101 protein-coding genes, 3 tRNA genes and 4 pseudogenes (2 of these 108 running past the window's edge) are annotated in these 114,911 nt (G+C 65.9%); 69 read left to right on the top strand and 39 right to left on the bottom strand.

The features are described 5' to 3' along the window. Positions 1-905 carry the 3' portion of an MFS transporter gene (locus MUN23_RS06490; protein WP_248763066.1) on the top strand. It extends 478 nt beyond the left edge of the window, so only the last 905 of its 1,383 coding nucleotides appear in the window; the start codon falls outside the window, past its left edge; the stop codon is at positions 903-905. Between the two features lie 61 nt (positions 906-966). Further along, positions 967-1,716, top strand: coding sequence for a 3-hydroxybutyrate dehydrogenase (locus MUN23_RS06485; RefSeq protein ID WP_248763065.1), 750 nt, complete (start codon positions 967-969; stop codon positions 1,714-1,716). 86 nt (positions 1,717-1,802) lie between these two features. On the opposite strand, the gene MUN23_RS06480 is transcribed toward MUN23_RS06485, so the two are convergent. Further along, entirely contained in the window at positions 1,803-2,066 is a 264-nt protein-coding gene (locus MUN23_RS06480; protein ID WP_248763064.1) for a hypothetical protein, read from the bottom strand. A 236-nt stretch (positions 2,067-2,302) separates the two neighbouring features. Continuing rightward, a complete protein-coding gene (locus MUN23_RS06475) occupies positions 2,303-2,704 on the bottom strand; it encodes a helix-turn-helix domain-containing protein (RefSeq protein WP_248763063.1) in 402 nt (133 codons plus the stop codon). A gap of 123 nt (positions 2,705-2,827) precedes the next feature. On the opposite strand from MUN23_RS06475, the gene MUN23_RS06470 reads away from it, so the two are divergent. Next, the gene (locus tag MUN23_RS06470; protein ID WP_248763062.1) at positions 2,828-3,691 is read left to right on the top strand and encodes an SDR family oxidoreductase; all 864 of its coding nucleotides are present in this window, start codon (positions 2,828-2,830) and stop codon (positions 3,689-3,691) included. Between the two features lie 127 nt (positions 3,692-3,818). On the opposite strand, the gene MUN23_RS06465 is transcribed toward MUN23_RS06470, so the two are convergent. From MUN23_RS06465 to MUN23_RS06450, 4 genes are all read right to left on the bottom strand, one after another. Next, entirely contained in the window at positions 3,819-7,568 is a 3,750-nt protein-coding gene (locus MUN23_RS06465; RefSeq protein ID WP_248763061.1) for a PQQ-binding-like beta-propeller repeat protein, read from the bottom strand. A gap of 137 nt (positions 7,569-7,705) precedes the next feature. After that, positions 7,706-8,968 carry a HupE/UreJ family protein gene (locus tag MUN23_RS06460; protein WP_248763060.1) on the bottom strand — a complete coding sequence of 421 codons (1,263 nt, stop codon included), beginning with the start codon at positions 8,966-8,968 and terminating at the stop codon, positions 7,706-7,708. Positions 8,969-9,117: 149 nt separating this feature from the next. Further along, positions 9,118-9,753, bottom strand: a complete 636-nt coding sequence (locus MUN23_RS06455) for a LysE family translocator (protein WP_248763059.1) — start codon at positions 9,751-9,753, stop codon at positions 9,118-9,120. A gap of 8 nt (positions 9,754-9,761) precedes the next feature. After that, a complete protein-coding gene (locus MUN23_RS06450) occupies positions 9,762-11,261 on the bottom strand; it encodes an amino acid permease (RefSeq protein ID WP_248763058.1) in 1,500 nt (499 codons plus the stop codon). A gap of 225 nt (positions 11,262-11,486) precedes the next feature. On the opposite strand from MUN23_RS06450, the gene MUN23_RS06445 reads away from it, so the two are divergent. From MUN23_RS06445 to MUN23_RS06430, 4 genes and pseudogenes are all read left to right on the top strand, one after another. Continuing rightward, a complete protein-coding gene (locus tag MUN23_RS06445; RefSeq protein WP_248763057.1) occupies positions 11,487-11,915 on the top strand; it encodes a hypothetical protein in 429 nt (142 codons plus the stop codon). Continuing rightward, entirely contained in the window at positions 11,909-12,142 is a 234-nt protein-coding gene (locus tag MUN23_RS06440; protein ID WP_058930270.1) for a helix-turn-helix transcriptional regulator, read from the top strand. The genes MUN23_RS06445 and MUN23_RS06440 overlap by 7 nt, the downstream gene beginning before the upstream one ends. Next, the gene (locus MUN23_RS06435) at positions 12,139-13,113 is read left to right on the top strand and encodes an NAD(P)-dependent alcohol dehydrogenase (RefSeq protein ID WP_248763056.1); all 975 of its coding nucleotides are present in this window, start codon (positions 12,139-12,141) and stop codon (positions 13,111-13,113) included. The genes MUN23_RS06440 and MUN23_RS06435 overlap by 4 nt, the downstream gene beginning before the upstream one ends. Before the next feature lie 185 nt (positions 13,114-13,298). Continuing rightward, a pseudogene (locus MUN23_RS06430) lies at positions 13,299-14,869 on the top strand (DUF222 domain-containing protein). A 13-nt stretch (positions 14,870-14,882) separates the two neighbouring features. Here the strand turns inward: MUN23_RS06430 and MUN23_RS06425 are convergent. Next, positions 14,883-15,683 (bottom strand): GNAT family N-acetyltransferase, encoded by an 801-nt coding sequence (locus tag MUN23_RS06425; RefSeq protein ID WP_248763055.1) that lies wholly within the window; start codon positions 15,681-15,683, stop codon positions 14,883-14,885. 271 nt (positions 15,684-15,954) lie between these two features. Between MUN23_RS06425 and MUN23_RS06420 the strand changes: the two genes are divergently transcribed. The 4 genes from MUN23_RS06420 (at position 15,955) to MUN23_RS06405 (ending at position 20,654) form a co-directional block, all read left to right on the top strand. Beyond that, positions 15,955-16,776, top strand: coding sequence for an IclR family transcriptional regulator (locus MUN23_RS06420; protein ID WP_248764014.1), 822 nt, complete (start codon positions 15,955-15,957; stop codon positions 16,774-16,776). Positions 16,777-16,963: 187 nt separating this feature from the next. Further along, complete coding sequence (locus MUN23_RS06415) at positions 16,964-18,667, top strand: urocanate hydratase (RefSeq protein ID WP_248763054.1); 1,704 nt, start codon at positions 16,964-16,966, stop codon at positions 18,665-18,667. Continuing rightward, positions 18,664-20,256 (top strand): histidine ammonia-lyase, encoded by a 1,593-nt coding sequence (gene hutH / locus MUN23_RS06410; protein WP_248763053.1) that lies wholly within the window; start codon positions 18,664-18,666, stop codon positions 20,254-20,256. The genes MUN23_RS06415 and hutH overlap by 4 nt, the downstream gene beginning before the upstream one ends. A gap of 161 nt (positions 20,257-20,417) precedes the next feature. Next, the gene (locus MUN23_RS06405) at positions 20,418-20,654 is read left to right on the top strand and encodes a hypothetical protein (RefSeq protein ID WP_056348863.1); all 237 of its coding nucleotides are present in this window, start codon (positions 20,418-20,420) and stop codon (positions 20,652-20,654) included. Between the two features lie 120 nt (positions 20,655-20,774). Here MUN23_RS06405 and MUN23_RS06400 read toward each other — a convergent pair whose 3' ends face one another. The 5 genes from MUN23_RS06400 to MUN23_RS06380 form a co-directional block, all read right to left on the bottom strand. Continuing rightward, a complete protein-coding gene (locus tag MUN23_RS06400; protein WP_248763052.1) occupies positions 20,775-21,032 on the bottom strand; it encodes a hypothetical protein in 258 nt (85 codons plus the stop codon). Between the two features lie 182 nt (positions 21,033-21,214). Next, positions 21,215-21,616 (bottom strand): universal stress protein, encoded by a 402-nt coding sequence (locus MUN23_RS06395; protein ID WP_248763051.1) that lies wholly within the window; start codon positions 21,614-21,616, stop codon positions 21,215-21,217. A 114-nt stretch (positions 21,617-21,730) separates the two neighbouring features. After that, positions 21,731-23,344 carry a tripartite tricarboxylate transporter permease gene (locus tag MUN23_RS06390; RefSeq protein ID WP_248763050.1) on the bottom strand — a complete coding sequence of 538 codons (1,614 nt, stop codon included), beginning with the start codon at positions 23,342-23,344 and terminating at the stop codon, positions 21,731-21,733. Then, complete coding sequence (locus MUN23_RS06385; protein WP_248763049.1) at positions 23,344-23,856, bottom strand: tripartite tricarboxylate transporter TctB family protein; 513 nt, start codon at positions 23,854-23,856, stop codon at positions 23,344-23,346. Before MUN23_RS06385 ends, MUN23_RS06390 begins: the two co-directional genes overlap by 1 nt. Next, positions 23,853-24,863 (bottom strand): tripartite tricarboxylate transporter substrate binding protein, encoded by a 1,011-nt coding sequence (locus MUN23_RS06380; RefSeq protein WP_248763048.1) that lies wholly within the window; start codon positions 24,861-24,863, stop codon positions 23,853-23,855. The genes MUN23_RS06385 and MUN23_RS06380 overlap by 4 nt, the downstream gene beginning before the upstream one ends. Positions 24,864-25,102: 239 nt before the next feature. Here MUN23_RS06380 and MUN23_RS06375 point away from each other — a divergent pair, with 239 nt between their 5' ends. After that, a complete protein-coding gene (locus MUN23_RS06375) occupies positions 25,103-26,680 on the top strand; it encodes a sensor histidine kinase (RefSeq protein ID WP_248764013.1) in 1,578 nt (525 codons plus the stop codon). Next, on the top strand, positions 26,677-27,342 hold the full coding sequence (locus MUN23_RS06370) for a response regulator (protein WP_058930259.1): 666 nt from the start codon (positions 26,677-26,679) through the stop codon (positions 27,340-27,342). Before MUN23_RS06375 ends, MUN23_RS06370 begins: the two co-directional genes overlap by 4 nt. Positions 27,343-27,446: 104 nt before the next feature. Here MUN23_RS06370 and MUN23_RS06365 read toward each other — a convergent pair whose 3' ends face one another. Continuing rightward, positions 27,447-28,889 (bottom strand): NCS2 family permease, encoded by a 1,443-nt coding sequence (locus tag MUN23_RS06365; RefSeq protein WP_248763047.1) that lies wholly within the window; start codon positions 28,887-28,889, stop codon positions 27,447-27,449. Positions 28,890-29,010: 121 nt separating this feature from the next. Between MUN23_RS06365 and MUN23_RS06360 the strand changes: the two genes are divergently transcribed. Next, positions 29,011-31,404: an excinuclease ABC subunit UvrA gene (locus tag MUN23_RS06360; protein ID WP_248763046.1), complete on the top strand. Its 2,394-nt coding sequence runs from the start codon at positions 29,011-29,013 to the stop codon at positions 31,402-31,404. A 108-nt stretch (positions 31,405-31,512) separates the two neighbouring features. Continuing rightward, on the top strand, positions 31,513-32,142 hold the full coding sequence (locus MUN23_RS06355; protein ID WP_248763045.1) for a copper resistance CopC family protein: 630 nt from the start codon (positions 31,513-31,515) through the stop codon (positions 32,140-32,142). On the opposite strand, the gene MUN23_RS06350 is transcribed toward MUN23_RS06355, so the two are convergent. Continuing rightward, the gene (locus MUN23_RS06350) at positions 32,139-32,771 is read right to left on the bottom strand and encodes an FAD-dependent oxidoreductase (protein WP_248764012.1); all 633 of its coding nucleotides are present in this window, start codon (positions 32,769-32,771) and stop codon (positions 32,139-32,141) included. The two genes, MUN23_RS06355 and MUN23_RS06350, sit on opposite strands and share 4 nt — an antisense overlap. A 418-nt stretch (positions 32,772-33,189) precedes the next feature. Between MUN23_RS06350 and MUN23_RS06345 the strand changes: the two genes are divergently transcribed. From MUN23_RS06345 to MUN23_RS06325, 5 genes are all read left to right on the top strand, one after another. Continuing rightward, positions 33,190-34,227: a universal stress protein gene (locus MUN23_RS06345; RefSeq protein ID WP_248763044.1), complete on the top strand. Its 1,038-nt coding sequence runs from the start codon at positions 33,190-33,192 to the stop codon at positions 34,225-34,227. 39 nt (positions 34,228-34,266) lie between these two features. Beyond that, the gene (locus tag MUN23_RS06340) at positions 34,267-37,026 is read left to right on the top strand and encodes a PEP/pyruvate-binding domain-containing protein (protein WP_248763043.1); all 2,760 of its coding nucleotides are present in this window, start codon (positions 34,267-34,269) and stop codon (positions 37,024-37,026) included. Between the two features lie 99 nt (positions 37,027-37,125). Beyond that, positions 37,126-38,577, top strand: a complete 1,452-nt coding sequence (locus MUN23_RS06335) for a hypothetical protein (RefSeq protein WP_248763042.1) — start codon at positions 37,126-37,128, stop codon at positions 38,575-38,577. A 74-nt stretch (positions 38,578-38,651) separates the two neighbouring features. Continuing rightward, positions 38,652-39,608 (top strand): ABC transporter ATP-binding protein, encoded by a 957-nt coding sequence (locus tag MUN23_RS06330; RefSeq protein ID WP_248764011.1) that lies wholly within the window; start codon positions 38,652-38,654, stop codon positions 39,606-39,608. Positions 39,609-39,756: 148 nt separating this feature from the next. Further along, positions 39,757-40,563 carry an ABC transporter permease gene (locus MUN23_RS06325; protein ID WP_248764010.1) on the top strand — a complete coding sequence of 269 codons (807 nt, stop codon included), beginning with the start codon at positions 39,757-39,759 and terminating at the stop codon, positions 40,561-40,563. A 117-nt stretch (positions 40,564-40,680) separates the two neighbouring features. Here MUN23_RS06325 and MUN23_RS06320 read toward each other — a convergent pair whose 3' ends face one another. The 3 genes from MUN23_RS06320 to MUN23_RS06310 all read right to left on the bottom strand — a co-directional run bounded on the left by MUN23_RS06320 (position 40,681) and on the right by MUN23_RS06310 (position 43,779). Beyond that, positions 40,681-42,081, bottom strand: coding sequence for a C40 family peptidase (locus tag MUN23_RS06320; protein ID WP_248763041.1), 1,401 nt, complete (start codon positions 42,079-42,081; stop codon positions 40,681-40,683). Between the two features lie 338 nt (positions 42,082-42,419). After that, positions 42,420-43,340, bottom strand: a complete 921-nt coding sequence (locus MUN23_RS06315) for a cation diffusion facilitator family transporter (protein ID WP_248763040.1) — start codon at positions 43,338-43,340, stop codon at positions 42,420-42,422. A gap of 10 nt (positions 43,341-43,350) precedes the next feature. Beyond that, positions 43,351-43,779, bottom strand: coding sequence for a metallopeptidase family protein (locus MUN23_RS06310; RefSeq protein WP_056348808.1), 429 nt, complete (start codon positions 43,777-43,779; stop codon positions 43,351-43,353). 72 nt (positions 43,780-43,851) lie between these two features. On the opposite strand from MUN23_RS06310, the gene MUN23_RS06305 reads away from it, so the two are divergent. Beyond that, positions 43,852-44,478, top strand: a complete 627-nt coding sequence (locus MUN23_RS06305) for a class I SAM-dependent methyltransferase (RefSeq protein ID WP_248763039.1) — start codon at positions 43,852-43,854, stop codon at positions 44,476-44,478. A 6-nt stretch (positions 44,479-44,484) separates the two neighbouring features. Here MUN23_RS06305 and MUN23_RS06300 read toward each other — a convergent pair whose 3' ends face one another. Both MUN23_RS06300 and MUN23_RS06295 read right to left on the bottom strand, forming a co-directional pair. Continuing rightward, positions 44,485-45,429: a DMT family transporter gene (locus tag MUN23_RS06300; protein WP_248763038.1), complete on the bottom strand. Its 945-nt coding sequence runs from the start codon at positions 45,427-45,429 to the stop codon at positions 44,485-44,487. A 53-nt stretch (positions 45,430-45,482) separates the two neighbouring features. Next, the gene (locus tag MUN23_RS06295; protein ID WP_248763037.1) at positions 45,483-46,532 is read right to left on the bottom strand and encodes a PHP domain-containing protein; all 1,050 of its coding nucleotides are present in this window, start codon (positions 46,530-46,532) and stop codon (positions 45,483-45,485) included. Between the two features lie 167 nt (positions 46,533-46,699). On the opposite strand from MUN23_RS06295, the gene MUN23_RS06290 reads away from it, so the two are divergent. From MUN23_RS06290 to MUN23_RS06235, 12 genes are all read left to right on the top strand, one after another. Further along, a tRNA-Glu gene (locus MUN23_RS06290) sits at positions 46,700-46,772 on the top strand. 90 nt (positions 46,773-46,862) lie between these two features. Next, a tRNA-Asp gene (locus MUN23_RS06285) sits at positions 46,863-46,936 on the top strand. Positions 46,937-46,984: 48 nt separating this feature from the next. Continuing rightward, positions 46,985-47,060 (top strand) — tRNA-Phe (locus MUN23_RS06280). A 385-nt stretch (positions 47,061-47,445) separates the two neighbouring features. After that, complete coding sequence (locus MUN23_RS06275) at positions 47,446-47,607, top strand: GH32 C-terminal domain-containing protein (protein ID WP_248763036.1); 162 nt, start codon at positions 47,446-47,448, stop codon at positions 47,605-47,607. A 419-nt stretch (positions 47,608-48,026) separates the two neighbouring features. Then, the gene (locus MUN23_RS06270) at positions 48,027-49,622 is read left to right on the top strand and encodes a glycoside hydrolase family 68 protein (protein ID WP_248763035.1); all 1,596 of its coding nucleotides are present in this window, start codon (positions 48,027-48,029) and stop codon (positions 49,620-49,622) included. Positions 49,623-49,742: 120 nt separating this feature from the next. After that, positions 49,743-51,425 carry a glycoside hydrolase family 32 protein gene (locus tag MUN23_RS06265; RefSeq protein ID WP_248763034.1) on the top strand — a complete coding sequence of 561 codons (1,683 nt, stop codon included), beginning with the start codon at positions 49,743-49,745 and terminating at the stop codon, positions 51,423-51,425. A 71-nt stretch (positions 51,426-51,496) separates the two neighbouring features. Continuing rightward, positions 51,497-51,994 carry an Asp23/Gls24 family envelope stress response protein gene (locus MUN23_RS06260; RefSeq protein WP_248763033.1) on the top strand — a complete coding sequence of 166 codons (498 nt, stop codon included), beginning with the start codon at positions 51,497-51,499 and terminating at the stop codon, positions 51,992-51,994. After that, the gene (locus MUN23_RS06255; protein ID WP_248763032.1) at positions 51,991-52,182 is read left to right on the top strand and encodes a hypothetical protein; all 192 of its coding nucleotides are present in this window, start codon (positions 51,991-51,993) and stop codon (positions 52,180-52,182) included. The genes MUN23_RS06260 and MUN23_RS06255 overlap by 4 nt, the downstream gene beginning before the upstream one ends. Then, entirely contained in the window at positions 52,179-52,559 is a 381-nt protein-coding gene (locus tag MUN23_RS06250; RefSeq protein WP_248763031.1) for a hypothetical protein, read from the top strand. Before MUN23_RS06255 ends, MUN23_RS06250 begins: the two co-directional genes overlap by 4 nt. Before the next feature lie 71 nt (positions 52,560-52,630). Continuing rightward, complete coding sequence (locus MUN23_RS06245) at positions 52,631-53,215, top strand: DUF6286 domain-containing protein (protein WP_248764009.1); 585 nt, start codon at positions 52,631-52,633, stop codon at positions 53,213-53,215. Next, positions 53,212-53,823 (top strand): hypothetical protein, encoded by a 612-nt coding sequence (locus MUN23_RS06240; RefSeq protein ID WP_248763030.1) that lies wholly within the window; start codon positions 53,212-53,214, stop codon positions 53,821-53,823. Before MUN23_RS06245 ends, MUN23_RS06240 begins: the two co-directional genes overlap by 4 nt. 105 nt (positions 53,824-53,928) lie before the next feature. Then, positions 53,929-54,234: a hypothetical protein gene (locus MUN23_RS06235; RefSeq protein WP_248763029.1), complete on the top strand. Its 306-nt coding sequence runs from the start codon at positions 53,929-53,931 to the stop codon at positions 54,232-54,234. Between the two features lie 118 nt (positions 54,235-54,352). On the opposite strand, the pseudogene MUN23_RS06230 reads toward MUN23_RS06235, so the two are convergent. Then, positions 54,353-56,196 (bottom strand): annotated as a pseudogene (locus MUN23_RS06230) (glycoside hydrolase family 13 protein). Positions 56,197-56,322: 126 nt separating this feature from the next. On the opposite strand from MUN23_RS06230, the pseudogene MUN23_RS06225 reads away from it, so the two are divergent. The 5 genes and pseudogenes from MUN23_RS06225 (at position 56,323) to MUN23_RS06205 (ending at position 60,978) form a co-directional block, all read left to right on the top strand. Continuing rightward, positions 56,323-57,602 (top strand): annotated as a pseudogene (locus tag MUN23_RS06225) (ABC transporter substrate-binding protein). Positions 57,603-57,609: 7 nt separating this feature from the next. Further along, complete coding sequence (locus MUN23_RS06220; protein ID WP_248763028.1) at positions 57,610-58,644, top strand: carbohydrate ABC transporter permease; 1,035 nt, start codon at positions 57,610-57,612, stop codon at positions 58,642-58,644. Then, positions 58,641-59,537, top strand: coding sequence for a carbohydrate ABC transporter permease (locus MUN23_RS06215; protein ID WP_248763027.1), 897 nt, complete (start codon positions 58,641-58,643; stop codon positions 59,535-59,537). Before MUN23_RS06220 ends, MUN23_RS06215 begins: the two co-directional genes overlap by 4 nt. Then, positions 59,534-59,785 (top strand): hypothetical protein, encoded by a 252-nt coding sequence (locus MUN23_RS06210; RefSeq protein ID WP_248763026.1) that lies wholly within the window; start codon positions 59,534-59,536, stop codon positions 59,783-59,785. Before MUN23_RS06215 ends, MUN23_RS06210 begins: the two co-directional genes overlap by 4 nt. A 140-nt stretch (positions 59,786-59,925) precedes the next feature. Beyond that, positions 59,926-60,978, top strand: a complete 1,053-nt coding sequence (locus MUN23_RS06205) for a LacI family DNA-binding transcriptional regulator (protein ID WP_248763025.1) — start codon at positions 59,926-59,928, stop codon at positions 60,976-60,978. A 108-nt stretch (positions 60,979-61,086) separates the two neighbouring features. On the opposite strand, the gene MUN23_RS06200 is transcribed toward MUN23_RS06205, so the two are convergent. Both MUN23_RS06200 and MUN23_RS06195 read right to left on the bottom strand, forming a co-directional pair. Beyond that, the gene (locus MUN23_RS06200; protein WP_248763024.1) at positions 61,087-62,121 is read right to left on the bottom strand and encodes a hypothetical protein; all 1,035 of its coding nucleotides are present in this window, start codon (positions 62,119-62,121) and stop codon (positions 61,087-61,089) included. A 34-nt stretch (positions 62,122-62,155) separates the two neighbouring features. After that, positions 62,156-62,962, bottom strand: a complete 807-nt coding sequence (locus MUN23_RS06195; RefSeq protein WP_248763023.1) for an exodeoxyribonuclease III — start codon at positions 62,960-62,962, stop codon at positions 62,156-62,158. A 275-nt stretch (positions 62,963-63,237) separates the two neighbouring features. Between MUN23_RS06195 and MUN23_RS06190 the strand changes: the two genes are divergently transcribed. The 4 genes from MUN23_RS06190 to MUN23_RS06175 all read left to right on the top strand — a co-directional run bounded on the left by MUN23_RS06190 (position 63,238) and on the right by MUN23_RS06175 (position 67,568). Continuing rightward, the gene (locus MUN23_RS06190; RefSeq protein WP_248763022.1) at positions 63,238-64,737 is read left to right on the top strand and encodes a CoA-acylating methylmalonate-semialdehyde dehydrogenase; all 1,500 of its coding nucleotides are present in this window, start codon (positions 63,238-63,240) and stop codon (positions 64,735-64,737) included. Beyond that, entirely contained in the window at positions 64,737-65,819 is a 1,083-nt protein-coding gene (locus MUN23_RS06185; RefSeq protein WP_248763021.1) for an enoyl-CoA hydratase/isomerase family protein, read from the top strand. The genes MUN23_RS06190 and MUN23_RS06185 overlap by 1 nt, the downstream gene beginning before the upstream one ends. Continuing rightward, positions 65,812-66,726: a 3-hydroxyisobutyrate dehydrogenase gene (mmsB, locus tag MUN23_RS06180; protein WP_248763020.1), complete on the top strand. Its 915-nt coding sequence runs from the start codon at positions 65,812-65,814 to the stop codon at positions 66,724-66,726. Before MUN23_RS06185 ends, mmsB begins: the two co-directional genes overlap by 8 nt. Positions 66,727-66,791: 65 nt before the next feature. Next, the gene (locus MUN23_RS06175; protein WP_248763019.1) at positions 66,792-67,568 is read left to right on the top strand and encodes an enoyl-CoA hydratase; all 777 of its coding nucleotides are present in this window, start codon (positions 66,792-66,794) and stop codon (positions 67,566-67,568) included. A 22-nt stretch (positions 67,569-67,590) separates the two neighbouring features. On the opposite strand, the gene MUN23_RS06170 is transcribed toward MUN23_RS06175, so the two are convergent. Next, positions 67,591-68,565: an NAD(P)/FAD-dependent oxidoreductase gene (locus tag MUN23_RS06170; RefSeq protein WP_248763018.1), complete on the bottom strand. Its 975-nt coding sequence runs from the start codon at positions 68,563-68,565 to the stop codon at positions 67,591-67,593. A gap of 66 nt (positions 68,566-68,631) precedes the next feature. Between MUN23_RS06170 and MUN23_RS06165 the strand changes: the two genes are divergently transcribed. Then, positions 68,632-69,210, top strand: coding sequence for a helix-turn-helix domain-containing protein (locus MUN23_RS06165; protein ID WP_248763017.1), 579 nt, complete (start codon positions 68,632-68,634; stop codon positions 69,208-69,210). Between the two features lie 33 nt (positions 69,211-69,243). Here MUN23_RS06165 and MUN23_RS06160 read toward each other — a convergent pair whose 3' ends face one another. Together MUN23_RS06160 and MUN23_RS06155 are read right to left on the bottom strand one after the other, a co-directional pair. Continuing rightward, the gene (locus tag MUN23_RS06160) at positions 69,244-69,750 is read right to left on the bottom strand and encodes a MarR family winged helix-turn-helix transcriptional regulator (protein WP_248763016.1); all 507 of its coding nucleotides are present in this window, start codon (positions 69,748-69,750) and stop codon (positions 69,244-69,246) included. 2 nt (positions 69,751-69,752) lie between these two features. Then, positions 69,753-71,480 carry an AMP-binding protein gene (locus MUN23_RS06155; RefSeq protein WP_248763015.1) on the bottom strand — a complete coding sequence of 576 codons (1,728 nt, stop codon included), beginning with the start codon at positions 71,478-71,480 and terminating at the stop codon, positions 69,753-69,755. A 163-nt stretch (positions 71,481-71,643) separates the two neighbouring features. Between MUN23_RS06155 and MUN23_RS06150 the strand changes: the two genes are divergently transcribed. Next, positions 71,644-72,777, top strand: a complete 1,134-nt coding sequence (locus MUN23_RS06150; RefSeq protein WP_248764008.1) for an acyl-CoA dehydrogenase family protein — start codon at positions 71,644-71,646, stop codon at positions 72,775-72,777. Positions 72,778-72,856: 79 nt separating this feature from the next. Here MUN23_RS06150 and MUN23_RS06145 read toward each other — a convergent pair whose 3' ends face one another. The 3 genes from MUN23_RS06145 to MUN23_RS06135 form a co-directional block, all read right to left on the bottom strand. Then, positions 72,857-73,060, bottom strand: a complete 204-nt coding sequence (locus tag MUN23_RS06145) for a cold-shock protein (protein ID WP_013599688.1) — start codon at positions 73,058-73,060, stop codon at positions 72,857-72,859. 170 nt (positions 73,061-73,230) lie between these two features. Beyond that, the gene (locus MUN23_RS06140; RefSeq protein WP_248763014.1) at positions 73,231-73,857 is read right to left on the bottom strand and encodes a response regulator transcription factor; all 627 of its coding nucleotides are present in this window, start codon (positions 73,855-73,857) and stop codon (positions 73,231-73,233) included. Beyond that, the gene (locus MUN23_RS06135; RefSeq protein WP_248763013.1) at positions 73,854-75,116 is read right to left on the bottom strand and encodes a sensor histidine kinase; all 1,263 of its coding nucleotides are present in this window, start codon (positions 75,114-75,116) and stop codon (positions 73,854-73,856) included. The genes MUN23_RS06140 and MUN23_RS06135 overlap by 4 nt, the downstream gene beginning before the upstream one ends. A gap of 247 nt (positions 75,117-75,363) precedes the next feature. Between MUN23_RS06135 and MUN23_RS06130 the strand changes: the two genes are divergently transcribed. Then, a complete protein-coding gene (locus tag MUN23_RS06130; RefSeq protein WP_248763012.1) occupies positions 75,364-75,948 on the top strand; it encodes a heme-binding protein in 585 nt (194 codons plus the stop codon). Between the two features lie 10 nt (positions 75,949-75,958). Continuing rightward, on the top strand, positions 75,959-76,705 hold the full coding sequence (locus MUN23_RS06125; protein WP_248763011.1) for an ankyrin repeat domain-containing protein: 747 nt from the start codon (positions 75,959-75,961) through the stop codon (positions 76,703-76,705). A gap of 7 nt (positions 76,706-76,712) precedes the next feature. On the opposite strand, the gene MUN23_RS06120 is transcribed toward MUN23_RS06125, so the two are convergent. The 5 genes from MUN23_RS06120 to MUN23_RS06100 all read right to left on the bottom strand — a co-directional run bounded on the left by MUN23_RS06120 (position 76,713) and on the right by MUN23_RS06100 (position 82,828). After that, positions 76,713-77,723, bottom strand: a complete 1,011-nt coding sequence (locus MUN23_RS06120; RefSeq protein WP_248763010.1) for a glycosyltransferase family 4 protein — start codon at positions 77,721-77,723, stop codon at positions 76,713-76,715. Between the two features lie 22 nt (positions 77,724-77,745). After that, positions 77,746-79,899, bottom strand: a complete 2,154-nt coding sequence (locus tag MUN23_RS06115) for a glycogen debranching N-terminal domain-containing protein (RefSeq protein WP_248763009.1) — start codon at positions 79,897-79,899, stop codon at positions 77,746-77,748. A gap of 246 nt (positions 79,900-80,145) precedes the next feature. Next, a complete protein-coding gene (locus tag MUN23_RS06110) occupies positions 80,146-81,342 on the bottom strand; it encodes an acetyl-CoA acetyltransferase (RefSeq protein WP_248763008.1) in 1,197 nt (398 codons plus the stop codon). Beyond that, positions 81,339-82,013 (bottom strand): CoA transferase subunit B, encoded by a 675-nt coding sequence (locus MUN23_RS06105; RefSeq protein ID WP_248763007.1) that lies wholly within the window; start codon positions 82,011-82,013, stop codon positions 81,339-81,341. Before MUN23_RS06105 ends, MUN23_RS06110 begins: the two co-directional genes overlap by 4 nt. 95 nt (positions 82,014-82,108) lie before the next feature. Then, the gene (locus MUN23_RS06100; RefSeq protein ID WP_248763006.1) at positions 82,109-82,828 is read right to left on the bottom strand and encodes a CoA transferase subunit A; all 720 of its coding nucleotides are present in this window, start codon (positions 82,826-82,828) and stop codon (positions 82,109-82,111) included. A 199-nt stretch (positions 82,829-83,027) separates the two neighbouring features. On the opposite strand from MUN23_RS06100, the gene MUN23_RS06095 reads away from it, so the two are divergent. Next, positions 83,028-83,810: an IclR family transcriptional regulator gene (locus MUN23_RS06095; RefSeq protein WP_248763005.1), complete on the top strand. Its 783-nt coding sequence runs from the start codon at positions 83,028-83,030 to the stop codon at positions 83,808-83,810. A gap of 165 nt (positions 83,811-83,975) precedes the next feature. Here MUN23_RS06095 and nadE read toward each other — a convergent pair whose 3' ends face one another. Both nadE and MUN23_RS06085 read right to left on the bottom strand, forming a co-directional pair. Continuing rightward, the gene (gene nadE, locus MUN23_RS06090) at positions 83,976-84,797 is read right to left on the bottom strand and encodes an ammonia-dependent NAD(+) synthetase (protein ID WP_248763004.1); all 822 of its coding nucleotides are present in this window, start codon (positions 84,795-84,797) and stop codon (positions 83,976-83,978) included. A 145-nt stretch (positions 84,798-84,942) separates the two neighbouring features. Beyond that, the gene (locus tag MUN23_RS06085) at positions 84,943-85,959 is read right to left on the bottom strand and encodes a LacI family DNA-binding transcriptional regulator (protein WP_248764007.1); all 1,017 of its coding nucleotides are present in this window, start codon (positions 85,957-85,959) and stop codon (positions 84,943-84,945) included. A 220-nt stretch (positions 85,960-86,179) separates the two neighbouring features. On the opposite strand from MUN23_RS06085, the gene MUN23_RS06080 reads away from it, so the two are divergent. From MUN23_RS06080 to MUN23_RS06005, 16 genes are all read left to right on the top strand, one after another. Beyond that, the gene (locus MUN23_RS06080; protein ID WP_248763003.1) at positions 86,180-87,040 is read left to right on the top strand and encodes a sugar phosphate isomerase/epimerase; all 861 of its coding nucleotides are present in this window, start codon (positions 86,180-86,182) and stop codon (positions 87,038-87,040) included. Further along, on the top strand, positions 87,037-88,050 hold the full coding sequence (locus MUN23_RS06075; RefSeq protein WP_248763002.1) for a Gfo/Idh/MocA family protein: 1,014 nt from the start codon (positions 87,037-87,039) through the stop codon (positions 88,048-88,050). Before MUN23_RS06080 ends, MUN23_RS06075 begins: the two co-directional genes overlap by 4 nt. A 192-nt stretch (positions 88,051-88,242) precedes the next feature. After that, positions 88,243-89,766, top strand: coding sequence for an ABC transporter substrate-binding protein (locus tag MUN23_RS06070; protein WP_248763001.1), 1,524 nt, complete (start codon positions 88,243-88,245; stop codon positions 89,764-89,766). Between the two features lie 105 nt (positions 89,767-89,871). Then, positions 89,872-90,813, top strand: a complete 942-nt coding sequence (locus tag MUN23_RS06065) for an ABC transporter permease (protein WP_248763000.1) — start codon at positions 89,872-89,874, stop codon at positions 90,811-90,813. Next, positions 90,810-92,660 carry a dipeptide/oligopeptide/nickel ABC transporter permease/ATP-binding protein gene (locus MUN23_RS06060; protein ID WP_248762999.1) on the top strand — a complete coding sequence of 617 codons (1,851 nt, stop codon included), beginning with the start codon at positions 90,810-90,812 and terminating at the stop codon, positions 92,658-92,660. Before MUN23_RS06065 ends, MUN23_RS06060 begins: the two co-directional genes overlap by 4 nt. Then, positions 92,657-93,562 (top strand): ATP-binding cassette domain-containing protein, encoded by a 906-nt coding sequence (locus MUN23_RS06055; RefSeq protein WP_248762998.1) that lies wholly within the window; start codon positions 92,657-92,659, stop codon positions 93,560-93,562. The genes MUN23_RS06060 and MUN23_RS06055 overlap by 4 nt, the downstream gene beginning before the upstream one ends. A gap of 47 nt (positions 93,563-93,609) precedes the next feature. After that, positions 93,610-94,470, top strand: a complete 861-nt coding sequence (locus tag MUN23_RS06050) for a sugar phosphate isomerase/epimerase (RefSeq protein WP_248762997.1) — start codon at positions 93,610-93,612, stop codon at positions 94,468-94,470. Positions 94,471-94,542: 72 nt separating this feature from the next. Continuing rightward, the gene (locus MUN23_RS06045) at positions 94,543-95,709 is read left to right on the top strand and encodes a Gfo/Idh/MocA family protein (protein WP_248762996.1); all 1,167 of its coding nucleotides are present in this window, start codon (positions 94,543-94,545) and stop codon (positions 95,707-95,709) included. Positions 95,710-95,813: 104 nt separating this feature from the next. Continuing rightward, positions 95,814-96,875, top strand: coding sequence for a LacI family DNA-binding transcriptional regulator (locus tag MUN23_RS06040; RefSeq protein ID WP_248762995.1), 1,062 nt, complete (start codon positions 95,814-95,816; stop codon positions 96,873-96,875). Between the two features lie 80 nt (positions 96,876-96,955). Beyond that, complete coding sequence (gene uxaC / locus MUN23_RS06035; protein ID WP_248762994.1) at positions 96,956-98,362, top strand: glucuronate isomerase; 1,407 nt, start codon at positions 96,956-96,958, stop codon at positions 98,360-98,362. A 20-nt stretch (positions 98,363-98,382) separates the two neighbouring features. Further along, on the top strand, positions 98,383-99,789 hold the full coding sequence (locus MUN23_RS06030; protein WP_248764006.1) for a mannitol dehydrogenase family protein: 1,407 nt from the start codon (positions 98,383-98,385) through the stop codon (positions 99,787-99,789). A gap of 301 nt (positions 99,790-100,090) precedes the next feature. Next, positions 100,091-101,506: a glucuronide transporter gene (gene uidB / locus MUN23_RS06025; RefSeq protein ID WP_248762993.1), complete on the top strand. Its 1,416-nt coding sequence runs from the start codon at positions 100,091-100,093 to the stop codon at positions 101,504-101,506. Positions 101,507-101,552: 46 nt separating this feature from the next. After that, a complete protein-coding gene (gene manD, locus MUN23_RS06020) occupies positions 101,553-102,782 on the top strand; it encodes a D-mannonate dehydratase ManD (protein WP_248762992.1) in 1,230 nt (409 codons plus the stop codon). A 56-nt stretch (positions 102,783-102,838) separates the two neighbouring features. Continuing rightward, positions 102,839-105,106, top strand: a complete 2,268-nt coding sequence (locus MUN23_RS06015) for a gluconokinase, GntK/IdnK-type (RefSeq protein WP_248764005.1) — start codon at positions 102,839-102,841, stop codon at positions 105,104-105,106. A gap of 127 nt (positions 105,107-105,233) precedes the next feature. Beyond that, complete coding sequence (pyrE, locus tag MUN23_RS06010) at positions 105,234-105,815, top strand: orotate phosphoribosyltransferase (protein ID WP_248762991.1); 582 nt, start codon at positions 105,234-105,236, stop codon at positions 105,813-105,815. A gap of 70 nt (positions 105,816-105,885) precedes the next feature. After that, positions 105,886-106,926, top strand: coding sequence for an alpha/beta fold hydrolase (locus MUN23_RS06005; RefSeq protein ID WP_248762990.1), 1,041 nt, complete (start codon positions 105,886-105,888; stop codon positions 106,924-106,926). Here MUN23_RS06005 and MUN23_RS06000 read toward each other — a convergent pair. Beyond that, positions 106,923-107,753 carry an HAD-IIA family hydrolase gene (locus tag MUN23_RS06000; RefSeq protein WP_181037246.1) on the bottom strand — a complete coding sequence of 277 codons (831 nt, stop codon included), beginning with the start codon at positions 107,751-107,753 and terminating at the stop codon, positions 106,923-106,925. The genes MUN23_RS06005 and MUN23_RS06000 overlap by 4 nt on opposite strands. A gap of 61 nt (positions 107,754-107,814) precedes the next feature. On the opposite strand from MUN23_RS06000, the gene MUN23_RS05995 reads away from it, so the two are divergent. From MUN23_RS05995 to MUN23_RS05975, 6 genes are all read left to right on the top strand, one after another. Continuing rightward, positions 107,815-108,498, top strand: a complete 684-nt coding sequence (locus MUN23_RS05995; RefSeq protein WP_371875984.1) for a TrmH family RNA methyltransferase — start codon at positions 107,815-107,817, stop codon at positions 108,496-108,498. A gap of 221 nt (positions 108,499-108,719) precedes the next feature. Further along, entirely contained in the window at positions 108,720-109,412 is a 693-nt protein-coding gene (locus tag MUN23_RS23450; protein WP_256468702.1) for a lipase family protein, read from the top strand. Continuing rightward, entirely contained in the window at positions 109,331-109,975 is a 645-nt protein-coding gene (locus MUN23_RS05990; protein WP_256468701.1) for a lipase family protein, read from the top strand. Before MUN23_RS23450 ends, MUN23_RS05990 begins: the two co-directional genes overlap by 82 nt. Positions 109,976-110,108: 133 nt before the next feature. After that, the gene (locus MUN23_RS05985) at positions 110,109-111,038 is read left to right on the top strand and encodes an endonuclease domain-containing protein (protein WP_248762988.1); all 930 of its coding nucleotides are present in this window, start codon (positions 110,109-110,111) and stop codon (positions 111,036-111,038) included. 208 nt (positions 111,039-111,246) lie between these two features. After that, positions 111,247-112,266, top strand: coding sequence for a class II fructose-bisphosphate aldolase (gene fbaA / locus MUN23_RS05980; protein ID WP_248762987.1), 1,020 nt, complete (start codon positions 111,247-111,249; stop codon positions 112,264-112,266). 2 nt (positions 112,267-112,268) lie between these two features. Beyond that, entirely contained in the window at positions 112,269-112,691 is a 423-nt protein-coding gene (locus MUN23_RS05975) for a DUF3151 domain-containing protein (protein WP_248762986.1), read from the top strand. Between the two features lie 190 nt (positions 112,692-112,881). Here the strand turns inward: MUN23_RS05975 and MUN23_RS05970 are convergent, their stop codons facing one another. The 3 genes and pseudogenes from MUN23_RS05970 to MUN23_RS05960 form a co-directional block, all read right to left on the bottom strand. Then, positions 112,882-113,706, bottom strand: a complete 825-nt coding sequence (locus tag MUN23_RS05970; protein WP_248762985.1) for an ABC transporter ATP-binding protein — start codon at positions 113,704-113,706, stop codon at positions 112,882-112,884. Continuing rightward, positions 113,703-114,752: an iron-enterobactin ABC transporter permease gene (gene fepG / locus MUN23_RS05965; RefSeq protein ID WP_248762984.1), complete on the bottom strand. Its 1,050-nt coding sequence runs from the start codon at positions 114,750-114,752 to the stop codon at positions 113,703-113,705. Before fepG ends, MUN23_RS05970 begins: the two co-directional genes overlap by 4 nt. Further along, a pseudogene (locus MUN23_RS05960) lies at positions 114,749-114,911 on the bottom strand (iron chelate uptake ABC transporter family permease subunit) (it continues 941 nt past the right edge of the window). Before MUN23_RS05960 ends, fepG begins: the two are co-directional and overlap by 4 nt.

The following is a 114,911-nucleotide window of genomic DNA, read 5'->3' as shown; positions in this document are numbered from 1 at the left end:
CGCGCGGATTCTGGTCCAGCTGGCCGCAGGCCGCAGTGCCGGTGGGCAACCTGCTGGCAACGCTGGTGCTGTTTATCATGTCTACCGCCCTTAGTCCGGAGGCATTCCTCGGCTGGGGCTGGCGCGTGGCGTTCTGGCTTTCCGCCGTGATCGTCTTCGTTGGCTACTACATCCGCACCCACGTCACCGAGGCGCCCATCTTCCTGGAGGCCAAGGCCCTCGTGGAGAAGGAGCAGGCCGTCAGCTACGGCGTCTTCGAGGTGGTGCGCAAGTACCCCAAGGGCATCCTGCAGGCCATGGGGCTGCGCTTCGCGGAGAACATCATGTACTACCTGGTGGTCAGCTTCGCCATTGTCTACCTCAAGAGCGTGCACAAGTACGACACGTCCTCGCTCCTGCTCGCACTCCTGATCGCCCACGTCATCCACTTCCTGGTCATCCCGCAGGTGGGACGGCTCGTGGACAAACTGGGACGCAAGCCGGTCTACCTGATCGGGTCCATCTCCGGTGCGGCCTGGCCGTTCTTCGCCTTCCCCATGTTCGATACCCGCAACGCCGTGGTGATTGTCCTGGCCGTGACCATCGGCCTGTGCCTGCACGCGTTTATGTATGCCGGCCAGCCTGCCATCATGGCCGAGCTCTTCCCCACCCGGATGCGGTACTCGGGCGTATCCCTGGGCTCGCAGGTCACCTCGATCTTCGCCGGTTCGTTGGCCCCGCTGCTTGCTACCCAGTGGCTCAAGGACACCGGTTCCTGGCTGCCCACGGCGATCTACCTCGTGGTTGCCTGCGCGATCACTACGGTTGCCGTGCTGAGCCTTAAGGAAACCAAGGGCATCGCGCTGGAAGAAGTGGACAAGGCCGACGCCGCCCGCGAGGGACTGCTCCCGGCGGCCTCACGCTGAACTGCCTGAGCAGTTCACCGCAGGGAAATTGAGCGCGCACACGATGGGAAACAGATCTGCAATGGAAAACACACTGAACGGCCGCAAGGCCGTGGTGACCGGCGGCGCCAGCGGGATCGGGGCTGCCTGTGTCCGGGAACTCGCCGCCCGCGGGGCGAAAGTGGTGGTGGCCGACGTCGACTCCGCCGGCGCTGCCGCCCTCGCCGATGAAGTGGGCGGCACCGCCTGGGCCGTTGACCTGCTGGACGTTGACGCGCTCGCCACCCTGAGCCTGGACTGCGACATTCTGGTGAACAACGCCGGGATCCAGAGCATCAGCCCCATCGAAGCGTTCGATCCGGCGGACTTCCGCCGGATCATCGCGCTGATGCTCGAAGCGCCGTTCTTGCTGATCCGGGCCGCGCTGCCGCACATGTACGCCAACGGCTTCGGCCGCATCATCAACGTGTCATCCGTGCACGGAATCCGGGCCTCCCCGTTCAAAAGCGCGTACGTTTCCGCCAAGCACGGCCTGGAAGGGCTGAGCAAGGTGACGGCGCTGGAGGGCGGGGGGCGCGGGGTCACGTCCAACTGCATCAACCCCGGCTACGTCCGGACCCCGCTCGTCGAAAAGCAGATTGCGGACCAGGCCAAAGTGCACGGCATCCCCGAGTCCGAGGTCCTGGCCAGGGTGATGCTCACCGAGTCCGCCGTGAAACGACTGGTGGAACCGGAGGAGGTTGCTTCCCTGGTGGCCTGGCTGGCGTCCGATCACGCCGGCATGGTCACCGGGGCCAGCTACGCGATGGACGGCGGCTGGTCGGCGCGCTAAGCCCCAGTCCGTCCGGGCCGGGCTTGGAGTTTTGTCCAGATAACGGGGGCCCACCGGCATGGTGGGCGCGTTATCTGGACAAAAACTCAGTCCTGCCGCCTCAGGTGGCGGTGGTCGTAGAAGAAGACCCCAGCCGCGGCGCCGAGTTCTACGGCTGGACCGCGGTGGGACATGATGATCCCCTCGTGCCGGCCGTTGAACGGATCGTCGCCCACCACGGCATCGCCCACGCGATAGGGGCACCGCGGGCGGAACGCCGCGAGGACTCGGCCGCAGGCGCGGTGGACGAGGGTAGAAAGTCTGACGGGCCGCCCCATGCTGGCCAGGTCCTGGACATGTGCTTTCACCATGCGAACCACTCCTTGAAGCGGCGTGGAGCCGCCCACTTTGGTGCGGTAGCCGGAAAGCTCCCAGCAGAGGATGGTCCTCCTATTCCTGGCTGGCACCTTACATTTACGCTAAGCGCTATTCACACCAGTCACACCAGTAACATGTACTCGACTTTGCGGACGAGTCCTACTTAGGGATTTAGGGGTTGGTACGGGCCGGGAATCATCGTTGTCCGAGAATCAGGGCGGTCCGAAAATCAGCGCTGGCCGTTGAGGATGTCGTCAGCGTTGTTGTAGGCCCAGGTGACGAGCGGGACGAGCAGGCCGGACAGCTCAAAGCCGCGTTCGGTCAGGCTGTAGTCCACGCGGGGCGGGATGACCGGCTGGGCCTTCCGCAGCACCAGGCCGTCGCGCTCCAGGGTCTTGAGGGTCTGCGCCAGCATTTTTTCGCTGATGCCCTCTGCCCGGCGCCGGAGTTCGCTCCAGCGCTGCTCACCTTCAGAGAGCGCCAGGAGGATCAACACTCCCCATTTGCTGGTGATGTGGTCCAGGACGGTGCGGCTGGGGCACCCAGCCGGGAACACGCCGTCGGCCAATCCTTCCGGCAGGTGTGCCCGGAGATCTTCCGGCAGGTTGGTGGGCCATACAGTCGCTTCCATACCCATAACTTACCAAAAGGTGAGTACCTTACTTAAAAGTGCGTACTGTCTTTCAGGAAGTAATTGGCGGGGCGGCTGGTTGTGGAAGGTGACCCCCTAAGAAATGGTGAAAGGAACCAACCCATGAGCATCGTCATCACCGGAGCAACCGGACAGCTTGGCCGCCACGTCGTCGAGGCCCTCCTGGAGCGCAACGTTCCGGCGGCAGAGATCGTGGCCGCCGGCCGGTCCATTGAAAAGCTTGCCGACTTCGCAGCGCGCGGCGTCCAGGTCAGGGCAATGGACTACACGGACGTCACGTCCGTGGCTCTGGCCCTGCAGGGCGCCCACAAGGTTCTCCTGATTTCCGGCACCGAGGTTGGCCAGCGCGTGGACCAGCACCGCACGGTGATTGAGGCAGCCAAGGCCGAAGGCGTGGAACTGCTGGCCTACACAAGTGTGGCCAACGCTGACACCACCGCCATGAAGCTGGCCGCTGAGCACCAGGGAACCGAGGCCATCCTGAAGGACTCGGGGGTTCCATTCGCCATTCTCCGCAACGGCTGGTACCTGGAGAACTACACCGACCAGCTGCAGGGCGCCCTTGCCCAGGGCGCGCTTGCCGGAAGCGCCGGTGAAGGCAAGGTCAGTGCCGCGGCCCGGGTGGACTACGCCGAGGCAGCGGCAGCCGTGCTGGTTGCCGAAAACCAGGCCGGCAAGGTCTACGAGCTCGGCGGAGACCACGCCTTCACGCTCACCGAACTGGCCCAGGAAATCAGCGCCGCGGCCAACAAGCCCGTGGTGTACCAGGACCTTCCGGCCAGCGACTACGCCGGACTCCTTGCCGGATTCGGCGTGCCGGAGCTCTTCGCCGACATCCTGGCGGACTCGGACCTCGGCATTGCCCGTGGCGACCTCCTGGTCAGCGGCTCGGACCTCCGCACCCTGATCGGCCGGCCCACAACGCCGATGCCTTTCGCCGTCCGTTCCGCGCTCGCTTCGGCCTAAGCAGGACGCGGCCTCGCGACATGGGTGCTACCCCGCGGGGCCGCGGTCCGGACCAGGAAGCGGCCCCCACCAAAACGATGGGAGCCGCTCACCTGTGCCTCTTGACCCTGTTCCTAACTATCCATGGCTAGCTTTTGCCGCCCTTTGAATTGGTGGCGGCGAGAGCGTGCAGGGTTCCGTCGTCAGTTAAGGCGAACAGGAGGTTGCCACTGACGGACATTGCGGAGGTGACCGCAGCGCCGAGGTTGTACTCGGCGAGGCGTTCGCCGGTGGCCCGGTCCAGGGCCACCACGCGTCCGTCACGGGTTGCTGCATAGACGACGGTCTCGGTGACCAGCGCGTGCGCAGCCGGGGAACCCGGTCCCGCCGCCTTGCAGCCAGACGCGACATTCCATGGGTCATCCATCGGGCTTGCGCCCGGCAGATAACCCATCGGGGCCTCCCAGAGGGGGACCGCAGGGGTGGCCGACGTCGTGTCATAGGCCCGCACGACGCCGTCCATGCTTGCCACGTAGGCAATGCCTCCCCAGGTGGCGGGGCTGGTCACCGGCGGCGGACCGGCCTCGCAGGCGCTGGAGGTGCCCAGCTTGGCGTGCCAGGTCAGGGCGCCACCGGCGGCCGGGTTATGCCCCCGGACGCCGGAGGACGTTGCCGTCACCAGCTGAGCGTCGCCACGGGCGGGCTTCGTGAAGGCCGGGGTGGAGTTGCTGAACAGATCGCCCGCGGTGTCCACCGAGGACAGGCGCGTGCAATTCGTCAGGTCCATCCCGATCAGGCTCTGGCTGGAGCCGGAGTGCAGGTAGGCCGTGGTGGAACCGGGCTGCCGGATGGCGGCGCTGTGGAACTGTCCCCATCCCGCGGGCGCGGAGAAGCCGCCGGGCAGCACCTCGCCGGTGTCGGCATTGCGGCACATGACCTTGTCCCATTCCTGGTACACAGCAACGGCAGGCCGGTCAGGCAGGTCGAACACGCTGACCGGGCCACCGGCACGGCCGTAGCGGCGGACGGTACTGCCAATGACCTGCTCGTGGCTGATGGCTTCCCACGACACCTTGCCGTTCGCGGTGTCCAGGGCGTACACGCGTCCGACGCCGGTGGTCAGGTAGACCTTGCTGCCGTGGACGGTGGGGGAGGACTCGGCGTCGCCGTCGAGGTAGGTGCGCCACGCTTCGGCACCGGTGCGGGCGTCGTAGGCGAGCATCATGCTGTAGGGCGAATCGAAGGCGCGGGAGGCGACAATGACCTTGCCGTCGGCCACGGCCGCACCGTTGAGGTGGAACTGCTCGCCCGTGTTGGCTGACCATTTCAGGTCAAGCTTGGCGCCGGGGTTGTCCGCACTCGCGGATCCGCCGGTTTCGTCGCCACCCTGGCGCAGCCAGTCCTGGCCCGGGTTAGCCTCCGAGACCCGCATGTCGGCAAGCACCTCGAACTCGTTGACCACCTTCGGCCATTCCTTGCCGGCGGTGTCGACGGCCGTCATGGTCGCCGTGTAGTTGCCGGGCTCCAGCCCATCGATGTGGGCACCGGCCCGGGTCCAGGAGGTCCTGACATCAGGGCAGGGCTCGGGCGTGCCGCCCGGGGGCGTGTAGCAATTGACGATCCCGGTCGCGGCCGTGTTCTTTCCGAACGCGAGGGCGCCCTCCTGCCACACGGTCGTGCCGCTTTCCTTCCTCGTCACAACCAGCGACGCCGTTGCCGGAGTGCGCCCGTCGTCCTCAACGAACACCTGCACGGGCACACCATCTTTGTGGCCGTGGGTGCTGCCCGCAGCGGGGCTGACCAGTGCGACGTCGTCGTTTACGCCGAACTGGCGGTGCGTTCCGCCGATATAGCCGATGTCCTCGTTGGCTGGCGTGTTCGGGTCGTCGGTGATGGTGGAGAAGTCGAGGATCTTGTAGTCGGGCCGGGCGGAGTCGAGGCCGTAGGTGCCCATGTTGTTGACCTCAACCGAGCGGGCGAATGCACCGCGACGGAATTCGGCCTGCTGGTTGTGGCCTGCGGCGAACATGCGCACGTCGTATTTGGCGAGCTCGTCCACGATCGGCTGCATGCCGGCACCTGGACCCCACTTGGTGAACAGCGAGCGGTGTGCGAAGACCATCACCTGCTTGCCCACGGCGTGGCGGCCCAGGTCTTCCTTGAGCCACTGCAGCTGGGGTGCGAGGCCGGATGAGTCGTAGTTGTTTTCCAGAACCACCACGTGGCGGCCGTTGCGGTCGAAGCTGTACCACTCCGGACCCATGTTGCGGCGCCAGTACTCCATGCTGCCGCCGTAGCCCACGGACGTGGCGGTGCCGCCGACGTCGTGGTTGCCCATCACCGGGTAGAAGGCGTGGCCAAGCTTGCCATCGGTCAGGCCGTTGCGCAGGACGTTGTAGCCGCCCTGGCGGCGGGGCTCTGCGGCGTAGTCCGTGACCGTCAGGTCACCGGTGGTGATGGTCATCGTGGTTTCGAGGTTCTCGGACATCGCCTTCACACGTCCGGTCCAGGTGGGCAGGCCGGAGGCTGCTGCCTGGTCGGTGGTGTTGCTGACTTCCACGTCAGAAACGAGCGACCACTTCTCGGTCGGGTTTGCCGCGTTCTTGTCGGGCACCAGGGCGAAGTCCAGGCCGGTGAGCGGGGACGGGCCGGCGGGGACCTCGCGGAAGTGCTGCGGCACGGAGTCGGCGCGCAGTGCGGGGGTGTATCCGTTGGGGGACACGATCTGGACCAGGTCGGTTTCGCGGCGCGAGCGGTCCATCTGGATGCTGTAAGCGCCGTCAGCGCCGCTCTTGGACCAGCTGGCGCCGTCGGTGACGGACACGTCGGCCATTCCGGGCTCGCCGGCGTCGCGGACGCCGTTCGCGTTGGTGTCGGTGAATACCGAGCCCTGAACCACCACAAGCTCAGTGGTGCTCGAGGAGGCGAGTGTGAAGATGATCGGCGCGGTCAGCGGCGCATAGCCGTCCTTGGCCAGGAAGTGCGCCTTCCAGGTGCCGGCGCTCAAGCCGCCGCTGCCCAGGGTCACCGTTCCGTCTGCCTGGGGCGCATAGGCCCAGGTCCTTGCCGCTATCGGGCCCGGAGTGTCGTTGGGGCCGTAGATGCCCACCCAGTTGTTGGATGCGGGAGCATCGGTGGAGTAGTGGAATGCGAGCGGTGTCCCGACCTTCGGGTTCACCGTGGTGAGGCTCAGTCCAGGCGTTGCGGCCATGGCCGCGGTGGGCGAGAGCACCAGTACGGGGGCCAGCGCGATAACGGCCAGGCCGCCGCTGAGGGCTGCACGGAACCGCTTCGGCTGCTTTACCAGCGTCGGCTTCTTTGCCTGCAGCGGGACAGCTGACGGGGTCCTCTTCCGGCGGGCCAGAATCACAGCCACCGCGAGTCCCAGAGCCGCGGCGACCAAGGCGATCGGAAGCATTTCCGGCCATTCCGAGGACGCAACGGGAGCGTGGGCGCCGATTGCGTCAACCACGGGTGCCGATTCCTTGGCAACGACCGTGTTGCCATCGAATTCGACTACCAGGTTCTCCAGGGTGGCCGCTTTCAAAAGTGCGGAAAGGTCTAGCTGGGCTACGCTGCAGCTCCAAGCCAGTTCGATCACGACGTTCCCGGGCGCTCCGCCGCTGGCCCCGTCCACGCCTTGGGCGGTGAGGGGGCACTCTGCGGCGAACAGGCCCTGGGCCCACTCGCCGGCCTGGTCGACAGGAACGATCTCGCTGCCGAGGATCAGACGCCCTTCGGAGCTGGTGCCGTTTGTGGTGACAACAAGTTCACCGTGTTCACGGCTGTCGTGGGCAAAGGCGGTGCCCACGGAGGATAGGAGGATGGCCGTTGTCGCGGTCAGGACCGCGAGAACGGTACGACAGAAGAGGTTTGCGCGGTGCGCTTCATAGTTCACGGTGAAAAATGTAGCCACCCAATGCAACGGTTGAGTGGACTCTGGGTGAACGACATCGGACATAGGACGTCCAGGGGGCTGGATATCCTCCGATGGCGCCGGCCAGGCGGCAGGCGACGGGCTCCTGCCGCCCCCTATCAGGCCGCGGTCTTGACCCCGGGCCTGGCTCCGGTCTTGCTGATAGTCCTGGGTTTGGCGAATCCGAGGAGAAGCATAACCCCCGCGAACACGAGGTAGGAGACCAGCGGGTACGCGGCGACGCCGTCGAAGAGTGGGGTCAGCGCCGAGTCCGAGTCGGTCCAGATGCCAACCACCCATGCCGCCGAGGCCACAATGCCGAAAACCGCGAAGACCCCGCAAAGCCGACGGTAGTGGTTTCCGGTGGCCGCGACGTGGATCAGCGGGACGGTCAGAATCACGCCGAGCAGCTGGGCCAACTCGATGCCGATGTTGAAGCCGAGCACTGCCAGGAGTGTGTCCGGCGTGTCGAGGTTCATCTCGAGAATGGTCGTTGCGAAGGCCATGCCGTGCACGAGGCCGAAGACACTTGCCAGCACCACTTCACCGTGCGCGAACATGGGGCGGACCAGGTTCCACGCCGCAACGGCAATTGATGCCGCGACGATTGTCTCGACATATTGGACCGGGGGAGTGAACCAGCCCAGGCTGACGATCAGCAGGGTGATCGAATGACCGAGCGTGAAAGCGGTGACGATGGTGAGAATTCGTTTCACTGACGAGCGAAGACTGTCAGCTCGGGGGCTCCAGCGCCATCCGGCAGCCGTCCGCTTCGCCACAAGCGGCGCCGACAGCAGCAGCACTGCCAGGAACAACAGGTGGTCGTAGCCGTCGGCGATATGGTGCATCCCGTGCCCGATCATCGCACCGACGCTGGCCTTCTCCGTGTCGACGTCGATGGCCAGCGTCGGTTGGTCCGCAGTGATGACGCCGAGCAGCTCGGCCTCATGTCCATCCACGACGCGTGAGACGTAGACCTTGTGGCCGCTCAGCTTGTCGGTCAGCAGCGAATAGTCCAGGGTGAAGGGGCCAGGTCGGGACGGAGACGCAGCCGCCACGTTGACGATGAGAGCGTCGCTGCCGTTGATTGTGCCGTAACCGATGCCGGTGATTTCCGTGGTGTAGGCGGCGTCGCCCGCAGTGATCGCTATCTTTTCGTTGACGAGCCGCGCGATGTCCCCGGCGGGAACGGACCCGTCACGCACCAGGTCAAGTCCGGTGGCCTTGTTCAGCTGATCAAGCTGCAGCTGCAGGGTCAGCCCCAACCGGTCCTCTTTGACCTCGATCAGGACGCCGGTCGTCCCGACCGGATGAGCCTGGGCCGCCGTAGCCGGGCCGAACAGGACAACGAAGGCGATGAGGAACATCACGAGGCGGCGCACATAAACTCCATTGGTTAGCCGAGACTGGTCAACCCAAATTGAGTCATGAAGCCATGAATGCTTCGGGAATACTGGGTGAGTGGCCGGCAGCCATGAGGTTAATGGTCGAATCACCGGGTACTGGTTGCCCTGCCTTCAGGGCGGGGCAACTAGGACTTGCTGCCGGTCAGGGCCAAGGTTCCGCCGAGGCCGATCATCAAGGCCCCTCCTGTTGCCTCAACCGTTGAAACCCGGCGGGGCGAACGGGCAAACCATTGGCGGGCTGAACCTGCGGCGACGGCCCAGAGGCTATCTGACACTATGGCGATCAGCAGGAACACCGCCCCCAGCAGCGCCAGCTGGAACGGAATGGCCCCGGACGGGTAGTCCACAAACTGCGGCAGCACCGCCACGAAGAACACCACGGACTTGGGGTTGGTGATCCCCACCACCAGGCCTTCCGCCACGAGCCGTCGTGGCGAGGAGGCCACTGGCTGACGATCCGCGAAGGAGTTGTGGCGCCGGTTCCGGATCGCCTTGATGCCCAGATAGACCAGGTAGGCAGCCCCTGCCAGCTTCACCACGCTGAAGAGGACCACGGACTGCGCCACGATAATGCCCACGCCGAGCGCGACTGCAGCCACCTGCACCAGCTGCCCGGTCGCGTTGCCCAGTACCGTCAGGACGCCGCCCTTCCAGCCGAGCGCCAGGGAACGGCCGATCACGAACAGCACGCTGGGTCCGGGGACGGCGATCAGCACCACGGATGCCAGCGCAAACGCGAGAAGGTTTGAGAGCGGGACCATGCCTGATCTTAGCTCCGGCGGGCTGAGGCGACCACCGGGAGCGGTGAGGTTTCGTCCACAAGTTCGGCCCGGCGTCGTCCGTTACCTCTGACCCACAGGCGGTAGGCGAGGACCAGAAGCCCCAGCCACGCCGCTCCTACGTACAGCGCCACGCGGGTGTCCTCGAAGGCGCCCAGGACGGCGATGACCAGCGCCATGAACGCGATGGTCAGGACGGATGCTGCGGGCCACCACGGCGAGGGGAATTCCGACGCCGGCAGGGCCTTCCGCGCGATCTCCCGCTTCATCGCGACATGGGAAGCCAGGATCATGACCCACACCCAGACGGTGGCGAACGTGGCAATCGAGGCGATCAGGATAAAGACGTCCTCGGGGATGACCGCGTTCAGAACCACGCCCACCAGGAGGATGCCGGCCATCATCACCACCGTCATCCACGGCACGCCATGGCGCGAGACCTTACCGAAAACTGCCGGCGCGTGGCCTTGGCCGGACAGCCCGAACAGGATGCGGCCGGCGCCGAAGATGTCGCTGTTGATGGCGGAGAGCGCCGCGGTGATCACCACGGCGTTGAGGATGTGCGGTGCGGCCGGGATGCCCAGGCCGCTGAAGATCTGGACGAACGGGCTGCCGTTGCTGCCGATTTCGTTCCACGGGAAGAGGCTCATCAGCACGCCGAGGGTCAGGACGTAGAACAGCAGGACGCGGACCGGCACCGTGTTCACCGCCTTAGGGATAACCTTCTTGGGGTCCGCGGCCTCGCCGGCGGTGATGCCAAGCGTCTCGATCCCGCCGAACGCGAACATCACGACGGCGAACGAGGCCAGGAGCCCCTCGAAGCCGTTCGGGAACAGCCCGCCGTGCTCCACGAGGTTGCCGAGGCCCGGAGCCACGGTGGACCCGCCGGCCTGGAAGCCGAACGCGATAATGGCGGCGCCGCCAACGATCATGGCGATGATCGCCACCACCTTGATCAGCGAGAACCAGAACTCCAGCTCGCCGAAGACCTTCACGCTGAGCAGGTTCAGTGCGGCCAGGAGGCAGATGATGGCCAGGATCCAGATCCAGCGGTCCACCTGCGGAAACCAGAAGCCCATGTAAATGCTGAATGCGGTGACGTCCGCGATGGCCACAATCGCCATCTCAAAGACATACGTCCAGCCGGTCACAAACCCGGCCAGCGGGCCGAGGTAGCGGCTGGCGTACTGGCCGAACGAGCCCGAGACAGGGTGGCGGACGGCCATCTCGCCGAGCGCCCGCATCACCATAAACACAGCCGCACCGCCGATGATGTAGGCCAGCAGCACGGCCGGGCCCGCCTTCTGGATGGCAGAGGCTGAACCGTAGAACAGGCCGGTTCCGATCGCCGAACCGAGGGCCATAAAGCGGATATGGCGGACGTTCAGTCCCCGGTTCAGGACGTGCGCGACGGCGGATCCCGGTTTGGGCTTTTCGGCCGGGCTTGCGTCTTGGGCGGCTGTGTCTTGCCTGGTGGCGGCGTGCTGCATACGAATACCTTCTCGTCATTGGGAGGGGGATCGCCAACCAGCAGATCACTTTGGCGCCTTACGTGATGAGACTCACTGGCGGTTCCTGTCTTACATCTCAGACTTGGGGCCGGCATTTGAACTTCGCGTGGCGTCTAGTCCAAAACTATTGACATCATGTCTGGTTTTCTTTACTTTTGAGATGTCAGCTTTGTTTTACATCCGGTGGGAATGGCGGGAGCGGAAATGTCCTTCGAAGAGAAGAGCGCCTGGATCATGGGGGTGGTGGCCACGGGCTCTTATGGCGTGTATCTGGCCATCGTCCTGGGCGTGGCCGGCACGATGCCCGTTGCCGAGGTTCCGTACGTGGCTCCACTGCTGTGGACCATCGGGGCATCCATTGCTGCGTCCATCGCGCTAAACATACTCTTTGGCATCTTTTCGCCCAAGGAGGCCGGGAAGAAGGACCAGCGCGACAGGGAGATCTACCGTTTCGGCGAGTACATCGGGCAGTCGTTTGTGGTCATCGGCGGCGTCGCGGCGCTGCTCCTGGCGATGGCTGAGGTGGACCACTTCTGGATCGCAAACGTCATCTACCTGACGTTTGTGTTGTCCGCGATCCTGGGCTCCGTGGCCAAGATCGTCGCCTACCGCCGGGGGTTCCAGCCGTGGTGAAGCCAACGCGGGTGACCAATTCAATCCGCCGCCTGCGGTTCGAACGGGGCGAGATGACGCAGGCCGAACTCGCCGAACGTGTGGGCGTCACCCGCCAGACCGTCATCGCCATAGAACAGGGCCGGTACTCGCCGTCCCTGGAGATGGCGTTCCAGATCGCCCATGTGCTCAGCGTGCCGCTCGAGGACGTGTTCCAGTACCCGAATCACCAAGGAGACGCATCATGAAAGCTATCGTGCAGGACGTTTACGGGAATGCCGACGTGCTCCAACTAAGGGATATGCCGCTGCCGGTGCCCGGCGATGGGGAAGTCCTGATCAGGGTCCGCGCGGCCGGCGTCGACCAGGGTGTGTGGCACCTAATGACCGGGCGGCCGTACCTGCTCCGCCTCTTCGGCTTCGGGCTGAAGAAGCCCAAGTTTCCGGTCCGCGGCCGTGAGGTTGCCGGCGTAGTGGAGGCCGTGGGGGCTGGCGTCACGCGCTTCCAGCTGGGCGACGAAGTGTTCGGCACGTGTGAGGGGTCCTTCGCGGAATTTGTCTGCGCCAGGGAGGGCAGGGTTGCCACAAAGCCCGCGAACCTCACGTTCGAGGAAGCTGCGGTGGCACCCATTTCGGGTGTAACCGCGTTGCAGGCTGTCCGCGATGCCGGACAGGTGACGACCGGCCAGAAAGTGCTGATCATCGGTGCTGGCGGGGGAGTCGGGTCCTTTGCGGTGCAGGTGGCGAAGGCATTCGGGGCGGCGGAGGTCACAGGAGTCTGCAGCACAGGAAAAGTGGAGCTGGTCAGGTCGCTCGGTGCTGATCACGTCATCGACTACACCCGGGACGACTTTGCCCGCGCCGGCCAGCATTACGACGTCATCCTGGATACCGCCGGCAACCGGCCGTTCTCAGTCCTGCGGCGCGTGCTGACCCCGCGGGGAACGCTGGTGATCGTCGGCGGCGAGGGCGGTGGGAACCTGACCGGCGGATTTGAGCGTTCGATGGGTGCGCCGCTGGTGTCACTGTTCTCCGGGCAGAAATTCAAGGGGCTTGTTTCGACGGAAAACTATCGCGATCTCGAGGCGCTGACCATGCTCATTGAAGCCGGCAGTGTGAAGCCTGCCGTGGACAAGGTCTATGCGCTCGTTGAGGCGCCGGCCGCCGTCGAATACATGCACGAAGGGCGCGTCCGCGGCAAGGTTGTTGTCAGCATCTGACGCTCCTCACCGTCCCCCATTACAAGGCGCGAAGGGACACTTGAGCCCCCTGCGCGCGGGGACACTTGAGCCCCGCCCAGCCCCGCCCAGCTCCGCCGACACGTCAACCATGACGTCAGCGGAGTTATGCACATAGCCGTTCGGCCTCGCCGTTATTGTCAGACCCTCGCGGGGATGATTTGAGTATGGATAGCAGAGCAGCGGTGGCGACGGCGGAGGCCCTTTCGGTGTCCTTCGTTGAGCTTGCTGTGGTGCTCCGGGACGGGACCGATTCCAACTATTCCGGGGACCCTGATCCGGTGCGTCGGAGAGCAGATGCACTCCTAGACGGGCTGGCCGAGATCTCACGGCTGGACGCGAAAAGTGCCGCCCTGAAGGCCTGGCTGGCTGCCGGTTACACCGCAGCTGCCGAGGCTTTGGCTGGCCCTGCAACGTCGCCCGAGGACAACACCGGGCAGGAAATGGCCGTGATTGCGGAGGTCGCGTGCGTGCTGACGGTCAGCGAACGCGCCGCCGGTGCCCTGCTTGCCGAGGCGCATTCCCTGACCACTGCTCTGCCTTGACGTTGTCGGCGCTGCAGGCCGGGACGATCTCGTGGCAGCACGCCCGGATCATGGTCGACGAAACCGTGAACCTCGACAGGCCGGGCGCGGCGGCGTTGGAGGCACATTTCCTGGACCCCCACGCGGTGAATCCGGCACGTGGCTTCGCCGGTGGGCTCATCCCCGGCAGGTTCCGGCACAAGGCCCGGAGCTGGCGGGAGAGGCATCACCCGGTCAGCATCGAAAAACGCCACATCAAGAGCGCCGCGGACCGGCGCCTGGAATATGCCCCGGACCGCGACGGCATGGCCTGGCTCTCCGCCTACCTCCCTGCGGACACCGCCGCGGGGATCTGGAACCGGGCCACCTCTGCGGCCAGGGCGTTGCAGGGGCCTCATGAGGACCGGAACCTGAGCCAGCTCCGCGCCGACACCGTCGCCACCTGGCTCCTCGGGAGCGCCGGGGACCCCTCTGGGGGAATAGTCGGAGGTGTTCCGTCGCCGCGCGCTCAGGTTCTGATCACGGTCCCGGTGATGGCGCTGCTGGGCCGCACCGACGAGCCGGCCATGCTCGATGGTTACGGGCCGATCCCGCCGTCCATGGCCCGGCGTCTCATTGCCGACGGCGTGGAGTCCTTCTACCGCGTCCTGACAGATCCCCGGGACGGCGCACCGCTTGAGATTGGCCGGACCAGCTACCGGCTCACGAAAGCCCAACGCCAATGGCTCCGACTGCGCGACGGGAAATGCCCGTTCCCCGGCTGCAGCAACCACTCCCTCGACAACGAAGCAGACCACCTTCTCGCCTGGGCCAAAGGAGGCAGCACCGGGATCAGCAATCTCGGCCAGCCCTGCCATAAGCACCACAGGCTCAGACACACCACCGCCTGGAAACCCACCGCCGCCACCAAGAACGAACCACCCGGCTGGATATCACCCAGCGGACGCCACTACGCCAGCGAACACCCCGACTGGGAACCACCTGAGTGGCCGCAACCCTGGCCACACCAGATCGAGGAACAGCTGGGGCATCAAGAAGTTGGTGAAAGGCTAAGACTTCAGGATTTCGGCCCGGATCCTCAACACTCGCCCGGCGACCTGTCCCTGCCCGAGGACCACCAGCGCGACCAACCCCGGACAGAAGACGCGTCCCCGGAGGAGCGGCCGTCTCCGACCACATCGAACGCCAGCGTCTTGGAACATCTAGGACGATGAGTCGCTCTGCGCTTCAATGTCCCTTTGCAGGAGGAGTCCACACAAACGGCGTGGTGGTGGTGATTGCCCTGAATCCCAACCTTCGCAGGATCGGCTCGCTGTCAGCGGAGGCGTCCACCTGCAGATACTTCACTCCCCGGGCGGCCGCCACCTCGGCGCGTGCGGAAACGAGAGCCTTATAGATCCCGCGCCCGCGCCAGGCAGGCAAAGTTGACCCGCCCCACAAACCGCCAAAGTCCGTGCCGGGATTGATCTCCAGCCAGGCCGCCGAGACCACTTCCCCCGAGGCCTCGGCCAGGAAGACCACCAGGTTTTCTGGGTCCGAGGCCAGCCGGTGCTGCAGATCAGCGGCCACCCAGCTGTAATCGGCGGCCCACACTTCAGACTTCATCGCCGCGATGCGCTCCAGGTCAGGGCGTTCGCGGGCAAGCCTCACCTGAATACCCTCCGGGACCACAGGTTCACCGGCCATCGCGGCCGTCTCACCCACCAGGACGGTCTCGCGGTCTTCCGGTACGAAGCCTGCTGCGCGGAGACGGGACTCAAGATCAGCTGGGAAGTCATGCGCCCGGGTCTTCCATTCGACGGCCTCCCCCCGGCCGGCAAAGTACTCACGCTGTTCGACGATCATCCTGTCGAGCATCCCGCCCTCCACACCGAGGTCACGAGCCGATTCGATGAAGCCCCGCCGCTGTCCGGTCACACGTAGCAGGGGTCCCAGCAGCTGATATTCGTGGCCTGGCGGAACGGCTGGGGGAACCAGCCGGCGGAGCTGGGAATCGTACGCGGCAAGGATATCGGTGGTTGAGGCCATACGCTTCAGCCTACGACCAGCGCCGCCGGAGGCCGCCGGACCCGATCCGACCCGATCCGACCCGAGCGGACCCGGGCGGGCCGGGACGACAACCCAGGCGCAGTAGGCGGGAAGGGGCGCACGACCGGCTATGTCTGGCATCCCGGACACCTGCCGTGTTTTGATGGCCCTTAGAGGACCGGTCGTGGGCGCAAGGTTAAGTACGGGATCCCGGACATGGCCGGAAGCCCCGCGAGAAATGACGGAGGGCGCAGTGGAGTCGAGTGCAGTGGTGTCGAGCGCGGAAGCAAGGCCAGAGGCGGGCAGTGAACCAAGGGCGACGTCCAAAGTCCCCGCCGCCGAGAACACCCTGCGTATCCTCAAGCTGCTGGCCTCGAAGCGGGGGCCGATGGCGGCGTCGAGCATTGCCACGTCCTTGGGATTGCCGCGCTCCAGCGTTTACCACCTGCTCGGGGTGATGGAGGCGAACGGCTTTGTCCTCCATCTGCACGAGGAGCAGCGCTACGGGCTGGGCATCAGTGCCTTCGAGCTGAGCTCGGCCTATTCGCGGCAGGAACCGCTGTCCCGCCTGGGCCGGCCGCTGCTGGCGTCGCTGGTGGACGTGATCGGTGAGAGCGCGCACCTGGCGGTGCTCCATGGCCGCGACGTGCTCTACATTGTGGAGGAACGGGCCAAGAACCGCCCCTCCCTGGTGACCGACGTCGGCGTCCGGCTTCCCAGCCACCTCACCGCCAGCGGCCGCGCCATTCTCGCCGCACTGCCCAAGTCCCAGGTCCGGGCGCTTTACCCGAATGCCGAGGCCTTCACCGCCCGGCATGAGGTGGAGGGCGCCATCATGAAGTACTCCGCGCTGTCCTCGCACCTGGACCAAGTGAGGCAGCGCGGCTACGCCACCGAACATGGCGAGGTGACGCCCGGCTTCGGCTCGATCGCCGCCGCTGTCACGGACCACGTGGGATGGCCGACGGCGGCAGTCGCCGTCACGTTCCTCGAGGACAAATTGCCGGCGGACCAATGGCCGGCGCTCGCCGCGCGGGTCCAGAAAGTAGCGGACGAACTGTCCATCCGCATCCACGGACGCCCTGCCAAGTAGTGCTGCCCGCCGCCTGCTGGCTCTGCCTCGCCGGCGGTCCGACAGGAACACCGCAGCGGTCTGGAATCCCGGACACCACCCCTCCGAAAGCCCTGTCCGGCCCGGCCTGGAACGGCTTTAGTTGATACAGAACCTCTTCCCAACACCGCGAACCTCGTACTCGCCCAGAACACAAAGGAGCCCCCTCATGACACCCGCCGATTTCACTACCGGTGCCCGCCCGGTCAAAGCTGCCCGCGGCACCGAGCTCACCGCCAAGAGCTGGCAGACCGAAGCCCCGCTGCGGATGCTGATGAACAACCTGGACCCCGAGGTCGCCGAACGCCCGGATGATCTGGTGGTTTACGGCGGCACGGGCCGTGCCGTCCGCAGTTGGGCTGCGTTCGATGCGATCACCCGCACCCTGGAAACCATGGAGAAGGACGAGACCCTGCTGGTCCAGTCCGGCAAGCCGGTGGGTGTGTTCCGGACCAACGAGTGGGCGCCGCGGGTGCTGCTGGCGAACTCCAACCTCGTGGGCGACTGGGCGAACTGGCCCGAGTTCCGCCGGCTCGAGGCCGAGGGCCTGATGATGTATGGCCAGATGACCGCGGGGTCCTGGATCTACATCGGCACCCAGGGCATCCTGCAGGGCACCTTCGAGACCTTCGCCGCGATCGCCCGCAAGCTCACCGGCGACGAGGACGGTACCCTCGCCGGGACCCTGACCCTGACCGGCGGGTGCGGGGGCATGGGCGGTGCGCAGCCGCTCGCGGTGACCCTGAACGAGGGCGCCTGCCTGATTGTCGACGTCGACGAGACCCGGCTGCGCCGCCGGGCCGGCAAACGCTACCTCGACGAGGTCGAAACGGACCTCGACACCGCCATCGCCAAGGTCCTGAAGGCGAAGGAAGAGCGCCGGGGCTGGTCCGTGGGGTACGTCGGGAACGCCGCCGAGGTCTTCCCCGAGATCCTGCGCCGCCACATCGCCGGCGAGCTCACGGTCGATATCGTCACGGACCAGACCAGTGCGCATGACCCGCTATCCTACCTGCCCGAGGGCATCACCGTGGAGGAGTGGCAGGCCGAGGCCGCCGCGGACCCGGAAGGGTTCACGAAGAAGGCCCAGGCCTCCATGGCGAAGCAGGTCCAGGCGATGGTGGAGTTCCAGGACGCCGGTGCCGAGGTCTTCGATTACGGCAACTCGATCCGTGACGAGGCCCGCACCGGCGGCTACACCCGCGCCTTCGAATTCCCCGGCTTCGTCCCGGCCTACATCCGGCCGCTGTTCTGCGAGGGCCTGGGCCCGTTCCGCTGGGTCGCGCTCTCCGGTGACCCGGCGGACATTGCGGTCACCGACGCGGCGATCAAGGAACTGTTCCCCGAGAACAAGCACCTGCACCGCTGGATCGACGCCGCGCAGGAACGGGTGGAGTTCGAAGGCCTGCCGGCCAGGATCTGCTGGCTGGGCTACGGCGACCGCGCCAAGGCCGGGCTGCTGTTCAACCAGCTCGTCAAGGACGGCAAGGTCAAAGCGCCCATCGTGATCGGCCGCGACCACCTCGACTCCGGCTCCGTCGCCTCCCCGTACCGGGAGACCGAGGCCATGGCCGACGGCTCCGACGCCATTGCGGACTGGCCGCTGCTGAACGCCCTGCTCAACACCGCCTCCGGCGCTACCTGGGTCTCGATCCACCACGGCGGCGGCGTCGGGATCGGCCGCTCCATCCACGCCGGCCAGGTCTCCGTCGCCGACGGCACCGACCTCGCCGCGCAGAAACTCGAACGCCTCCTCACCAACGACCCCGGCATGGGCGTCATCCGCCACGCCGACGCCGGCTACGACCGCGCCACCGACGTCGCCAAAGAACGCGGCGTCCGCATCCCGATGCAAGAAGGAATCACAAAGTGACCGTCACAACCCACTCGCCGCTCACCGTCACCCTCGGCTCCAGCGGCGTCACGCCCGAGGACGTTGTCGCCGTCGCCCGTCACAACGCCCAGGTGACCATCGCCCAGGAGGCGCTGGACACGGTGGCGAAGGTCCGCGCGCACATCGACGAACTCGCGCACAGCGAGACCCCCGCCTACGGCATTTCCACCGGCTTCGGCGCGCTGGCCAACCGGCACATCCCCGGCGAGCTGCGCACCCAGCTGCAGAAATCGCTGATCCGCAGCCACGCCGCCGGCATGGGCCCGGCCGTGGAACGCGAGGTGGTCCGCGGCATCATGTTCCTGCGCGCCAAGACACTGGCCTCCGGCCGCACCGGCGTCCGCCCGGTCGTCCTGCAGACCATGGTGGACGTGCTCAACGCCGGAATCACCCCGGTGGTCCGCGAATTCGGCTCGCTTGGCTGCTCCGGCGACCTCGCCCCGCTGTCCCACTGCGCCCTGGTGCTGATGGGCGAGGGCGAAGCGGAAGGGCCCGACGGCGTGACGTACGGCGGGCGGGGTGAGGCACCTGTCGCCGAGCTGCTCGCCGGGCACGGTATCGAACCGGTCACCCTCGCCGAGAAGGAAGGCCTGGCGCTGGTCAACGGCACCGAGGGAATGCTGGGCATGCTCCTGATGGCCATCGCGGACCTTCGCCAACTGCTGACTACGGCGGATATCACCGCCGCGCTCAGCGTCGAGGCGCTGCTGGGTACGGACCAGGTCTTTGTGCCCGAACTGCATGCGGCGCTGCGTCCGCACCCCGGCCAGGCCGCCAGCGCAGACAACATGCTGCGTGTGCTGTCCAACTCCCCGATCGTCGCCTCGCACCGGGTGGGGGACTCCAAAGTCCAGGACGCCTACTCGCTGCGCTGCGCACCCCAGGTGGCCGGGGCCGCGCGGGACACGGTGGACTACGCCGCCCTGGTGGCATCCCGCGAGCTCGCTGCGGCCATTGACAACCCGGTGGTCCTGCCGGACGGGCGCGTCAGCTCCAACGGCAACTTCCACGGCGCACCAGTGGCCTACGTACTGGACTTCCTGGCCATTGCCGTTGCGGACCTCAGCTCCATCGCCGAACGCCGCACGGACCGGATGCTGGACCCGGCGCGTTCGCACGGGCTGCCGGCGTTCCTGGCCGCGGATCCGGGTGTCGACTCGGGCCTGATGATCGCCCAGTACACGCAGGCCGGGCTGGTCTCGGAGAACAAGCGCCTGGCCGTCCCGGCGTCGGTGGATTCCATTCCCAGCTCCGCCATGCAGGAGGACCACGTGTCCATGGGCTGGCACGCGGCCCGAAAGCTGCGCAAGGCCGTGGAGAACCTTCGCCGCGTCCTGGCCATCGAACTGGTGACGAGCGCCCGTGCCATCGACATTCGGACGCAGCTGTCCGACGGCGAGCTCCTCCCCGGCCCGGCAGGCGCTGCAGTGATCGGGGTGCTGCGGTCCGTTGTCGAAGGCCCCGGAACCGACCGGTTCCTGTCGCCGGAGCTGGAGGCGGCTGACCGGTTGGTTGCCTCCGGCAAAGTCCGAGAGGCCGCCGAATCCGCCGTCGGAATTCTTGCCTGAGCGGGAATATTCTTCGGCACTGCCGCCATATTCGTCCAATGTCGAAATATGGTGCAACACGAACAATTCGACGCCGGGAAGTGTAGTAGAACTGAAGGTGTAGTAAAAGTCACATCAAAGAGGCTGTGGCGCAGGACGTATACAAAGGGGTAGTAGTTCAAATGAAAGCACGTGGGGCTGTCCTGTCGAGGCGCAATGTCCACTCGGCCACCATCTCGGAGTGGGGAACGCTCAAAGCCGGGGACCGGGTGGAAATCATCAAACACGCGCACGTCATTGCGGCGGGTGAAGTGGAAGAAGTATCGCAGAGCGGGAACGTGCTGTGGCTCGTGCCGGCCACTCCGTCAGAAAAGGAACTTTTCCTTAAATCCGACGGTGTAGAAGTCCGCAGGAGTTAGGAACACAAGACCAAATAGCAAAGAGTCCCCGCCTTCCGTTACCGGAAGGCGGGGACTCTTTGCGTGGATCGCGGGCTGGATCGAAGCACGATCGACGCCCGGATCCAAGGCCGAATCAGCTCAGGCCGCAATGCTTTCGTACGTTTCACCAAAGGGGACCGACTCGTCCAGGGCCACGGTGAAGCGTCCCGGGCGCAGCCGCGTAACAAGGATGCCGCAGGCGGCTTCTTTCGCCGGCTCGATCAGCGTGGCAACAGCGTTGTCCAGCCCTTCGTGCATCTCGTGCGCTGTGGAAAACTGCAGGTCGATGGACAGCGAAGCCGCGGCTTCGACGGCCGCCACGGCGGCAAGGGGGCGTTCCAAAAATGCTGTAGTCATGTGCCGAACTTTCTGTGTCTCGTGCCAAACGGCTCGATCCACTGTACCGGATACAGGACCTAGGATGTCAGATGACTGCTGTCTCCTGCGCCCAGACGCCAAAAATCCGAAGCTTGTTCGCCGGACCACACCGTCAGGGCGGGGTCCGGCGAACAAACTTCGGATAAAAGGTGGTGCCCGGATCAGCCTGCCATGCCCGCTTTGACGGCCAATACTGGACAATCAGCCTCGAGCAGGATCCGTTGCGACGTGCTGCCCATGATCAGTTTGCCCACCGGGCTGCGGCGGCGCAGCCCGATCACGATGAGTTCGGCGTTGTGCTCTTCCGCGGCATCAAGCACCTCCGCTGCCGCATCGTGGCCGCGGACCGGCTGCTTGATCACGTGGTCGATCCCGTGGGCGGCCAGGCGCGCCTCGATGCCCTGCATTTCGGACTCCTGGGCGTACCGGTTGTCCACCAGGGCATCACCCTTGGAGGAATTGATGACCAGCAGGGTGGTGTTGCTCTTCCTGGCCTCGGCGATGGCCTGGGTCAGGGCCGCTTCGCCCTCCGGGGTAGGGACGTATCCCACCACAATCGTCATGGCTGTACCTCTTTTTCTGTCAGTTGATCTTCTGCTGCGGGGCGGATACGGGCGGGGCGGATGCGGGGGCGGGTACGATGCCGGGCTGATGCCCAGGACTGGGTAACCGACTGGTTAGCCGTCGCCATCCACGTCGCCGCCAGTGGTGGCACGGTGGCTGCCATGGCTGGCGCTGCCACCCGAGGCATCCGTCGGTTCGGATGCGCCGGAGCGGGTGGCGGGCACCCCTGCCGGCACTGCTGCCGGCCGGTTCCGGCGGATCAGTTTGAACAGCAGCGGCCACAGGAGGATGAGGGCGATGATGATGTAGATGCCGACGGCGATCGGCTCACTCCAAAGGCCGGCGGGGTCGCCGGCGCTGAGCTGCAGCGTCTGGCGGAGCTGCTTTTCGATGCGCGGTCCGAGGATGACTCCGAGGATGAGCGGCAGGACGGGAAGTCCGAACCGCCGCATCATGAAGCCAAGGGCGCCGAGCGCCAGCAGGAGCACCAGGTCGAATGCCTGCAGGTTCACCGAGTAGGCGCCCAGCGTGGCGAAGAACAGGATGCCGGCATACAGGTAGGGCCGCGGGATCTGCAGGAGCTTGGCCCACAACGGTGCCAGGGGCAGGTTGATGATCAGGAGCAGGAAGTTGCCAATGAAGAGGCTCGCGATGAGGGCCCACACCAGCGGTCCCTGGCTCTCGAACAGCTGCGGTCCCGGCTGGATGCCGTACTGCGTGAAGGCTGCCAGCATTACCGCTGCCGTGGCGTTGGTGGGTAGGCCCAGTGCCAGCATGGGGGTCAGAGTGCCGGCTGCGGCAGCGTTGTTGGCTGCTTCCGGACCGGCCACGCCCTCGATGGCGCCCTTGCCGAACTCCTCTGGGTGCTTGCTGAGTTTCTTCTCGGTGACATAGGAGAGGAACGTGGGGATCTCGGCTCCGCCGGCAGGAAGTGCGCCGAACGGGAAGCCGAACGCGGTGCCGCGGAGCCAGGGTTTCCAGGACCGTTTCCAGTCCTTTTTGCCCATCCACGGACGTCCCACGGGGATGACCTGCAGGGGTGTGCGGCGCAGGTGCGCGGCCACCCACAGCGCCTCGCCCACGGCGAAGATAGCCACTGCAACCACTACGATGTCCAGGCCATCAGCCAGGAGCGGTACGCCGAACGTGAGCCGGGCCTGGCCCGTGACCACGTCCAGGCCCACCAGGCCGATGGCGAGGCCAAGGCCCAGGGACGCGAAGCCCCGAAGGCGCGAGGAACCGAGGACCGCGGTGACCGCCAGCAGGGCGAGAACCATGATCGCGAAGTAGCTGGGGGCGCCCAGGCTGATGGCGAACTCCACCACGATCGGAGCGCAGACTGCCAGGAGGGCAGTGCCGATGGTGCCGGCCACGAACGAGCCGATGGCCGCCGTCGCCAGCGCCTGCGCGGCCCTGCCGGCTTTCGCCATCTTGTTGCCTTCGATTGCCGTGACCACCGACGACGATTCACCCGGCGTATTAAGCAGGATGGAGGTGGTGGAGCCGCCGTACATGCCGCCGTAGTAGATGCCGGCGAACATGATGAAGGCGCTGGTGGGTTCCAGGGCGTACGTGACCGGAAGCAGGAGCGCAACGGTCATGGCCGGGCCGAGGCCCGGGAGGACGCCGACGGCGGTACCCAGGACGACGCCGATCACGGCGTAGAGGAAATTCATGGGGGTGAGGGCGGTGGCAAAGCCGTCCATCAGGGAGGAGAAGACATCCATCAGAGAATCCCTTCCAGGAGGCCGGCGGGCAGGTTAATGCCAAGGCCAAGGTAGAAACCGTAAAAGGTCAGGAGGGACATTGCCACCGAGATGAGTCCGTCGCGGATGTAGTTCCGGCCGCCCAGTGCCCAGACGCTGCCCCAGAACAGGATGGTGCCGGAGATGACCCAGCCGGCCCAGTCGATCAGCAGGATGTTCGCGATGAAGGCGCCTGCCAGCGGCAGGACCGTCTTCCAGTCGGCGGGGTGGGAAAGGTCCACGTCCTCGCCGCCTTCCGCCTCGCCTTTGCCACCGCGGAGTACGTTGACGGCCAGCATCACGGCGCAGACCAGCAGCAGGCCGCCCACGATGAACGGCAAGGTCTTAGGTCCTACGGGATCAGACTGGGAGTAGGTGGTAGCGATGCGGGTTGCATCCCAGATGACCAGGGCCCCGGCCGCCCCGAGCAGGAGGGCAACCCCCAGCTCGGAGCGGCCTTTAAGCCGTGAGGCCAAAGTTGGTGAGGAGCTCACGCCAGGCCAAGCTTCGTGAGGACGTCCGCCACCCGCTTGTCCTGCTCGGCCAGGAAGCTTTCGAACGCGGCGCCGGTGATGAAGGCGTCGCTCCAGCTGTTGGTCTTCAGGGCTTCCTTCCAGGCGGCCGTGCCGTGCATCTTTTCGAGTGCCGCGATCAGCTTGGCCTTGTCAGCGTCGGTGATACCCGGAGGGGCCACGATGCCGCGCCAGTTGGTGAACACCAGGTCGATGTTGGATTCCTTGAGCGTAGGAGCGTCCACGCCGTCGAGCCGCTTCTCGCCGCTGGTGGCCAGGACGCGGACCGCACCGGATTCGATCTGCTTGAGGTATTCGCCTGCACCGGAGGCCGCGAAGCCCACCTTGTTGCCCAGGATGGCCGGAAGGAGGTCTCCACCGCCGTCGTAGGACACGAAGTTCACCTTGGTGGCGTCGATGCCCAGGGCTCCGGCCAACTGCATGGGCAGCAGGTGGTCAGGGCCGCCGGGGGAGGAACCGCCGCCGACGCTGATGGAACCCGGGTCAGCCTTCCAGGCGGTGACCAGGTCATCGATGGTTTTGTAGGGCGAATCCTTGTTGACCATGATGGCGCCGGGTTCTTCGATGAGCCGGGCCAGGGGGGTGGTGGCCGTCAGCTTGGACTCGGACTTGTTGGTGTAGCTCGCACCCACCACGCCCAGGCCCATGAGCATGGTGAGGTCGCCGTTGCCCTTTTCGTTGACGATGCGGGCCAAACCCACGGTTCCGCCGGCGCCGGCGAGATTGAAGACTTCGGGGTTCGTGGCGATTTTCTCGTCTTCGAGGACTTTGGCCGCCACGCGGGCGGTGGTGTCGTAGCCGCCGCCTGCAGTGTTGGGGACCATGATCTGGAGCCCGGTCAGCGGGCCGGCGGGGGCGCCGGAGCTGGCTCCGTCAGTAGAGCTCTTCCCGGTGGCACCGCAGCCGGTGGCCATCAGGGCGATGCCGGCGGCGACGGCGGCAATTCGCAATGCGCGGATCTGGCGCATGGTGTTCCTCTTCTCTAAATCTGATCAGCAAGAAACTGACTGGTGATCCGATGCTAGGCCCCGAAGTGACGGGCATCACTCTTGTGTACGCAGAGAAAGTTAAGTTCATTGCGTTCACGTTTCCGGTGGCCCACCGGCGCCATGCAGCGCCCATAGTTCAGGTAGCCTGACCACCAGAGACCCGACAATCAAAGACCACGCAACCAGAGGAAAGAACCACAGTGACTCGACGAAGAGGCATGTCCCTTGCGGGGCAGTACCTGGTTCTGCAGTTGCTCATCGTTTTCGCCGTCCTGGTGGCCGTAGTGGCCATCTCCCTCGCCCAGTCGGCTGCGGCGTTCGAACGGGTTGAGGGCCGCCGGGCGCTGTCCGCTGCCGAAGCCCTGGGTGCCAATCCCACCGTCCGGGCGCTGCTGCCCGCGGCCGAACCCCGCGGCGGCTCAGCCCTTCCCGCCGTGGCCGAGTCGGTGCGGACAGTCTCGGGATCCTCGCACGTAGCGCTCGCGAAACTCGACCGCACAGTGGTTGCCTCCTCCAATCCCAGCCTCTTGGGCCAGCCCTTGGAACTCGGCGCCAGCCGCGTGCTCGAAGGCCGCGCGTGGACCGGCGTGGTGGACGGATCCGGCACGGAAGAACTGTCCGCGCACGTTCCGGTCCTCGACGACGCCGGAAAAATGATCGGCATCGCGTCCATCAGCCGGAACTATCCCTCCGTCCTGGAGCGGCTGGGGGATGCCGTGCCCAACCTCCTCACCTATCTCGGTGTGGCCAGTGTGCTGGGTGTTGCCGGCTCGCTGCTGCTCTCCCGCCGGGTCAAGCGGCAGACCCTGGGCATGGAACCAAGCGAAATCACCGGCCTGGTGGAAAACCGCGAGGCCATGCTGCATGGCCTGAAGGAAGGCGTGGTGGCGCTGGACCCGCACGAGCGCATCACCGTGGCCAACGACAGTGCGCGCGCGCTGCTTGGCCTCCCCGCTGACTGTGTGGGCAAGCGCCTGGCCGGCCTGTCCGTGGAGCCGGCGCTCAAGGAAGTCCTCACCCGCGAGCAGCCGGAGCCGGACCAGCTGGTGCTCGTTGGCGACCGACTGGTGGTGCTGAACCGCGTGCCCATCCGTTCGCGCGGCCGCGACATCGGCTCCGTCACCACACTGCGCGACCGCACGGAACTGTCCGCACTCGAGCGGGAACTCGGCGCCACCCGGACGGCCACCGACACCCTCCGCGCCCAGGCCCACGAATTCGCCAACCAGCTGCACGTGATTTCCGGCCTCATCCAGATCGGGGAATACGATTCCGTGGTCCAGTTCGTCAACGGTGCCACGCTGGACAGGACCCGGCTCAACGACGAGGTCACCAGCCGTATCCAGGATCCGGCGCTCGCCGCGCTCCTGATCGCCAAGTCGAGCCTCGCCACCGAACGCGGGGTCACCTTGCAGCTTGACCCGGAATCCGGGCTGAAGCGCGTTGATGATGAGCTGTCCCGCGACTTGACCACGGTGGTCGGGAATCTGGTGGACAACGCGTTCGACGCCGTCACCGGGCTTCCGGAGGCAGTGGTCAGGGTGCTCGTGGAGGACACAGCCGCCGGCGTCACGGTCACCGTCCGCGACTCCGGCCCCGGCGTCACCGGGGATCCGGGGGAGATCTTCCAGCAGGGCTTCACCACCAAGGACCCGGGCCCCGGCGGCAGCAGGGGCTTCGGCCTGGCGCTCTCCCGGGTGGTCTGCCGGCGCAGCGGCGGCGACCTCACGGTAACCAACAACAACGGGGCGGTCTTCACCGCCCGGCTGGAACGAACACGGAGAATGCAGCAATGATCAAAGTCCTGATCGTCGATGACGACTTTATGGTGGCCAAGGTCCACGCAGGGTTCATTCAGCGCACTCCCGGGTTCGCCGTCGTCGGGGTGGCCCATACCGGCGCCCAGGCGGTCATCGAAACGGGGCGGCTGCAACCGGACCTGGTGCTGCTCGATATCCACCTGCCGGACATCAACGGCCTGGACCTGATGCACAAACTGCGCGAAGTGGCCCCGGAACTGGATGTCCTGGTGATCAGCGCCGCCCGTGAGGTGGACACGGTGCGCAAGGCCCTCCGCGGCGGGATTGTGCATTACCTCATCAAGCCCTTCTCGCAGACTGACCTACAGGAACGGCTGGAGCACTACCGCAGCGCCTACCAGGGCCTCGACTCGGCCAAGGATGTGGCGGAGCAGTCGGACGTGAACCGGGTGTTCGGGCTGGACCGGACCGATCGGCCGCTGCCGAAGGGCTGCAGCATCGAAACGCTGAAGCTCGTGGAAGCTGCCCTGAAGGAGGCCGACGGCGACCTCTCCGCCGCCGAAGTGGCCGTCCAGTTGGGCACGTCCCGGGTCAGTGCGCGCCGGTACCTGGAGTACCTCCACGACGAAGGCGTGCTGGAGGTCCGGCTCAAGTACGGCGTGGGCAGGCCCGAGCGGCGGTATGTGCTGAAGGGCTAGCTGGACCGGCAGCCCGCACCCCCAAAAACAGCGCCGAGATGGCACTTCGCGGCAGTGTTTCCCCTAAAACACTGCCGCGAAGTGCCATCTCGGCGAGTGTGCCGCTAGGGCATGCCCAGTGCGGCCTCGATGGGACCGACGGCGAAGAACAGCAGGAACGCGCCGGCCACCGCCCACATCAGCGGGTGGACGTCCTTGATGCGGCCCTGGAAGGTCCGGATCAGGACGTAGGCGATGAAGCCTGCGCCGAGACCGTTGGCGATGGAGTACGTGAACGGCATCAGGGTCATGGTCAGGAAAGCCGGGATGGCGATTCCCCAGTCCTGCCAGTCGATCTTGCCCACCTGGGAGACCATCATGAAGCCCACCACCACCAGGGCCGGGGCCACCGCCTCGAACGGAACAAGGTTGATCAGCGGGGTGAAGAACATGGCCACCAGGAACAGCAGGCCGGTGACGATGGACGCCACGCCCGTCCGAGCACCCTCGCCGATCCCGGCGCCGGCCTCAACATAGATCTGGTTCGAGGAGACGGAGGCGCCGCCACCCACGATCGCGCCGAGTGCGTCCACCTGGAGCACGCGGTCCACGTCAGGGATGTTGCCGTCCTTGTCCACCGTGCCGGCCTCGTTGGCCAGGCCCACCATGGTGCCCATGGCATCGAAGAAGATGCTGAGAAGGATCACGAATGCCAGCAGGGTGGCGGCTACGAAGCCCAGGTGTTCAAAAGCGCCGAACGGGTTGGCCTTGCCGATCAGCGACAGGTCCGGGGCGCTCCACCCAGTAAAGGACGGCGCCACGAGGGACCAGCCCTGCGGGTTGGCGGTAGTGCCGTCAAAGCTGGGACCGATGTGGAGGGTCATTTCCAGGATCACGGAAATGATGGTGGAGGCAATGATGCCGATCAGGATGGCGCCCTTGACCTTGCGGACCACCAGCGCGATGGTCAGGATCAGGCCGAACACAAAGACCGCCGTGGGCCAGCCCAGCAGCTTGCCGTCGAAGCCCAGGCCCACGGGAACGGTGGTGCCGGCAGCGTCCGGGATCCGGCGCACAAAGCCGGCATTCACCAGCCCGATCAGGGCGATGAACAGTCCGATGCCCACCACGATGGCGGTCTTGAGCCCGTCCGGGACGGCCTTGAAGACGGCGGTCCGGAAGCCGGTGAGGACCAGGATCATCATGGTCACGCCGGACAGGACCACCAGGCCCATCATGTCCGGCCACGTCAGGCCCGGGTTCGTGGCGACTGTGACGGCCACAAACGCGTTCACGCCGAGCCCCGCGGCCAGCGCGAAGGGGTGCCGGCCCCAGGCGCCCATCAGGATAGTGAGGATGCCTGCCACAAAAGCCGTCACAGCGGCCACTGCGGCAAAACCAAGAGTGTTGCCGCTGGAATCCGGGCCGGAGAGGATCAGGGGGTTAAGCACCACGATGTAGCTCATGGCGAAGAACGTGGCAAAGCCGCCGCGGATCTCGCGGGAGAGGTTGGACCCCCGCTCGGAGATCTTGAAGTACCGGTCCAAGGCAGAGCCCTGCTTAAGCATTAGTCCTCCGGGATGTGTTGTTGGGGTTACTTGATCCTAGAGGGCAGGGACCGCGCCGAGTGTGCGCGCCTAGAATGTCTGTCAGGAACCTCACAATGCCGAGCAATATGTTGGAGACACCATGACTACTGACACATCGACAGTCCAGCAGCTCCCCGCGACGCACGTTGCAGACACCCACGATCTGATCAGTGTGCAGGGCGCCCGGGAGAACAATCTCAAGGACATCAGCATCGAGATCCCCAAGCGGCGCCTGACCGTGTTCACCGGCGTGTCCGGATCGGGCAAGAGCTCACTGGTGTTCGCGACGATCGCCGCGGAGTCCCAGCGCATGATCAACGAGACCTACAGCGCCTTTGTGCAGGGGTTCATGCCTAACCTGGCGCGGCCCGACGTGGACCACCTCGACGGGCTGACCACGGCGATCATCGTTGACCAGGAGCGGATGGGCGCGAACCCCCGCTCCACGGTGGGCACTGCCACGGACGCCAACGCCATGCTCCGGATCCTCTTCAGCCGGCTGGGAACGCCGTACGTCGGGCCGCCCACGGCATTCTCCTTCAACGTCCCGACGCGGAAGGCCAGCGGTGTGATGAGCACCGAGAAGGCCGGCGGCCGGGTGGAGAAGGCCGTGGTGCAGAACGTTGTCTACCTGGGCGGCATGTGCGCGCGCTGCGAGGGCATGGGCTCGGTCTCCGACTTCGACCTCACGGCCTTGTACGACGACAGCAAGTCGCTCGGCGACGGTGCACTGACCGTCCCCGGCTACAGCATGGACGGCTGGTACGGCCGGCTGTTCGAGGGCATGGGACTCCCGATGGACAAGCCGATCGCCACGTTCACGAAGAAGCAGCTTGAGACGATGCTGTACGCCGAGCCCACCAAGATCAAGGTTGAGGGCATCAACCTCACGTTCGAGGGCATCATCCCGAAGATCCAGAAGTCCATGCTGTCCAAGGACGTCGAGGCGATGCAGCCGCACGTGCGGCGCTTCGTGGAGAGTGCCATCACTTTCCAGGCCTGCCCCGAGTGCGAGGGCACGCGGCTCAGCCCCGAGGCCAGGTCCTCAAGGATCCAGGGCAAGAACATCGCCGACCTCTGCGAGATGCAGATCAGCGACCTGGCCGAGTGGGTCCGCGAATTCGACGAGCCGTCGGTTGCGCCGCTCCTCAAAGGCCTGCGGCACCTGCTTGACTCGTTCGCCGAGATCGGGCTGGGTTACCTCTCCCTCGACCGCCCGGCCGGCACCCTCTCCGGAGGAGAGGCCCAGCGCACCAAGATGATCCGGCACCTGGGGTCGTCCCTCACGGACGTCACCTACGTCTTCGACGAACCCACCATCGGCCTGCACCCACATGACATCGAGCGGATGAACCAGTTGCTGCTCCAGCTGCGGGACAAGGGCAACACAGTGCTCGTCGTCGAGCACAAGCCCGAGACCATCGCCATCGCCGACCACGTGGTCGATCTCGGTCCTGGCGCCGGCACCGCGGGTGGCAACGTTTGCTTCGAGGGCAGCGTGGAGGGGCTGCGGGGGAGCGACACCATCACCGGCCGCCACCTCGATGACCGGGCCAAGGTCAGGGAATCAGTCCGCAAACTGTCCGGCGTCCTTGAGGTGCGTGGCGCCTCCACGCACAACCTGCAGAACGTGGACGTCGATGTTCCGCTCGGCGTGCTCTGCGTGGTCACCGGTGTTGCGGGTTCGGGCAAAAGCTCGCTGATCCACGGTTCGGTGGCAGGATGCGACGGCGTGGTGGTAGTCGACCAGGGCGCCATCAAGGGCTCGCGCCGCAGCAACCCGGCCACGTACACAGGCCTGCTCGAGCCGATCCGCAAGGCTTTCGCGAAGGCCAACAATGTGAAGCCGGCGCTGTTCAGCTCCAACTCCGAAGGTGCCTGCCCCACCTGCAACGGCGCTGGCGTCATCTTCACCGAGCTCGGCGTGATGGCCACCGTCGAGTCCACGTGCGAGGACTGCGAGGGCCGGCGGTTCCAGGCGTCAGTGCTGGAATACACGCTGGGCGGCCGCAACATCTCCGAAGTGCTGGCCATGTCCATGACGGAGGCTGAAGTGTTCTTCAGCGAAGGGGAGGCCCGCACGCCCGCCGCCCACAAGATCCTGGACCGGCTCGTCGACGTCGGGCTCGGTTACCTGACCCTCGGCCAGCCGCTCACCACGTTGTCCGGCGGCGAGCGGCAGCGCGTCAAGCTGGCCACGCAGATGGCAGAGAAGGGCGAGGTCTACGTCCTCGACGAACCGACCACCGGCCTCCACCTGGCCGACGTCGAGAACCTGCTGGGCCTCCTTGACCGGCTTGTTGAGTCCGGCAAATCGGTCATCGTGATCGAGCACCACCAGGCGGTCATGGCGCACGCCGACTGGATCATCGACCTCGGTCCCGGCGCAGGGCACGACGGCGGCAAGGTCGTTTTCGAGGGGACGCCCGCAGAGCTCGTGGCCGCCAAGTCCACGCTCACCGGCAAGCACCTGGCGGCCTACGTCGCCGGCTGAATGCCGGTGCCCGGGAAGCGTGCCCGGGAAGCGTGCAGCGCGCGCTGCCGCTGCCCGGGGAAGTTCGCCTAGGCTTGAAGGACGCCAACCCAAGGGAGCAGTACACCCATGCGATCCATCCGCCGCCAGTTGCTGAGCGTTGTGCTCGGGACCTTCGTTCTCGCCGCCGCGCTGCTGGGGTTTTCCGCCCCGGCGTCGGCACATGATGCAGCCGAGTCCAGCAGCCCCGCACAGGGCGCCACGGTGGCCACAACGCCGGAACAGGTCTCCGTCACCTTCAACAAGAACCCGCTGGGCATCGGCGCACAGTTCTCCGTCAAGGATTCCGCCGGGGCTGAGTGGGCGGACGGCGCTGTTCAGATCGTGGACAGCACTGCCACCCAAAAGCTCAAGGCCGGCGCTCCGGCGGGGGCGTACACGGTGGCCTGGCGGGTGGTCAGCTCGGATTCCCACCCGATCGAGGGGACGTTCGGCTTCACGGCGACCGCCGCGGCGGCGGGAGCCGCGCCCTCGGGAACATCGTCGGCGGGAGCATCGCCGTCGGCCGCTGTTCCCACGATGGGAACCGCGGAGCCGGGAACCGTCGCAGCTCCGGACCCGGCCGAAAACGCGTCCGAACCGTTCCCCTGGAGCCTGGTGATCTTTGCCGTAGTGGCCGTCGGGCTGCTGGTGGCCATCGGTATCCTCGCGAAGCGCCGCCTCATCGCAGGCAGCGACGACGAATCCGAACAGGCCTAGACGGCGGCGGCGCTTTCCGGGTGGACCGTGGCCTGGACCGTTGCTGAAATGGCCTGGCCCACGGTCTTCGCCTGACGCAGGACTTCCTTGGGTGAGGGCGTGATGAGCTCGCCCACCCCCACGAGGTAGATGCCGATCTGCCGCATGGCTGCCACCAGGTTGCGGCCAACGGTGATGCCGAAATCGCTGAGCATGCGCCGCAGCTGGCTGTGCGCGCACCGGGTCAGCACAATGTTGTCAGCCAGCAGGATTCCGTTGGGCGTATGGACTTCCCACTTGCCGGACGGGGAGCCCTCGGTTGTTCCCGCAGTATTTCCGCCTGGTGCGCCGCCCACCATGGTCAGCTGAACCGCCCGGGTGGTGTTGCGGACATCCATGTGGTGGCTGGCGGCGTAGTTGCGCAGGTGGCGCAGGATCTCGTTGCGCTCCCGAAGGGAGTCGGAGTCTGCTGCGTCGCAGCGCTGCAGTGAAGCAGTGTTGGCCGGTTGTCCGGCGCCGAGGATGTCGAGCCCGTCCACCACAATCGCGTCCACGCCGCGGCGGCGCAGTTCTGCGCCAACAGCCAGGCCTGAGAGCCCCGTGCCGATGATCACCGTGGTGGTCCGTTCGGTCCCGCCATTCACAGGCATGCTTGACACTACAGTTTTCCTCCTTCAAAGGCTTTCGGATGCAGGCAGCGTTGCCCCGCATGCGTTCCGTTACCCCCAAAGTCCGGCCGCAGCACCGGCCCGGGACGCTCCTGAATTGGGCGTCGGCGGACCGGCAGTGCCTCGAAGACTACAGAACATTCAGGGCCGTGGATAGCCCAAACTCAAACATTCTTCTTATCGTTGAATACGGTTGCCACTCCGTTTGCCATGGGCTGTGGATAACCCGCCATCCAGCGGTCCGCAGCCGCTTGCTAAGTGTCTGCGGACCGAGAATAGTGAGAAGCGGAAGCAGGGTTCTCCAGCCCGTCGGGGCCCACATCGCGGCCGGTGCGGGCGGAGGGCGCCGCTTCTGGCAGAATAGCCGCAACATAAGGCAGTATCGCGAGGAGGCGGCCCGATGGGCGCACAAGAGATGCATCCGGATCCGGAACAGGACCGGGCCGGAAATTCGGCTGCTCCGGTGGGAATTGTTGTGGGGGTGGATGGTTCCGACCACGGTCAGTGCGCTTTGGTGTGGGCTGCCCGGGAAGCCGAGCGCCGCCGTCGGCCGTTGCATATTGTCACCGCGTATTCAGTGCCGATCTTTGCGGCGTCCGGGCTGGACGGCGGGTACGCCACCGTGGATGATTCGGTGATCCGCGAGGGCGCTGAGGCGATCGTCAAGCAGGCGCTGGACAAGGTTTCCGGCTACAACATCGAAGTTGACGGCTCCGTGGAGAACGGAGACGCTTCGGGCGTCCTCCTGGAAATGTCCGAGACAGCCGATCTGCTGGTGTTCGGCACCCGCGGCCGCGGCGGATTTGTGGGACGCCTGCTGGGCTCGGTGAGCAGCGCCCTGCCGGCTCACGCCAAGTGCCCCACGGTCACGGTGCCGCTGGTGTGTTCGGACCGGCTGGGCGAAACCACCGAAGACAAGCGCATCAGGGCCGAGCAGGCCAAGCCAGGACACAAGCAGGTCGAGAACGTTGTCGTAGTAGGCGTGGACGGGTCCGAACAGGCACGCATCGCCGTGCTGGAGGCTGCGGACCAGGCTGAACGGCTCGGGGCAACCCTGCGCGTGATCTGTGCGGTGCCGCAGTTCAGCGGCTCCCTGGCCTGGGTTCCGGCCCCCATGGACCGCAAAGCCCTCTTCGATGACATCCGGGTCCAACTTAACGCCGGGATGGCCTGGCTCAAAAGCCACTACCCCAACCTTCCCGTGGAGTCGGAACTGCTGGACGGTTCGGCCGTGGATGTTCTCGTTGAGGCCAGCCGGCACGTAGAACTGGTGGTTGTGGGCACCCGGGGCCGTGGCGGGTTCACCGGCATGCTCCTGGGCTCCACGTCCGGTGGCGTGCTTCACCACGCCAAGAGCCCGGTCCTTGTGGTTCCGGACCGCGACGATCCGCGGCTGGCGGACCGGGCGCAGTTCGGACCGATCCCCGGCGCGGCCTGACCCCCACCTCGCACCACCTTCACAGCAGGAGGCATGAAAATGCCTGACACCGGCAGTTCGTCTCCCATCCTCGGATTGGCGGCGGTTACCGCAGCAATGGTTCCCGTGGTGGGTGGCAAAGCGGCCAACCTGGGGGAGTTGCTCGCCGCTGGCCTGCCCGTGCCGGACGGCTTCTGCCTCACCACGGAGGCCTACCGCGTGGCGACGGCGGGCGAGGCCACCGCGGGATATACCACTGCGGGCGGTTCCCCCGCCGTGAATGCGCATCGATCGGACGGCCTGCTCGCCGAGGTCCACACTGCTCTTCAGGCAACGCCCGACGGCGACCTCCCCGCCTTGGCTGCGCTGGCGTCCCGGGCCCGGGATATTATCCAAAACGCCCCGGTCCCCACCGAGGTGGCCGCCGCCGTCGAACGGGCCTACGCAGCCCTGGGCGACAACGTTCCGGTGGCCGTCCGGTCCTCCGCCACTGCCGAAGACCTTCCGTCGGCGAGCTTCGCTGGCCAGCAGGACACCTACCTCAACGTGGTGGGCGCTGCCGCCGTCGTGGAAGCCGTGCGCAACTGCTGGGCCTCGCTCTGGACGGACCGGGCGGTCAGCTACAGGGCAAGCCGGGGGATCGACCCGGCCGTGGTGGCGCTGGCCGTGGTGGTCCAGCGGATGGTGGACGCCACCGCCGCCGGCGTGCTTTTCACCGCCAACCCGCTGACGGGCCGCCGGAAGCAGGCCGTGATCGATGCCAGCCCGGGCTTGGGGGAAGCGGTAGTGTCCGGGGCCGTGAACCCGGACCATTTTGTCGTTGACCCACTCACCGGGCGCGTGCTGGAACGCCGGCTGGGCGACAAGCGGATCGCGGTCCGGCCCATCCCCGGCGGCGGCATACGGACTGTGGCCATCAGCAACGGCGGGGCCGCGGCGTGCCTGACGGACAAGCAGGCCGCCGAACTTGCAGCCCTAGGCCACCGGGTGGAGGGTCACTTTGGCTCGCCGCAGGACATTGAATGGGCCATTGCCGGGGATGGTCATTTCTGGCTGACCCAGTCGCGGCCCATCACCACGCTGTTCCCCGTCCCGCAGCGGGCCGCCGGCGGGGAGGGCACGCGCGTTTACCTTTGCTTCAGCCTGGCGCAGGGCCTGACCCGCCCCATCACACCCATGGGCCTGGCAGCCTTCCGCCTCATTGGGTCGTCGGTGGCCCGCGCGGCGCAGTTCGATGTGCCCGAGCCACATAAGGGTCCGGCGCCGTATGCGGTGGCGGGCCAGCGCATCTACTTCGATCTGACCGCGGTAGCCCGCAGCACCACCGGCCGGCGGATCGTTCCCCGCGTCTTTGACGTGATGGAAGCCCGCTCGGCCGCGGTGCTGCGCAGGGTTTTCGAGGACCCACGGTTTTCCGTGACGCGCAGGACGCCGCTGGGCTTGCTGCGGCACGTGGTCCCGGCGGCGGTGCATGCCAGGGTTCCGGAGACGCTGCTCCGGGCGGTCTTCCGGCCGGATGCCGCCCTCCGACGGGCCAACCGGCGGGCGCGGGAGTTCGCCGACTCCCTCGAACCGCCCCCCGGCGTCACCCCGCTGCAGCGCCTGGACCACGCCGAAAACCTGCTCGGCACCCGCATTTTCTCGGTGGTGCCGTCCATCGTGCCGCTCCCGGCGCTGGGTTTCGCCGCACTGGCGCTCGTCGGAAAACTGCTGGGTGGCGGCCGGTGGGATGATCTGCAGGTTGTGCTCCGCGGGCTGCCCAACAATGTCACCACCGAGATGGACCTGGAGCTGTGGCGGCTCGCCCAGGTGATTAGGAACGACGGCGTATCCCGCGCTGCTGTGACGGAGCGGAAACCCGCCGAGCTGGCCGAAGAGTTCCACTCGGGTCAGCTGCCCGCGGTGCTGCAGGCCGGGCTGGCCCGGTTTATGGGCCAGTACGGGCACCGCGCCGTGGCCGAGATCGACGTTGGCATGCCGCGCTGGTCCGATGACCCCACCCACATCCTGGGTGTCCTGGCCAACTACCTCCGGCTTGAGGGTTCCGCGCTGGCGCCGGACGCCCAGTTCAGCAACGCGGCGGAAGAAGCCGAAGCCTGCGTTGACCGCCTCGTTGGGGAGGCACACATCCGTGGGCGGCTGCGCGGGACGGTGGTCCGGGCCGCGCTGCGTCGGGCCAGGCTGTTCGCCGGACTGCGCGAACTGCCCAAATACCAGCTGGTGGTGGGTCTCGCCGAAGTGCGCAAGCAACTGGCCTTGGCCGGCGCGGCGCTGGCTGCGGCAGGGGTGGTTGCCGACGCGGATGACATCTTCTTCCTCGATCTGGACGAAGCCAGGGCCGGCCTCAGTTCCGGAAAAGCTGACCTGCGCGACCTAGTGGCGCAGCGGCGCGCGGACTACGCCGTGGAACTTGAACGGCGCCACATACCCCGGGTGCTGCTGTCGGACGGCACGGAGCCGGAAGCTATTCCATCCGGCGACGCTGTGACGGCATCCATGGTGCCGGGGGCACTGAGCGGGAGCCCGGCGTCGGCCGGTATTGTCACAGCGGCCGCCCGCGTGATCCTCGACCCTGTGGGTGCGCATCTGGAACCGGGAGAAATCCTGGTGGCGCCGTCCACGGACCCCGGCTGGACGCCGTTGTTCCTCACCGCGGGCGGACTGGTGATGGAGATGGGCGGACCCAATTCGCACGGGGCCGTGGTGGCGCGGGAGTACGGCATCCCGGCGGTGGTGGGCGTCCCGGACGCCACGCTCCGGCTCTTCACCGGGCAGGAAATAACGGTCGACGGCGGCGCCGGAACCGTGGTGCCGTCGTAGCCGGAGTGCCCCTCGGCATGACTTCCAGAAGGGACGTGTGCGGCGGCGGTCCCCAGGCGTAACCTGAAGTATGGGCTCCAAGGATGAAGCAGGGCTGGCATGAACCGCGCATGGCTGCGCTGGGTGCCTGCCGCAGCCGTACCTGCAGTGATCGCCGCCGGTGTGTTGGTGGGATCCATTCCGGCGCGGGCCGGCGATCCGCTGCCACAAAAGTCTCCGGCTGAGGTCCTGACCCTCCTGGGCCAGCACAACACCAAGTCATTCTCCGGAACTGTCCAGCAGTCCGCCGAGTTGGGCCTGCCCGAACTGCCGGCCGCCGGTCCCAGTTCCGGACCGGTGTCGGCCGGCGGGGCCGCGTCGGTCCTGGAGTTCCTGACCGGTCAGCACACCGCCCGGATCTTTATGGACGGGCCAACCAAGATGCGGGTCCAAGTGATGGACCGGCTCGCCGAACGGGACGTCATCCGGCGCGACAACGACGTGTGGTTCTACAACTCCAAGGACAACAGCGCCTCCCACCTGGCACTGCCGGCGTTCGCCAGCGACCTGCCGCTGCCTGTGCCAGGAGTTCCCGCACTGCCTGAACCTCCCGCACTGCCTGAACCTCCCGCACTGCCTGAACCTCCCGCACTGCCTGGCGACCTGCCGGGCCGGGACCTGCCCGCGCCCGTTCTGCCTATGCCCATCCTGCCCGGCGACATCCTGCCCGGCCCACCAGTACCGCCCACCCCCGAGGACCTGGCCCGGAAGTTCCTCGCCGTCGTGGACAGTTCCACCGAGGTGACGGTGGGTCCGGACGTCGAAGTCGCCGGCCGGTCCGCCTACAGCCTGGCACTGGCGCCAAGGACGCAGGGAACACTGCTTGAGAAAGTTGCCATCGCCGTCGACGGCGAGACAGGAATGCCGCTGCGGGTAACTGTGATGGCACGCGGCCAGGCGGAACCGGCTTTTGAGGTCGGCTTCACCAGCCTGTCCCTGGCGGCTCCGGACGACTCCGTGTTTACGTTTGTTGCCCCGCCGGGCGCCACTGTCAAAGAGCTGCCAGTGCCGCCGGTCCCGTATATGCCCGGCATGCCAGCCCTCCCGCCCAGTCCCGGTGGGATTACGCCCGGCGTGGTTCCAGACAGCGGCCCGGACCAGCCCACGGCCCCGGACCAGCCCACCGCGCCGGACCAGCCCACCGCGCCGGACCAGGTTCCTCCGGACGCGGTTCCGCTGGACCAGCCCACCGCCCCGCTGGAACAGCTCCCCGCCCCGGACAAGATTCCCGGCAGCGACGCCAGCCTGCGGCACCGCGACGTACCCCGGCCAACGGTGACCGGCAAGGGCTGGGAAACGGTGATCGGGTTCCCCGCGGCACCCGGCGGGCAAGGGGCTGCCTTGACTGAATCCTTGCTGAAGGATCCGCTCCTGTCCCAGGCCGCCGTCGTCGTTCCTGGCGGACGGCTCCTGTCCACGGCGCTGGTCAACGTCCTCCTGACCGACGACGGCAGGATCTTTGTGGGGATGGTCCCGGCGGAGCGGCTGCAGGCCGCCGCCGGCGCGGCGTGACCGCGGCCGGGGGGACGGCTGCCGCCGGGATAGCCGCCGCCCGGACCCCTTCCCCAGGGAATGGGACAGCCGGGCTGACTATCGAGACCCAAGGCCTGACCAAGCGTTTCGGCCACCAGCTGGCGGTCGACAACGTGGACCTCGCCGTTCCCCACGGCGCCGTGTTCGGGTTCCTGGGCCCCAACGGTTCCGGCAAAACCACCACCATCCGGATGCTGCTGGGCCTTGCCGCGGCGTCGGCCGGAACCGTCAGCGTCCTGGGCCTGCAGATGCCGCAGCGGCTGCATGAGGTCCTGCCGCGCGTCGGTGCGCTGGTGGAGGGGCCGGCGTTTTATCCGTTCCTTTCCGGCACCGCCAACCTGCACCGCCTGGATGCCGCCGGCCGGCATGCGGCGCCCGCTACCCGGACCGCCCGCGTTGCTGCCGCGCTTGAGCGCGTGGGCCTCTCACACGCCGCCGGCAAGCGGGTCCACGCCTACTCCCTGGGCATGAAGCAGCGGCTGGGGATCGCCAACGCGCTGCTGTCGCCGCGGGAACTGCTGGTGCTCGATGAGCCCACCAACGGACTGGACCCGCAGGGAACCCGGGAAGTGCGGAGCCTGGTCCGGTCGCTGGCCGCCGACGGCGCCACCGTCTTCGTCTCCAGCCACCTCCTCGCAGAAGTGGAACAGATCTGCACACACGCGGCCATCATGAGCGCCGGGCGACTGGTGGCCCAGGGGCCGCTGGCGGAGCTCCGCCAGGCCGGTGAGACCCGGATCCGCCTGTTAACGCCCGACGCCGGGACGGCCAGTGAGGTCCTGCTGCGGTTGGGCATGCCCCCGGAGAGAAGCCCTGAGGCCGGAACGCCAGAACCTGACGGGGACGTGCTGACCGCCGTCGCCGCTGCGTCGCGGCTGGCGGCCCCGGAGGACATTGTGGCGGAGCTCGTGGCGGCCGGGGTGCGGGTCCGGGGCTTTTCCGTTGAGCGGGAGAGCCTGGAGGAGCGCTTTGTGGCGCTGACGGGGGAGGGGTTCGACATTGCCCAATAGTGCTTCCGACGCCCGTGGGTTCCCTTCAGCCAGCAGTGTTCCTGAGACGAGCAGAGGTTCCGAGACGAGCAGCGGTTCTGAAACCAGCAGTGGTTCCGATGCCCGCAGCGGTTCCGGGCTCAGTAGCGCTTCGGGCGCGCCGTCGAGCCTGTCACTGCTGGCGTCTGAGCTGAAGACGCTGTTCCGGCGTCGCCGGACCGCGGCCATGCTGCTGGCGCTTGCCGCGATACCGGTGCTGATCGCCGTCGCCGTCCGGCTCTCGTCATCCGTTCCGCCCGTAAGGGGACCGGCGTTCCTGGACCGGATCAGCCAGAACGGGCTGTTTGTGGCCGTCACGGCGATGCTCGTCTCCGTGCCGCTCTTTCTTCCGCTGACCATTGGCGTGGTGGCGGGCGATACCATCGCCGGCGAGGCGAGCCTGGGCACGCTGCGCTACCTGTTGGTGGCGCCCGCCGGGCGGGTTCGCCTGCTGCTGGTGAAGTACGCCGGGGCGCTGGCGTTCTGCCTGGCCGCTCCCGTCACCGTTGCGCTGGCCGGGGCGGCGATCGGAGCTTCGCTGTTCCCTGTTGGGCCTGTGACCCTCCTGTCCGGCGACGTCGTCCAGCCACCCGAGGCTGCGCTGCGGCTGGTCCTGATTGCTGCCTACCTTGCGGTATCCCTGGCCGGACTCTCGGCGATCGGCCTGTTCCTGTCCACCTTGACGGTGGTCCCGGTCGGCGCCATGGCCGCCACTGTGGTGCTGTCAGTGGTCTCGCAGGTCCTGGACCAGCTGCCGCAGCTGGAATGGCTGCACCCTTGGCTGTTTACGCACTACTGGTTCGGCTTCGCGGACGTCCTGCGCCAACCGGTGCTGTGGGACTCTTTTGCCAGCAACGCGCTGCTGCAGGCGGGCTACATCGCCGTCTTCGGGGCGCTCGCCTATGGCCGCTTCGTCACCAAGGACGTTCTGTCCTGAGCCTGAATGCCCTGGGCCTGGATGCACTGCGCTTTCCTCCCTGGGACCATTCCTCCCTGAGACTGGAGCGCTGCGCCTGGTATCCGGGCCGGAGCCTAGGACAGGAGCCCTGCCCGGTCAGTAGCGGGCTGCATAGGGGTGGAGCTGCATCCCGGCCATCCAGCTCAACTGGGTCACGCCGATGCCCTCGTCCGGGTTCAGCGCCTGCACCACCTGGCCGTTCCCCAGGTAGATGGCAACGTGATAGAAGCCCGGCGCTGAGCCCCAGACCAGCAGGTCGCCGCGCCGTGCCTGGGAGATCGGCACGTGAACGGGAGCTGCCGCGTACTGCTGCGAAGCCGTGCGCGGCAGGTACTTGCCGGCGGCGGCGAAGGCTGTTTGCACGAGGCCGGAGCAGTCAAAGCCGTTGGGGCCCGTGCCACCGTACTGGTAGAAGTACGGCGCCCCCACCTTGGACATCGCCACGGAGATGGCAGTCTCATTGGAACCGCCCGGCGATGGGGCTGGAGCAGGCGCGGGTGCTGGAGCCGGGGCTGGTGCTGGTGCAGGCTCCGGGGCCGGGGCCGGAGCCGGAGCCGGTGCAGGCGCGGGAGCTGGCGCCGGCGCCGGCGCTGGAACTGGAGCGGGAGCCGGTGCGGCCGGCAGGTTCCCGCCAGCGGCCGGTCCGGCTGCGGGCCGGTCTGGCGCTGCTTGGGCCGCAGCCCGATCAGCAGCCGCAGTCAGTTCGGCGAGCCTCGCCTCCTCGCGCTGCCGGTCCAAGGCGTCAATGCGAGCCGATTCGAGGGCAACAGTGGTGTTCCGCAGCTGGGCGAGCTGATCCACGAGGATTGTCCGCTGCGCCGCGGCTTCGGCTACGGCCTTGGCCTGGGTGGCGTTGGCTTGTTCGGCCTCTTCCTTGCGGGCTTCGGCCTTCTGGGCGGCGTCATCGGCGGCCCGGTTGGCGTCGTCGGCGGCCGCCGTCAGGGACTGCGCCGCGGACGCTGCGGATGCGGCCGCTTCGAAGGCGCGGCTCCGGCTGGCCGAAATGGCTTCCAGCGTTGCGGCCTGGTGCAAAGCTTCGGCATTGCCGCTGACGAAGGTGCCCAGCGTCGGGTTCAGCCCGCCGTTGCGGTAGAGGTCGCCGGCGAGCTGGCCTACCTGCTTCCGGGTCCTGTCCTGCTCGTTGGTCGCAGCGGTGGCCTTTGCCGTGGCCGCTTCCGCCGTCATCCTGCGGTCCTGCAGTTCCACCAAGGCTTCGCCGTAGGCGTTGTTGGCTTGCAGCGACAAGGCAAACGTGGCTTGCTGGGCGCTGGTGGCGTCTGCGAGGAGGCGCTCGATGATGGCGACCTGATCCGCCGTCGCGCGTTCACTCGCCTTGGCTGTGGCGATGTCCTCCGGGGTGGGAAGTTCCGGCGACGCCGGACGCTGGACTGTTGGAGCCTGCGGTAGCGGCGCTGCCTGGGCGGGGAGGGTCGTGCCGAAAAGTACGACGGCGGTGCACAGTACGGCGGCCTTCAGGCCGGATCCGGTCAAACCCATTCGCAGAACCTCGCACGCAGTAAGGCTGGGGGAGCGAGGTCTGGTGGCGGCACAAGGAGCCCCTCTGCTGATCTCCCAGCAGTCCGAGGCTACGTGAGCGTGTGCACTTTGGCAACACTGGTCACATCAATAACATAATCAACAAGAGTGCGATTCCGGCGCATCTGTATCCGGCGTGTCGCGGAATCGGCTCCCGCTCCGCAGGACAGATCTCTCCCGGCCAAGTGGCTAGGGCTCCGCGGGCTCCGCGGGCTCCGCGGGCTCCGCGGGCTCCGCGGGCTCCGCCGCGCCGCCCACGCGGCTGCCACGCCGCCGTCGTCGTCCTACTGGGAGTCCTGCTATGCGTGCTGGCGCGATTCGTGCTCAGAGTGGCTGGCGGGTTCCAGCTGGAAAGTGCAGTGCTCGGTGTCAAAGTGGGAGCCCAGGCAGGTGGTGAGCTTGTCCAGGAGCTGGTCGGCGCCGCGGGCATTCAGGACGCCGTCCTCCACCACCACGTGGGCCGAAAACACCGGCACGCCGGACGTGATGGTCCAGATATGGATGTCATGGACGTCAACCACTCCGTCAACGCTGAGGATGTGTTCGCGGATCATCTGCACCTCCACGCCTTTGGGGGTTGCCTCCAGAAGGACGTCCACCACATCCCGCAGCAGGCTCCAGGCCCGCGGCAGGATCATGATGGCGATGAGCACGGAGGCGATCGTGTCGGCGGCCTGGTAGCCGGTGAACATGATGACCAGGGCAGCAACGATGACGGCGACTGAGCCCAGCAGGTCGCCCAGCACCTCAAGGTAGGCGCCCCGGACGTTCAGGCTGTCCTGGTGGGCGCCGCGCAGGATGAGCAGCGAAACCAGATTGGCCACCGCGCCCAGGATGGCGGCGAAGAGCATGATGTCGGTGCGGACCTCGGGCGCGGAGCCGATCCGGCGGATGGCCTCGGTGAAGATGACCACGGAGATAACAATCAGGATCAGCGCGTTGGCCAGAGCGGCCAGGACCTCGGCACGCTGGTAGCCGTAGGTCCGCTGGTCACTCGCCGGGCGTCCGGCGATCCAGGCAGCCAGGAGCGCGATGGTCACGCCTGCCGCGTCGGAGAGCATGTGGCCGGCATCAGCCAGCAGGGCCAATGATCCGGACAGTGCCGCGCCGATCACCTGGACCACCACCACCGCCAGGGTGATGGCCAGGACGGCGATGAGCCGTTTGCGGTGCCGGCCTGTTGCCGTGATCCCGTGTGTGTGGCTGTGGTCGTGTCCCATGCCTACAAGGCTAGTCCCAGCCGAGCTCGTGCAGCCGCCGGTCATCGATGCCGAAGTGGTGGGCGATCTCGTGGACCACAGTCACGGCCACTTCCTGGATCACCTCGTCGCGGGACCCGCAGATGTCCAGAATGGGTTGGCGGAAGATGGTGATCCGGTCCGGCAGTGAACCGGCATCCCACCATGAATCCCGCTCCGTCAAGGGAACACCCTCGTAGAGGCCCAGCAGAACGGTGTCCGGGTCCTCGCCCGGGCCGGGCACGTAGTCGTCCTCGACAAACACCGCCACGTTGTCCATGGCGGCCGCAAGCTTGGCGGGGATCAGGCCCAGGGCATCCGTGACGGCGGCTTCGAAATCGTCAGCGGACATCTCAAACGGACCGGACTCTTGCGGGCCATCCGGGATGATGGGCAGGCCGGGCGGCAGGTTGACGGGCATAAGCAGACTCTAGTCCGCAGCCGGGTTGGCGCGCATACTGAATCCCATCGCTGACCACCTGTGAGGAGCCGGATGTCCGTCCGCCATCGCCTTTTTGCCGCCATGTACGACACCTTATCGGCCTCTGTAGAGCGCAGGGAGCTGTCTCCGCGCCGGGCGCGGCTGCTCTCCCCGCTGGCGGGAACCGTGGTGGACGTCGGCGCTGGCACCGGGGCCAACCTGCGGCACTTCCGCCACGCTGACCGGGTAATCCTCGTGGAACCGGACCCCTACATGCGGGCCAGATTGCGGGCACGTCTGGGGGAGTCGCCCGTTCCGGTGGAGGTTTCCGACGCCGATGCGGAGCACCTGCCGCTGCCGGACGGCACGGCTGACGCCGTTGTGTTCACCCTGGTGCTGTGCTCGGTGCCGGATCAGCGGCTTGCCCTGTTGGAGGCCCGCAGGGTGCTCAAACCCGGAGGTACCCTCGCCCTGCTGGAACATGTCCGCGGGCAGGGCCGTGCGGCCCGCTGGCAGGACAGACTGGACGGTCTGTGGGGCCGTTGTGTGGCGCCGGGTTGCCACCTCAACCGGAACACGGTGGCATCCATCGGCGAGGCCGGGTTTGAATTCACGGAAGTCAGCAGGTTGGAGGCTCCGGCTGTTGCCCTGGCCACGCCGATCATCGCGGGCACCGCAGTGCCGCGGTCGGAACCCTGAGAGCCCCTACCGGGACCTGCGGCGCGTTAGGCCCACACCCACCAGACAGACCACCCCGCCCACAAGGCCCAGCACGGCGGGGACTTCGCTGAGGACCAGCCAGGAGATCAGGATGGTGGTGCCCGGCACCAGATAGGTGGTGGCCGCCAGTTTTCCGGCGTCAATCAGGGACAGCGCGTAGGCCCAGGTGGTGAACGCTATGGCGGTGGGGAAGACGCCCAGATACACCAGGCCCAGCGTTGCCGGCAGCGGGGCCGACTGCAGTTCGGACACCAGCTGGCCGCTGAAGGGCAGGCAGCAGACGGCCCCCACCATGATGCCGAACCAGGTGGCCTGGCCCGCCGGGAATTTCCGCAACACCGGCTTCTGGATGATGACGCTGACGGCGGCGAGCACAGCGGCAAGGAGGCAGAGCAGCACGCCCGCCACATCCGCCGTCGAACGTTCCCCGGAACCTGAGCCGGATCCGAGCGCGATCAGCGCCACCCCGCCGAACGCCACCAGGCTGCCGATTATCAGCCAGCGCGGGAAGCCCTCCTTCAGGAAGAAACCGGCCATAATGGCAACGAGGATGGGGTTGACGTTGATCAGCAGTGCAGCGGTCCCGGCGTCCAGCAGGTGTTCCGCCGCGTTCAGGGCCACGTTGTAGCCGCCGAACCACATCACGCCGTACCCCAGGATGGGCCACCATTCGCGGCCTTGCGGCAGCACTCTGCTCTTGGCCAGCTGCGGCAGCACCAGTGCACCGAGCACGACGGCGGCAACCGCCAGCCTGCCCAGGGTCAGGGATCCCGGGGAGAAGGTGGGGCCGATGGCCCGGATCCCCACGAATGCCGAAGCCCAGAGCACCACGGTGACCACCACGGCGGCGACGCCGAGCGCATTTGTTCGGCCAGGTGGTGGGCGAAGCGGCGTTGTTGTTGCGGCGCGGGGAGGGGTGCTTGAAGCCATGCTGCCAATCTATCCCCGCGGCGACGCCGGCAGCTGGCGGGAATCGGTCACGTCTAGTCGAGTTTCTGCCAGTCCCCGGCCGCCCACTCCAGGAGCCGCTCCAGGGGCCAGGTGGTCACAATGCGCTCCGCAGGAACGTTGTTGTGCGAGGCGCGGGCAGCCCCGTACTGGAGGAAGTCGAGCTGGCCCGGAGCGTGGGCGTCGCTGTCGATCGAGAACAGGCAGCCGGCGTCGAGGGCCAGCTGGATCAGGTCATCCGGCGGGTCCTGCCGCTCGGGGCGGGAGTTGATCTCGACGGCCACGTTGTTTTCGGCGCAGGCGGCAAACACCTTGCTGGCGTCGAAGTCCGATTGCGGGCGGGTTCCGCGCGAGCCCTCCACCAGGCGTCCGGTGCAGTGGCCCAGCACGTTGGTGCGGGGGTTCCGGATGCCCTGGAGCATCCGCTGGGTCATGGTGGCGCGGTCCGCCCGAAGCTTCGAATGGACGCTGGCCACCACAATATCCAGCCGGTCCAGCATGTCCGGCGACTGGTCCAGTTCGCCGGATTCCAAGATGTCCACCTCTATGCCGGTCAGGAGCCGGAATCGGTCTTTTTTGCCGTCAGCTCCGGAGGCGTCGTTGATCGCAGCCACAACGTCGAGCTGTTCGGTCAGGCGCTCCGCGCTGAGCCCGTTGGCGATGGTCAGGTTGGGGGAGTGGTCGGTCAGTGCCAGGTACTCGCGGCCCAGCAGCCGGGCGGCATCGGCCATGAGCTGGATGGGGGAGCCGCCGTCGGACCAGTCGCTATGGCTGTGGAGGTCGCCGCGCAGTGCTGCGTGGAGCTCGGCCCCGCCGTCCGCCAAAGGCGCCCCGCTGCGCTGGCGAAGATCCTCAAGGTACTCGGGCACCTCACCGTCCACTGCCTGCCGGACCACCTGGTAGGTCCTGTCGCCGATGCCCTTCATGCTCTTGAGCCTGCCGTCCCGGGCCCGGGCTGCCACCTCGGAAGGGTCAAGCGCGGCGATAATCCCGGCCGCCTTCCGGAAGGCCTGGACCTTGAAGGTGGCGGCGCGTTCCCGTTCCAACCAGAAGGCAATTTCATTGAGCGCGGCGACGGCATCCATCTGTCCATCTTCGCGTGTTACAGCCGCTTCGGTCAGGGGTCTGCGGGCCGATTTTGAGTTATTCCCGCCGAGGCCCTATAGTTTTAGAGTCCAGTTCGGAGCAACTGCAAAAGACAAGACTGAGAGCCAAGGCTCGAAGCCTTTTATTTTGTGCCGAACGGGTTCTGGCCCCCATCGTCTAGCGGCCTAGGACACCGCCCTTTCACGGCGGCGGCACGGGTTCGAATCCCGTTGGGGGTACGCAAGGAACTGGTCTGGCAGGCTGAAAACGTCTGGTAAGCTGGAAGCCTTGAAAAAAGCGGTAGCGATGCCGCGAAGCAAGAAAATCAAGGCCCTGTAGCGCAGTTGGTTAGCGCGCCGCCCTGTCACGGCGGAGGTCGCGGGTTCAAGTCCCGTCAGGGTCGCTCTGATTGCCAGAAGAAATTCCGGCGGTCAAGGTGACATGTCACCTAGGCTCTGTAGCTCAGTTGGTAGAGCGTTCGACTGAAAATCGAAAGGTCACCGGATCGACGCCGGTCGGAGCCACCACTGGGAAGCATCAGTTCTTCGGAACTGGTGCTTTTCTTCTTTAACCCCATCATCGATGACGAGGCTGCCTCCCGACTGCGACGCGCACTCTCGCCTGCGACCCGCAGAAACCCTGTCGCTACCGGGATTCGCGTGTCGTCAGGCCGTTTCTGTGGCGGTAGGAAATTTGCGCATCATAAAGGAAGCCCGCACGAGGCGCCTGACCATCGAGGCCGAGCACGCGGCGTTCTGAAAGTTCTTCAAGACGATGTGCTCGTCTTCTCCGCGTGGGACGACGGTGACCCCCGGCACCCGCTGTACTGGACCGGGCGGTACGCGGGAGATTCGTACACGCCGCGTCAGCTGCGCCGGCCGGATTGCGGTGGAGGCAGGCTGGTTCGGCGTCATGAGCCAGCCTGCCTGGACCATTCTGTGGACGCGGAGGAGCGGACCGGCAAAGCTTCCCGGCGGCAAGCTCCACCTTCGGGCCTTCGTGGGCCGCTCCGCCGTCGAGATTTTCGCCAACGGCCACCCGCTGCCGCCCGGCACCCCATCCATTGCTCCGTAGAAGCCCTTTTGGGGCTTCAAAACGGCCGTTACGGAGCAACCGATGAGGAAAAGCAAGCAAACGGCGAGTGAATCTTCTCACCAAAAGAGATTCGAACCGAAACATTTGACGCTGCCAAACCGATGTGGCACGCGCGCGCAATCTGGAATGTAAGCGCTTGCACAAAGTTGCGTCCACGGCCGGTTTCGGCCACGGACACATGGTTTGGCAGGCCCTCGCCGGCTGCCTAGCGTAGAGGCGGGCCAGGGAAGAGATCTCGTTCCTGGCCCCGAAGCGGGGCCCTACCCAAGCCCCGTACCCCTCGACACAACGGCGTCCTCGATGACGCCTGTTGTGTCGTCGGGGCTGCCGGAGTTTCGGGGAACAGGGCACCTGCCCGTCTTCCACGAATAGTTTCAACTCCGCGAGAAGAGCAAAACATGCACAAGCACCCCCAACCTGTCCGGATGCTGCGGTGGCGCCCTGCCGCCGCGGCACTGGCTGCAGCTGTAGTGGCATCGGTCTTCCTGGCCGTTCCCTCAGCGCAGGCCAACGAGCCGGCGGATCCGCCGGCCGCGCAGCAGATGCCGGCCCCCACCCCGGGCTTCCCCCTGCCCAGCACGCACAGCCAGCAGGCCTATGACCCGGCGTCGGACTTCACCTCGAAGTGGACCCGCGCGGACGCCAAGCAGATCATGGCCCAAAGCGACTCCACAGTGGCTCCCGGCGTGAACTCCATGAGCCCGGACGTCACCATGCCGGAGATCCCCGAAGACTTCCCCACCATGAATGACGACGTCTGGGTCTGGGACACCTGGTCCCTCACGGACGAAAACGCGAACCAGATCAGCTACAAGGGCTGGGACGTCATCTTCTCCCTCGTGGCTGACCGTGACGCGGGCTACGGCTTCGACCAGCGCCACTGGAACGCCCGGATCGGCTACTTCTTCCGCAAGACCAACGCTGACCCGGCCACGGACAAGTGGAACTACGGCGGACACGTCTTCGCTGACGGCGCGTCCATCGGCAACACCGAGTGGTCCGGTTCTACCCGCCTGATGCAGGGCAACCACGTCAACGTCTTCTACACGGCCACCACGTTCTACGACGTGGCCGAGCGGAACGCCGGCGGCGGCGGCATCGCCCCTGACGCTGCCATTGCCAAGGCCCTCGGCAACATCCACGCCGACCAAAACGGCGTCACCTTTGACGGTTTCACGCACACCAAGCTCCTTGAGCCGGACGGCGAGATGTACCAGAACAAGGCGCAGAACCCCGGGTTCGCCTTCCGCGATCCGTACACGTTCGAGGACCCGGCACACCCCGGCAAGACCTACATGGTCTTCGAAGGCAACACCGGCGGCACTCGTGGAGAATACGAGTGCAAGGCCGAGGACCTCGGCTACCAGCCGGGAGACCCCAACGCCGAGAACCTCAACGAGGTCAACAGCTCCGGCGCCTACTACCAGACCGCCAACGTGGGCCTGGCCGTGGCGGACAACAAGGACCTGACCAAGTGGTCCTTCCTGCCGCCGGTCCTGTCCGCGAACTGCGTCAACGACCAGACCGAACGCCCGCAGATCTTCATCCAGAACGAAGGCGGCAAGAACAAGTACTACCTGTTCACCATCAGCCACCAGTTCACCTACGCGGCAGGAATGCGCGGCCCCGACGGCGTTTATGGCTTCGTTGGTGACGGTGTGCGCTCCGACTACCAGCCGATGAACAACAGCGGCCTGGCCCTGGCCTCGCCGACTGACCTGAACCTGCCGTCCGAATCCCCGGAAAGGCCAACCCCCAACCAGAACGGCCGCCAGTTCCAGGCCTATTCGCACTACGTGCAGCCGGGCGGACTGGTCCAGTCCTTCATCGACAACGTGAACGGTGTCCGCGGCGGATCCCTGTCACCCACCGTGAAGATCAACTTCCGCAACGGTGTGTCGGCAGTTGACCGCACGTTCGGCCAGAACGGCCTTGGCCCGTTCGGCTACCTGCCCACCAACCTCAACGTTGGCGGTGCCGGCCACTACAAGTGACCGGCACTATCGGTGAACGGCACAAGCAGTAGCCAGTACCTCCCCTGACGGGGGCGAAATCAGTAAACGGGGACGTCCGTGACATTCACGGGCGTCCCCGCCTCAAATTTTAGGATCCACATGCTTTTCTTCACCGCTTCCTGGCCTCACCTGAGCAGCCCGGACAGACGCAGGTCCAGCAGACCGGCCGTTTCCGCCGTCGTCGCCCTGTTCCTGGCGGTGACGGCCGCCGGCTGCACCCCTGATTCGCAGAACGGGAATCCCGACGCCGGGAGCCACCCCCCTGAGGGTTCCTCCCAAGGTGCCGCAACGCCGTCGGCCGGCGATCCCTGGCGTCCTGCGGCGCACCTGACGCCGTCAAAGAACTGGATGAATGACCCCAACGGCCTGGTGTACGAAGACGGCACCTACCACGCGTTCTACCAGTACAACCCCAAGGGCAACGACTGGGGCAACATGTCCTGGGGCCACTCCACCAGCACCGACCTGGTGCACTGGGCGGAAGAACCGGTGGCCATGGAGGCCACGGAGACCGAGGAAATCTTCTCCGGCTCGATCGTGGTGGACACGAACAACACCTCGGGGCTGGGCAGCAAGGACCACCCGGCCATGGTGGCCCTATATACGAGTGCCTACAAGGACAACGCCCCGCTGCCCAAAGGCACCCAGGCCCAGTCCGTCGCGTACAGCCTCGACCACGGCCGCACTTGGACGAAGTACCAGGACAATCCGGTGGTGGATCTGCAACCCTCTTCGCAGAACTTCCGCGATCCCAAAGTCACCTGGTACGAGCCGGGGCAGTATTGGATCATGACCACCGTCGTGGCCGACGACCACGTGGTGAAGCTCTATAAATCCCAGGACCTGCTGCACTGGGACTTCCTCAGCGACTTCTCCGGTGTCGGCGCCCAGGGCGGACTGTGGGAAATGCCTGAACTCCTGGAGGTTCCCGTGGAGGGGACCAACGAACGGCGCTGGGTCATGCTCCTCAGCATCAACCCAGGGGGCATAGCCGGCGGCTCAGGCATACAGTACTTCATGGGAGAGTTCGACGGCGTGACGTTCCGCGCCGAGGGTGCCGCCGGTCCGGACGCTCCGCTGCAGGACCACCAATGGGTGGATTACGGCGCGGACTTCTACGCCGCCACCACCATCTCCGGAGCCCCCGGCGGCAAGCCCGTCCTCTTCGGCTGGATGGGGAACTGGGACTACGCCCAGAAGATGCCCACCACCCCGTGGCGTGGCGCCATGGCAATTCCCCGCGAACTGACGCTCTCCGGCGGCGGCGGCAGCAGCAACAGTAACGACGACGGCGGCAGGCCCGTCTTGCGCTCGTCCATCGCCGCTGCCCCCGCTGGAGTTTTGTCCAGCGGAGCTGCCTCCGAGCGGCAACTCACCGTTGCCGAAGAAAGCAAGCCGCTGGGGGAGGACTTCTCCTCCAGGTCCCAACTCCTGGATGTTGAACTGACGCCGGACGGTGCTGCGGAGGCTGGAATCGAACTGCGCGGGCTCCAGATCCGCTACCAGGCGCAGTCCGGCACGCTGACGGTTGACCGGTCCGCGGCAGGGACCTCAAACTTTTCGGACAAGTTCAGCCCCTACCACCAGGTGAGCGTCCCGCTCGTGGACGGAAAACTGAAGCTGCGGATCCTGCTCGATACGTCCTCGGTGGAAGTGTTCGCCCCCGGAAGTGGCACAGTTGTCACAGATCTCTTCCTGCCCGACTGGTCCAACACTGACACGTCCGTGTTCAGCGAAGGCGGAAAGACCGGATTTACGCTGACCGGCCGGAAGCTGGCCTGACTCGCCACGGATTCCCGTGCGTTCCCACACGCAGGGGATAGGGTTGGGAACAACAGAAGGGGAACTGTCTGATGGAATACCAGAACCCACAACCCGATGCGGGCGTCGAGCGCCAGCAAGCTGCCAGCCAGCCTGCTACCAGCCACCATGCCGCCAGCCAGGCGCCCGTGTCCGGTCATGGCCGCACCGTGATCGCTGAGACCGCCGTGGCAAAAGTTGCCGGCATCGCTGCCCGTGCCGTGCCCGGCGTCTATTCTTTGGGCTCGGCTCCGTCGCGTGCGCTGGGGGCCATCCGGGACGCCGTCGGCAGTTCGGACCATGCTGCCGGCGTCCGTGCCGAGGTCGGTGAGACGCAGGTGGCGGTGGACATCAGCCTGGTGGCCTCCTACGGGTCGCCCCTGCATTCGCTGGCCGATCAGGTCAGATCAGCCGTTTACCGCGCGGTCGAGGAACTCGTCGGCCTGCAGGTCATTGAAGTGAACGTCGAAATTACCGATGTCTATGTGGCGCCGCCGGCGAAGGTCGGAACCACTGCCGTCGCCGTCGCCGAGAGGGAGGCACTGCTGTGAATCTGACCGTTGTGGGGATCGCCGTGGGCGCCTTCGTGGCGTTTATGTCCTTCCAGTTCGGGCTGTGGGGCTTCCTGGTCTCGCTCCTCTTTATGGCCGTCGGCGCCCTCCTGGGCCGCGCAGCGGAAGGGAAACTGGACCTGCGCGGCGTCCTGGATGCCATCATCGGCCGGCGCTCCTCGTCATGACGTCAGCCGCACCATCCATCCAGGGGCGGGTCCTGAGCGGACACAACCGCATCAGCACGCAGGCCCTGACCAGCCTTGCCAGGACAGCGGCCGCGGAGGCCCTCGGTGTGGAGCCCCATGATGTCCGGGCGGACTGGACGGACGACGACGGCCTGCTGGCTTTGTCGCTGGTGTCACCTATCAGGATCCCGCCCCTGGCCACCGTGCTCAGGGACGCAGGCCGCGTGGCCGCATTCGGCGGATCCATTTGGGACCGAACGGTCGATGCCAAATCCAGGATCCTTTCGACGGTCACGGCCCTCAGCGGCGCCAGCCTGAGCAGGGTGGATATCCGCATCAGCGGCGTTAAGCCGATCGAGGGAGGCCGGGTCCAGTGAGCGGAGGATCAGTGGACGGGGACCTCGATTCGAGGCAACCAAGCCGCGCCCGAGCCCAGCCGCAACCCGATATGCGCAGGGTCGTCTACCGGGAAACCCATTCCTCGCGGGCAGCGGTGGCCGTGGTCGCGGCCGTCCTGGTGATGGGGCTGGCCGGTTACGGGCTGCTCGAAGCGGCCGTTCACGCCATTGGTCAGCCGGCCTGGCTGATCGAACCGCAGCTGGCGGCGGAGCGCATCGTTGCACTTCCGGCGGGTATCCCGCCGTTGCTGCTCGGTGCCAGCGGCGCCGTAGTAGCCATGGTAGGGCTGTTTTTCCTGCTCAACGCCATCCTGCCGGGAAGACGCGCCCGGCACGTGCTGAACGGCACCACGCTGAACGGCACCGGAACTTCGTCCGCCGTGGTGGTCGATGACGAGGTCATCGCCTCCGCCCTGGCACGCAGCGCACGGCTCGCTGCCAATGTCACCCCGGAACAGGTCATGGTGGTGGTGTCCCGGCGGCAGATTATCGTCAACGTGCGCCCCACCTCAGGGGTTCCAGTAGCGGAAGCGGCGGTGCTGGCCGCGGTCCAGGACGAACTCAGCGGGATGTCACTGGTCCCGGTACCTGACGTCCGCGTGAACATTTCCACCGTAGGAGTGATTGGAGCATGACCGCCACACCCACGCTCCTCAACCGGATCCTGCTCGGCATCCTCGGCCTCAAGCTGCTCGCCGTGGGCATCCTGCTCGTTCTGCTGGCCACCGTTCCACCCGTGGGAACCTGGTGGCATGCCTGGTCGGGATCAGGCTGGCGCGCCCTGAACCAGGCCTTTGACAGCACCCGCTTCCCTGGCCGGCCGGAAAGCTGGCTGTGGATTGTGACGGCGCTTGCGCTGGTGGTTCTGATCGGCCTGATGGTTGCCTGGATCGCGCAGCAGGGCAAAGGCCGGAGCAACTTGCTGGTGGCCGAGTACGATCCCGGGACAGTAGCCGGGGATGTCCGGATCAGCGGGGGAGTGGCGGAGCAGGCGTTGAAGCACGCCTTGGCCGAACGGCCCGATCTGGCGGGTGCCACGGTGGCGACCTACGATGTCCAGGGCAGCCCAGCCTTGAAAATCCGGCTCCAGCCGCGCCAGGGTGTGGCGCCGCATCTGCTTGCGGCCGAGGTCTCTGTCCTGGTGGACGCCTTGGACCAAGTGGTGGGAAAACAGACACCCGTCCTGATTCACATTGGTGCCGGGGCCAGGACACGGTTCAGCCGCGCTGAGCGCGTCCGTTAGTGTGATCCGGGGGACATCGGTTCGTGCCGATGCCGGCGAACATCGCCAGGCAACGGGCCACCACCACTGTCCGGATGGAATAACCGGGGAATCAAGGAGAACACCATGAGCGAGCAAGTAACTGGCACCGGAGCGGCAAGCGAAGGCGCGGCAGAAAAGGCCAAGGAGTTCGCTGGCGAGGCTGCGGAGAACGTGAAGGAGTTCGCTGGCGAGGCTGCGGAGAACGTGAAGGAATTCGCGGGCGAAGCTGCAGAAAACGTCAAGGAGTTCCTCGACGGCGACGTGGCTGAGAATGCCAAGGAACTCGCTGGCGATGTTGCTGAAAACGCCAAGGAACTGGCCGGCAGCGTGACCGAGAACGTGAAGGGCTTTGGCGCGAAGATCGCCGGTCTGTTCAAGGGCGGCAAATAGGCTCAACCATGGGGTATGCCCCACGATGCCTAAAGGGCGCCGCGCTCCCCGGGGAGCGCGGCGCCCTTGGTTTCCGGCCGGCCCGTGCGGGCCCTTACCCCCCAGCCGTCAGGGAAGATCACTGGACGGTCAGATAGGCCGTGCAGTTCGTCGGTATTTCAGCCATGTCGTCACTGGCCAGCGGGCCACTGGTCAGGGCAACCGTGTACTCAGCGGGTACAGGTATCGCGGCTGACCCCAGATTGCTGAGGACCAGGACTTTGCCGTTATTGAAGGCCAGCACACCCTGTGTTGGCTGATGTAAGTAGGCCCACTGGAACGTTCCGGACCCCAAGCCGCGGGCAGAGCGGAACGCCAGCGCCGATCGGTATAGCTCCAGAGTGGAACCCGCTGCGCCATCCTGTCGGTCGGCTGCGAGGGCACTGAAGGACTCCGGCTGGGGCAGCCAAGGTGCCGCGGGCAAGCGACGATTTGTGCCGCCGTCGGGCGCTGCATTATCGACGCCGGCACTTAAGGCGTCTGCGAAGCCGTAACCGGGTTGGTCTGCGTTCCAGGGAAGCGGCACCCGGGAGCCATCCCGGCCGACTTCAACACCGTTCGTGCGGAAGAACGTGGGATCCTGCCGTGCTTCGTCCGGGAGGGTGGTGTGCTCCGGAAGGCCAAGCTCCTCGCCCTGATAGATGTAGGCGGAGCCGGGCAGCGCCAAGGACACCAGGTGGCGGCTCGTGCGCGCTGCAGTCCCAGGTCGGCGTCAGGCTGTTCATCATCGGCCCCAACGCCCTTGGGGAATGTGGTGGGATCCTTCAGGCCGAACCTGGTGCTGTGGCGGACGGTGTCGTGATTGCTCAACACCCACGTGGACGGCGCTCCGACCGACGCCGCTGCGTTGAGGGAAGCTTCGATGGCTTCGGCCATTCGCTCAGCGTCCCAGCCGGCGAGCAGGAAGTCGAAATTGAATGCCTGCTGCATTTCGTCCTTACGGACATACCGGGCCAGTCGTTCCGCTGGTTCCACCCACGCTTCGGCGACCATCATCCGATCGCCTTCGTATGCAGCCAGCAGGCGGTTCCAATCCCGGTAGATGTCGTGCACGCCGTCCTGATCAAAAAATGGCGACGGCGGGTACTGCGGCGACACTGCGCGGTGGGGCTCCTGCGCTTCAGTATGCGCTCCAGGGGCATCGCCCGGCGGCGTATCCCGTCTGACTGGGGCCGCTTCAGCGGTGCCTTCCACCGTGGCAACCGCGCCTTCCCAGTCCGGCAGTCCCGCTTCCTTCACCATGCCGTGGGCAACGTCCACGCGGAAGCCGTCGACTCCACGTTCCAGCCAGAAGCGCATCACAGAACGCATTTCCTCTTGGACTTCGGCGTTGTCCCAGTTCAGGTCCGGCTGTTTGGCGTCGAAAAGGTGTAGGTACCATTCGCCGGGGCTGCCGTCGGCTTCGGCGACCCTGCTCCAGGCCGGCCCGCCGAAGACCGACTTCCAATTGTTCGGGGCCAGGTTGCCGTCACCGGAACCTTGCACCTCGTCTTTGCCCTGCCGGAACATGTAGCGGTCCCGCTGCGCGGAGCCGGGGACGGAGGCCAGCGCCTCCTGGAACCACACGTGCTCGTCCGAGGTGTGGTTAGGGACGAGGTCAACGATGACCCTCAGCCCCCTACCGTGAGCATTCTGCAACATTTCGTCGAAGTGAGCCAAGGTCCCGAAAAGGGGGTCCACCTGGCGGTAGTCCGCAACGTCGTAACCGGCGTCAGCCTGGGGAGACTTGTAGAACGGTGACAGCCAGATGGCATCCACGCCGAGCCGCTGGACATAGGGCAGCCGGGCCGTAACCCCCCGGAGATCACCCATTCCGTCCCCATCCGCGTCCGCGAAGGAACGTGGGTAGATCTGGTACACAACAGCGCCGGCCCACCAGGACGTGATACTCGAACCGGGGGTGGGAACGAACGGGTGGGACATTTGGTTCCTCTCCTATAACGTTTTGATGTAAGCGCTTGCATAACTCGTTGCAACGTTACTAGTGTGATGGTCACCACATCAAGCGCACTGTCGACATACTTGTCACTCAGCGAGGAGCCTCAAGCAATGAAAACCCGCAAATTCTTACTTCCGGCAGCTACTGCCATCTTGGCCCTGACCCTCTCCGCCTGTGCCGGTGGCGGCGGCGGCGGGACCACGGGCGGTACCGACGCCGAAGCCAACCTCGACGGCCGTGGACCCATCACCTACGTACAGGGCAAGGACAACAGCAACGTCGTCCGTCCTTTGATTGAAAAGTGGAACGCTGCGCACCCTGATGAGAAGGTCACTTTTAAGGAGCAGACCGACCAGGCAGACCAGCAGCACGACGACCTCGTTCAGCACTTCCAGGCCAAGGACGCCAACTACGACGTGGCATCCGTAGACCTCGTGTGGACCGCGGAATTCGCCGCCAAGGGCTGGCTGCAGCCGCTCAAGGACAAGATGGCGATCGACACGTCGAAGATGCTTGAGTCCACGGTAAAAGGCGCGTCATACAACAACACCCTGTACGCCGCTCCGCAGAACTCCGATGGTGGCATCCTCTACTACCGCAAGGATCTGGTGCCCACTGCACCCAAGACGTGGGACGAGATGATGGAGATGTGCTCCATCGCCAAGGCCAACAACATCGGCTGCTACTCCGGGCAGTTCAAGCAGTACGAAGGCCTGACGGTCAACGCGTCCGAGGCGATCAACTCCGCCGGCGGTTCCGTCCTGGATGACAAGGGGAAGCCCAGCCTGAACACAGCCGAGGCCAAGGAAGGCCTGGAAAACCTGACCGAAGCGTTCAAGAACGGCAACATTCCGGCTGAGGCCATTACCTACCAGGAAGAGGAAGCCGCCGCGCGTTCCAGGGCGGCAATCTGCTCTTCCACCGCAACTGGCCTTACGTCTACAACCTCGCCACCACCGAGGGCTCGTCCGTTGTGAAGGACAAGCTGGGCATGGCTGCCCTGCCCGGCAAGAACGGCCCTGGCGCTTCGTCCCTCGGCGGCCACAATGTGGGCGTGAGCGTGTATTCCAAGTACAAGGCAACAGCCCTGGACTTCCTGAAATTCATCACCTCGGAGGAGACGCAGAAGTTCTACGCCACTCAGGGTTCACTGGCCCCGGTGCTGAGTGCCCTGTATGACGATGCCGCGCTGGTCGCTAAGCTCCCCTACCTGCCTGTTCTCAAAACCTCCATCGAGAACGCTGTTCCCCGTCCGGTGACGCCGTTCTACCCGGCAGTGACCGAGGCCATCCAGGTGAACTCCTACGCTGCACTGAAGGGCGAGAAGACTGCTGAGCAGGCTCTGTCTGACATGCAGAAGTCCATCGAGTCCGCTGGCGCAGGATCGTAGCCTAGCCATGGCAACGGAATTGGGCCCGACGCCGGTCAAGGGACCGGCGTCGGGCGGTACCGAGCTTCATCACGCGCCCAAGGGCGTCGGCGAGGACAACAGGCTCAAGAGCCAGGGCAAATGGGCATCGTGGCTGCTGGCCCCCACCATCATTGCGCTAGGTATTGTGATCGTTTACCCGATCATCAGCGCCATCGTGATGTCACTCCAAAAGGACGCTGGGCTGGACCCGGTGACCGGGCTGTTCACCGAGGGTGGCAGCGCGGGACTGCAGAATTACGTCAACTGGCTTGCCCAGCAGTGTGCTGCCCCCGGCGGCACGGTGGCCTGTCCTCCCGGCACGCTGGGTGCGCAGTTCTGGAACGCCACCACCACCACCTTCTTCTTTACGGTGGTGACAGTAACGTTCGAAACCGTGCTCGGCTTCTGGATGGCCATGATCATGGCGCGCACCTTCAGGGGACGCAGCTTGGTCCGCGCAGCGGTGCTGGTCCCGTGGGCCATCCCCACGGCCGTCACCGCCCAGCTCTGGCTCTTCATCTTCGATTTCGAAGGTATCGCCAACAAAATGTTCAATGCCTCCATCCTCTGGACGGGCAGTGAATGGCCGGCCAAATGGGCGGTCATCATCGCGGATACCTGGAAGACCACGCCGTTTATGGCGCTGCTCATCCTCGCCGGACTTCAGATGATTCCCGCTGAGGTCTACGAAGCGGCCAAGGTGGACGGGGCCAGTGCCTGGCAGCGGTTCCGGATGATCACACTGCCGCTCGTCAAGCCGGCCCTGATGGTTGCCATCCTGTTCCGTACGCTGGATGCGCTTCGCATGTTCGACCTGCCGTACATTCTCACCGAAGGCGCCAATAACACCACCACGCTGTCCATTCTGGTGATCAATCAGATCAGGCAAGGGTTCAACGCTGCGGCGGCGCTGTCGACTATCACCTTTATCATCATCTTCTTGGTCGCTTTCATCTTCGTCCGGTTCCTCGGTGCGAATGTTGTTGAGCAAAGCGGCGCCGGCAGTAAGGGGAAGAAATGACAACGTCAACAGCAGCAACTGAGCTGCGTGCACGGCAGGACAAGGGGCGGAAAGCGTCGCAAAACCGTGAGAAGTGGGCGCAGGGCCGCACGTACATCAGCGCGGCAGTCATCCTGATCTGGTGCCTCGCTCCGGCGTACTGGATGGTAGTGACGGCGTTTCGCGAGGTGGGCTTCACCTACGACACTTCGCTCTTGCCGACGCATGTCACGCTGGATAACTTCGTCACGGCCTTCGACACCTCGTTCGGCAACAGGTTCGGCCAAGCGCTCTTGAACAGTATTTTCATCGGCGTTGTTGTTACGGCTGTTTCCCTGCTGATTGGCGTGTTTGCGGCCTATGCGCTGGCGCGACTCAATTTCCGGTTCAAGTTCCTGGTGCTGGGCTTCATTCTGGGAGCATCCATGTTCCCGGGCGTCGCCCTGATCACCCCGCTGTTCCAGCTCTTCACCAACATCGGCTGGATGGGGACGTACCAGGCCCTGATCATCCCCAGCATTTCGTTCGTACTTCCGCTGACCGTTTACACTTTGACGTCGTTCTTCCGCGAAATGCCGTGGGAACTCGAGGAGTCCGCACGCGTGGATGGCTGCACGCAGGGCCAGGCCTTCCGGAAGGTCATCATGCCGCTCGCTGCCCCGGCCATCTTCACTACGGCAATCCTGGCCTTCATTTCGTCCTGGAATGAGTTCCTGATTGCCAGCCAGCTGTCCAGTGACGCCACCCAGCCGGTGACGGTCGCTATCGCAAACTTTGCCGGGGCACAACCCCAGCAAATTCCGTACACGGCGATCATGGCAGCCGGAACCATCGTCACCATTCCCCTGGTGATTCTGGTGCTGGTCTTCCAGCGCAAGATTGTAGCCGGCCTGACGGCCGGCGCGGTTAAGTGACGAAGGGCGCTTCCCGACCCCCGCAGTCCAAAGGGGCGGGAAATGAACGCCGGCTGGCGCGTTCGGGCGAGGATTTTGACATCATCATCGGGTTCCTCGGCTTCTGGGCTGTGGTTCTGCTCGTGGTCACAGTATGGATGGAAGTGACAGGCCAGCCTGCGCTCTGGTGGGCCCTTGGCCTGCTGGCCATGCTCTTGGCGGTCTACGGGATGGTGCGGCTGCGCCGCCGGCTGCCGGACCGGAGGTAGCGCGCTCCCCAATGATCCAACCGCGAGTGGCCAGTCGGTGCGCAGGTAACACTGCGAAGCGGGGGCGGCTCAAAATACTATGGCGTGGAGGCATTGCTGGAAGTAAAGCGAATGCATGCAGGGAACGCGGAGGGGAAACGGTGGCACGGATGGCTGAGAGGTCCCAAAGGGGCGGCCACAGCGGCGTCAGCATTGAAGACGTGGCAGCAGCCGCCGGGGTGTCCACGGCCACAGTGTCCCGGGCCGTGCGCGGGTTGCCCAGGGTTTCGCCCGCCACCCGGGAGAAGATCCTCGAGGTGGCGGGGGCCCTGGGCTACGTCGCCTCCTCCTCAGCCTCCGGACTGGCCACCGGCCGCACCAAGACCATTGGCGTGCTGGCTCCGTTCGTGAGCCGCTGGTTCTTCTCCAAGGCCATTGAGGGCGCGGACCGCGAACTTCACGCCCGCCACTACAATCTTTCCCTCTTCAACCTGGGCGGACACGGCAGCAACCGGGAACGCCTGTTCAGCAAAACCATGGTCTACAAGCAGATTGACGCCCTGCTTGTCCTTTGTATGGCCCTCACCCAAGACGAGCTTGACCACCTCCAAAAGATTGATATCCCGCTGATCGTGGTAGGCGGCCATGTGGAGGAGTGCGCGTACATCGGCATCGACGACTACGCCGCAGCGTCCACCGCCGTACGGCACCTGATCGACCTCGGCCACCGGGACATTGCCCTCCTGCACGGCGACGACGAAACGGACCTTAATTTCGACGTCCCCCGCGTGCGGATCCTGGCTTTCAAGGACGTTATGGCAGGAGCGGGGCTGCCCACCCGCCCCGAGTGGGACGAATGGGGCGATTTCACGGTCCTCAGCGGCCAAGAGGCGTTCCGGCGCCTCTGGGCCCAGCCCGGCCCGAAGCCGACCGCCATCTTTTGCGCCTCCGACGAAATGGCCATGGGCGTCATCTTCGAAGCAGCACGCGTAGGCGTGCGGGTCCCTGAGGACCTCTCGGTGGTGGGGATCGATGACCACGATTTCGCCGACGCGATGGGCCTGACCACCGTGGGACAACGGCCCGACGAACAGGCCGAGCTGGCTACCAAGATGCTCATCGACGAACTGGACGGCACGGTCGGGGCGGTCCGGTCCGCCGTCGCGCCCCACCAGCTCATCATCAGGCGTACGACGGCGCCGCCTCCTTCCTGAGGAGGCGCGGCGTGGCATCCGGCCAGGATGCCGCGGCCAGGACGCCGGGTTCAGGAAGCCGCAGTCGCGAAGCCGTGTCTAGGAAGAAGCCGTGTCCAGGAAAAGCGGTCAGGACGCGCGGGCGAGCTGCCGGATGGGAATCCAGCGGGAAGCCAGCCTGCGGTAGGCCGCCGCGGCGCCTGTCATGTCGCCCTCTGCCAGGCATTCGATGCCCAGCCGGATGTCCATGGGCGACTCGTCCGGGTACACCTTGTCCGCCACGGCGCCGTAGTCGAGTTCCACCATGGAATTGACGTGGAACAGCTCCAGCCATTCGGTCAGCTGCGCGAGGTCGTCCAGCATGTCCAGGTCCGGTGCCGCCAGCGCCAGGTGGGCCACGGCGTACCGTGCCCGCTCCATGGCTTCGGTGATGGGAGCCCACACCCTGACGGTGAGGATGCGCCCGCCCGATTCCACGACGTCCTTGTGGTCGCCTTCCATAAACAGCGAGAACCAGCTGAAGGGGATGCCCCACGTGGAGGCGCGGGTATGCACACGGATGGCGCCGTCACGGGCTTTGACCTGGTCAATGCGTTCCTGGTGTTTGTCCCGCTGCTCTTCCGGAATCAGCATTTCGGCCAGCGGGCCGTGGATGCCTTCCATGAGGGCATTGGCGGCGAGGCCGGCGCGCAGGACCAGCTGGCTGGGGCAGTACAGCAGGACGCGCCCGGACCCAGCGTCACGCCCACTGTCGCCCCCGGCGTCAGGCCCAAGGCCGGAACCGGCGCCTATCCCGGTACCCAAGCCTGACTCGGCACCCAAGCCAGCCTTGGCATCCGGGCCGGCAGCGCCACCCGGGCCGGCGGCAGCACCGGCGTCGGACGTTCCTGGCTGCGGGGTCCGCCCGGGGGGTACACCGGGAATGCTGGTGACGCGGACCAGATCCGTCCGCCCGGTGGGGAAGGGGTCCCCGCCGGAGCGGGTGATCCGGCCCAGCGAGGCCAGCAGTTCGGCGTTTTCGACGGCGGCCCGGGAGGCTGTGCGGGCACCGGCGGTCCGGATGGCCTCCCGCTGTCCTTCCGGGAAGGCTTCCAGCGGTTCGTAGACGCGCAGGGTGGAGGAGAACGGCAGCCCGGCCTGGCCCCGGTAGAGGTTTCCCGTCATCACGCGCTCCCTTCCTGGGCCCCGGCTGCAGCCATCAGTCCGCCAGTTCCACCAGAACGGGGGCGTGGTCCGAGGCGCCCTTGCCCTTGCGTTCCTCGCGGTCGATCGACGCGCCCGTGACGCGGGCCGCCAACGCGGGGGAGCCAAGGACAAAGTCAATGCGCATCCCCTCCTTTTTGGGGAAGCGCAGCTGGGTGTAATCCCAGTACGTGTAGACGCCAGGACCGGGCGTGTACTCGCGTGCCACGTCCTTGAATCCGGCCTCTTCGAAAGCGTGGAAGGCCGCGCGTTCCGGCGGGCTGACATGGGTGTACCTGTTATTGACGAAAAGGTCGATGTCCCAGACGTCGTCGTCGAACGGCGCAATGTTCCAGTCACCCATGAGGGCTACCTGAGCTGTCGGGTCGGCGGTCACCAGGCCCTGGGCGTGGGTCTTCAGGGATTCAAGCCACTTGATCTTGTACGGCATGTGTTCGTCGTCCAGGGAGCGGCCGTTGGGCACGTAGAGGCTCCAGACCCGGACGCCGCCGCAGGTCGCGGCCATGGCGCGGGCTTCCTGGACGGGGTCCTTGCCTTCTTTCCCGAACGGAGGCTGGTCCAGGAAGGTGCGCTCGACGTCTTCCAGGCCTACCCGGGACGCGATGGCCACGCCGTTCCACTGGTTCACACCGAAGTGGGCCACCTCATAGCCCATGCGTTCGAACAGTTCCCAGGGGAAGTTTTCGTCCTTGCATTTGGTCTCCTGGATGGCCAGGACGTCGCAATCGCTGCGCTGCAGCCAGGCCTCCACACGGTCGGCGCGGGCACGGAGGGAGTTCACATTCCAGGTAGCAATCTTCACAGTCCCTAACTTACCGAACTTGTTGCCCGGAGGCGTTGCCGTGGCTGGAACGTGCCTGCGAAGACGGGGCACTATGGCGCGGACACGCCGTCGAATCGCGTTTTGAGGGTCCAGATCGACGTCAAAGTGGCCCGGGACGGTGTGCCGCAACAAATGCCGACGACGGCGGCAGCGTGTGCCACGAGGGTTTTTGGGGCAGTCTGGAATTTAGTAGGAAGTCCGAGTATATTCGCTTGCAGAGATGACCTGGATCACATGCGAAGGAGCTTTGCATCATGGTGCGAGAACTATCCCATTACGTAGACGGCCAGCGGGTGACGGGGACCTCCGGCCGCTTCAGTGACGTTTTTGACCCCTGCACGGGCCAAGTCCAGGCGCGCCTGCCCCTGGCCAGCGGGGAGGAGGTCCGGAACGTGGTGGCCGCCGCGGAGAAAGCGCAGGTCCAGTGGGGCGCCATGAACCCGCAGCGCCGCGGCCGGATCCTGCTTAAGTTTGTTGACCTCGTCAACGAGAACATGGACGAACTCGCCACGCTGCTGTCCTCCGAACACGGGAAGACCTTCGCCGATTCCAAGGGCGATATCCAGCGCGGCATTGAAGTGGTGGAGTTCGCGGCGGGCGCCCCCCACCTGCTCAAAGGCGAGTTCTCCGACGACGCCGGTGCGGGCATCGACGTCCACTCGCTGCGCCAGCCACTCGGCGTCGTCGCGGGAATCACCCCGTTCAACTTCCCAGCCATGATCCCCCTGTGGAAGTCCGGCCCGGCCCTCGCCGCCGGCAATGCCTTCATCCTCAAGCCCTCCGAACGTGACCCCTCGGTTCCGCTTCGCCTGGCCGAACTGTTCACGGAGGCCGGGTTGCCGGACGGTGTGTTCAACGTGGTCAACGGGGACAAGGAAGCCGTTGACGCGCTGCTGGAAGATCCCCGCGTGAAGGCCATCGGCTTTGTGGGTTCAACACCCATCGCCCAGTACATCTTCGCCACCGCGGCCGCCCACGGAAAGCGCGCCCAGTGCTTCGGCGGGGCCAAGAACCACATGGTGATCATGCCGGACGCGGACCTGGACATGGCCGCCGACGCCCTGATCGGCGCCGGGTTCGGCTCCGCCGGCGAGCGCTGTATGGCCATTTCCGTGGCCGTCCCGGTGGGGGAGAAGACCGCGGACGCGCTGGTAGCCAAGCTGACCGAGCGCGTCAAGCACCTCAGGGTGGGCCACAGCCTGGACAAGGACTCGGACTTCGGGCCCGTGGTGGCGGCGAGTGCCAAGGAACGGATCGAGGGCTACATCCAGTCCGGCGTGGACGAGGGTGCCACCCTGCTGGCCGACGGGCGCGGCCTCACGGTGGAAGGCTATGACGACGGCTTCTGGGTGGGCCCCACGCTCTTCGACCACGTCACCAAGGACATGAAGATCTACCAGGAGGAAATCTTCGGACCCGTCCTCAGCGTGCTCCGCGCCGCCGATTACGACGAAGCCCTCCGGCTGTGCTCCGAGCACGAGTTCGGCAACGGCGTGGCCATCTTCACCCGCGACGGCGACGCCGCCCGGGACTTTGCCAGCCGGGTGGAAGTGGGCATGGTGGGCATCAATGTGCCCATTCCGGTACCCATCGCCTATTACACATTTGGCGGCTGGAAGGCGTCCGGCTTCGGCGACCTGAACCAGCACGGCGCAGACGCGTTCCGTTTCTACACCAAGACCAAAACGGTCACCACGCGCTGGCCGTCCGGGATCCGCCAGGGCGCCAGCTTCATCATGCCGGAAGGCAGCTGATGGCGGACGTTCTGTTCGAGAAGCGCGGCCACCTGGGCATCATTACGCTCAACCGGCCCAAGGCCGTCAATGCCCTGAACGCCGGCATGGTGGACGCCATGCTGGAACAGCTCACCGCCTGGGCGGACGACGACGGAGTGGCCACCGTCCTGGTGCACGGCGCCGGAGAGCGTGGCCTCTGCGCCGGGGGCGACATTGTGGCGATCTACCGGGACATCCTCGGCGGGGGTACGGAAACGGCTGACTTCTGGCAGAACGAATACCGGCTGAACTCCCTCATCGCCGCCTACCCCAAGCCCTATGTGGCCTTTATGGACGGCCTCGTGCTGGGCGGCGGCGTGGGAATCTCCGCACACGGCTCGGTGCGGGTGGTCACCGAACGGACCCGGACGGGAATGCCGGAGACCACCATCGGGTTTGTGCCCGACGTCGGCGGGACCTGGCTGCTGGCGAGGTCACCTGGAGAGACCGGCACCCATGCCGCGCTGACCGGAGCCCACCTGACCGGGGCGGATGCGGTGTTCCTGGGCCTCGCGGACCACTTTGTCCCGTCGGGGAACCTGCCGAAGCTGGCGGCCGCGCTCGAACACGAAAGTGCGGAAGCCGCCGTCGTCCGCTTTGCCCAGGACCCGCCGCCCTCCGGGCTGGAGGAGCAGCGCGGCTGGATCGATGCCGCCTACGCCAGTGATGACGCGGAGGACATTGTGCGGCGGCTGCGGACGCTGGATGAGGCCTCGGGCGGCGCGTTGGGCGGGGAGCCTGCGGCCGAAGCGGCCGAGGCCGCCGACACTATCGAAGCGAAGTCGCCTACGGCTGTGAAGGTGACCCTGGAGTCCCTCCGCCGGGCCAAGGGACTGACGTTGGACGAGGCGCTGGCGCAGGAATACCGCGTGGGGCTTCGGTTCCTGGTTGCGCCCGACTTCCGCGAAGGGATCCGCGCGCAGGTGGTGGACAAGGACCGCATTCCGCAATGGAAGCCGGCCACGCTGCACGAGGTGCACGCGTCGGACATGGAACGGTTCTTCGCGCCGCTGGGGGACCGGGAGCTCAACCTGCACACAAAGGAGCCGGACAATGCCTGAACAAACCATCGTCGCTTTCCTGGGCCTGGGCCACATGGGCGGGCCCATGGCAGTGAACCTGGTCCGCGCCGGCTACACCGTGGCGGGCTTCGACGTGGTCCCCGCTGCGCTGGACGCGGCCCAAACGCACGGTGTCCCCACTGCGGCCAGTCCGCTGGACGCCATCGCCGGTGCCGACGTGGTGCTGACAATGTTCCCCAGCGGCCAGCACGTGCTGGACGCCTACCGCGGCGCGGAGGGACAGCCGGGCCTGCTGGCCGAGGCCAAGCCGGGGACCATGTTCCTGGACTGCTCCACCATCAACGTTGACGAGGCACGCGAAGCCTCCGCGCTCGCCATTGCGGCCGGCCACCGTGCCGTGGATGCCCCGGTCTCGGGCGGTGTGGTGGGTGCGGAAGCCGGCACGCTGACCTTTATGGTGGGCGGCGAGACGGAGGACTTCGAGGCGGTCCGGCCGCTGCTCGAGGTGATGGGCAAGCGCGTGGTCCACTGCGGCGGGCACGGCGGCGGCCAGGCCGCCAAGATCTGCAACAACCTCATCCTGGGGGTCTCCATGATCGCGGTCAGCGAAGCCTTTGTGCTGGGTGAGAAGCTGGGCCTGACGCACCAGGCGCTGTTCGACGTCGCCTCCAACGCCTCCGGACAATGCTGGGCCTTGACCACCAACTGCCCTGTTCCCGGACCGGTCCCCGCCAGCCCCGCCAACCGCGACTACCAGCCGGGCTTCGCGGGGGCGCTGATGGCGAAGGACCTGCGGCTGGCGCTGAATGCGCTGGAAAGTACCGGGGTGGCGGCCCGGCTGGGACCGCTCGCCTCGGAAATCTACGATACGTTTGCCGCTGAAGGCGGAGCCGGCCGGGACTTCTCCGGAATCATCACCGATATCCGCGACAAATCGCAGCACTAGCACCATCTGCAGCACTGGCAACCCTGCAGCACCAGCAACACGCGAAAACAGCTGAAAGGTCAGGCATGACGGAGTACACGAACATCCTGGTGGAACAGCGCGGCCGGGTAGGGCTGGTCACGCTCAACCGGCCGGAGGCGCTCAACGCCCTGGACAAGGCCACCATGGACCAGCTCGTGGCAGCCGTCACCGCCATGGACACCGACCCCGGCGTGGGCGCGGTGGTGATCACCGGCTCGACCAAGGCGTTCGCCGCGGGTGCCGACATCAAGGAAATGGCCTCGCAGGGCTACATGGACATGTACGCCGCAGACTGGTTCCGGGGCTGGGAGGACTTCACCCGGCTGCGGATCCCTGTCATCGCTGCCGTGTCCGGCTTCGCCCTGGGCGGCGGCTGCGAGCTGGCCATGATGTGCGATTTCATCATCGCCGGGGACAACGCCAAGTTCGGCCAGCCGGAGATCAACCTCGGCGTACTGCCGGGCATGGGCGGTTCGCAGCGGCTCACGCGCGCCGTGGGCAAAGCCAAGGCCATGGACATGATCCTCACCGGGCGCTTCATCGGCGCCGAGGAGGCTGAACGCTCGGGCCTAGTCTCGCGCGTGGTGCCGGCGGAGAATGTGGTGGAGGAGGCGCTGAAGGCCGCGGAGGTCATCGCGTCCAAGTCCAAGCCCGTGGCCATGCTCGCGAAGGAAGCCGTCAACGCGGCCTTTGAAACCGGGCTCGCCCAGGGTGTCCTGTTCGAACGCCGGATCTTCCACTCTCTTTTCGCCAGCGAGGACCAGAAGGAAGGCATGGCCGCCTTTACGGAAAAACGGCAGCCCGAGTTCACCCACCGCTGACCGGCAATTACCGGGCAACCAATTACCGGGCAACCGATAGGGCTTCCCGGTGGGCCGCGACGTCTGCGGCCAGTTCCTCGGCCATCAGATGGTTGTTGATCACGACGGCGGTCCACGCACCAGCCGCCGCCGACGCCAGGACCTGCGCACGCATGTCCGTCACGTTGCCCGCCGCCCACACCCCCGGGACCGCGGTGGCGCCGTCGGCATCGGTCTCCAGGAAGTCCCCGATCCCCATTGGATGGGGTGCCGGCTCGAGGCCAAGCCCGGCGAAGGCGCCCAGCCGTGCGCGCACCTGGGGTCCCACCACTACCGCGTCCACGGCGATCTCGGGTCCGCCGGCCAAGGCGACACCGCGCAGGACGTCCTGCTCCACGCGCAATGATTCAACGGCGCCCGCCACCACCCTGATGCCCCGGGCGGCCAACTGCTCCAGCTCGTCGTCGGTGGGCAGGGTCAGGTCGTTCAGGAACAGGGTGATGTTGCCGCTCCACTGGCGGAAGAGCAGGGCCTGGTGCACGGACCAAGGCCCGTTGCCCAGAATGCCGATGGCCTGATCCTGCACCTCCCAGCCGTGGCAGAACGGGCAGTGCAGCACATCCCTGCCCCAGCGCTCGCGGAGCCCGGCAATCCCCGGCAATTCGTCCACCAGCCCGGTGGTGATCAGCAGGCGGCGCCCGCGGATCACGCTGCCGTCCGCCAGGGTCACGGAAAACCCGTCGGCCGCATTGCCCGCAGCAGCAACGGCCTCGCCCTCCACTATCCGTGCGCCGTAGTGCTCGGCTTCGGCACGTCCGATCCTCAGGAGTTCGGCGGGGCTGACACCATCGCGGGACAGGAATCCGTGGACCCCCTGGGCGGGGGCGTTGCGGGGTTCGCCGCTATCAACCACCACAACGGAGCGGCGCGACCGGCCCAACATTTGTGCGGCGCTCAGGCCGGCGGCCCCTCCACCGATGATCAGGACGTCGTACGTGTTGTCATTGTCTGTTCTCATGACTCCATGGTCCGAGGCACCTGCACGGGTTGGCAAGGAAAGTTGCTGGAATGGCAAACTGGGCACATGGATGAAGAATTCGACGACGTGCTGGCGGCGGTGGGGCCCCGGCTCAGGGCCCTGCGCCTCAACAGCAACACCACCCTGGCGGCCCTGGCCGAGGCCACCGGGATTTCGGTCAGCACACTTTCACGGCTGGAATCCGGTCAGCGCCGCCCCAACCTGGAGCTGCTGCTGCCGCTGGCCAAAGCGCACCGGGTCCCGCTGGACGAACTCGTTGGGGCTCCCGCCACGGGCGATCCCCGCCTGCACCTGCGCCCCATGGTCCGGCACGGCATGACCATCATCCCGCTGACGAGACGGCCCGGCGGGATCCAGGCCTACAAGCACATCCTGCCGGCCGGCACGCCGGACCAGCCGGACCCCCAAGTCCATGAGGGGTACGAATGGTTGTATGTGCTCAACGGCAAACTCAGGATGGTCCTGGGCGGTCAGGACCTGGTGATGGGGCCCGGCGAAGCAGCTGAATTCGATACCCGGGTACCCCACTGGTTCGGCCGCGCGGACACCGAAGCCGTGGAGTTCCTGAGCCTCTTTGGAACCCAGGGCGAACGCATGCACGTCAGAGCCAAACCGCGCTCCTAGACCCGTAAGGCCGCCAAGCGCCAAGAGACGTGCTTAGTCCGCAAAGTCCCCGGCATTCCGGCGGAACGTGCCCAGGATACGGATCAGCTGGTCCACGTCGGCCGCGTCGAAACCTGACTGGCCAAAAACCTCGGTGTTGAGCACCGCCGTCGCCCGTTTGGCAACGATCCGCCCCTCCGTGGTGAGCTCGATCAGGGTGGTGCGGCCGTCCGTGGGATGCGGCGAGCGTGTCACCAGTCCCGAGCCTTCCAAACGGTCGACGGCGTTCGTCACCGAGGTGGGATGGACCTGGAGCAGGGCGCTCGCCTTGTTCATGGGCAGCGCGCCGCTGCGGGCGAAGCTGAGGAGCGCGAGCAGTTCGTAGCGGGCGAAGGTCAGCCCGAACGGCTTCAGGGCGCCCTCGATCCGGGCCAGCAGGATCTGCTGCGTGCGCATGATCGCCGTGATCGCGGCCATCGGAGCGGCGACGTCGGCCCAGCCGTGCTCCTCCCAGTTCCGTTGGGCGTCCGCGATGGGGTCCCGGGGCAGTGGCGCGGCCATCCTCAGCCCTTCAGCCCCGGGAAATCGGCCTCGGAGTACTCCACTCCGAGGCCGTCGGGATGGGTGCCCCCGCCATGCCGGAGCTCCTCATTGTGCCGCAGCTCCACACGGCGGATTTTGCCCGAGATGGTCTTGGGCAGCGCCGCGAATTCCAGCCGCCGGATCCGCTTGAACGGCGCCAGGTGTTCGCGGCAGTACCGTAGGATGTCCTCGGCCAGCTCCGGCCCCGGCTCCAGTCCGGACACCAGCACAACGTAGGCCTTGGGGACGGAAAGCTTGACCGCATCCGGCGACGGAACCACAGCCGCCTCGGCCACGGCGGGGTGTTCCAGCAGCACGCTCTCCAGTTCGAATGGCGAGAGCCGGTAGTCGGAGGATTTGAAGACGTCGTCGTCGCGGCCCACGTAGGTGATGACGCCGTGTTTGTCCCGGCTGGCCATGTCGCCCGTGTGGTAATAGCCGCCGCGGAACGCCTCGGCGGTCCGTTCCGCGTCCCCGTAGTAGCCCTTCATCAGCCCCACCGGCCGGGGGTCCAGGCGGAGGCACAGCTCGCCGTCGTTGGCTTCTTCCCCCGTGTTGGGGTCCACCAGCACCACGTCATAGCCGGGAAGCGGCCGCCCCATGGCGCCGATGGTGACCGGCTGGCTGGGCGTGTTGGCCACCTGGACGGTGGTTTCGGTCTGGCCGAAGCCGTCCCTGATGGTCTGGCCCCAGGCGCGCTGGACCTGTTCGATCACTTCGGCGTTTAGCGGTTCGCCCGCGGAGACCACCTTGGTGGGCGGGGTCTTCAGCACTTTCAGGTCCGCCTGGATGAGCATCCGCCAGACCGTCGGCGGGGCGCAGAAGCTGGTGACGTGCTCGCGGTCCATCTGCTCCATCAGGGCACGGGCGTCGAACCGTTCGTAGTTGTAGACAAATACGCACGCCTCGGCGATCCACGGGGCGAAGAAATTGGACCATGCGTGCTTGCCCCAGCCCGGTGAGGCCACGTTCAGGTGCACGTCGCCGGGTTCCAGGCCGATCCAGTACATCGTGGAGAGGTGCCCCACCGGGTACGACGTATGGGTGTGCTCCACCAGCTTGGCCTTCGACGTGGTTCCGGAGGTGAAATACAGCAGCAGCATCTCGTCCGCGTGGGTGGGGGCGTCGGCTGTGAAGGGGACTGTCGCCGTCGTCGAATCCGTGTACTGGAGGGCGCCGGGGGTGCCGGCTGAAACGCCGCCGGCGCCGATTTCGATCAGGCGGTAATCGCCGGGGACGCCGGCAAACTTACCGATGTTGGAACGTCCGACGGCGGCCCAGCCCGCCTCGCCGCGCTCCACGCGTTCGGCCAGGTCCTCCGGACCCATCAGGGTAGTGGTGGGGATCAGGACGATGCCCAGCTTGATGCCGGCCAGCATCAGCTCCCAGAGCTCCACCTGGTTGCCCAGCATAACGATCATGCGGTCCCCGCGGCGCATGCCATGGCTTCTCAGCCAGTTGGCCACCTGGTTGGAACGGGCGGCCAGGTCCGCGAAACTCCGGCGCATGGCCGATCCGTCCTGCTCCACGATGACCAGGGCCGGATTGTCGGCCTTCTCGGGATCGGCGGCGATCTGATCGAACCAGTCGAGGGCAAAATTGAATTCCGTGAAGCGCGGCCACACGAACTCGCGCCTGGCCTGGTGGTAGTCGGAATGCAGGGTCAGCAGGCGGTCGCGTGCCTCGCGGAAGTCATCGGTGACTGACATGGGGGACACCTTTCGTCCAGTGATGCGCATCACTAAGAATCCATCCCTGTGCAATATACTAGGACATCCAAGGGTTTGGAAGACCGAAGGGATATGAAGCGTGCAGCCACAAGGACGTGAGCGTGTTGTGACCGAAGCCCCGCCCTTTCCAGAGGCAGACCTGATGCACATCGTGGACCTCCTGCCCGCAGCGGAGCGCGAGCGCTACCTGGAGATCCGGGCGTTCCTGCAGTCCACGGTGCGGCAGGCATCCATTGACTACTGGAACCGCGAGGAATTCCCGTTCGGGCTGCTGGCGGAGATGGGCAAGCACGGGCTTGGTACGTTGCAGACGGACGGCACGTCCAAGCTCTTCAAGGGCCTGATGTACGTCGAAGTGGCCAGGGCGGACGTTTCGCTGTCGGCACTCGTGGGGATTCACAACGAACTGATCGTGGGGATGATCGACGCCCTCGGTTCCGAGGAACAGAAGCAGCGGTGGCTGCCTGGCCTGAAGAACTTTACCCAGCTGGGCGCCTTCGCCCTGACCGAACCGGAGCACGGCTCGGACATCGCCGGCGGGCTGGAAACATCCGCGCGGCTGGAGGGCGGCGAGTGGGTGATCAACGGCGCGAAGCGCTGGATCGGCTCCGGGACCATCGCGGACTTTGCCCTGGTGTGGGCGCGCGACGCTGCGGACGGGCACATCAAGGGCTTCATTGTGGAGACGGACCGCGCTGGCTACCGGGCAACCAAGATTGCCAACAAGATCGGCCTGCGGATCATGCAGAACGCGGACATCGTGCTGGACAACGTCAGGATTCCGGCGTCCAACATGCTGCCGGGCGCTACGGACTTCTCCAAGGCCAACGACCTCCTGCGGGATTCGCGCGCCTGGGTTGGCTGGCAAGGTGCCGGGATCCAGCTGGCCGCGTTCGACGTCGCCCGTTCCTACTCCCTGGAACGCAGGCAGTTCGGCAAGGAACTGGCATGCTTCCAGCTGGTCCAGCAGCAACTGGCGGAGATCCTGGGCAACGCCTCCGCGTCACTGGCGTTGATGGCCCAGCTCGCCCGGATCCAGACGGACGGCAAGCTGGAGATGGCGCAGGCGGCCATGGCAAAGTCCACGTGCACCCGGCTGGCCCGCGCGTCGGTGGCGATGGGACGGTCGCTGCTGGGCGGCAACGGGATCAGCTCGGACTTTGAAATGGGCAAGCTGTTTGGTGATGCCGAAATCCTCTATACCTATGAGGGCAGCTACGAAATCAATTCGCTGATCGTTGGCCGGGCCGTTACCGGAAAATCGGCCTTCGTCTAGAAGTTCGCGGGCAACAAAACTTAAGAAAAAACTGCCCTGGCCATGCTTTGCAGCACGGTCAGGGCAGTTGATCAGAACCTTAGAGCGGGCGAATATTCTCTGCCTGCGGGCCCTTGGGGCCCTGGGTCACATCGAATTCGACTTTCTGGTTCTCATCCAGCGAGCGGTAGCCGCTGCTGGCGATTGCGGAATAGTGCGCGAAAACATCGGCGGATCCGTCGTCCGGAGCGATGAAACCAAAGCCCTTTTCAGCGTTGAACCATTTAACTGTGCCTGTTGCCATTGCTAACTTCCTTTGTAACCCTTTTCTGGTCCTGCTCGGACGGCAGGCAGACGCGGAGTCTGTAGTCCGCTGTCTCAAACCTAGGGGCTGCGCGGTGGGCGTGCAATAGCTGCAGTCATCAAGTGTCACGGCTGTTACAGAAGTGGTACCCGGGAATTGACCGCTGCGGGCTAGCGCATGCCCTCCCGGCGGATGGCCGTGGCGATCGCCGCGGCGCGGGTCTCCACCCCGAGCTTGGCGTAAATGTGCGCCAGATGGGTCTTGACGGTGGCCTCGGAGATGAAGAGCCGCTGGCCCAGTTCCCGGTTGCTGAGCCCCTCGGTCAGGAGGCTCAGCAGCTCCGCCTCCCGGGGCGTCAGGACCTCGTCGGGATTGCGCAGCTGCTGGAAGAGCCGGGAGGCCACGGGGGCGCTCATGACGCTCTTCCCTTGCACGGCACCGCGGATGGCGGCGAAGATTTCGTCCGGGGCGGCGTCCTTGAGGAGGTAGCCCATGGCGCCGGCGTCGACCGCCCGGACGATGTCCGCGTCGGAATCGTACGTGGTGAACACCAGGATGGCCTGCCGGCTGTTGCGCTGCCGCAGCTGCCTGATGGCCTCGATCCCGTCCATTCCGGCGCCCATGGCCAGGTCCATCACCACCACATCAGGGGAGTGGTGTTCCACCAGCCCCAGCGCTTCCTCGCCCGAGGCGGCCTCGGCCACCACGTCAAAGTCAGGCTGCGTACCCAGCAACGCCTTGAGTCCGCTCCGGACCACCAGGTGGTCGTCCACCAGGAGGACCGTGATGGTAGTCATGCGTCCTCCGGTGTCATCTGCTGGCCAGGTGGCGCTGAATGCACCGGGGCCGGCACCTGTGCGGCCACGATGGTCCCTTCGCCAGGGGAACTTTCCACCGAGAATACCCCGCCCAGCTGCTCCACCCGCTGGCGCATGGCCCGCAGCCCGTAGCCTCCGGCGTCCGACGGCGGTGCTGCCGCCGACGGGTCAAAGCCCGTCCCGTCGTCGTAGATGTCAAGGGTGACCGAGCCGGGAAGGAACCCCAGCGTCAGGGTGGTGCTGGTGGCGTTTGCGTGCTGCTGGATGTTCGCGGCCGCGCTCTGGACCACCCGCAGCAGGGCGTGCCGGACTTCCGCCGGGACGTCCCTCGGGTCGCCGGTGACCAGGAGCCGGGCGTGCGGGACGTACTGGGCGGCCGCCTGGTGCAGGGCTTCGGGAAGCGGCGATGCGTCGAGGCCCGGGGAGGCGAGCTCGTGGACCAGATTGCGCGTCTCGGAGAGGTTCCGGCGCAGCAGTTCCGTAGCCTGATTGAGCTCCTGGCGCGATGCCTGGCCTGGCCACGAACGGTCAGCGGCCTCCAGGAGCAGCAGGCTGCTGGCCAGGCCCTGCGTCACGGTGTCGTGGATCTCCCGCGATACGCGCTCGCGTTCGGCGATGGTGCCGGCCAGGCGCTCGCTGGCCGCCAGCTGCCCGTGTGCCAGCGATACCTCCGCATGGAGACGGCGCTGCTCCGCGGCGTCGTGCTCGATCCGGTCATAGATCAGCGTCAGCATCACGCCGACGGCGAGCGGCCCCAGCAGCATCGCGAGGTCTGTCCCGTCGCTGAGCCGGAACAGCCCAACGGCGGTGGCGGCCGCCGTCGCGCCTGCCGCCACGTAACCCACGGCGCCCTTAAAGGCTGTCCGGCACAGGAAGAGGATCGCAAAGGAACACCAGGCGAAGCTGGGTGCGGCGATGACCAGTGCTGCCCAGACGGCCACAAACACGAGCATCCAGACCGCCCATGGGCGTCTCTGCCGGGCCAGTACGGCGATGACGGCGTAGAGCGCGCACACCGTTCCAGCCAGGCCGAGGACCAGCAGGTTGTCCTGCAGGCTGTGCCGCATGGCATAGCGGACGGCCGAAGCGACGAGCAGGACAGCGAAGCCAAGGTGGACGGCGGTGTCGATCCGGCCGAACCGGCCAGGGGCGGCGGCCGGTCCACGAGGCTGGGCGCGTCCGGTGGTCAGCGAAGGTCCGTCGGTCAGGGTATTACGGGGAGTGGCTGGGGAGGGCATGGGGTCCGGTTCAGGTCAGGGGCGTTCTATCCCATGCTATTGCCCGCGCCGTTGCTGGTCTCTCCGCCTTTTGGCTGATGCTGCTGGCCTTCCGGGTGAGCGGGGCGCAGCCAAAGGCCCGATGTTTGTTCCGGCGGGGCCGGACAGGATGGATGGAGCCGATGCCCGTTCCAATGGATTCCGCCAACGTGAGTCCATTGGAACGGGCATCCAGCAACGTGCGTCCATCAACCCAAGGAGAAACACCGTGAAGAAGTCCAACAAGATTGCCGCCGCCGCTGTTGCCGCAGGAGCTTTGCTGCTGACGGGAGGGCTGACGGCTGCAGCCAACGCCGGGACCAGCCAGGCGGCCGCTCCCGCCGCGGTACCCGCCGTCGATATCCCGCAGGCGCCGGAGACCGTGGTGGCGCAGAACCGCATCACCGCGGGTGCCTCGGCCGATGCGGTCCGGGCAGCCCTTGCGAAATGCCAGGCTGACAAGCTGCCGTTCGTCACGGTAGCCCTGGTGGACAGGTTCGGCACCGTCCAGGCGCTCCTGCGCGGGGACAACGCCGCCGAGCACACGATCGAAGCAGCCCAGCAGAAGGCCTACACCGCGGCCGCTTTCGGCGCACCGACGAGCGAGCTGGCCAAGCGCGTCAACGGCAACGGGCCCAGCATCGCGGACCTCCCCGGCACCCTGTTCCTGCCCGGCGGCGTCCCGCTCAAGGTCAATGGGGTGTCCGTGGCAGGCATCGGCGTGGGCGGTGCCCCCGACGGCAACCTGGACGAAGCCTGCGCCACCGCCGGCGCCGAGGCCATCGCCGCTGCAGCTGCCGGCTCAGGCAAGTAGGCTCGGCTCCATGAGGCGGTTCAGGACCTGGCGCCGGGCACGCAGGGCGGCGGGAATTCTCCTTCTGGCGGGCGGTGTATCAGCTTGCCTGGCCGCCTGCCAGGCGGGTCCCGGCGAGCCGCAACGGCAGGAGTCGCCGCCGTCGTCCGTCCTGGTCAGCCCCGGAATCCAGCCGCCGTCCGGACCGTCAGCTTCGCCGGGTACGTCCCCGCCTGCTTCCACCGCAACGGCAGCCACCAAACCACCAGCCCTGTCCGCCGAGGCCCAGACCCGGCTCGACCAGGAGCTTATCGCCGCCGCGAAGGCCAACAATGTGGCGCTGGTTGGTGAACTGATCGGCCGCGGCGCCAACGTGAACGCCAAGGACGCCATCCAGGATTCCGCGTTCCTCTATGCCGGGGCCGAGGGATTCAACGAGGTGCTCCAGCTGACGCTGGCGGCCGGCGCGAACGTTTCCAGCACCAACCGCTATGGCGGGACGGCACTGATTCCCGCCAGCGAACACGGCCATGTGGAGACCGTCCGCATCCTCCTGGCCGCTGGAGTGCCCGTGAACCATGTGAACAACCTGGGGTGGACCGCCATGCAGGAGGCCATCCTGCTCAACAACGGCGGCCCCAGGCAGCAGGACGTGGTCCGGCAGCTCCTCGACGCCGGTGCGGACCCGGGCATCCGGGATCCTCAAGGCCGCACGGCGCTGGAGAATGCGGAGCGGCTGGGCTTCGGCGACGTCGCTGCCCTGATCCGTGCCCGCTGACCCAGGGCTAAAGCACGTCCTCGAACAACTCCACGTATTTCCGCGTCATCGCCTCCGCGCTGAATCGGGTTTCGACGGCGGACCGGCAGTCATGCCGGTCCAGGCCGGACGCACGCTGCAGGCAGTTGGCCAGTGCATCGGTACTCGCGGCGAGGAAACCGGTGACTCCGTGCTCGATGATTTCCGGTGCAGAGCCCCGCGGAGTGGCCAGAACGGGGGTGCCGGCGGCCAGCGCCTCGATCATGACCATTCCAAAGGGTTCGTCCCACTGCACAGGGTTGAGCAGCGCGACGGCATTGCCCAGCAGGGCGAACTTTCCGTCGGCGTCCAGTTCTCCGAGGAACTCTTCATCAGGCCCGAGCAAGGGAGCGACCACGGAGCGGAAATAATCCACTTCCATCGGGTCGCTCATTTTTGCGGCGATTTTGAGCTGGATGCCCGCTCTGCGGGCCACCGCTATGGCCTCAGCGATGCCTTTGCACGGCGCCATTCGGCCGAGAAAACACGCGTAGCCGCCGGCTCCGGTACCGGGTGGAACAGCGGCTGGATCGATGCCGTGGTGGATGACCCGTCGGATTTTCACGTCCGGGGCGCTGTTGGCCTGGTGCTGCGAGATGGCCACCAGTGACACGTCCCGGCTGAAGGCTTCATATACCCGGCACAGCGCCGGCGTCATGTCCGAATGAATGGTGCTGACCACTGGAATCCCGGGTGGGCGGTGCCGGTACAACGGTCCCGCCAGGGTGTGGTCATGGATAATATCGACGTCGTCCAGTCCGGCGTAGGCCCTGATCACGTGCGGCAACTCTGAGCTTGTGCTGCCCATGGCGGCACGCTCCGCCGGGGCGAAGCCGCCGATCCGTTCGACCGGGCACGTGCTGTCCGCCGCCGCGGCAAGCACCACGCTGTGCCCGGCCGCCGCCAGCGTGGTGGCCAGCGTGTGGATGACCGCCTCCGTTCCGCCGTAGCCTAGGGGCGGGACGGGGAGCCATGGCGGAGCTATCAGTCCTATCCGCAAGATGCGCGCTCCTGCTCGGGGTTTAGCCTGTCTTGTCCAGCTTCTCGGCGAGCTCAACCAGATCGGCAAGGGGGGGACGTGTCCCGCGGTGGAACGTCATGCCCGGCGGGAGCCCGTCGATCGTGGCCTGGCTGCCGGTCACGTCGATGGTGATCCGGCCGTCACCTATGGGGCAGTTGGTGATGTGGACCCGGCCCCAGGACTCCGGCAGCACCGGGTCCATCCACATGCCGTTCATGGAGACGTGGGGGTCATACCGCAGCAGTGTGCGCAGCAGATGCACCGGGGTGGTGGCCGCCCAGGCCTGGGGCGAGCAAGCTGTCGGGTAAGGCACCGGTTCCGGGAAATCAGCACGGTCAAATCCGCAGAACAATTCAGGCAAGCGGTGGTCCGTGAAATCCGCCGCCTCAATAAGTCCGAGGGCAACCCGCCGGGCCTCGTCCACAAATCCGTACCTCATCAGGCCCGTAGCAATCATCGCGTTGTCATGCGGCCACACGGATCCGTTGTGGTAGCTCGCAGGGTTGTAGGCGCCCATATCCGTGGCCAGGGTGCGGATTCCCCAGCCGCTGAACATTTCCGGCGACATCAGCCGGGCCGCCACCAGGGGCGCCTTGTCGGCGTCGATTATCCCGTTCCACAGGCAGTGCCCCATGTTGGAGGCGCAGGCATCCACAGGTCTCTTGTCCCGGTCCAGTGCGATGGCGTAGTAGCCTTTGGCCGGCAGCCAGAACTGTTCGTTAAACTGCTTCTTAAGCCGCGCCGCGCGTTCCCGCAACTCCCGCGCCAAGGCCAAGTCCCCGGCGTCGTACGCCATCCACGCCCGGGCGATATACGCGCCGTAAACGTAACCCTGCACTTCGCAGAGGGCAATCGGCGGTTCTGCCATGCGGCCGTCCGCGAAATTTACGCCGTCCCAGGAATCCTTCCATCCCTGGTTGATCAGCCCCTGGTCGTTAAGTCGCTGATACTCCACAAAGCCGTCGCCGTCGCGGTCGCCGTAATCCCTGATCCAGTCCAGCGCCCTGTCCGCGTTGGGCAGCAGCGCGGCCACCTGGTCCGCGGCGAGGCCCCAGCGGCTGACTTCGCCGAGCAGTGTGACGAACAACGGCGTGGCATCCGCGGTGCCGTAGTAGGTGGATTTTCCGCCAAGTGCCAGACCCGTGCTGACGCCCAGCCGGACCTCATGGAGGATCCGGCCGGGCTGCTCTTCGGTCAGCGCGTCCACCGCGTTGCCCTGCCTTTCGGCCAGCGTATGCAGGGTGTCCAGGGCCAGCGACGGGTCCACGGGCAGCGCCATGTAGGACGAGAGAAGCGAATCGCGGCCGAACAGGGCCATGAACCATGGGGCACCCGCCGCAATGACGGTCCGGTCCGGATGCAGCGGGTCCTCGATCTGGAGGGCGCCGATGTCATCATGGCTGCGCTGCATGGTGCGGGCAAACGATACGTTGCTGATGTGCGGCGCGGGGATCTTCCGGATCCAGTCCTGGCGCCGTATTTCCGCAGGCGACGTGCCGGTTTCCTGGCGCTGGAAGGGTGCAGGCGTTTCGGCTGCATCCAGTAGAGGCGACACGGTGACCTTTGTGCGCCACTGGCCGTGGGGCGGCACCACGGTGCGGTAGCCCAGGCCTTCGTGACTGAAAGTCGCGCCGGGAGCCTGCAGGACAACCCCCTTATGCATTCCCCGCCAGACGCCCTTGATGGTGAGGGAGTCGTCTTCCGGGTGCCGGGACTGGTCCCAGTGCCGGATGATCCGGGCGTCCTTCACCTCAAAGAGGTCCGCGAAGTCCGCGTCCATCGCCAGTTCCACCACGCACACGGCAGGCTCGCGGGAATGGTTCCGGACGGTGATCTCCTCCTGGATGCCCGAGCCCACCTCGCGGTTTCGTTCCACGATCAAAGGGCTGTCCGCATGGCCGGCTGCCCGGGCCGGACGGCCGATGAATACGGCCCGGTAGGGTTCGAGGGCACGGGCGGCCAGCGGCTCCAACGTCACATCATTGACCGTCAGTCTCCAGCGGGAGACGATGCGGGTGTCCTCATTGAACACGCCGTGGGGGCGGTCGGAATACATGTCGCCGGCAAGACCGGAAATGCAGAAGTTCGAGCCATCCACAAGTGTCACCGTGGCCCCCAGGGGGCCAGCCGCGGTGTCAGCATTCCATCCAGCCATCCCTGGCTCCTTTGATGCTCATCCGGTAGGCAACGCTGCGGGGCCCGTTCCTGTGGACCCCGCGGGTGGATCAAAAGGGCTGCCGCCGGAGATCGTTAAGTCGTGGGATCTTCGTCCCCATCGGCCTCCAGCGGAGCCCGGTGGGCAACGAATCCATCATGGCGGACCTCCACCCGGAGCACGATGCTTCTATGACCCTACGCTTGTGGTTCTGTGGACGCTAGATGCGGAACCCATCACGCATCCCTAGACCGCTTCGAGGACGCTGACGTAGTTGGCGATGCCCACGCCGCCCATGTTCTGGACGGCGGCGCGGCGAGGGTTGGCGAGCTGCATGTCGCCAGCCGTCCCAGTGAGCTGCATGGCGGCGATGACGTGCTGGGATACGCCGGTTGCACCCACGGGATGGCCTTTGGCCTTGAGCCCGCCGGAGACGTTGATGGGCAGCTTCCCGTCCTTGAAAACCCAGCCTTCCTGCACAGCGCGGGCGCCCTGGCCCGGTTCCGTCAGTCCCATGGCCTCGTACATGAGCAGTTCGGCGATGGTGAAGCAGTCGTGGACCTCAGCGAAGTCAAGGTCTTCAAGCCCGACGCCGGCCATCCCCAGCGCACGCTGCCAGGACATGCGCGTGGCGGCGAAAGCCGTTGGATCCCTGCGTTCGGCCGGGAAGAAGTCGTTCGCCTGGCCGAAGCCGGCGAGCCGCACCGGCGCGGTGGCCCCGCCGGTTGGCGACGTGCTGAGCACAACGGCAGCGGCGCCGTCCGACACGGGGGAGCAGTCGGTGCGGCGCAGCGGATCGGCCACCATGGGGTTCTTGTCCGAGACGGTGCGGCAGAACTCCTCGCCGAGGTCCTTGCGGAGCTGGGCATAGGGGTTGTCGACGCCGTTGCGGTGGTTCTTGGCCGCGATGGAGCCCAGCACGTCGCCCAGCTGTCCGTCGCCGCGACCGTAGCGCTTTTCGTAGTGCTTGGCGACGTCCGCGAACAGGCCCGTAAAGCCGGTGGTGGACGTCTGGCCGGCCATGTCGTAGTCGGCGCCCAGCAGGGCAGCCCCGACGACGTCGGCGCCGGCGTGGGTCATCTTCTCGGCGCCGATCACCAGCACGGTCTTCGCCGTCCCGGCCAGCAGCGACTTGGTTCCCTGCTGGAACGCGGCCGACCCGGAGGCGCAGGCGTTCTCCACACGCGTGGCGGCGACGTTGGCCAGCTGGTCCGAGACCTGCAATGCCAGCGAGGACGGGAACGCCAGCGGCATCATGCCGGAGTTGAACTGGCCCAGATAGATCTCATCGATCTGGCCCGGCTCGATCCCGGCGTTGCTGATTGCCTCGGTGGCCACCTGGACGATCAGGGACTCGAGGGTCTCGTCCGTGAGCTTGCCGAACCGGCTGTGGCCCCAGCCGGTGAGCAGAACATCCTTGCCGAACTGTTCCTTGAGGCTCATGCTGCCACTCCCGCGGTTTCAAGCTGGACGTCGAATGCGGCTTCGGTCTTTTCGCGAATTTCCTCCACTGTGACCCCCGGCGCAAGGCGGGTCAGCGTGAGCTGCCGCCCGCCGTCGTCGTCCGCTTTTTTAAGGTCGAAAACGGCGAGATCGCTGATGATCCGGTCCACGCAACCCAGGCCGGTGAGCGGCAGGGTGCACTCGGCGACGATCTTGGCCGTGCCGTCCTTGGCGTTGTGCTCGGTCAGGACAACCACGCGCGGCGTGCCGGCGACGAGGTCCATGGCGCCGCCCATGCCCTTGACCATTTTGCCGGGGATGGTCCAGTTGGCGAGGTCGCCGTTGCCGGAGACCTGCATGGCGCCCAGGATGGCCACCTTGACGTGGCCGCCGCGGATCATGCCGAACGATGTGGCGGAGTCGAAGATGCTGCCGCCGGGGAGGACCGTGACGGTCTGCTTGCCGGCGTTGATGAGATCCGCATCCTCCTCGCCCTCGTAAGGGAACGGGCCCATGCCGAGCAGGCCGTTTTCGCTCTGCAGGACCACGCGGACGCCGTCGGGCAGGTTGTTGGCCACCAGCGTGGGGATGCCGATGCCCAGGTTCACGTAGTCGCCGTCGTTCAGTTCCTCGGCCGCGATGGCAGCCATTTCATCCCTGGTCCAGGCCATGGGGTTCTCCTTGGGTTCAAAGTTTGTGGGGGCTTAAGTGTTCGTTCGCGCTGCGGGGTGGGGCGGGCGAGTGGCGTTCACGCGGGGACTGCTGTTCAGGCGGGGACTGCTGCCGCGGCCCGCGGGCGGACGGTGCGCTGTTCGATGTCCTTCACCCGGCCGCTCGCCTGGACCAGGTGCTGGACGTACACGCCCGGGGTGATGACGTGGTTGGGATCCAGTGCACCCGGCTCCACTATGACTTCGGCTTCGGCGATGGTCACCAGGCCGGCGGTGGCCACTACGGGGTTGAAGTTCCGGGCCGTGTAGCGGTAGATCAGGTTCCCGTCCGTGTCAGCGGTGTGGGCGTGGACAAGTGCGACGTCGGCGCGGATGGCGCGCTCCTGGACGTACGTTTCGCCGTCGAACTCTGCGAGCGGTTTGCCTTCGGCCACCAGCGTTCCCACGCCGGTCTTGGTGTAGAAGGCGGGAATGCCGGCGCCGCCGGCGCGGAGGCGCTCGGCCAGGGTGCCCTGCGGGGTGAACTCCACCTCAAGCAGGCCCGCGAGGTACTGCTCGGCAAAGAGTTTGTTCTCGCCCACATACGATGCGATCACCTTGCGGACCTGGCCGGCTTCGATCAGCACTCCCAGGCCTTTCCCGTCCACGCCCATGTTGTTCGACACCACGGTCAGGCCGCGCACACCGGAGTCCCGCACGGCCTCGATGAGGTCCGCCGGGATGCCGCTCAGGCCAAATCCGCCGACGGCGAGTGTCATGCCGTCCTGGAGCACTTCCGCCAGGGCCGCGGCGGCGTTGGATTTCAGTTTGGACATTCCGTCTCCTCATCATCGAGCGTGCAGAGCCATTCGGGTCATCCACTTTGTGGACATAGGGCCTGAAGAAGGAGCCTAGGGTGCTCAAGGAAGTTGGTCAACGGCGTAATCCTGCCCGCAAGGCGGATACTTCACAGCGTGGACGCTAAGCTTTGAGGTGTCCACATTGTGGAGGATTTCTTGAGAGTTTGTGATCCGAATGAAGAATCCAGTCCAAGGGGCGCAGGTGGTGGGCCGCGTGGCATCACTGCTCCGGCTTGTCGGCCGGAAGCCGGAGGGCAGCTCGATTGCCGGGCTGGTCCGGGAGTCCGGGCTGACCCGCCCCACCGTCCACCGGCTCCTGGCCTCCCTTGCCGCGGAGGGCCTCCTGGACCACGATGCTCGCAGCGGAAACTGGATCCTGGGCCCTGAGATTTTCCTGCTGGGATCAGTGGCGGCGGCCCGCTTCCCGTTTGAGGACCTGGCGCGGCCAAGCCTGCGCCGGCTGGCGGAGGAGACCGGCGAAAGCGCGTTCTACTCCATCCGCAGGGGCCAGGAGACGGTCTGTGTGCTGCGGGAGGAGGGCAGCTTCCCGGTGCGCTCCTTCGTGCTGCACGAGGGAGTCCGCTTTCCACTGGGTGTGGCCTCGGCCGGGACGGCCATCATGGCGTTCCTCCCGGATGAGGAACAGGAAGCCATCCTGTCCGGCTGGGACCAGCACGCCGGCAGTTTCGCGGCAGGACACAGCATGGACGTGGTGCGCAGGAACCTGGAACGGACCCGGCTGCATGGATTCGCAGTGAATCCCGGCCTGGTGCTGGAAGGCAGTTGGGGAATGGGGACGGCCGTGTTCGACCAGCTGGGCAGGCCCGTGGGCGCGCTTTCACTCACCGGCATCGAACCCCGGTTCCGGCCGGAACGGCAGGAGTTCCTCGGCAAACTGCTGATGGAGGAGGCCCACCGGATCAGCACCACACTGAGTTCAACACTGACCGGCCGCTGATTCTCTGGGCCGCGGCCGTCGTGGGGCACTTCGACACGGACACGCCGGGATCTCAGGCCGGAACGGGCCAATCGAGGCTCATAGTGCCCCGGTTTGGCGCGGACGGTCTCTGCTCGGGACGACCCGGGCAGGCCAATGGCCCACCCCGGTGTACCTCGGCTCAGCCTATTTCCACCAGGTATCGAAGATGGTGACCGGAACCGTGCGCTTGTGGCGTGTGCGGAGGTACTTCTCTTCGATCAGCTCGGCCGCCGCTTCGGGGATCTCCCGGCCTTCGAGGTAATCATCGATCTGGTCGTACGTGATTCCCAGTTCGTCCTCGTCGGTGCGTCCGGGCCTGCCGTCCAGGAGGTCCGCGGTGGGTACTTTTTCCCAGACACGGGCAGGGGCGCCCAGTTCGGCCAGCAGTTCGCGGTTCTGGCGTTTGTTGAGGCCGAACAGGGGCAGGATGTCCGCGCCGCCGTCGCCGAATTTCGTGAAGAACCCGGTGACGGACTCAGCGCCGTGGTCGGTGCCGATCACCAGGTAGTTGTGCTCGCCGGCCAGGGCGTACTGCGCGATCATCCGCGTGCGTGCCTTGGTGTTTCCCTTGTGGAAATCGGAGATCCCGTTCCCCACCGTCTTCTCGAATTCGTCCTCGAAGCCATCCACGGCGGCCGAGATGTTGAAGGTCCATTCCGTCTTGGCCTGGATGAAGTCCAGGGCGGCCTGGGCGTCGTCCTCGTCGTGCTGGACGCCGTACGGTAGGCGGACCGCCACGAAGTTGGCCTCCACGCCTTCGGCCTCAAGCTCCTCCACGGCCAGCTGGGCCAGTCTGCCGGCGAGGGAGGAGTCCAGCCCGCCCGAGATCCCCAGGACAAAGCCCTTGGTATGGGTTGCCCGGAGGTAATCCTTCAGGAATTCCACCCGCTTGCGCACCTCCCCAAGGGGGTCGATCCGGGGCTGCACGCCCATTTCTTCGATGATGGTGGCCTGGAGTTCGCGCATGTGATCCAGCCTAGTCAGCGCTGTCAACAACGCTCAACTGTGTCCACACGAACCACCCACGGTTCAGCGCGAACGGACACTTGGGCACCCGGCGCGAACGGAAACTTCGGGCCACCGGCGCGCACGGGCACTCGTGGCCCGGAAGCTACAGCGTTCCCGGTGCCGCTCCGGTGGAGCCGCGGACGGTGAGGTGCGTGGGCATCAGCGAACGGCTGCGGCTGCCACCGCCCGCCAGCGGGTTGAGCTGGGCCAGGAGCATGGACACAGCCACCCGCCCTGCCTGTTCGATCGGGGAAGCCATGGTGGTCAACGGGGGATTGCAGAAGTCCGCGCCGAAGATGTCGTCGCAGCCCACCACGCTCATGTCCTCCGGGACCCGGATGCCGCGTTCGCGCAGCCGCTGGAGCATGCCGATGGCGATGAGGTCGTTAAAGGCTATGCATGCGGTGACGCCCGAGTGCACGGCCGCGTCCGCAGCGGCGGCCCCTGATTGCGTCTTGGGGGCGAACGGGCCCAGCCTGCGCACATCCACGCCGCGGTCCTCGGCAGCCGCGGCCAGGGCTGTCCAGCGAAGAGTGCTCGACTGGGACGTAAGCGGACCGGCCATGTAGGCGATGCGGGTGTGGCCGAGGGAAATCAGGTGGTCCAGGGCCTGGCTCGTGGCGGACGGCGTGTCAATGACGACGGCGGGAACGCCGGGAACGTCGCGGTTGATGGTCACCATGGGAATCTTGGCGGCCGCGGCCAGCAGTGCCTCATCGCTGAGCCTGGACGCGGCGACGATGATCCCGTCAGCGCTCTTGCGCAGCTGCTCCATGGTGGAGGCCTCCACCTCGTCGGACTCTTCGGTGTCCACGAGCAGTTGGGTGTAGCCGGCTGCCTTGAGCTGCAGCTGCGTACCCCGGATCAGGTCAAAGTAGAAGGGGTTGGTGATATCGGGCACCAGAACGCCAACGGCACCGGTGCGGCCGGAGCTCAGGGCCTTCGCCTGGCTGTTCGGCGTGTAGTTCAGCTCGGCGGCCGCCGCTTCGATGCGGGCGCGGGTACGGATGTTGACCCGGTCCGGGGTGGACAGCGCCCGGGACACGGTGGAGGCCGCCACGCCGCAGATAGCGGCGATATCGTGAATAGTGGCAGGGCGGTCTGTTCCGGCTGCTTGCATCGCCATGGCGTTCCTCTCTGAACGGGATGACGGGGGCTTTGTGACGGTTGCCACAGCCCTGTAGCTCCTAGATTGCCACAGCATGCAATCATTTGGCAATCGGTTGTCATTAACAGGGGACGTGTCTAGACTAAAGCCAGCACTTTTTGTGAATTGAGTCACCCGCGCGCCGGAGCGGCACCTAGGCTGTCCCGTCGCGGGCACACCTAAGGAGATTCCCGTGACCGACGCAACAACCGAAACAGCAAGCACCGTTTGGACGCTCTCAGGATTCGGCGACGAGGTGGATACGGACCCCGCCATCCAGGCCGCCGTCATGCTGGCACTCGGCGCGAGCTACATCGAAGTACGCAGTGCCTGGGGCGTAAACGTCTCCGAACTGACGCCTGAGCAGGTCTCCGAGCTCAAGGAACTCCTGGACGCCAAGGGCCTGAAGGTCTCAGCCGTGGCAAGCCCCATCGGCAAAGTGGACATCAGCCTGCCCGTGGAGCACGAGGTGGAGCGCCTCCGCCAGATCATCTCCGTGGCCAAGGGCCTGGACACCAAGTACATCCGCATCTTCTCCTTCTTCCGGGGCGAAGACCAGACGCCGGAAGAAATCCGCGACGACGTCATCACCCGCATGCGGGCACTGGCCGCTGAAGCCGAAAGCGCCGGCGTCGTACTCCTGCACGAGAACGAAAAGGACATCTACGGCGATACGCCGCAGCGCGTCCTGGACATCATGGAGTCCGTCGACTCGCCGGCCCTGCGTGCCGCGTGGGACAACGCCAACTTCGTCCAGGTGGGCGTCCGGCCCTACACCGACGGCTACGCGATGCTCCGCCCCTACCTCGAATACCTCCAGGTCAAGGACGCCATCATGGCCACGGGTGAGGTTGTGCCTTCCGGCCAGGGCGACGGCGAACTGGACGCCACCATTGCCGCACTGAAGGCGGACGGTTACGCAGGCTTTGCCTCACTCGAACCGCACCTGGCCAGCCACCACGAACTGGGCGGCTTCTCCGGTCCTGCCGCCTTCGGTGCAGCCGCACGCGCGTTCGCGGGCCTTGCCGCCAAGAATGGAATCGAACTTTCGTGACCGCCCTCAAAGCCGCGGTCATCGGCTGCGGTGACGTGTCCGCAGTCCACTTCGAGGCCATCGCAAAGCTCGACGGCGCGCGGCTGGCAGGGGTCTGTGACTCAGATCCCGGCCGCCTTGCGGCGGCTGTGGCCGCCTATGGCGTCCCGGGATTCCCTGATCATTTCAGCCTGATCGAGGCCGTGGGACCGGATGTTGTGCACGTTACGACCCCGCACAACACGCACGCCGCGATCGCGGCCGACTGCCTTGAACATGGCGTCAATGTGATTGTGGAAAAGCCGCTCGCGCACACGCTCGAGGAAGGCCGCCGGCTCGTGGAGGTTGCCAAGGCTAGCACCGCCAAAATCGCCGTCTGCTTCCAGAACCGCTACAACGCCACCTCTCAGGCCATGCACGCGCTGCTCTCCTCCGGGGAATTGGGCGAAGTCGTAGGGGCTTCGGCCACCGTGATGTGGCAACGCAATGCCGACTACTACCGCAGCAGGCCCTGGCGCGGGACGTGGGCGGGCGGTGGCGGCGGGCTCATGATGAACCAGGCCATCCACACCGTGGACCTGTTGCAGTGGCTGGTGGGCGACGTCGTCTCGTTGTCCGGCAACGCCGCCACCAGGTTCCTCGGCGACACCATTGAGGTGGAGGACACTGCCGAATTCGTGGCGGAGCACGCCAGCGGTGTCCGCAGTGCCTTTTATGCCACCCTGGCCAACGCCGTCAACGCGCCGGTCACTTTGGACATCGTCACGGAAAAAGCGACTCTCAGCCTTCGCGGGGACCTGACCGTCACCTATGCGGGCGGCCGCGTGGACGTGGTCCCTGAGCGTGTGGTGGAGTCCGGCGGACGTGCCTACTGGGGAGTCTCGCACGAGCTGCTCATCAGCGACTTCTACGCACGCCTCGGCGACGCAGGCCCCTTCTGGATAGACCCGGAAGAGGCCGAGAAATCGCTGAAGATCGTCAAGGAAATTTACCGCCAGAGCTATCCGGACGCGGTTGCGAAGGTTTCCTAACCCGCTAGCGGCAACCGGTTGAAGGCTTTAGAACGTTTCATTCGCGGCTATTCTCGCCAAGATTGCAACAATTTTGACAATCGGTTGCCAAGGCTGGCAATTATGCGTACTCTGAATCTCGAACGCCGGTGTGGTCCACGCCACACCGGCCGGATTCGTATCTTTCACGTTCCACAGATTCAGGAGCCAACAATGAAGTTAGGTCCCAAGGCGGCAGCAGCCGCCATCACCGTCAGTGCAGCACTTGCACTGACAGCCTGCGGCGGCGGCGCCACTAGCGGTACGGCAGCAGCCAAAACAACGTCCCTGACGTTGGGTGCAGTTCAGGAGCTCCGCTCCTGGGACCCGGCACAGGCCCACGTCGGCCACTACCTCCAGCCGTACCAGGCCGCGTACGACTCCCTGCTCCTGCGGGAACCGGACGGCAAGCTCAGCCCCATGCTGGCCACCACGTGGAAGTACAACGACACCAACACCAAGCTCACCGTTGACCTCCGCACGGACGTGACCTTCAGCGATGGCGCCAAGTTCGACGCCGAAGCGGCCAAAGCAAACCTGGACCACTTCAAGAAGGCCAACGGCCCGCAGATGGCCCAGCTGACCGCCGTTTCCGACGTTGCGGTTGTGGATGCCGACACGATCGAACTGAACCTTGCGAGCCCGGATCCCTCCCTGGAGTTCTACCTCAGCCAGGCCGCCGGCCTGATGGGCAGCCCCAAGGCGCTCGGTACCGAAGCCATCAAGACCGAGCCCGTAGGCAGCGGCCCATACGTGATGGACAAGGCCGCCACTGTCAAGGACTCGCAGTCTGTCTTCACGGCCCGCAAGGACTACTGGAATAAGGACCTCCAGAAGTTCGAGAAGGTCACCTTCAAGACTCTCATTGACCTGACTGCGCGCACTAACGCTCTGGTTTCGGGACAGGTGGACGCCACGCTGCTGGATCCCAAGACGGGCAAGCAGGCCGAAGGCGCCAAGATGAAGCTGGTCGCCACCGAGGTGGACTGGCAGGGTCTGCTCCTCATGGACCGCGACGGTACTAAGAACGCTGCGCTCGGCAACGTCAAGGTCCGCCAGGCCATCAACTACGCCTTCGACCGCAAGACCATCGTGGACCAGGTCCTGATGGGCCAGGGCACGCCGACGTCGCAGCCGTTCGGCAAGGCCAGCGGGGCCTGGACCGAAGGGCTGGAGAACTACTACAGCTACGATCCGGCCAAGGCCAAGGCACTCCTGAAGGAAGCCGGTTTCGAAACCGGAGTGACCCTGGATGTCCCGGCTGTCCCTGGCTTCGAAACCCAGCTCGCGGTGGTCAAGCAGCAGCTGTCGGATATCGGGATCACGCTGAACGTTGGCTCTGCCATCACCAACACCTACACCTCTGATATTGCAGCGCAGAAGTTCACCGGTATCTTCTTCTCGCTGTTCCAAGGGGAACCGTGGGTTGCCACCAACCAGATCATCTCCACCAAGGCCCTCTACAACCCGTTCAAGAACACCACTCCCGAGCTGCAGGCCAAGATCGACGCGGTCGAGAAGGGTGGCAAGGACGCCGGCAAGCTGGCTCAGGAAGTCAACAAGTACGTTGTGGAGCAGGCCTGGTTCGCCCCGCTGTACCGGGTCAACCAGATGTATTACCACAACTCCAAGGTCACCGTGGAACCCCAGGTCCAGCAGGCCGTTCCATCGATCTACAACTACTCGCCCGCCAAGTAATACCCAGCAAGTAGCCACACCAAATCCTGCGCAGGTCCGGCAGTCCTCCCATGGGGAGGCTGCCGGACCGGGCAACCAGTCCATGCCAGTTCAATGGAGCCAGCAATGATCAGATTCATCTTTAAACGCCTCGCGAATGAACTAGTGGTCCTGTTCGTCGTTTCAGCCCTGGCGTTCTTCCTGCTCTACCTCTCCAGCGGCAGCGTTGCCCGGAACATCGTGGGCGACCAGGCCACGCCTGAGCAGGTAGCCCTAAAGCAAACGGAACTGGGGCTGGATCAGCCCATTCTTACCCGCTATTTTGACTGGGTGGTCAACGCGCTGCAGGGTGACCTGGGCACGTCCTGGTTCACCTCTGAACCCGTGGCCCACGCCCTTTCGACCCGTATTCCGGTGACAATGACCATGGTGATTGTGGCCATGATCCTCATTGCGATCATCGCCACGCTCATTGGTGTGGCAGCGGCGGTAAAGCGCGGCTGGGTGGACCGCGTTGTCCAGATTGGCGCCATCATTGGTGACTCCATTCCGGGATTCGTCATCGGCGTTATTCTGGTCACCTTCCTGGCCATTCAGCTGGGCCTTTTCCCCGCGACCAGCACAATCGCCCCCGGCGTCGACGCTTCCGCGTGGGTGCTGTCCCTGACGCTTCCGGTGATCGCCCTGCTGATCAACGGCGTGACAGGCGGTGCGCAGCAGATCCGCAGCGCCGTTATTAAGCAGCTCGAACGTGACTACGTCCGCACCCTGCGCAGCCGGGGGATTAGCGAGCGTGAAGTCCTTTTCAAACATGTCCTGCGCAGCGCGGCCCCGGCCGGGCTCACAGTGCTTAGCCTCCAGCTGATAGGCATGCTCGGCGGTGTGGTCATCCTCGAGTCGATTTTTGCCCTTCCCGGCATAGGTCCCATGGCAGTTACTGCCACCGTCCAGAGCGACCAGCCGGTGGTTATGGGCGTCGTTATGTACACCGTCGCCGTGGTGATTGTGGTCAACCTCATCGTTGACCTGCTCAACGGCTGGCTTAACCCGAAGGTGCGTGTCTCGTGACCGAGTCCGTCGAAACCTCCGCCCTGACGCCGGCCCCCGGCACGTCGGGCCAGACCGGAACAGTAATCCGGTCCTCAGTGATAAAGCGGATCCTGAAAAACCCGCTCGGCATTGTTGCCCTGTTCATCCTAGGGGGCATGGTCGTGCTCGCAGCTTTCGCGGATGTGCTGGCCCCGTTCGACGAGAACTTCGCCAACATCTCCAAGACCCTGGCAGCCCCGGACGCGGTCAACATCCTGGGCACGGACAGCTCGGGACGCGATGTCTGGAGCCGGTTGTTGTTCGGTGCGCAGCTGACGCTGCTCTCAGCGTTGCTCTGCGCCGCCGTGGCCATCGCGATCGGCCTGCCCGCAGGTCTAATGGCCGGTTACTACGCCGGTAAGTTCGAAGCCGTCGCCAATTGGGTTGTCGGCATTCTTATGAGCCTGCCCGGCCTGATCGTGCTCATGACCATCCGTTCGGCCTACGGTCCTTCAGTCTGGCTTTCCATGATCGCCTTCGGCGTCCTGATCAGCCCTTCCTACTTCCGGCTGGTGCGCTCAGCGGTGCAGTCAGTCCGCAACGAGCTCTACGTCGATGCCGCCCGTGTTTCCGGCCTCTCGGATCTCCGGATCATCACGCGCCACATTTTCTCCGTGGTCCGGGCTCCGATCATCATCCAGACCGCGGCCATCACCGGTGTTGCCATCGCCATCCAGTCCGGACTTGAGTTCCTGGGACTGGGCGACCCGGCCAAGGCCACCTGGGGCGTGATGCTCAGTGAAGGCTTCAAGAACGTCTACCTCACCCCGACGCTGCTTTTCTGGCCGGCGTTTGCCATGGCGCTGACCATCGGCGCCCTGGTCCTCCTGGGCAACGCCATCCGCGATGCCCTGGAAGACAGCGAGAAAATCAAGCACCGCAGGCAGAAAGCACACCAGGCCGAAGATGCTGCCGTAGCCAGCGCCGCCAAGTCAGCGCGCAAGACCATTGCCGCCGTCGAGGCCGGAACCGAACACCACCTGGTGAAGGTGACCAATCTCGGCGTCGGCTACCCTCAGGCAGACGGATCCATCAAGAAGGTAGTGGATGACGTTTCCTTCCACGTGGACCGCGGCGAAATCCTCGGCATCGTGGGCGAGTCCGGTTCGGGCAAGTCCCAGACGGCCTTTTCCATCCTGGGCCTGCTGCCGGATACTGCACGCATCGTGGGCGGCGCCATCCAGTTCGATGGCAACTACACGGTGGCTCCCGGCGAGGACAAGGTCAGCCAGGAACGGCTCTCCAAGCTGCGCGGTAAGCGGATTTCCTACATCCCGCAGGAACCCATGAGCAACCTCGACCCGGCCTTCACCATCGGGTACCAGCTGGTCACGCCCATGGTGCGGGTCCTGGGAATCTCCAAGGCAGAAGCCACTACGCGGGCCATGAAGCTGCTCTCCGACGTCGGCATTGTCAGCCCGGAGCGGACCTTCAAAGCCTACCCCCACGAGGTATCGGGCGGCATGGCCCAGCGTGTGCTCATCGCCGGCGCCATCAGCTGCGAACCGGACCTCATCATTGCCGATGAGCCCACCACGGCACTGGACGTCACTGTGCAGGCCGATGTGCTGGACCTCATCCGCGACCTCCAGCGCCGGCTCGGGGTCGGCGTCATCCTGGTGACCCACAACTTCGGTGTTGTGGCTGACCTCTGCGACCGCGTTGTGGTCATGCAGAACGGCCGGCTCGTGGAGGAAGGCCCCGTGCGGGACATCCTGCGCGAACCGAAGGAAAGCTACACCCAGACCCTGCTGGCTTCGATGCTGGAAGGCAAAGAACCGATGTCCATGCTGGTGCCATCGAGTGCTAAGGAGAACGTACTGTGACCGAAACTGCAGCCTCAAGCGCCGCGGTATCAGCCCCGGCACGCGAAGAACTACTTCGGGTAGACAACCTGGTGGTGGACTACGCCGGCAAGGGTTTCCGCGCCAAGAAATTCCGCGCCCTGACGGACATCAACATCACCATCGGCCAGGGCGAGACCCTGGGCCTGGTGGGCGAATCCGGCTCCGGCAAGACCACCCTGGGCCGGGCTGTGCTGGGTCTCGCACCGGTGAGCGGCGGCAAGATCACGTTCGAAGGCCAGGACATCAGCCAGGCTACCCGCAAGGAGCGTCGCGTCCTCAGTCGCGACATGCAGGTGGTCTTCCAGGACCCGTACACTTCCCTGAACCCGGCGCTGGAGATCGGCGACATCCTCGCCGAGCCCCTGGGCGTGCAGGGCATGGAGCAAGTGGCAGCAAAGAAGCGCGTGAAGGAGCTCCTGGACCAGGTTGGCCTCCCGTCGGACGCCATCCACCGGCTACCGCGCGAGTTCAGCGGCGGCCAGCGCCAGCGCGTGGCGATTGCCCGGGCCCTGGCGCTCTCGCCCAAGCTCATCGTCTGTGATGAGCCGGTCAGCGCATTGGATCTGTCCACCCAGGCCCGTGTCCTGGATCTGTTCCTGCAGATCCAGAAGGACACCGGCGTCTCCTACCTGTTCGTCTCCCACGACCTTGACGTGGTCCGCCACATCAGCCACCGTGTAGCCGTGATGTACCGTGGAGAAATCGTGGAGCAGGGGCCGGCAGAGATCGTCACGCGCAACCCCGAGCACCCCTACACGCAGCGGTTGCTGCTCGCTTCTCCCGTGCCGGATCCGGACCGCCAGGAGAAGCGGCGTGCGGACCGTCACCGGCTGCTCGAAGAGCAGCGCCAGCAGACCGAGCAAGCCGCTGCCCTTGCCTAGGGCTCGTGCCCGAACTAATTCAACAGCAACAACTATGGAGGAATAACGTGGCCAAAATTGGCGTACAGGCAATGATGCTGAAGGACAGCTTCACCGAAATCGGGGCGTTCGAAACGCTCCGTAAGGTCAGCAGCATCGGCTACAACGCCGTCGAGATCTCCCAGATCCCGATGACGCCGGAAAACGTCGCTGAACTGGACCGGTCCCGCAGCGAGCTGGGCATGGACATCGCAGCCCTTTCCGTGGCCATGGAGACCCCCAAGGGCCGGCCCGGCGATTCGCTTGCAGAGCACTTTGACAAGATTGTGGATGACGCAAAGAGCCTGGACTCGAAGCTGCTGCGGATCGGTATGCTGCCGTTCGAGGCAATGACGTCCATTGGCGCTGTGGTTGACTTCGCCAAGAAGGCCAACGAATATGGCGAACGGCTGCAAGAGCAGGGCCTGAGCCTGTACTACCACAACCACCACATCGAGTTCGCAAAGTTCGACGGCAAGTACATGCTGGACATCATTGCCGAGAACTCCCCGGCCATGGGCATGGAAATCGACGTGCACTGGGTCCAGCGCGGCGGACTGGACCCGGTCCGGACCCTGGAAAAGTACGCCGGACGTACCGCGATGGTGCACCTGAAGGACTACCGGATCGGCGAGCTGCCCGAATCCGCCTTCGGGATGCTGGACTCAGGGGACGTGGCCGGATTCATGACGGAGTTCAAAAACGTTGTCCAGTTCGCCGAAGTAGGCGAAGGCAACCTGGACTTCGCCTCCATCATTCCGGCCGCGCAGGCCGCAGGCGCCCAGTACCTGCTGGTGGAGCAGGACGAACTCTACGGCCGCACCGTCTGGGAAGCGCTGCAGACCTCCTACGACAACCTGGTTGCCCTGGGACAGTCCGAGCTTTTCTAACCGGACCGCTTCTGGTTTCGACCCGCTCGACCAACGAAACACACGCTCAACCAACGAAAAGGATAAATAACTGTGAGCAAGAAAGTACGCCTCGGCATCATCGGCCTGGGCCAGCAGGGCGGCGCCTACGCCAAGTTCATCACGGACGGCATGGTCCCCAACATGGTGATCGGCGCCATCTGCGACACCGATCCGGCCAAGAGGGAACTCGCCTCGGCCACGTACCCGGACGCCCCCTTCTACGATGACTACATCGCCATGCTGGAAAGCGGCGACGTTGACGCCGTCGTGACCTGCGTGCCGCACTTCCTGCACCCCGAAATGGGCATCGAGACCCTGAAACGCAACATCCACGCCCTCGTGGAGAAGCCGGCCGGCGTCTACACCAAACAGGTTAAGGAACTGAACGAATTCGCGGCCTCCAAGCCCGAACTTTCCTTCGGCATCATGTTCAACCAGCGCAACAACCCGCTCTACAAGAAGCTCAAAGAGATCGTCGAGAACGGCGAGATCGGCAAGATCCGCCGCAGCAACTGGATCATCACCAACTGGTGGCGTCCCCAGGGCTACTACAACTCCAGCGAATGGCGCGCAACGTGGGGCGGCGAGGGCGGCGGCGTCCTGGTCAACCAGGCACCGCACCAGCTGGACCTGTGGCAATGGATCTGCGGCGTGCCGAAGTCCGTCTACTCCAAGGTTTCCTTCGGCTTCCGCCGCGACATCGCCGTCGAAGATGAAGTCACCGCAGTGGTTGACTACGGAGACGGCGTCACCGGCGTTTTTGTCACTGCCACCCACGACCTGACCGGCACCGACCGCTTCGAAATCCTGGGCGACCAGGGCAAGATCGTCGTCGAAGGAAGCAAGACCGCCACGGTCACCCGCCTGCACAAGCCCGAGCGCGAACTCAGCGACGGCATGGACATGGACGATGTCCGCAAGCTCTTTATGGGCCAGCTGAACCCGGAGGAGTACTACACCACGGAGGTCATCGAGTTCGAGTCGGCCTGGGGTGCCCAGCACTCCGGCGTCCTGGAGAACTTCGCCGCCAACATCCTGGACGGCACACCGCTGCTGGCTCCGGGCTCGGACGGCATCAACGGAGTCCGCCTGGCCAACGCCATCCACCTCTCCGCCTGGACCGGCAAGGAAGTTGGACTGGACTTCGACGAGAACGAGTTCCTCGCCGAGCTCAACAAGCGCATAGCCGAAGAGGGCAAGTTCCCGCAGCGCGCGTAGCCTCCGGAGTGACTAGCGGAGCTGAGTAGCAGCTGTGGCCGTTTTGGACCATCAAAACGGCCACAGCTGAGACCCGTAGGGAGTTTCCTCGTTAGGATGGGGCGGTGACTGAACCCCAAACGCCGGACACCGCCCCATCAACGGGTTCGGTCAAAAAGCACGGCCGCGACGGCAAATCCAACGCGACCATCTACGACATCGCCAAGATGGCCGGCGTCAACGCATCCACCGTTTCCCGCGCGCTCAGCAAGCCGGGCAGGGTCAGCTCCAAAACACAGAAGCTCATCGAGGATGCGGCTGCCGAGCTGAACTACCAGGTCAATCCGTTCGCACGCGCCCTTCCCACGGGCAAGACCAACACGTTCGGCCTCATCGTCGCGGACATCACCAACCCCACCTTCTTTGACATCATCCGCGGCGCCGAAACCACTGCCACCAGCCGGGACTATACTCTGGTGCTCGCCGAATCCGCGGAATCCTCGGAAACCGAACTGACGGCCGCCCGTCGGCTTATGGCCACGGTGGACGGCCTTATTCTGGCGAGCCCGCGCATGGACGATGACAACATCCGCGCCCTGGCCCAGGACAAACCCGTGGTGGTTATCAACCGCGAAGTCGACGGCGTGCCGTGCGTGGTCCCGGACGTCAACAAGGGAATCAGCGAGGCGGTCCGGAGCATGGCCGCCAACGGACACCAGCGGATCGCCTACGTAGCGGGGCCGCCGCAGTCCTGGATGTCCGAACGCCGTTGGGAAGGCGTGCAGGCAGCCTGCGAATGGTCCCGGCTCGAGGCGGTGCGGCTTGAGTCCAGCAAACCAACGGTCGACGGCGGCCGGCAGACTGCGCGTGATGTCCGCGCCAGCGGTGCCACCGCGATCATGACGTACAACGACCTGCTGGCCATCGGGCTCATGCAGGAGCTCCAGGCCGCCGGCATGGTGGTGCCCGACGACATCAGCATCGTCGGCTTTGATGACATCTTCGGCGCCGATTTCACGACGCCGCCGCTCACCACCGTGCGTTCGCCGCTGGGGGAGTGCGGCGAGGCAGCCGCCACACGCCTGCTGGACCTTCTTCACGGGAGTGGGGAACAGGCCGGTACTTTGAGCGTGGAGACTGAGCTGGTGCTGCGCGGTTCCAGCGGCAGGATCCTGCCGGCGAAGTGAGCCCGGGCGGGCCGATGCCAGGATTTGGCAATTTATGGCAACCGGTTGACAAAACTCGGCGCCAGGCAGATTATTGATCTATGTCACAGTCCATTGCTGCCAACCCAGACAGGCTCCTGCCCGCCGACCCAGGAACGCGCAGCATCGCGCGGGACCTCCTTGCGCGCGTACAGGACCTCCCCATTATCTCCCCGCATGGTCACGTTGACGCCGCCGTCATCGAGCACAACACGCCGTTCCCTGACCCGGCAGCGCTGCTCGTCAGCCCGGACCACTACGTCACCCGCCTGATCCACGCCAACGGCGCCCCCTTGGACAAGCTGCGCGCCGGCGGTCCCACCACGCCCGAGTCACGCGAAATCTGGCGCACTTTCGTGGATGCCTGGCCGCTATTCGAGGGCACGGCCTCCGGCTACTGGCTGCGCAACCAGTTCGACAGCGTCTTCAACCTGGGCGCAGACCTGGGCGAGATGACCGCCGATGCCAGCTATGACGCCATCGCCGCCAAGCTCGTGGAGCCCGGCTTCCGTCCCCGCCAGCTCTTCAAGGACTTCAACATCGAGGTCCTGGCCACCACGGACGATCCCCTGGACAACCTCGCCAGCCACAAGGCCATCGCCGAGGACCCCACCTTCAACGGCCGCGTCCTGCCCACGTTCCGCCCGGATGCCTACCTCAACATTGCGCACCCCACCTGGAGCGCCAACGTTGACCGCCTGATCGAAGCCGCCGGTGACGGCGCCAGCGGCTACGCGGGCTACATTACGGCGCTGGAAAACCGCCGCCGCTACTTCGTGGAGCACGGCGCGGTCTCGGCGGACCACGGTGTGGCCACCCCGGCAACGCTCAAGCTGGACCGTGCCGAGGCCGAGCGGATCTTCGAGCTCGCCCGCGCCGGCACGGCTACCCCCGAGGACCGCAACACCTTCGAAGCCCACATGATGTACCAGATGGGCCGCATGTCGGTGGAGGACGGGCTGGTCATGACCATCCACCCGGGCTCCTTCCGCAACCACCACACACCAACGTTCGAGGCCTACGGAGCGGACACCGGCCACGACATCCCGTTCGCCACCAACTACACCGAGGCCATCCGGCCCCTGCTGCAGGACTTCGGCACGGCCAAGGACTTCCACCTTGTGCTGTTCACCCTGGACGAGACCGTTTTCTCCCGCGAGCTCGCACCGCTGGCCGGCTTCTACCCGTCCGTCTACCTGGGCGCACCCTGGTGGTTCCTGGACGCCCCGGATGCCATGCTCCGGTTCCGCTCCGCCGTGACCGAAACGGCAGGCTTCTCGCGTTCTTCCGGGTTCATCGATGACACCAGGGCCTTCTGCTCCATCCCCGCCCGCCACGATGCGTCCCGCCGGATCGAAGCCTCCTTCCTGGCACGGCTGGTGGCCGAGCACCGTGTCAGTGAAGACCGCGCCCACGAAATCATCGTGGACACCGTCGATTCCTCCCCGCGAAGGGTTTTCAAGCTGTGAGCATCGAAGAGACAGACACCATGGGCAAGGCTGCTGCCGCATCGCTGCCGCAGCTGAACCGGAGCACGCACGCCGCCGCCAAGCCACCCGTGCGCATTGTCCACCTCGGACTTGGTGCGTTCCACCGCTCGCACCAGGCCTGGTACACCAGCCAGGCCGGCGACGCCGCGGACTGGGGCATTGCGGCTTTCACCGGGCGGCGCCCGGACGCTGCCCTGGCACTCGCCGAGCAGGACGGCCTCTTCACGCTCGTGGAGCGCGCTGACATCGGCGACTCGTTCGCCGTCGTCGGCAGCATCGTGGAAGCGGTGGACGGCGCGGACGTGCAGCGGCTCGCAGAGCTCGTTTCGGCACCGGCCACCGCGATGGTCACCCTGACAGTCACCGAAGCGGCGTACCGGCTCGGTGCCGACGGACAGCTGGACACTACGGCGTCCGACGTCGCCGGCGACCTTGCGCTGTTGGCTTCCGGCAGCGGAAACCCGTCGACGCCGCTGGGCCGGCTTGTCTTCGCCCTCGCCGCGCGCCGGGCGGCCGGAGCCGGGCCGCTAGCCGTTGTCTGCTGCGACAACCTCGCCAACAACGGCACGGTAGCGCGCAACGCCGTGGCGGGTCTGGCGCAGGCCTGGGACGCGGAACTCGCCGCCTGGGTCGAGGAAAACGTCAGCTTTGTCAGCACATCCGTGGACCGCATCACCCCGCGCACCACGGAAGCGGACATCGCCGCCGTCGAGGCCGCCTGCGGCTACCGCGACAACTCGCCCGTCGTGGCTGAGCCCTTCACCAACTGGGTGCTCAGCGGCGACTTCCCCGCAGGCCGTCCACGCTGGGAGGACGCCGGCGCGGTCTTCGTTGACCACATCGAGCCCTACGAGAACCGCAAGCTGTGGCTCCTGAACGGCGCCCATTCCCTGCTGGCCTACGCCGGCCAGCTCCGCGGACACACCACGGTGGCGCAGGCCCTCGCGGACCCGCAGTGCCTGACCGCCGTCGAAAGCTTCTGGGACGAAGCCGAGGCGAACCTGACCGGTGCCGCAGCCGGTGGCGCGGACCTGCAGATCCCGGCGTACCGCGCTGCCCTGCTGGCCCGCTTCAGCAATGCACGCATTGCCCACCACCTGGCCCAGATTGCCATGGACGGGAGCACCAAGCTGCGCATGCGGGCCGTGCCCGTCCTCCTGGCCGAACGGGCCCAGGGCAGATCCGGTGCCGCCGCGGCACTGATGATCGCGGCCTGGATTGACTTCAGCGCAGCGGCCGGGACGTTCCACGATCCGCTGGCAACTGAAGTGGCCGCGGCCAACCAGCTGGAAGGCGCAGAGCGCGTGCGGGCGGTCCTGGCGCTGGTGGACCCTGCCGTCGCAGCGGACGACGCCGTCGTGGAACTCGTTTCCGGCCTGCTCGGCACATTCCCGGCGGACGCCTAAGAATCACGCTCCAGCAGCCCTTCTGCTTCATAAAGAACAGCACTGCCCGATCCAGACGCCTGGACCGGGCAGTGCTGTTTCGATGACCTGCAGTTTCATGAAGTTTCAACAGAAATTCATGGCAACCGCTTGCCATTTTATTGCCAAGTGACTAGGATTACAGGCAGAGAGAAACACACTGCGATACGCCCGCCAGATGCGGATTCTGCCGGGCTCCAGCATCGCCAAAGATTCACCGCTTCATAGCATTTCAATAATTTTCGCTGGCCAACACGGCGGCAAGGGTAAAGGAGCCCAATTCATGAAAAAGCTAAACAAGCTCAGCATCATCGGCTATGGCGCCGGCGATGCAGCCAACAACCTCGCATTCACCACCGCCACCATGTTCCTGCTGGTGTACTACACGGACGTTGCCGGCATCTCTGCAGCGGCTGCCGGGACCCTGCTGCTGGTAGTCAGGCTCTTTGACGCTTTCGCTGACGTCTTCGCCGGCCGGATCGTTGACCGAACCTACAGCAAGCGCTTCGGCAAGTTCCGTCCTTTCATCATGTTCGGCTCCATCCCGCTGCTCCTCCTGAGCGTGGCAACCTTCTCCGTTCCGCAGCTGGGCGAATCCGGCACACTGCTGTATGCCTACGTCACCTATGCGGCCCTCGGCCTTGCCTACAGCCTCGTGAACATTCCGTACGGCTCGCTGGCCGGCGCCATGACGCAGGATCCGGGAGAGCGCGCCAAGCTGGGTTCGGCCCGCATGGTGGGCGCCCTGCTGGTGGGCTCTTCGCTGGGCATCTTCGTTGCGCCGCTGATCAAGCCCGGTGCCGATCTCCAGTCGATGTTCACCACCATCACCCTCGTGTTTGTGGTCATCGGGGCGGCCCTGTACTTCTTCACCGCATTGACCGCCAAGGAACGCGTACACCGCGCCGTCCCCAAGGTGACGTTCAAGCAAAGCGTGGACACCCTCAAAGGCAATAAGCCCCTCCTGATGCTGTGCCTGAGCTCCTTCTTCTTCCTCTCCGGCTACCTCGCCCTGACCTCCGTGCAGCTGTACTACCTGCGCGACGTCCTGGGCCGCCTGGACCTGTACCCCGTACTGTCCATCATCCAGCTGGCGCTCACCTTCTTCCTGGCCGCCTTTATGCCCAAACTTGTCCGTAACGTCGGCAAGAAGAGCGTCTACATCTACTCTTCGCTGGTCACTGTCCTCGGCGGTGCGATCATCTTCTTCGCCCCGGCTGGCCAGGTCTGGATGGGCTTTACCGGCCTCGTGGTCAGCCTCGTGGGTGTCCTGGCCGTCAACATCGTGGTGTGGGCCCTGGAAGCCGACACGGTGGAGTACGGCGAATGGCGGACCGGCGTCCGCACCGAGGGCATCACCTATGCCCTGTTCTCCTTCACCCGCAAGTCCGGCCAGGCTGTGGGCGGTGCCCTGGCGGCATACGCCCTGGCACTGGGCGGCTACAAGTCCGGAGCGGCGCAGACCGCTGACGCCCTGTTCGGCATTCAGATTGCGGCGGGCGCGATCCCTGCCGTGCTGACTATCCTTGCCGTATTAGTAATGTCCAAGTACACGCTGACCGACGCCAAGCACGCGGAGATCCTCAAAGAGATCCAGGAACGCCGGACCAAAACTGTGGGCGCCGGCGAAGCCGCCGACGCCAGCACCACCGCTGATGCTGGCACCCCGGTTGGCGCCGGCAAAACTGCCGGCCACTAAACTCCCAGCACCACAAACTGACCAGAAGTCCCCGAAAGGATCTGCCGTGAAAATCATTGCCGCTGAAGTCTTCGTGACAAGCCCGTCACGTAACTTCGTGACCCTGCGCATCACTACGGACGACGGGGTCACCGGCATCGGTGACGCCACGCTGAACGGCCGCGAACTGGCTGTTGCCGCCTACCTCAAAGAGCACGTGGCCCAGCTGCTGATCGGCAAGGATCCGCACAAGATCGAGGACACCTGGCAGTTCCTGTACCGCAGCTCGTACTGGCGCCGCGGGCCGGTCACCATGGCCGCAATCGCCGCCGTGGACATGGCCCTGTGGGACATCAAGGGCAAGATGGCGAACATGCCGGTCTACCAGCTCCTGGGCGGCGCTTCACGCAACGGCCTGCGCGCTTACGGCCACGCTTCCGGTGCTGACCTTGAGTCGCTGTTCGATTCAGTCCGTGAGCACCTGGAACTGGGTTACAAGTCCATCCGCATCCAGACCGCTGTTCCCGGCATCAAGGCCGTCTACGGTGTGGCCGCGCAGGCCCAGGCCTCGGGCGAACGCTACGACTACGAGCCCGCCGGCCGCGGCGCGTTCCCGCAGGAAGAGGACTGGGACACCCGCGCCTACCTGCGCCACCTGCCCACCGTCTTTGAAGCCGTGCGCAACGAGTTCGGCCCGGAAATCCCGCTGCTGCACGACGGCCACCACCGCATGACCCCCATCCAGGCCGCCAAGCTCGGCAAAGCCCTGGAACCGTACGACCTCTTCTGGCTTGAGGACTGCACCCCGGCCGAAAACCAGGAGGGCCTGCGCCTGGTGCGCCAGCACACCACCACCCCGCTGGCCATCGGTGAAATCTTCAACACCGTGTGGGACTACCAGACCCTCATCAAGGAACAGCTGATCGACTACGTCCGCGCAGCCTCCACCCACTTCGGCGGCATCTCCCCGCTGAAGAAGGTTATGGACTTCGCTGCCCAGTACCAGATCAAGTCCGGCTTCCACGGCCCCACGGACATTTCTCCGGTGGGCTTCGCCGCCCAGCTGCACGTGGGCCTGGCCATCCACAACTACGGCATCCAGGAGTACATGCAGCACTCCGACAAGACCAACGAGGTCTTCCAGCAGTCCATGACCTTCAAGGACGGCTACCTGCACCCGGGCGACAAGCCCGGTATCGGCGTTGAATTCAATGAGGAAGCCGCGGCCGCGTACCCGTACCAGCAGGCTTACCTGCCGTACAACCGCCTGGTAGACGGAACGGTGCACGACTGGTGACCGCCGCGACATCGCCCGCCCCAGCAGGAGGAGCTACGGGTCCCCGCGTCATCGTTATGGGCGTCTCCGGCTGCGGCAAGACCACCATCGGTGACCTGGTGGCCCGCGAGCTGGGCGTTCAGTTCCTCGACGGCGATTCCCTCCACCCCGTGGAAAACGTCGCCAAGATGGCGGCTGGCACCCCGCTGACCGATGAGGACCGCTGGCCGTGGCTCGCCACGGTGGGCAATGAACTGGCAGCTGCCACAGGCGGCCTGGTTCTGGCCTGCTCGGCTCTTCGCCGCAGTTACCGAGACGCCATCCGTGCCAAGGCGCCGGATACGGTGTTCCTTCACCTACACGGCAGCAAGGAAGTCCTGGGGTCGCGGCTGGAAGGCCGCTCCGGGCACTTTATGCCGGCAGCGCTGCTGGAATCCCAGCTGGCCACCCTCGAAGCGCTCGAAGCCGATGAGGCAGGCATCGTGGTGGACATCGCCGGTCCGGTGGACCAGGTGGTGGCCGACGCGCTGGCGGGCATCGCAGCTGCGGTGACTGCCGCCGTCGGAAGCCCCGCCCATGGTGCCACAGGCACCCCAGGGCGCCAGTTCGACGTCGACCTCCAGGCCGCGCCGTTCAACCTCGATGACGCAGCGCTCACCTGGGTGAACACCACCCTGGAATCGATGACGCTCGAGGAAAAGATCGGCCAGCTGTTCATCAACCACAACAACGACTACTCCCCGGAGTACCTCGACGGTGTGCTGGAGAACTTTCATGTGGGCGGCATGCGGTACCGCCCGGGCCCCTCCGCTGCCGTGCAGGAACACATCCGGCATGCGCAGTCGAAGTCCAAGGTGCCGCTGCTGGTGGCGTCCAACCCGGAAATGGGTGGCGCCGGAAGCTGCGACGACGGCACGTTTGTGTCCACGCACCTCCAGGCAGGGTCGCACCCGGACAAGTCCATCGCACGCCGGATGGGGCAGGTTGCCGGCGTTGAAACCGCAGCCCTGGGCTGCAACTGGGCGTTCGCGCCGATTGTGGACATCCACTACAACTGGCGGAACACGGTCATTTCCACCCGGGCCTTCGGCAACACGCCGGAGATCGTGGTGGAGCGGGCCAAGGAGTACTTCGACGGCATCAGTGAATCTCCCACTGCCTGCGCCATGAAGCACTTCCCGGGCGACGGCATGGACGAGCGCGACCAGCACGTGGTCACGTCCTACAACACTCTCGGCTACGACGAGTGGAACAAGACGTATGGCCGCGTGTACCGCGAAATGATCGGGCACGGCGTGCAGTCCATCATGATCGGGCACATCGGTGCGCCGGAGCTTTCCCGGCACTTCCGCCCGGGGCTGGCGGACAAGGACATCCTGCCCGCCACCCTGGCCCCGGAGCTGCTCCAGGACCTGCTGCGCGGCGAACTCGGATTCAACGGGCTCATCCTCACGGACGCCTCGCAGATGATCGGGCTCACCCAGGCCATGAAGCGCAAGGACCTGGTTCCTGCGACCATTGCCGCCGGGTGCGACATGTTCTTGTTCTTCCGCAACGCCGACGAAGACTTCCAGTACATGCTGGACGGCTACAAATCCGGCGTCATCACGGAGCAGCGCCTGCATGACGCCCTGCGCCGCATCCTGGCCCTCAAGGCCTCGCTGGGGCTGCACCTCAAGGACCGCAACGAACTGGTTCCGCCCGTGGAAGCACTCGCTGTGATCGGCAGCGAGGCGCACCGGGCCATCGCGGCGGAGATCGCGGACAAGACCGTCACCCTGGTCAAGGACACCGCGCACAACCTGCCCATCCGGCCGGAAACGCACAAGCGGATCCGCCTGTACGGCATCTCCGGCGGCTCGGACTTCACCCGGGCGGACCCGCTGGCGTACCTGGACACGGTCAAGGACGAACTGGAAAAAGCCGGCTTCGAGGTGCACCTGTTCAAAACCGCCGCCCAGCGCGAAGCTGCCGGGGAGACGGGCATCAACTTCATGTCCATCATCTCCGAGGAAGCCACCGGCGACTACGCGGACAAGTACGACGCCGCGTTTGTCTTCGCGAACGTCAAGGGCTTTGCCCAGGAGGCGGCCATCCGGATCAAGTGGTCCACCCCGATGGCCGCGGAAATCCCGTGGTACGTCACCGAGGTTCCCACGGTGTTCGTCTCGCTGAACCAGCCCAACCACCTCATCGACGTGCCGATGGTCAAGACCGCCATCCACGCCCATGCGGGAACTGTGGAGGCCATCCGGGCCACGATCGAGAAGATCATGGGCAAGTCTGAGTTCCAGGGGACGTTCAACGAGAACGTCTTCTGCGATTCTTTCGACACGCGGCTCTAGGGTTATCGCTGCGGTTTTAGGCTGACGACTCGCAGATGGAATGGCGCTACGCGGATACGCGTAGCGCCATTCCATTTCTGCGTCACAGGGCCCTTTCCGCGTCGAGGCCTCCAGTAAACTGGAGACCATGACTGCCACCCCTGATGCTGCTTCCAACACTGCTGCCCGTGCCCGCCTGCTGGAACTGATCAAGGAACTTGCCGTGGTCCGCGGCAAGGTGATCCTCTCCAGCGGCGCCGAGGCTGACTACTACATCGACCTGCGCCGCATCACGCTGCACCACGAGGCCTCCAAGCTGGTGGGCCAGGTCATGCTGGCACTGACGGACGACGCCGGGATCGACTTTGAGTGCGCCGGTGGCCTGACCATGGGTGCTGACCCCGTGGGCACCGCTGTGATGCACTCCGCCGTGGACGCCGGCCGCACCGTGGACGCGTTTGTGGTCCGCAAAGCCCAGAAGTCCTACGGCATGGGCCGCCAGGTTGAGGGCCCGTCGGTTGATGGCCGCAAGGTCCTGGTGCTGGAGGATACGTCCACCACCGGCGGCTCGGCGCTCACCGCTGTTGAGGGTGTCCGGAAGGCCGGCGGCAACGTCGTTGCCGTGGCCGTCATCGTGGACCGGGACACCGGTGCCAAGGAAAAGATCGAAGCCGAGACCGGTGTGCCGTACCTGTTCGCCTTCGGCAAGGACGAGCTGGGCCTCTCCTAGCGGGTTCACACCAGGGGTTACCCGAGGCCGGGGTTGCAGCGGCGGCTTCAGCTGTGGCTACGGTAGAGGTGTGCCGTACAGGGGGGAAGCAGATCCGCAGGAACAGCCAGGAGCTCATCAAGCCCGGCTGCTGGCCAATGCCGCCGCGCTCAAGCGGTTTTCGCGCCGCGGGTTCCTGGCCGGCACGGGCGCCTCGGCCCTGCTGGCAGCGGACATGCTGGTCACCCGCCGGGTCCAGGCGGAGCGGCAGGTCAACCGCATACTGCAGGTCGCGGACGACTTCGCCGACGCCTACTACCCGAACGCCAGCTGGTTCCTCTTACCCGGCTACAAGACCAGTTGGGAAGAGGCGCTCTGGATCCTGAACGCGATGCGTGGTGCGTTGAACAAGCGCGGCCAGCTGGCCGCCGTCGGCTATTCCAACCTAGGGCTGGACATCGACGAGGTGGTAATCGCCGTCATCGAACACGTCCGGGCGAAAAAGCTGACCAAGCTTTTCTTCTACGGCCACAGTTTCGGCGGCATGGTGGCCACCCAGGTGGCGGCGCGGCTCCGGGAATTCCACGGCGTGGAGGTTGACTTTATCCTGCTGGACTCCAGCCCCTACAGCCGGAGCGACGTGCTGGACGAGAGCTGGTTCGACGGCGTGGTGTTCCTGTATGAGAGCGGCTTCCGGGTCCCGTCCGTGGTCCGCGGCAGCTACGAACTGGGGGAGCGCGTCATCCACAAGGACGAGCGGACCTGGCGGCAGATTCTGGACCAGACCATGGAGCAGCTGTCCCCGATCGCCCCGTCCAGTGTGCTCATCCAGTCCGAGTCGGCGTACATCTACCACTTCGACGGAAACCGGTTTGTGGACAAGCTCGGCGCCACGCGGATGGCGTACATCGGCAACCCGAAAGACCGCACGGTCCGGTACCAGACGGCCAAGGACGCGTGGTCGGCAGCGTTCGGACCCCATATGGTCTCCATGGACCTGCAGACGGACGGGGCCCTGCCGGCGCACGCGAGCCCGGGCTGGAATCCGCTCATCTACCGGCCCATCGTGGAGCGGTTGATGGACGACTTTTTTCCGCTGCCCCGCGGCGGCTCGAAGGTGACGGTTTTTTAGATCTGGTTCTTCAGATCGGCCACGGAGTTCAGCACCTGGTTGGGCCGGAACGGGTAGGCGGCAATGTCTTCGCGCTGCGTAATGCCGCTGAGGACCAGGACCGTGTGCAGGCCTGCCTCCATGCCGGCGATGATGTCGGTGTCCATCCGGTCCCCGATCATTGCCGTGGTCTCCGAGTGCGCATCGATCTGGTTCATGGCGGACCGGAACATCATGGGATTCGGCTTGCCCACAATGTACGGTTCCCGGCCGGTGGCCTTCGTGATGAGCGCGGCGATGGCGCCCGTCGCGGGCATTGGGCCGTCCTTGGATGGGCCGGTGGCGTCCGGGTTGGTGGCAATGAAGCGGGCCCCGGCCAGGATCAGTCGGATGGCCATGGTGATGGCCTCAAAGGAGTACGTACGGGTTTCGCCGAGCACTACATAGTCCGGGTCCTGGTCGGTGAGGATGAAGCCTGCCTCGTGCAGCGCCGTCGTCAGCCCTGCCTCGCCGATGGTGTAGGCGCGGTTCCCGGAGCCGGAACCCCGCACCTGGTCCTTCAGGAAGGTGGCGGTGGCAAGCGCGGACGTCCAGATGTTTTCCTCGGGGATCTCCAGTCCGGAGGCCCGGAGCCGGGCGGCCAGGTCGCGGGGCGTGAAGATCGAGTTGTTCGTCAGCACCAGGAACCGCTTGGACGTGTCCACCCAGCGCTGGATCAGTTCGGCGGCCCCTGGGACGGCATGGTTTTCGTGGACGAGTACGCCGTCCATGTCTGTCAGCCAGCATTCGATCTCCTGGCCGCTGCGGTAAACCGCCGGTGAACCCTGTACCTGGTCTGCTTCTGCCACGTCTACCTCCGCCGGTGATGAATGCTCCAGGGGTCCAGTCTAGTGTTGAGGGGTGAAACAAATGCCCGGAACCCCAGCCGAACCTCTTCCGATTCCAGCGGAGGAGCCAGCGCCCCAGGAGGCGCCGGAGCCCAAGGCGGAGGTCGGCGTCGGGCCCTGGGAGGGTTCGTGGCCGGAAGGTGACCACTGGGATCCGGACCTGCTCGCAGACGGGGACCGCCGCAACGTGGTGGACCAGTACCGGTACTGGAAGCATGACGCGATCGTGGCGGACCTCGATTCGAAGCGGCACAACTTCCACATCGCCATCGAAAACTGGCAGCACGACCTCAACATCGGCACCGTGGTGCGCACCGCCAACGCGTTCCTCGCCAAGGAAGTCCACATCATCGGACGACGCCGGTGGAACAGGCGCGGGGCGATGGTCACCGACCGTTACCAGCACGTCCGCCACCACCCCACCGTGGAGGACTTTGTGGTGTGGGCGCAGGGGGAGGGGCTCGCGATCATCGGGATCGACATCTTCCCCGACTCCGTGCCCCTGGAGACGTATGAGCTGCCCAAGGACTGCGTCCTGGTGTTCGGCCAGGAAGGGCCCGGGCTGACGCCGGAGGTCCACGAGGCGGCCCTGGCCACCCTGTCCATCGAGCAGTTCGGCTCCACCCGCTCCATCAACGCCGCCTCCGCCGCCGCGATCGCCATGCACGCCTGGATCCGCCGGCACGTTTTCAGCCAGCCCGTCTGACCCGCGCCACTTCTGCCACCGCCGAGATGGCATTTCACGGCAGTCCCGGGCTCCGGCTTTGCCGTGAAATGCCATCTCGGTGCAGGCGCGGCTGGCCCCGGCGTTGAATCCGAGACGAAACTATCGGTAATCTTCGCGAATCCCTAGGCCCACAAGTTACCCGCCAGTAGCATGTGGCTGGATCACACTCACTGGCGAGTGTGGCACTGACTGGAGGTTCAATGAAGCATCCTTCTGTACGCGTCTGTTCGGCCCTTGTGTTGGCCGCGGTTCTCACCTTCGGTAGTGGCGCAGCAGCCAAAGCCGCTCCTGCCCCAGCCACAGCACCGGCGACGACCGCCAACCCGCTCGACTTCTACATCACCCCCGCCTCGCTTCCGGCCAACAACGGCGACCTCGTCCGGACGGAGCCGTCTGTCTTCTATGTCGATCCGCTCAAGACCATCCGGGCCCAGGCCTCCGTGCAGCGCATCATGTACCGCTCCGTGAACAGTTCCGGGGTGTCTGTCGCCGTGACCGGCACAGTGCTGGTGCCGTACGCGGCCTGGACCGGGTCCGGCCCGCGTCCGCTGGTCAGCTACGCCGCCGGAACCCAGGGGCAGGGGGACCAATGCGCACCGTCCCGGGCCATGGCCACCGGCGAGGAATACGAGGGGATCTTCATCGCCGGGCTGCTGGCGCGGGGCTACTCCGTAGCGGTGACCGACTATGAGGGTCTCGGCACGGCCGGCAGCCACACCTACATGGCGCGCGAATCGCAGGCGCACGCCGTCCTCGACGCCGCCCGTGCCGCCCAGCGGTTGGGGAACCCGCAGATCGTCCCGGCGGCCCGGTGGCGCTGGCCGGCTACTCGCAGGGCGGCGGCGCCTCGGCGGCCGCCGTCGAGCTTGCACCCCAATACGCTCCGGAGCTGAACCTTAAGGGCGCGTACGCGGGGGCGGTCCCCGCTGACCTTCCCGCCGTCGGACGAAACCTCGACGGCGGCCTGTACACCGGGTTCCTGCTCTACGCGGTAACGGGCATGGGCGCCGCCGGCGGACTGGACCTGAGCCCCCACCTCAACGCCGCCGGGCGGGCGAAGCTGGCGGCGACAGACAACGAATGCACCTTGCAGTCGATCGCCTCAAGCGGCTTCCTGAACACTGCGCAGCTCACGGTTTCGGGGCACAAGCTGAGCTCGCTGCTGGAGCTCCCCGAGCTGAAAACCGTCATTGCCGCACAGAAGATCGGCAACGGCCGGGCGCCGCAGGTCCCCGTACTGCTCTCGCACAGCGTCCTCGATGACGTCATCCCCTACGACCAAGGCAGGCAGCTGGCCAGGCGCTGGTGCGCCGCCGGATCGTCGGTGTATTTCGATGTCACGGCCGAGGCCACCCACATTGGCGGCTACGCGGCCGCCATCCCGCAGGCGTTCATCTTCCTGGAGCGCCGCTTCGCGGGCCGGTCCGCCGTGAGCAACTGCTGGCTGTACGGCTAAACGCCTGCGCGAGATGGCACTTCGCGGCAGTCCCGGGCTCCGACACTGCTCTGAACTGCCACCTCGGTGCGCGGCGGTACGCCAGCCTGTGGATAACCCTCCACGGCCCGGCCGGATCGGCAAGAATTTGGGGATGCACAGGGCCCCGCTTCCCGAACACCTGACCGCTGGTTCGTTCTCGCTTCGTATGTCCGACAAAGCCGGCGTCACCAGGACACGCACGGCCGCCAAGGACCTGGCCACCGTTTCCCGCGGCATCCGCGTCCACCTGGATTCAGGGGCCAACGGTGCTGCGGCGTTGCGGGCCTACACGGAACTGGACGGCTCGTCCGCCCTGACCCATGTCTCGGCCGCCCGGGTTTGGCGTGCTGCCCTTGGGTGGACGCTTGAGTTTGACTGGCGGGTCCACCTATCCCGCCGCCCGGGGTTCAGCATGCCGCGCAGGGCCAACGTGGTGGGGCACCTGTTGACCTTCCTTCCCGGGGAGCTCGTGGAGTACGACGGCGTCCGGCTCACCTCGCCTGCCCGGACCTGGCTGGATTTGGCATCAATGGCCGGCGTGGACGAACTTGTCATCGCGGGGGATTCGCTGGTCTGCTCCCACGGCGAGGAGTTCCCAATGCCACGTGACCCGCTGTGCACGGAGGAGGACTTGAATGCCATGGTCGCGGAGCATCCCGGAATCAGGGGAGCCAGGTTGGCCAGGGCGGCGTTGGAGCTGATCCGCGTCGGTGCCGACTCGAGGCCCGAAACCGAGATGCGCCTGGCTTTGGTCCATGCGGGCCTGCCCGAGCCGGAACTGAACCACGTCCTGCGGGGAGTGCAGGGCTCCCCGGTGTTGTGGCCTGACGCGGCCTACCTCGAGTGGCGGATCTCCATCCAGTACGACGGCGCGGGCCACGGTGACGCCGAGCAGTACCGGCGGGACATCCGGCGGGAAGCCCTGACACGCGAGCTCGGCTGGCTTGAGGTGCGCATATCCAAAGACGACCTCGCAGGGGAGCGTCCCGCCGTCGTGCGTAAAGTCCGGGCCGCACTGGAAAGCCGCGGCTGGCGCCGGTGACCACGCCGAAATGACAGATCACGGCAGTCCGGCCGCGCGGCACTGCCGTGAAATGCCATCTCGGTGCGGCGTGTGAGCGTTAGTGTTACCGGCCCGCGTGACCCGAAACACTGCCCCTGCACAGAAATGGCTAGGATGGTGGCTAGCCGTAAGAGGTCTACTCTCCAGGGTCACAACCCATAGACGAAAACTCAGCATAGGAGTCACCATGCCCATTGCAACCCCAGAGATCTACTCCGAGATGATCGACCGTGCCAAGGCCGGAGGCTTTGCGTTCCCGGCGGTCAACGTGACATCGTCGCAGACCCTGAACGCAGCCATCCGCGGTTTCGCTGAGGCTGAGTCCGATGGCATCATCCAGGTTTCCACCGGTGGCGCAGCGTACTGGTCCGGCGCATCGGTGAAGGACATGGTGGCCGGTTCGCTCGGCTTCGCCGCCTTTGCCCGCGAAGTGGCCAAGAACTACAACGTCAACATCGCCCTTCACACTGACCACTGCCCCAAGGACAAGCTGGACGGCTTTGTCCTGCCGCTGCTGGCAGCTTCCGAGGCGGAGGTCAAGGCCGGCCGCAACCCGATCTTCAACTCGCACATGTGGGACGGCTCGCACGAGGCCCTTGAAGACAACCTGCGCATCGCCCGTGACTTGCTGGAGCGTTCCGCCGCGGCCAAGATGATCCTCGAGGTCGAAATCGGCACTGTCGGTGGCGAGGAAGACGGCGTTGAGAACGAGATCAACGAGAAGCTCTACACCACCACCGAAGACGCCCTGGCCACCATTGAGGCCCTCGGTGCCGGCGAAAACGGCCGCTACATGACGGCGCTGACCTTCGGCAACGTCCACGGCGTGTACAAGCCCGGCGGCGTGAAGCTGCGCCCGGAGCTGCTCAAGCAGATCCAGGCCGAAGTTGGCGCCAAGATCGGCAAGGAGAACCCGTTCGACCTCGTGTTCCACGGCGGCTCCGGCTCGTCCGACCAGGAAATCGCTGACGCCGTTTCCTACGGTGTCATCAAGATGAACATCGACACCGACACCCAGTACGCCTTCACCCGCCCGGTGGCCGGCCACATGCTCGCCAACTACGACGGCGTGCTGAAGATCGACGGCGAAATGGGCAACAAGAAGACCTACGATCCCCGCGTCTGGGGCGCTTCAGCCGAGGCCGGCATGGCTGCCCGCATCGTCGAGGCCGCCCGCCAGCTCGGCTCCGTCGGCAAGACGTTCTAGCCATGTCGGACGAGTTCCGCAGGAACCTCATGGGCCCGGAGCCAACGCTCCTGCCTGCCGAGACCGACGTCTACGCGCAGCTGGACGCCGGCGCCGAAGCCCTGGACCTGGTGGAAAAGCACCCCACATCGTCGCTGTTGTGGGCTGTCCTGGCGGAGGAGGCGTGGGCCGAGGGCCGCACCATCGATTCCTACGCCTACTCGCGCGTTGGCTACCACCGCGGGCTGGACTCGCTGCGCCGCAACGGCTGGCGCGGCGTGGGCCCCATCCCGTGGGAGCACGGACCCAACCGCGGCTTCCTGCGGGCGCTCTACTCGCTGGGCCGCGCGTCCGCGGCCATCGGCGAAGCCGAGGAACCGGAACGCATCGAGAAGTTCCTCAACGACTCGGACCCGGCAGCCAAGGCAGCCATCGAGGGTAAGTAGGTCCCCACCGCCTCCCTCGCTTCGCTCAGCCAGGGAACCCTCGGCGGCGGAGGCCCCGTTTACGGCGGGCGGTCACCTTTTCAGGAAGGTGGCCGCCCGCCGTCATAACTTCCGGTGGTTGAGCCGGGCCCACGACCGCAGGGTTCCCTGGCCGAGCTTGCGAGGTGAGGGAGCGGTTGGGGAGCGAAACCTACCCGGCCATTGCGGCATGTGCCGGCCGGCCCAGCGGGATGACCAGCGGGGTGAGCGAGACGGGGTCTTCGATGACTCGGCAGGGCAGCCCGAAGACTTCTTCCACCAGTTCCTCGGTAATGACGTCGGCCGGCGCGCCCTCGGCCACCACCCGCCCGTCCTTCATGGCCACGATGTTGTCCGCGTAACGGCTGGCGTGGTTGAGGTCGTGGAGTACCGCCACCAGGGTATAGCCACGCGTGCGGTTCAGTTCGCGGAAGAGTTCCAGCAGCTCGATCTGGTGGGCGATGTCCAAGAACGTTGTGGGTTCATCCAGCAGGAGCAGCGGGGTTTCCTGGGCCAGCACCATGGCAACCCAGACGCGCTGCCGCTGCCCGCCGGACAACTCGTCCACCAGCGTGGCGGACAGTGCGGTCACGCCGGTCATGGCCATGGCTTCCGTTACGGCCGCCTCATCCTCCTTGCTCCACTGGCGCAGCAGCTTCTGGTGCGGAAAGCGGCCGCGGGCCACCAGCTCGGCTACGGTGATGCCGTCGGGGGAAATGGACGACTGCGGCAGCAGGCCCAACGTGCGGGCCAGTTCCTTGGCGGGGATGGCGGAGATGGAGCGGCCGTCGAGGACCACCTCGCCGGCGTGCGGCTTGATCAGGCGGGCCAGGGTTTTCAGCAGCGTCGACTTGCCGCAGGCATTCGGTCCCACGATGACGGTGAAGCGGCCGTCGGGGATGGTGAGGGAAAGTTCCCTGCTGACGATTTTCCGGTCATACCCTGCACTGAGCCCGCGGGCCTGCAGTCGCGCGGGAGCCTTGGTGGAGATGCTCACGACTTCCTCGCTTCCCTGGCCAGCAGCCAGATGAGATAAATACCGCCGATGGAGACGGTGACGACGCCCACGGGCAGTTGAATGGGCGAAAACAGGCGTTGTGCCGCGAAGTCGCTGGCAGCCAGGAGCAGCGCCCCGACGAGGGCGGAGGGCAGCAGGGCGATACCGGCGCTGCCGGTCATCCGGCGGGCCAGCTGCGGGGCGGCCAGCGAAACGAAGGCAATGGGACCGGCGGCTGCGGTCACGGCGGCGGTAAGTCCGACGCCGAGCACCACCAGGGCGATCCGCACCGGTTCGGCGCGAACTCCCAGCGCCTTGGCAGCGTCGTCGCCCAGTTCCAGTGTGCGCATGGAGGGCACCACGAAGACCGCGGCGAGGAGTGCGACGGCGATGACGGCTGCCGCGGGCCAGGCCTGCTCCCAGCTGATGCCGTTGAGGGACCCCGCGCCCCAGACGGCGGCGCTCATGGCCACCTCAAGCTCAGCCTGCAGGACGATCCAGTGATTGACCGAGGCCAGCACGGCGCTGACGCCGATGCCCACGATGATCAGCCGGAACCCCTGGATGCCGTGGCGGTAGGCCAGCAGGTAGACGGCCAGGGCAGTCAACAGCCCGCCGATCAGTGCGCCGCCGGCGATTTGAATGGCGCTGCCGCCCATGGTCAGGATGACCAGCAGCGCGCCGGTGTAGGCTCCGGTGTTGAAGCCGATGATGTCCGGGCTGCCCAGTGGGTTGCGGGTCAGCGACTGGAAAATTCCGCCGCTCACGCCCAGGGCCGCGCCGAACAGCACCGCCATCAGGACACGCGGCAGCCGCCATTCCATCACGACGGTCTGGGCCATGCTTTCCGCGGACCCCGTGAAGGCGCGCAGGACCTGCTCAACGCTGATCTCCAGTGCGCCGCTGGCGAGGGCCATGACAGATACCGCCATGGTGAGGAGCACCACCGGGATGCCCACGGCAACTGTCCTGCGGCTGACGCGGAGGCTGATTCCCCCGCCGGGGGTGCGGATCTGCCAGGCGGCTTTGCCGAAATCGACGCTCACAATGCACTGGCCTTCCGGCGCCGGGCGAGGGCCACCAGCACCGGTGCGCCGATGAAGGATGTCACGATGCCCACCTGGAGCTCGCCGGGTACCACCACCCGGCCCAGGACATCAGACACCAGCAGCAGCAGTGGTGAAAGGACCAGGGTGTACGCCATG

Source organism: Pseudarthrobacter sp. SSS035 (genome assembly GCF_023273875.1).
Classification (GTDB): domain Bacteria; phylum Actinomycetota; class Actinomycetes; order Actinomycetales; family Micrococcaceae; genus Arthrobacter.
Note: the sequence above shows the minus strand (reverse complement) of the source record. Positions and strands in the feature narration are given on the sequence as shown.

Coding starts and splice junctions, on each gene's coding strand:
- MUN23_RS23450 (WP_256468702.1), top strand. CDS start 108,720: ATGAAGCATCCTTCTGTACGCGTCTGTTCGGCCCTTGTGTTGGCCGCG.
- MUN23_RS06475 (WP_248763063.1), bottom strand. CDS start 2,704: ATGGAAGCGACTGTATGGCCCACCAACCTGCCGGAAGATCTCCGGGCA.
- nadE (WP_248763004.1), bottom strand. CDS start 84,797: ATGCGCGAACTCCAGGCCACCATCATCGAAGAAATGGGCGTGCAGCCC.
- MUN23_RS06320 (WP_248763041.1), bottom strand. CDS start 42,081: ATGGGTTTGACCGGATCCGGCCTGAAGGCCGCCGTACTGTGCACCGCC.
- MUN23_RS06095 (WP_248763005.1), top strand. CDS start 83,028: ATGAAGAATCCAGTCCAAGGGGCGCAGGTGGTGGGCCGCGTGGCATCA.
- MUN23_RS06345 (WP_248763044.1), top strand. CDS start 33,190: ATGGGCGCACAAGAGATGCATCCGGATCCGGAACAGGACCGGGCCGGA.
- MUN23_RS05975 (WP_248762986.1), top strand. CDS start 112,269: ATGTCGGACGAGTTCCGCAGGAACCTCATGGGCCCGGAGCCAACGCTC.
- MUN23_RS06335 (WP_248763042.1), top strand. CDS start 37,126: ATGAACCGCGCATGGCTGCGCTGGGTGCCTGCCGCAGCCGTACCTGCA.
- MUN23_RS06215 (WP_248763027.1), top strand. CDS start 58,641: ATGACAACGTCAACAGCAGCAACTGAGCTGCGTGCACGGCAGGACAAG.
- MUN23_RS06350 (WP_248764012.1), bottom strand. CDS start 32,771: ATGCCTGTGAATGGCGGGACCGAACGGACCACCACGGTGATCATCGGC.
- MUN23_RS06360 (WP_248763046.1), top strand. CDS start 29,011: ATGACTACTGACACATCGACAGTCCAGCAGCTCCCCGCGACGCACGTT.
- MUN23_RS06310 (WP_056348808.1), bottom strand. CDS start 43,779: ATGCCCGTCAACCTGCCGCCCGGCCTGCCCATCATCCCGGATGGCCCG.
- MUN23_RS06270 (WP_248763035.1), top strand. CDS start 48,027: ATGCACAAGCACCCCCAACCTGTCCGGATGCTGCGGTGGCGCCCTGCC.
- MUN23_RS05995 (WP_371875984.1), top strand. CDS start 107,815: ATGCCCGGAACCCCAGCCGAACCTCTTCCGATTCCAGCGGAGGAGCCA.
- MUN23_RS06165 (WP_248763017.1), top strand. CDS start 68,632: ATGGATGAAGAATTCGACGACGTGCTGGCGGCGGTGGGGCCCCGGCTC.
- MUN23_RS06170 (WP_248763018.1), bottom strand. CDS start 68,565: ATGAGAACAGACAATGACAACACGTACGACGTCCTGATCATCGGTGGA.
- MUN23_RS06190 (WP_248763022.1), top strand. CDS start 63,238: ATGGTGCGAGAACTATCCCATTACGTAGACGGCCAGCGGGTGACGGGG.
- MUN23_RS06380 (WP_248763048.1), bottom strand. CDS start 24,863: ATGCGCCAGATCCGCGCATTGCGAATTGCCGCCGTCGCCGCCGGCATC.
- MUN23_RS06015 (WP_248764005.1), top strand. CDS start 102,839: ATGGGCGTCTCCGGCTGCGGCAAGACCACCATCGGTGACCTGGTGGCC.
- MUN23_RS06370 (WP_058930259.1), top strand. CDS start 26,677: ATGATCAAAGTCCTGATCGTCGATGACGACTTTATGGTGGCCAAGGTC.
- MUN23_RS06235 (WP_248763029.1), top strand. CDS start 53,929: ATGAGCGAGCAAGTAACTGGCACCGGAGCGGCAAGCGAAGGCGCGGCA.
- MUN23_RS06160 (WP_248763016.1), bottom strand. CDS start 69,750: ATGGCCGCGCCACTGCCCCGGGACCCCATCGCGGACGCCCAACGGAAC.
- MUN23_RS06405 (WP_056348863.1), top strand. CDS start 20,418: ATGAAAGCACGTGGGGCTGTCCTGTCGAGGCGCAATGTCCACTCGGCC.
- uxaC (WP_248762994.1), top strand. CDS start 96,956: ATGTCACAGTCCATTGCTGCCAACCCAGACAGGCTCCTGCCCGCCGAC.
- MUN23_RS06135 (WP_248763013.1), bottom strand. CDS start 75,116: ATGCCCTCCCCAGCCACTCCCCGTAATACCCTGACCGACGGACCTTCG.
- MUN23_RS06200 (WP_248763024.1), bottom strand. CDS start 62,121: ATGACGGGAAACCTCTACCGGGGCCAGGCCGGGCTGCCGTTCTCCTCC.
- MUN23_RS06455 (WP_248763059.1), bottom strand. CDS start 9,753: ATGGTCCCGCTCTCAAACCTTCTCGCGTTTGCGCTGGCATCCGTGGTG.
- MUN23_RS06145 (WP_013599688.1), bottom strand. CDS start 73,060: ATGGCAACAGGCACAGTTAAATGGTTCAACGCTGAAAAGGGCTTTGGT.
- MUN23_RS06435 (WP_248763056.1), top strand. CDS start 12,139: ATGAAAGCTATCGTGCAGGACGTTTACGGGAATGCCGACGTGCTCCAA.
- MUN23_RS06305 (WP_248763039.1), top strand. CDS start 43,852: ATGTCCGTCCGCCATCGCCTTTTTGCCGCCATGTACGACACCTTATCG.
- MUN23_RS06085 (WP_248764007.1), bottom strand. CDS start 85,959: ATGCAAGCAGCCGGAACAGACCGCCCTGCCACTATTCACGATATCGCC.
- MUN23_RS06400 (WP_248763052.1), bottom strand. CDS start 21,032: ATGACTACAGCATTTTTGGAACGCCCCCTTGCCGCCGTGGCGGCCGTC.
- MUN23_RS06105 (WP_248763007.1), bottom strand. CDS start 82,013: ATGGCCTGGACCAGGGATGAAATGGCTGCCATCGCGGCCGAGGAACTG.
- MUN23_RS06315 (WP_248763040.1), bottom strand. CDS start 43,340: ATGGGACACGACCACAGCCACACACACGGGATCACGGCAACAGGCCGG.
- MUN23_RS06240 (WP_248763030.1), top strand. CDS start 53,212: ATGACCGCCACACCCACGCTCCTCAACCGGATCCTGCTCGGCATCCTC.
- MUN23_RS06480 (WP_248763064.1), bottom strand. CDS start 2,066: ATGGTGAAAGCACATGTCCAGGACCTGGCCAGCATGGGGCGGCCCGTC.
- MUN23_RS06300 (WP_248763038.1), bottom strand. CDS start 45,429: ATGGCTTCAAGCACCCCTCCCCGCGCCGCAACAACAACGCCGCTTCGC.
- MUN23_RS06175 (WP_248763019.1), top strand. CDS start 66,792: ATGACGGAGTACACGAACATCCTGGTGGAACAGCGCGGCCGGGTAGGG.
- MUN23_RS06065 (WP_248763000.1), top strand. CDS start 89,872: ATGATCAGATTCATCTTTAAACGCCTCGCGAATGAACTAGTGGTCCTG.
- MUN23_RS06245 (WP_248764009.1), top strand. CDS start 52,631: ATGCGCAGGGTCGTCTACCGGGAAACCCATTCCTCGCGGGCAGCGGTG.
- MUN23_RS06390 (WP_248763050.1), bottom strand. CDS start 23,344: ATGGATGTCTTCTCCTCCCTGATGGACGGCTTTGCCACCGCCCTCACC.
- MUN23_RS06485 (WP_248763065.1), top strand. CDS start 967: ATGGAAAACACACTGAACGGCCGCAAGGCCGTGGTGACCGGCGGCGCC.
- MUN23_RS06140 (WP_248763014.1), bottom strand. CDS start 73,857: ATGACTACCATCACGGTCCTCCTGGTGGACGACCACCTGGTGGTCCGG.
- MUN23_RS06470 (WP_248763062.1), top strand. CDS start 2,828: ATGAGCATCGTCATCACCGGAGCAACCGGACAGCTTGGCCGCCACGTC.
- MUN23_RS06425 (WP_248763055.1), bottom strand. CDS start 15,683: ATGGCCTCAACCACCGATATCCTTGCCGCGTACGATTCCCAGCTCCGC.
- MUN23_RS06355 (WP_248763045.1), top strand. CDS start 31,513: ATGCGATCCATCCGCCGCCAGTTGCTGAGCGTTGTGCTCGGGACCTTC.
- MUN23_RS06185 (WP_248763021.1), top strand. CDS start 64,737: ATGGCGGACGTTCTGTTCGAGAAGCGCGGCCACCTGGGCATCATTACG.
- MUN23_RS06340 (WP_248763043.1), top strand. CDS start 34,267: ATGCCTGACACCGGCAGTTCGTCTCCCATCCTCGGATTGGCGGCGGTT.
- MUN23_RS06365 (WP_248763047.1), bottom strand. CDS start 28,889: ATGCTTAAGCAGGGCTCTGCCTTGGACCGGTACTTCAAGATCTCCGAG.
- MUN23_RS06110 (WP_248763008.1), bottom strand. CDS start 81,342: ATGAGCCTCAAGGAACAGTTCGGCAAGGATGTTCTGCTCACCGGCTGG.
- MUN23_RS06125 (WP_248763011.1), top strand. CDS start 75,959: ATGAGGCGGTTCAGGACCTGGCGCCGGGCACGCAGGGCGGCGGGAATT.
- MUN23_RS06450 (WP_248763058.1), bottom strand. CDS start 11,261: ATGCAGCACGCCGCCACCAGGCAAGACACAGCCGCCCAAGACGCAAGC.
- MUN23_RS06070 (WP_248763001.1), top strand. CDS start 88,243: ATGAAGTTAGGTCCCAAGGCGGCAGCAGCCGCCATCACCGTCAGTGCA.
- fbaA (WP_248762987.1), top strand. CDS start 111,247: ATGCCCATTGCAACCCCAGAGATCTACTCCGAGATGATCGACCGTGCC.
- MUN23_RS06220 (WP_248763028.1), top strand. CDS start 57,610: ATGGCAACGGAATTGGGCCCGACGCCGGTCAAGGGACCGGCGTCGGGC.
- MUN23_RS06265 (WP_248763034.1), top strand. CDS start 49,743: ATGCTTTTCTTCACCGCTTCCTGGCCTCACCTGAGCAGCCCGGACAGA.
- MUN23_RS06375 (WP_248764013.1), top strand. CDS start 25,103: ATGTCCCTTGCGGGGCAGTACCTGGTTCTGCAGTTGCTCATCGTTTTC.
- mmsB (WP_248763020.1), top strand. CDS start 65,812: ATGCCTGAACAAACCATCGTCGCTTTCCTGGGCCTGGGCCACATGGGC.
- MUN23_RS06155 (WP_248763015.1), bottom strand. CDS start 71,480: ATGTCAGTCACCGATGACTTCCGCGAGGCACGCGACCGCCTGCTGACC.
- uidB (WP_248762993.1), top strand. CDS start 100,091: ATGAAAAAGCTAAACAAGCTCAGCATCATCGGCTATGGCGCCGGCGAT.
- MUN23_RS06395 (WP_248763051.1), bottom strand. CDS start 21,616: ATGACGATTGTGGTGGGATACGTCCCTACCCCGGAGGGCGAAGCGGCC.
- MUN23_RS06250 (WP_248763031.1), top strand. CDS start 52,179: ATGACGTCAGCCGCACCATCCATCCAGGGGCGGGTCCTGAGCGGACAC.
- MUN23_RS06445 (WP_248763057.1), top strand. CDS start 11,487: ATGTCCTTCGAAGAGAAGAGCGCCTGGATCATGGGGGTGGTGGCCACG.
- MUN23_RS06275 (WP_248763036.1), top strand. CDS start 47,446: ATGAGCCAGCCTGCCTGGACCATTCTGTGGACGCGGAGGAGCGGACCG.
- MUN23_RS06100 (WP_248763006.1), bottom strand. CDS start 82,828: ATGTCCAAACTGAAATCCAACGCCGCCGCGGCCCTGGCGGAAGTGCTC.
- MUN23_RS06115 (WP_248763009.1), bottom strand. CDS start 79,899: ATGGCTGGATGGAATGCTGACACCGCGGCTGGCCCCCTGGGGGCCACG.
- MUN23_RS05985 (WP_248762988.1), top strand. CDS start 110,109: ATGCACAGGGCCCCGCTTCCCGAACACCTGACCGCTGGTTCGTTCTCG.
- MUN23_RS06415 (WP_248763054.1), top strand. CDS start 16,964: ATGACACCCGCCGATTTCACTACCGGTGCCCGCCCGGTCAAAGCTGCC.
- MUN23_RS06295 (WP_248763037.1), bottom strand. CDS start 46,532: ATGGATGCCGTCGCCGCGCTCAATGAAATTGCCTTCTGGTTGGAACGG.
- MUN23_RS06150 (WP_248764008.1), top strand. CDS start 71,644: ATGCACATCGTGGACCTCCTGCCCGCAGCGGAGCGCGAGCGCTACCTG.
- pyrE (WP_248762991.1), top strand. CDS start 105,234: ATGACTGCCACCCCTGATGCTGCTTCCAACACTGCTGCCCGTGCCCGC.
- MUN23_RS06030 (WP_248764006.1), top strand. CDS start 98,383: ATGGGCAAGGCTGCTGCCGCATCGCTGCCGCAGCTGAACCGGAGCACG.
- MUN23_RS06260 (WP_248763033.1), top strand. CDS start 51,497: ATGGAATACCAGAACCCACAACCCGATGCGGGCGTCGAGCGCCAGCAA.